Genomic DNA, 113107 nt, shown 5'->3' on the forward strand with positions numbered 1-113107 from the left:
GACGCTCACGCCTCCAGCACGCGCTGGGCGGCGGCACGGGAGCGGCGGCCGGTGCGCAGGTACTCGTCGAGGAACTCCCCCGGGTCGTCCCTGCCGAGCAGCTCCACCACCCCGGCCAGCTCGACCCCGTGCCGGGGCAGTTGGTCGCCGGCACGGCCACGGACCAGCATCAACGCGTTACGGACCTGCGCCGCCAGCGACCAGCCGGCGGCCATCTCCGCGGCGTCCGCCGGGTCGATCAGGCCGGCCTTCTCGGCGGCCGCGAGCGCGTCGAGGGTACGCGTGCCGCGCAGCGCCGGGACCCTGCCGGCGTGCCGGAGCTGGACGAGCTGCACCGCCCACTCGACGTCGGCCAGCCCGCCACGGCCCAGCTTGGTGTGGGTGGCCGGGTCGGCGCCGCGGGGCAGCCGCTCGGTCTCCACCCGGGCCTTGATCCGGCGGATCTCGACGATCTGCTCGCGGGTGAGCCCCTCGGCCGGGTAGCGCACCGGGTCGATCATCGCCTCGAACTCGGCGCCCAGGTCGGCGTCGCCGCAGACGAACCGGGCGCGCAGCAGCGCCTGCGCCTCCCACACCCGCGACCAGCGGGCGTAGTACTGGGCGTACGCGGCGAGGCTGCGCACCAACGGGCCTTGCCGGCCCTCGGGGCGCAGGTCGGCGTCGACGCCGAGCGGCGGGTCGGGAGCGGGCATGCCGAGCAGCCGGCGCAGCTCCTCGGCGATCGCGTGGGCGGCGGCGCTGGCCGCGCTGTCGGCGCTCCCATCGGGCGGGTCGTAGACGAAGAGCACGTCGGCGTCGGAGAGGTAGTTCGACTCGTACCCGCCGAGCCGGCCCATACCGATCACCGCGAACCGCAGTCCGGGTGGCGCCGGCTGGCTGGCCTCGGCGGCCCGCAGCGCCGCGGCCAGGGTGGCGTCGGTGACGTCGGCGAGCGCCGTGCCGACCGCGGTGATGTCGGCCAGCCCGAGGGCCTGCCGGTTCCCGCCGTCCGTGCGGGTGGGGGTGGGCGCGAGCGAACCGGCCCGGCAGAGCACGTCGGCGCAGGCCACCCGGACCAGCTCCCGGCGGCGCAGGGCGCGCACCGCCCGGGTGGCCTCGACCGGGTCGGTGTGCCGGGCCGCCGCCGCGAGGAACCCGTCCCGGAGCACCTCGCGCGGGCGGGGCACCAGCTCGTTCTCCTCGGCCAGCAGCCGCAGCGCCTCCGGGTCCCGGGCGAGCAGGTCCGCGACGTACCGGGAGAGGGCGAGGACGCGGGCCAGCCGCCGGGCGACCGGGCCACCGTCGCGCAGCAGCCGCAGGTACCAGGGGGTGCTGCCGAGCTTGTCGGAGAGCGTGCGGTAGTTGAGCAGCCCCCGGTCCGGCTCGGGCGCGTCGGCGAACTCGCTGAGCAGCACCGGCAGCAGGGTCCGCTGGATGGCGGCGGTGCGGCTCACCCCGCCGGTGAGGGCCTGGAGGTGACGCAGCGCCCCGGCGGGGTCGGCGAAGCCGAGGATCTCCAGCCGGCGCCGGGCCGCCTCCGGGGTGAGCCGCAGCCCGTCGGCCGGCACCCGGGCGACCGACTCCAGCAGCGGCCGGTACAGCAGCTTGGCGTGCAGCCGGCGTACCTCGGCGGCGTGGGTCACCCACTCGGCCCGGAAGGCCTCGACGGCGCTGCGCCCCGGCGTGGCCGTGTAGTCCAGCGCGGCGGCGAGCCAGCGCAGCGCGGCCGGCTCGGTGGGCACGGTGTGGGTGCGGCGCAGGCCCTGCAACTGGAGCCGGTGCTCGACGGTGCGCAGGAAGCGGTAGCCACGCAGCAGCGCCTCGCCGTCGGCACGGCCGACGTAGCCGCCGGCGACGAGCGCCCGCAACGCCGGGATGGTGCCGGGTACGCGCAGCGTCTCGTCGACGCGACCGTGCACGAGCTGCAACAGCTGCACGGCGAACTCGATGTCGCGCAGCCCGCCGGGACCGCGCTTGATCTCGCGCTCCAGCTCCTTCGGCGGGATGTTGTCGATGATCCGGCGCCGCATCGCGCGGACGTCCTCGACCGCCTCCGGCCGTTCCGCCGCCCGCCACACCAGCGGCGCGAGCTGGTCGATCCACTCCTGGGCCAGCGGCAGGTCACCGGCGGCCGGACGGGCCTTGAGCAGCGCCTGGAACTCCCAGGTGCGCGCCCACCGGCGGTAGTAGGCCAGGTGGCTGGCGAGGGTCCGCACCAGCGGCCCCCGGTTGCCCTCCGGACGCAGCGCCGCATCCACCGGCCAGGCGACCAGCCCGCAGATGTGGATCAGCCGGGTCGCCACCATGGTGGCGGCGGAGAGGTCGACGTCCTCGGCCGCCACGAAGATCACGTCCACGTCGGAGACGTAGTTCAGCTCGCCGCCGCCGCACTTGCCCATCGCCACCACGGCCAGCCGGGGCCGCGCGGTGCCCTCCGGCAGCTCCGCGACCGCGATCTCGTACGCCGCGGCCAGCGTCGCGTCCGCCAGCGCGGAGAGCGCCGCCATGGTCTGCTCCAGGCCGCGTCCGCCGGTCAGGTCGGCCGCCGCGATCCGCAACAGGGCCAGGCGGTACGCGGACCGCAGCACCGCCACCGGGTTGCCGTCGCCGATCAGCTCCAGCCGGCCCTCGGCGGTGGGCGCGAGCCCGTCCGGGGCGGTGCGCAGCGCCGCGTGGTGCTCGGGGTGGGCGACCAGGTGGTCGCCGAGCGCCGCGGAGGCGCCGAGCACCGCGATCAGCCGCCGCCGCAACCCCGGATCGGCGTGCAGCTCCGCGAGCAGCGGCGACCCGGCGAGATCGCCGTCGCCGACGGTCGTCGCGCTGGATGCGGTGCCGCCGCTGGTACGGCGTTCCGCCTCGACGATGCGGTGCAGCTGACGCAGCGCCAGGTCCGGGTCTGCGGCCCGGGACAGCGCGGCGAGCAGCTCCGCGGCCTGCTCGTCGACCGGCTCCTGATCGGCCGGCCGCCACAGCCGCAGCCCGTCCGGGCCGAGCAGGTCGGCGGCGCGCGCCCCGCCGTCGCCCTCAGCGGTGCCGAAGCCGTACCGGGCGAGCCGGCCCGGTGCCCTGGTCGGCCGGCTCATCCGTGCCCGAGCAGCGGCAGGCCACGCCGCGTGGTGCTGTCGTCCAGCTCGCCGAGGGCCAGCGCGGCGAACCGGGCGGCGAACGGCTGCCAGACCTCCTCGATGTCGACCATGACCGAGGCGCAGGCCGCTATCACCAGCTCCGGGTCGTAGCCCAGCTCGGCGAGGGCGGCCGAGTCGGCTGCCCAGTCGGCGATCATCGCGGTGTCGCACTCGATGTGGAACTGCAGCCCCCACGCCCGGTCGCCGAGCCGGAACGCCTGGTTCGGGTAGCGGGTGGAGGCGGCCAGCAGGGTCGCGCCCCGGGGCAGCTCGGTGATCTCGTCGTAGTGCCACTGGAGCACGTCCGGGATCAGCGGCACGTACCGGAACAGCGGGTCGTTCTCGGCGGCGTCCCGCCGGCCGACCACGCCGGGGCCGATCTCCGGCCCGGACGGGCTCCGCTCGACCAGCCCGGCGTGGGCGGTGGCGAGCAACTGCGCGCCCAGGCAGACGGCCAGGGTCGGCACCCGGTGCCGGACCGCCTTGCGCAGCAGACCTTCCACCGCCGGGAACCAGGGTGCGCCGGGCGAGCCGTCCGGCAGCGGGTACGCCTGCTGCTCGCCGCCGAGCACCACGAGCGCCGCGTACCCCTCGAGGTCGGCGGGGAGCTCGTCGCCGGCGTGCGGGCGGACCACCCACAGCTCCAGCCCGGCCTCGGTCAGCCACTCGCCCAGTCGGCGCAGGTCGTCCGACGGGTCGTTCTCGATCACCAGCGCGGTTGCCACCCGTCGAGGCTAGCCGGTGCGCCGTCGGGCGCCACGCCCCGCCACGGCCCCTTGCCCTCCCCGCCGCCACCGTGCCCCCGGCCGCCCGGACAGCGGACCGTGTCCCCGGCCGCCGGGACAGCGGGTCGATAGGCTCTGCGGTTGTGATCAGCGAGGACCTGACCGTCGTCCGCCCGCCCGCGCTGCGCCCGGGTGACACGGTGCTGCTGGTGTCGCCGTCCGGGCCGACGTCGCCGGAGCGGGTTGCCCGCGGGATGGAGCTGCTCACCGGCTGGGGCCTGCGACCGGTGCCGGCGCCGAACGCGTACGCCCGGCAGGGCTACCTGGCCGGTGCGGACGAGCTGCGCGCCGCCGACCTGAACGCGGCGTTCGCCGACCCGCAGGTGCGCGGGGTGATCTGCACCCGCGGTGGGTACGGCGCCCAGCGGGTGGTGGACGCCATCGACATGGCCGCGGTCCGCCGCGACCCGAAGGTGGTGGCCGGGTTCTCGGACATCACCGCGCTGCAGTTCGCGCTGTGGCGGGGCGCCCGGCTCGCCGGGGTGCACGGCCCGGGGGCGGCCTGGCGGGATGAACGCACCCCGCTGCGCTCGGCCGAGTCGCTGCACGCCGCGCTGATGACGACCGAGCCGGTGACGGTCACCGCCGTGGCCGGCGAGGAGACCTGTCCGGTACGCGTTCCGGGTCGGGCCACCGGCACCCTGCTCGGCGGCAACCTGTGCATGATCGCCGCGTCGATCGGCACACCGGACCTGCCCGACCTGACCGGGGCGGTGCTGTTGATCGAGGACGTGCAGGAACCCCCGTACAAGGTCGACCGGATGCTCACCCACCTGCGCCGGGCCGGCGCGCTGGACGGGTTGGCCGGGGTGGCGGTCGGGCAGTTCACCGACTGCGCCGACGCCTGGGAGACCACGATCGTCGACGTGCTCGGCGAACGCCTCGGTGACCTCGGCGTCCCGGTGCTCGGTGGGCTGCCGATCGGCCACGGCCCCGGTCAGCTCACCGTCCCGGTCGGCACGCCGGCCACCCTCGACACCGAAACAGCCACCCTGACCGTCCAACCCGCCGTCACCTAACCCCCACCCCCACCCCCCACCCCCCCCGCCCCCCGCTACCAGGCGGTGATCATGAGGTTGGCGGGACGGCTGCCTGCCGTTCGGCCCGCCAACCTCATGATCACCGGACCGTTGGCGGCCCGGGTCAGGGCGTCAGTTGGGCCAGGTGGCCGGTTTCCAGGGCGGCGTGGACGGTGCCGTCGAGGGTGACAGTGAGGCCGTGCGGCTCGGAGTTCGGGGTGGGCAGCTCGTAGGTGTCGACGCGGCCGGTCGGGTCGACGTGGCCGATCCGGTTGCCGGCCCACTCGGTGAACCAGACGCCGCCGGCCGGGTCGGCGACGATGGCGTGCGGCCGGGCCGACCGGTCCGGCAGCGGGTACTCCTCGATCCGGCCGTCCGGGGTGATCCGGCCGACCTGACCGGCCGCGATCTCCACGAACCAGAGCGCCCCGTCCACGCCCGCGGTGATGCCGACCGGCGCGGCGCCCCCGGTGGGCAACGGGTGCACCCGGACGCCGCCATCCATGCCCACCCGGGCGATCGCGTTCCCCTGGTTGAGGGTGCACCAGACGGCGCCGTCCGGCCCGGCCGCCACCATCGAGGCGTACGCCCCGGAGACCGGCAACGGCACCTCGGTGACCACGCCGTCGGTACTCACCCGTCCGACGGTGTCTGAGCTCATCCCGGCGTACCAGAGGGCGCCGTCCGGGCCCGCCGCGATGCCGCACGGGCCGGTGCCGGCCGGCAGCGCGACCTCGCTCTGCTCCCCGTCGGTGGTGATCCGGCCGACCCGGTCGTCCCCGGAGCGGGTGAACCAGAGCGCGCCGTCCGGACCGGGAGTGACGATCAGTGGCCGGCTGCCCGGCCCGCCGGCCGGCCAGCGTCGGACCGAACCGTCCACGTCCACCCGGGCGATCGCGCCGGCGTGGACCAGGGTCAGCCAGAGCGCGCCGTCGGGGCCGGTGGTGATGCCGTACGGCCCGGCCTGCGGGTCGGTGATCCGGAGTTCCCGGACCGGGGTGGACGTCACGAGGGGTGCCTTTCCGTCGATGGGATCGCGGTCGACGGGCCCGCACGGCTCGGGCCAGCGGGGCACGACGAGGACCCACCCTCACCCACCGGGCGTGCCGAGGCAACCGGTTTGTCCGACTCCGCGGCCCGGATTGCCAGCTGGGGGACAGCTTCGGCACGGGTTCCACCCAGCCGGACTGGTCACTGTCGGTGACGACATCGCAGCACCACCGAGCATCTGGAGGAGAGCATGTCCCGCACCATCCGCAAGAAGCACCTGCTGGCCGGCCTGGCCACCGCCGGCGTCCTCGGCGTGGGGATCGCTGCCCCGACGATCGCGTTCGCCGCGGACGCCACGCCGACGCCGAGCGCCAGCAGCACCACCGACGGTCCGGGCGCGTTGAAGGCCGACCGGCAGGGCGAGTTCGCCGAGGCGCTCGCCAAGGAGCTGGGCGTCCCCACCGACAAGGTGACCGCCGCGCTGGAGAAGGTCCGCGAGCAGCAGCGTGCCGACCGGCCGGAGCGCCCCTCCACCGAGGACCGGCAGGCCGCGCTCAAGGAGCGACTGGACCAGGCGGTCAAGGACGGCAAGCTCACCCAGGAGCAGGCCGACGCGATCACCAAGGCCGTCGAGGCCGGTGTCTTCCCCGGCCCGGGCGGCCACCGCGGGCCGGGTGGTCACGGCGGTCACGGCGGCCCCGGCGGTACGGCCGGCAAGTGACCGTCGGCGGCCCCGCCCTCTGAGGGCGGGGCCGCCGGGGCGTCGTCAACGCGCACGGCCGCGCGCCGCCACCGGCCGGCCCGTCAGGCGGTCGCGGCCGGCGGGGGTGTGAACACGCCGACGCGGTTGCCCGCCGGGTCGAGCAGGTGGGCCAGGGTGAGCCCGCTCGGCGCCGTCCGCGGCGGCACCAGCACCTTGCCGCCGGCCGCCTCGGCCCGCCGGCAGGTCTCGTCCACGTCGGCGACCTCGGCGTAGAACACCGCGTAGTTCGGCGCCGTCCCGCCGGTCGCCCGGATCGCCCCACCGATCCCGGAGTCGCCACCGGCCCCGGTCACGCGGTAGGACCCTCCGTCGGCACTGCCCTGCTCCTCGAACGTCCAACCGAACAGCTCGCCGTAGAAGCTCTCCGCCTCCTCCGGCCGGTCCGTGCCGATCTCGAACCAGGTGATGGGCGTCGTGGACATGTGCTGCCTCCAGTTTTCCGTGCCGGCCGTTGCGCCGTCGTCTGGAGCAGTCTCGGGGCCGTCCGCGACACCGTCCTGTCGGTGTTTCCGCGTCACCCCGACGGGGTCCGTACCGGGCTGGGCGGTGCCCATACGGCCCGCACCGTCGGGCTCAGACCAGGCTGAGTCGTCGGACGCGCTCGTGCGGGATGTCGAGATCCGTCAGGCGTAGCTCCCGGGCCACCACCTCGGGCAGTGCCCGCACGCCGCGGATCCGGTCGGTGCGGAAGCAGCGCAGCTCGTCGCGCAACCGGCACCAGGCGAGCAGGTACCAGTGTCGAGCGTTGCCGAGATAGCCGAGCGGCTCGACGTCGCGTACCGAATCGGCGCCGGCGCGGTCGGCGTACCGGATGCGCAGCACCCGCCGCGCGGCGACCGCGTCGGCGACGATGGCCGGGACGGGCGTGGCCGGCCCGTCGCCGATCAGGTGCACCCGGCCGGCGAGCCGGTGCGCCTCGGCCGCGTCGGCGGCCGGCAGGACCGCCACCAGCTTGCGCAGCGCGGTGGCGCCCGGCCCGGCGAACGGCGTGCCGGCGAGCCGGTGCAGCGCGACGGCCATCGCCACCGCCTCGGCGGCGGTGAGGTTGACCGGGGGCAGGGTGCGGGCGCGGTCCAGCACGTAGCCGCCGGTGCGCCCCGGCTCCGCCCAGATCGGCACGCCGGCCTCCTGCAACGCGCCGAGGTCACGCTCGATCGTGCGGCTGCTGACCTCGAAGCGCGCGGCCAGCCAGCGGGCGCTGCGCGGCCGCGGCGACACGGCCCGCAGCTCCTCGACCAGGGCGTAGAGCCGGTCCGTGCGGTTCATGCCCGGCACGCTACGGCCGGGGTACGACGACCGGCCGCAGGCGGAGCTGGCTCAGCCGGCGCGGGCTCAGCCGGCGCGGGCTCAGCCGGCGCGGGCTCAGGCGATGCAGGCGCAGACGATCAGGGCCGCGCCGAAGTGGGTGGCCGCGCTGACCCGGGCCGCCGGGTGCGGCTCCGGCGAGCAGATGACCTCACCGAGCTTGCCGGGGGTGAGCAGATCGAGCACCACGAAGGCCAGCGCCATGATGGCCAGCCCGACCAGCCCGAACACCACCGTGGAGGCGAGCCCCTTGCCGAAGTCGCTGTAGCTGGTCAGGATCGCGGTGAAGACGATGCCGGCGATGCCGAGCTGGTTGGCGGCGAGCAGCAGCCCCGCGTTGGCGTTGCGCTCCACCCAGATCAGCTCCCGCAACCGGCCGGGAGTGAGCAGGTCGACCAGCCCGAACCCGGCCGCCATCAGCCCCACGCCGACAATCCCGAACACGACGCTCTGCCAGGCACCGCTGAGCAGATCCTCCAGCACCGACTGCCTCCCGACTCTCCGCCCGGAGGGGTACCGGCGCGGTGATCGAGACGATAGCGGCAGGGCGCAACCGCGTCAGCCCCGTGACTACAGCGCCAGGTAGCGCTGCCGCTCGTACGGGGTGACCTCGCGGCGGTACTGCTCCCACTCGGCCCGCTTGTTGCGCAGGAAGAAGTCGAAGACGTGCTCGCCGAGCACCTCGGCGACCAGCTCGGACCCGGCCATCACGTCGATCGCCTCGGCGAGGTTCTCCGGCAGCGCCTCGTACCCCATCGCGCGCCGCTCGGCGCTGGTCAGCGACCAGACGTCGTCCTCGGCGCCCGGCGGCAGCTCGTAGCCCTCCTCGATGCCCTTCATGCCGGCGCCGAGCAGCACCGCGAAGGCGAGGTACGGGTTGGCCGCCGAGTCCAGCGAGCGGACCTCGACCCGGGCCGAGTTGGGCTTGCCGTACGCGGGCACCCGGACCAGCGCGGACCGGTTCAGGTGACCCCAGCAGACGTACGCCGGGCTCTCGGTGATGCGGTCCGGCAGGTGCTGCGGGAAGAGCCGCTTGTACGAGTTGACCCACTGGTTGGTGACCGCCGTGTACTCGCGGGCGTGCACCAGCAGGCCGGCGATGAAGGACTTCGCCACCTTGGAGAGCTTCATCGGGTCACCGGCGTCGTGGAAGGCGTTGCGCTCCCCCTCGAACAGCGACAGGTGGGTGTGCATGCCGCTGCCCGGCTGGTCGGTGAACGGCTTGGGCATGAAGCTGGCCTGCACGCCGGTGGAGAGCGCCACCTCCTTGACCACGTGCCGGAAGGTCATGATGTTGTCGGCGGTGGTGAGCGCGTCGGCGTAGCGCAGGTCGATCTCCTGCTGGCCGGGGGCGACCTCGTGGTGGCTGAACTCCACCGAGATGCCGATCCGCTCCAGCGCCAGCACGCCCTGCCGCCGGAAGTCCCGGGCGACGGCGTGGGTGGTGTGCTCGAAGTAGCCGCCGGTGTCCACCGGGGTGGGCACCGAGCCGTCCTGCGGGCCGTTCTCCAGCAGGAAGAACTCGATCTCCGGGTGGGTGTAGAAGGTGAAGCCCTTCTCGGCGGCCTTGGACAGCGCGCGGCGCAGCACGTGCCGGGGATCGGCCCACGAGGGCCCACCGTCGGGCAGCAGGATGTCGCAGAACATCCGGGCGCTCTCGCCGCTGACCCCGCCCTCGAAGGGGAAGACCTGGAAGGTGGTCGGGTCGGGCATGGCCACCATGTCCGATTCGAAGACCCGGGCGAAGCCCTCGATGGCCGAGCCGTCGAAGCCGATGCCCTCCTCGAAGGCCGCCTCCAGCTCGGCGGGCGCCACCGACACGCTCTTGAGCGTGCCCAGCACGTCCGTGAACCACAGCCGGACGAACCGGATGTCCCGCTCTTCCAGCGTACGGAGGACGAACTCCTGCTGACGGTCCACTTCCACCCCTCGCAACACCTGTGTGCCATCGCCGGCCGGGCCTGACCGACCAGTCTCCATGGGCCTGGTTACGCCGACGTTACGCCAACGCCCGTCCGCCGTCCCCCGGTGCCCGTCGAGGCGCCCGCGGCCGGGCGGCGACCCGCTGTGAGCGCGGCCGGCGGTGGATGGCTGAGCCCGCCCGGGCGTGGCGCGCCGAGGCGTGGCCGAGCCCGCCCGGCGTGGGCCGCATCTCGCGCCGGGCGTCGTGTCGGCCCGGACCGGCTGGGGCAAGATGAGGGCATGCCCACCCTGCGTCTCGCCCTGTCCCAGGTCAACCCGAGCGTCGGCGACCTCGCCGGCAACGCCGACCTGGTCCGCAGCTGGACACGCCAGGCCGCCGACGCCGGCGCCCAGCTGGTGCTCTTCCCGGAGATGATGCTGACCGGCTACCCGGTCGAGGACCTGGTCTTCCGGCGCTCCTTCGTCGCCGCGTCCCGCGCCGCCCTGGAGCGACTCGCCGCCGACCTCGCCGCGGACGGCCTCGGTGAGCTGCCGGTGGTGGTCGGCTATCTGGACGCCGACGGGCCGCCGCAGGTCAGCGGCGACGCCGAGCCGGGCCAGGGCGCCCGCAACGCCGCCGCGCTGCTGCACCGGGGCACCGTCGCCGCCCGCTACTTCAAGCACCACCTGCCCAACTACGGGGTCTTCGACGAGGACCGCTACTTCGTCCCGGGCGACATGCTGACCGTGGTGCGGGTCGGCGGGGTGGACGTCGCGCTGACCATCTGCGAGGACCTGTGGCAGCAGGGCGGCCCGTTCGCCGCCGCCCGGCAGGCCGGGGTCGGCCTGGTGGTCAACATCAACGGCTCGCCGTACGAGCTGAACAAGGACGACATCCGGCTGCCGCTGGTCCGCCGCCGGGCCGCCGAGGCCGGCGCCGCCATCGCGTACGTCAACATGATCGGCGGGCAGGACGAGCTGGTCTTCGAGGGCGACTCGATGATCGTGGCCGCCGACGGCGAGCTGCTCACCCGGGCGCCGCAGTTCGTCGAGCACCTGCTGGTGCACGACGTGGAGCTGCCGGCCGCCGCCACGCCGCCGGCCCCCGAGGCCGTGGCGGACGGCATGCGGGTGGTGCACAGCACGCTGGACGGCATTCCTCCCCTGCCGTCCGGCCCGGCCGCGACCGGTGGGCTGATCGAGCCAGTGGCCGACGAGGCCGAGGTGTGGCAGGCGCTGGTGCTCGGCCTGCGCGACTACGTCAACAAGAACCGGTTCCCGTCGGTGGTGCTCGGCCTCTCCGGTGGCATCGACTCCGCGGTGGTGGCCGCGCTCGCCGTCGACGCCCTCGGCCCGGACCGGGTGGTCGCGGTGTCGCTGCCCAGCCAGCACTCCTCCGAGCACTCCCGGGAGGACGCCGCCGACCTGGCCAAGCGCACCGGCCTGGACTACCGCGTCGAGCCGATCCAGCCGATGGTGGACGGCTTCCTGGCCAACCTGTCGCTGTCCGGGGTGGCGGTGGAGAACCTCCAGGCCCGGGTACGCGGCGTGATCCTGATGGCCCTGTCGAACCAGGAGGGCCACCTGGTGCTGACCACCGGCAACAAGAGCGAGCTGGCCGTCGGCTACTCCACCCTGTACGGCGACTCGGTGGGCGGCTTCAACCCCATCAAGGACGTCTGGAAGACGCTGGTCTGGCGGCTGGCGAAGTGGCGCAACGCGGACGCGGCGCGGCGCGGCGACACCGCCCCGATTCCGGAGAACTCGATCGGCAAGCCGCCCAGCGCCGAGCTGAGCCCCGGCCAGTTGGACAGCGACAGCCTGCCCGACTACGACGTGCTGGACCCGATCCTGATCGGCTACGTCGACGGCGACCTCGGCCGGGACGGGCTGGTCGAGTCCGGCCACGACCCGGCGGTGGTGGACAAGGTGCTGCGGCTGGTGGATACCGCCGAGTACAAGCGACGGCAGTCCGCCCCGGGCACGAAGATCTCGATGAAGGCGTTCGGGCGGGACCGCCGGCTGCCGATCACCAACCGATGGCGCGAGCGCGGCTGAGCCGACGGGTGTGCGCGCCGGGCCGGCGGCCCGGGCCGGCGCGCCGCCGCGACGGAGTGACATCTCGCACTGCGCCCTGCCGTCACCCCGTCCCCCGGTGCGACGATCGCTGCAGAGCCCGGGGACCGCGCAGGCGGCCTCGAGGAAGGAGACAGTGATGGTGGAGTCCACTCCGAACGAGGTGACCGCCCTGTACGGCGGGCCGGCCACACGACGGGTCCGCACCCGCGACCTGATCGCCGCCAAGGAACGCGGCGAACGGTGGCCCATGCTCACCTCGTACGACCAGTACACGGCGGCCATCTTCGACCAGGCCGGAGTCCCGGTGCTGCTGGTCGGCGACTCGGCCGCCAACAACGTGTTCGGCTACGAGACCACCCTGCCGGTCACCGCCGACGAACTGCTCCCGCTGGTGCGGGCCGTGGTACGGGCGACCCGACAGGCACTCATCGTCGGTGACCTGCCGTTCGGCTCGTACGAGGAGGGCCCGACCCAGGCGCTGCGCACCGCCGTGCGGTTCATGAAGGAGGGTGGCTGCCACGCCGTGAAGTTGGAGGGTGGCCGCCGCTGCGCCGCGCAGATCGCCGCGATCGTCGGGGCGGGTATCCCGGTGATGGCGCACATCGGGTTCACCCCGCAGAGCGAGCACACCCTGGGCGGCTACCGGGTGCAGGGCCGGGGCGACGCCGCCGACGAGGTGCTGGCCGACGCACGGGCGGTGGCCGAGGCGGGCGCGTTCGCGGTGGTGCTGGAGATGGTGCCGGGTGAGGTGGCCAAGCAGGTCACCCACGAGCTGTCGATCCCCACCGTGGGCATCGGGGCGGGCCCGGCCACCGACGCGCAGGTGCTGGTCTGGCAGGACATGGCCGGCCTTCGTACCGGCAAGGCGCCACGCTTCGTCAAGCGGTACGCGGACCTGGCCGGCGCCCTCACCGCCGCCACCCGCGAGTTCGCCGACGAGGTCCGCAGCGGCGAGTTCCCGGCCGCCGAGCACACGTTCTAGGACGGCCAGGAGCTTCACGGCCTGGGCATCCACGGCCAGGACGAGTCACGGCCACAACGGTCCGACGGCCAGGACCATCCACGGTGCGGGGCCGGCCGGCAGGTTTTCGCTCGCCGGCCGGCCCCGCCACCGCATCGCCACCTGGCACCCGATGCAGCGGCAGCGGCAGCGGCAGCGGCAGCGGCAGCGGCAGCGGCAGCGGCAATCGATCATGGTGACTGAAAGTTGTCGTACATCTGTTCTAGTCTCCGATCGTGGTCGAGGAGTTGGCGCAGGCGGAGGCGGCGGTGGCGGCGTGCCTCGACGTGGCCACCTGGGCCGTCGCGGAGCACGAGCTGGTCGCGGCACTCGACGCCGCGCACCGGCTCGAGCAGCGGCTGGCGGCGGTGCAACTGGCCCTTGTTCGCGAGTTGGACGGCCGGGGCACGGCCGCCGCGCAGGGCGCGTCCTCGACGGCGGTCTGGCTGCGAGATCGGCTGCGACTCACCGTCCCCGCCGCCCGGCGGCTGGTCGACCTGGCCGGCACGCTCGACGCCGGCCCCTCAGGGGTGCGCGGCGCGCTGGCCGACGGGGCCATCAGCCTGGAGCAGGCGCGGGTCATCAGCGACACGGTCAGCACCGTGCACGCCACCGCCGGTGCCGAGGCCGCCGACAAGGCGGTCGGCGTGCTGGTCGAGTGGGCGGGGCAGTTCGATCCCGCCCTGCTCCGCAGGCTGAGCGCACGCATCCTCGACCACGTCGCCCCGGAGGTCGCCGACGCCGCCACCCGTGCCGCGTTGGAGGCCGAGGCCCACCGGTCGGCCCGAGACCGTCATGTCACGCTGTCCGAGCTGACCGATGGCCGCCTCCGGCTGACCGGCAGCCTGGACGCCGAGGCGGCCGGCCTGCTGCGCGCCGCGATCGACCCGTTGACCGCACCGTCGGGTCCGGACGATTCGCGTACCCCCGGGCAACGCCGGCACGACGCGCTCGCCGACCTCTGCCGGCTCGCCCTGCGCACCGGTGACCTACCCGAGCACGGCGGCGAGCCCGCCCAGATCGTCGTCACCACCCGCTTCGACGGCCTGGCCCGGCAGCTCGACGTCGGCACCCTGGACACCGGCTTCCAGCTCACCCCGGAAACGGTCCGCCGGCTCGCCTGCGACGCGGGCGTCCTGCCCGCCGTCCTCGGCGGCGCCGGTCAACTGCTCGACGTGGGCCGGCAACGCCGGCTCGTCACCGGGCCTCTGCGGCGCGCCCTGGTCCTGCGGGACCGCGGCTGCGCCTTCCCGGGCTGCGACCGTCCGCCCCGCTGGTGCGACGCCCACCACATCCGACACTGGGCGGACGGCGGCGCCACGAGCCTGGCGAACGCGGTGCTGCTGTGCGCACACCACCACCGGCACATCCATCACGGCGGCTGGGCCGTCCGGCTGGGCGGCGACGGTCACCCGGAGTTCGTCCCGCCGGCCTGGCTCGATCCCGACCAGCTTCCCCGCCGCAACCAGTACCACCGGCAGACGTGACGACGGCTTGCACAACGCAACGCTGCCCTGCCCGCCGACGAACAGCGCCGGACCGCCGAGCGCGAACACTGAGCCGGCAGACCGTAGCGGCGGAGAAGACCGGCAGCAGGTTCACCGGCAACGCGGCCACGGCGAACGGGCTCGTCGGTGGGCGCGCTCAGAGGTCGGTGACGCGGATGCCGGCGTGTGCCTTGTAACGCTTGTTGATGGCGATCAGGTTGGCGGTGAACGCCTCGATCTGGTGGGCGTTGCGCAGCCGGCCGGCGTAGATGCCGCGCATCCCGGGGATCCGGGCAGCGAGCGCGCCGACCACGTCGACCAACTCGCGGTCCTCGGTGCAGATCAGCACGTCCAGGTCGATCCGGTCGACTTCGGGGTCGGCCAGCAGCGGGGCGCTGACGTGGTTGAACGCCGCGCAGACGCGGGAGTCGGGCAGCAACGCGGCGGCCTGCTGCACGGCGCTGCCCTCGGGGACGGTCAGCGCGTACGGGCCCTGCTTGTCGAAGCCGAGCGGGTTGACGCAGTCGACGACGATCGTCCCGGCGAGGGGCTCGGCGAGGGCGGCGACGGTCGCGGCGTGCCCGTCCCACGGCACCGCGATGATGACCACGTCGCTGCGCCGGGCCACCTCGTCGTTGGCGGCACCGGTGATGCTGGCGTCGGCCGGCATCCGGGGCAGTGCGGCGATCTCGGCGGCCGATTCGGCGGCGCGTTCGGCGGATCGGGAGCCGATCAGCACCGTCTGCCCGGCCCGGGCGAACCGGTAGGCGAGGCCCCGCCCCTGGTCACCGGTGCCACCGATGATGCCGACCGTCAGCCCGGACACGTCGGGCAGCGTGCTCGCGTCGTATGCCATGGCCTCATCCTCGCAAACCGCCCGGTCCGGCAGCAGCGCGAGGCGCTGTGACAATCCCCGCTGCCGCCCGGGCCAGGCCAGCTCGAACAAAGCTACCGGGCCAGGCCAGCCCGAACAGGAACGTGCGGGCCACCGGGCCAGGCCAGCTCGAAACAAGAACCCTGCGGGCCGCCGGGTCAGGCCAGCTCGAACAGGACCGTGCGGGCGGCCGGGTCGGCCGTGACGAGCCGGACCCGGACCCGTTCGCCGAGCGGAAGTTGGCCGAGGCAGCGGGCGCGTACCGCCGGGGCGTCGAGGGCCACCGTTCCGCCGGGTGGGCGGGGCCGGGAGCGGCCGTTCGGTGGGGCGTCCACGTCCAGCACCGCCGCGTCGAAGGTCTCCCCCACCCGGTGCGCCAGCAGCACCGCCTCGGCCAGCTCGACGGCACCGCGGCTGGCCGCCGAGGCGGTCCGGTCGGTCGTGGCCATCACCTCGGGAAGCCGGGGCAGCGCGGCGCGCGCCCAGTCGGGCACCGGCCGGCCCGCGTGCAGGGCCAGGCAGACCTCGGTGGCGTACCGGTCGGCCAGGCGCCGCAGCGGCGCCGTGACGTGGGCGTACGCGGCGGCCACCCCGCCGTGCTCCGGCTGCTCGGGCAGCGTCCCGTCGAACGCGGTGTACGCCGCGCCGCGCATCAGCTCGGCCGCCTGGTCGATGAAGGCCGCGGCCCGCGGCTGGGCGGCGTCCAGCCCGGCTATCACCTCGCCCGGGCCCATGTTGTCCGGCCAGTGCACGCCCAGCGGCGCGGCGGCCGCCCGCAGCCGCTGCACCGCCTCCGGCTTCGGCGCGGGCATGGTGCGCAGCAGGCCGATCCGGCCGGCCAGCATGATGTCGGCGGCGGCCATCCCGGTCAGCAGCGAGATCTGCGCGTTGTGCTCCTCCATGGGCACCGGGCCGCGCAGCACCAGCCGCCAACCGTCGCCGTCGGGCTCCACGTCCTGCTCGGGAAGCGGCAGGTTGATGGCGCCACGGCGCAGTCCCCGGGCGGTGAGCAGGTCACCGATCTCGGGCAGCAGCGCGATCGGCTCGGGCAGTCGCCCGGCGTCGGCCGCCGCCTGCACCCCCGCGTAGTCGAGTTTGGCCCGGCTGCGGACCAGGGCGCGTTCCAGCTCGACGGCCACCGTGGCGCCGTCGGCGTCCAGGTCGATGGTCCAGACCACGGCGGCCCGGTCGTCGTCGGGCAGCAGGCTCGCCGCGCCCTCACTGAGCGTCAGCGGGTGCAGCGGCACGTGCCCGTCGGGCAGGTACACGGTCTGCCCCCGCCGCCAGGTCTCCGCCTCCAGCGCGCCGCCGGGGTCGACGTGTGCGGCGACGTCCGCGATGGCGTACCGCACCCGGTAGCCGCCACCCGGACGGCGGGCGAGGTGCATCGCCTGGTCCAGGTCCCGCGAGGTGGCCGGGTCGACCGTCACGAACGGCACGTCGGTGCGGTCGACGGGCGGCCGCGGCGGTGCGGCGGCCGCCTCGTCGGCCTCCTTCTGGGCGGCGGCCGGAAACCCCTCGGGCAGACCGAGTTCGCGGCGCAGCGCACCGAAGTCGATGCGGGGCGCGAGTACGCGTCGGATGACCACGCGTCAATCCTGACAGCGCCGTCGGTGATCCGCTTCCGGTGACCGGGCGAGATTCCCGACCGGCGCGCCGGAGAGCGCCGAGCCGGGGCGGCGGCCCCCGGTCAGCCGGTCGCCTTCCGGGCGGTGGTCCGGGTGCCGCGAGGGGCGGTGGCCCGGGCGGCGGCCGGACGTGCCGGTGCCTTGCGGGCCGTCACCTTGCGGGCCGTCACCTTGCGGGCCGGAGCCTTGGCCGCGACGGTCTTCTTCGCCGGGGCCTTCTTCGCCGCCGCCTTGCGGGTGGCGGTCGACGAGGTGCCGGTCGACTTCGCCGCCGGCGCCTTCTTCGCCGGGGCCTTCTTCGCCGGGGCCTTGCGGGCGCCGCCGATCGGGCGGGTGGGCGCGGTCTTCTTCGCCGCCGTCTTCTTCGCCGGCGCCTTCTTCGCCGGCGCCTTCTTGACGGCCGTCTTCTTGGCGGCCGTCTTCTTGGCGGTGGACGCCTTGGTGGCGGCCTTGCGCGCCGGCGCCTTCGCCGCGGCGGTGGTCTTCTTCGCCGCCGACGTGGTGGTCCTCTTCGCCGCGGTGGTCGTCTTCTTCGCTGCGCTCGTGGTCTTCTTCGCCGTACCCGCGGTCTTCCTCGCCGTGCCGGCCGTCGTCTTCTTCGCGGCGCCGGTCGTCTTCGCGGCGCCGGTCGTCTTCTTCGCCGCCGACGTCGGGGTCCGCTTCGCGGCCGTGGTCGTCGTGCGGCCGGCGGCCGAGGTCTTCGCCGGCGCCTTCTTGGCCGCGGCGGAGGTCTTGGTGGCGGCCTTCCTCGCCGGGGCCTTAGCCGCCGTGGTGGTCTTCTTGGCCGGGGCACGCCCCGCCCCGCCGGCCGCCTTCCGGGCCGGCGCCTTCGCCGCACCCGTGGTGGACTTGCGCACGGGGGTGGTCCGGCTCGCTGCCGTGTTCCGCTCCGCCGCGGCGGTCTTCTTCGCGGTGGTACGCCGGGCGGCTGGGCGGGTGGTGGCCTGCTGTGCTTCGGCCATCGTGGTTCCCTCCTTGGGGACGTGCTCTCGCGTGCGTCCTCGCGGAGCACGAAATACCTCGGCGCGGGCCGTCCCGCGCCGTCTACCTGTCCTCCCCGGCCCAACGGGCGTCCTCGGCGTCCCACGCCTCGTTCCGCTCCTGCACCCGTTGCAGGGCGTTCTCCGCGTCGGCCGCCGAGTCGTACGGGCCGAGGACATGCTTCGCCGGGCACACGTCGGCGTCCGTCTCGACCCGATGGTGTCGGGTGCACCAGTAGAACTGCCCACCACGTCCGCTGTCGCTCATGGGAATCACTGTGCACCGCGATCCCCCCGGCCGCCACCGGATCACGCAAGTCGCCGGCCTTCTCCACAGTAGAGCCGCTTTTCCCGCCTCGGGCCGGAACGCCGAAAGAAGTCGCAGGTGGGGGGTAGTGCGAGGCTTCCGTCGTACCGCCGGATGGTGTGGCTGACGCCGGACGCGGCGGCGCGGGACGGCGGTGGCCGTGGGGTCGCGGCCTATGATCGCGCGATGGCGGTACCGGACTACATCCTGCGGATGCGCAAGCACGTCGGTCACGGGCTGCTGTGGTTGCCCAGCGTCAGCGCGGTGGTCCGCAACGATGCCGGTGAGCTGCTGCTGGGCCAGCGCGCCGACGACGGGCGCTGGTCGGTGATCAGCGGATTCGTCGAGCCGGGCGAGCAGCCGGCGACCGCCCTGGTCCGCGAGGTGCAGGAGGAGACGGGCCTGGACGTGGCGCCCGTCTGGCTGTCCAGCGCCGTGTCGCACCCGCACATCTACCCCAACGGTGACCGCTGCGAATACCTGAACCTGGGCTTCCTGTGCCGGTTGGTGGCCGGCACCGCCCGGGTCAACGACGACGAGTCGCTGGCCGTGCGGTGGTTCCCGTTGGATCGCCTGCCCGAGTTGGACAAGCACGCCCTGCTGGTGATCGCCTACGCGCTGCGCGAGAACCAGTCGGCCGGGTACCTGCCGCCGGGCACGACGTGGGACGACGTACCCGAGTGAACCGCGCGGATCAGACCGACGGGGTCGGCGTGAGGGCGACCGACGCGGCGGGCGCCGACCGCGCCGCCCGGATGGTGTACGCGAGCGCGTACGGCATGCACGCCAGGTAGAGCATGGGCTGAGATCCGGTCGACGTTGTCCGGTGGCATCGCACCGACAACCGGGCCGGCGCCGGGGCCGCCCGGGTAGGCGTCGACAACCGCTCGCGGCGAGCACGTGCAACTCGGCGGTCCACTCGCGGCGCAGGTCGTCGCGGATGTCGGCCGGCCAGCGACGTGCGGCCATCTCCAGCAGCAGCGCGGCGGCGCGGCGGCGCAGCAGCGCGGCGGCGCGGCGGGTCACCATGCTGGCGCACCGGTGGGCCCGGTGCCGCCCCAGGACGGACGACCGTCGGGGATCGCGGCGCGCAGGTCGGCGAGCGCCCGGCGGGCCTCCGCCACCCCTTCGGCGGTGAGCCGGTAGTAGCGGCGGGCCGGCCGGCCGGCCGCGACGGGATCGATCTCCTCCCAGTCGGCGGCCAGCCAGCCCGCCTCCCTGAGCCGGTGCAGCACCGGATAGAGGGTGCCGCTGGCCAGGCCGGTCATCCGCATCAGGTCCAGCCCGTACCGCTGCGCGCCGGGCTCGGCGAGCAGCGCCGCCAGCACCTTCGCGACCGGAATCGTGATCCGCACCCGGCCACTGTATCGGATCTCTACATAGGGGTGGGGATCCGTTCGACCGGGATCCACAGTTCCGCGTCCGCCTGGCCGCCGTCCGCGGACACCCGCACCCGGGAGATCTCCGGGCCCGGCCGGCTGCGGTACGGGTTGGACGGGAACCACTGGGTGAAGACGTCCCGCCACAGGTACTGCACCGCCTGCGGGAACGCACCGGACGTGGTGAAGACCGCCCAGGCTCCGGCGGGCACCGGCAGCGTGTCCAGATCGTCCGGCGGAGCGGCACCGGTGACCACCCCGTGCCAGTAGTCCAGCTCGGTGCCCTCCGCCCGGCTGCCGGCCAGGTTGTCGCTGACGTTGACGATCCCGGCCGGCTCCTGGTCGGAGAGCGCCTCGATCCGCCCGACCGTCTCCCGGTCGATGCTCCGGATGAACGCGACGATCGCCGGGTTCATCCCCTCATGCACCAGCGGCACCCGGGCCTTGCGCCCCACCAGGGTGAACGCCTCCTTGCCGACGATTCGGTACTCCATGCTGCCGCTCCCTTCGACGGTGAGACGGAAGGACATCCGGGGCTGGGCGCGCAGCGCCGCCCCCGTACGCCGGGCCTCGCCGGGCGTCACGCCGTGTACGGCGTGGAACGCGCGGGCGAACGCCTCGGCCGAGCCGTAGCCGTAGTGCACCGCGATGTCGAGCAACGTCCGCTCCCCCGCCAACACGTCCGCGCCGGCGACGGTGAGCCGACGCCGCCGGATGTACTCCGACAACGGGATGCCGGCCAGCGCGGAGAACAGCCGCCGGAAGTGGTACTCCGACGTCACCGCGATCCGCGCCAGCTCGGCCACCTCGATCCGCTGGTCGAGGTGCCGCTCGATGTGCGCCATGGCCTCGTTGAGCCGCTCCAGCACCCGGGCCTCCTTCCCTTTCGAGCAGTCACGCTAGGCGGCGGGGCAGGTGCCGCACCCGACATCCGGTGCCCGCGATGGTCGGGTGAGGTCCGGGGAGCGGTGCCCGCCGGTACGGCCCTACACGGACCGGCTGATCGACCGGTATGAGCGTCCGGCCCGGGGCGGCAGACTCGCACGGGTGACGTACCCCCCACCGCAGGATCCGTGGCAGCAGGCCCGGCAGCCGCCCTCGGACCCACCGACCCAACAGCTTCCGGTGCTGCCACCGTACGGCGAGCCGGCGTCCGCGGTACCTGTGCTCGGGGCGGACGGCGCACCGACGCATGGCCGTCAGGGCGTCAGCCGGGGCCGGAAGCTCCTCATCGGATTTCTCGGCCTGGCCGTCCTCTGCTGCTGCGGAAGTGGTGTCGTCGCCGCCCTGACCGACTCCGGCGATGATCGACCCGCCGCGACGGCCACCACCGCGCCTGGGCAGGCGGTCCAGGAGTCGCCGTCGGCCACCGAGCCGGACCTCACGTCGCCGAGCCCTGTCGAGCCGACCCGCACAGCGAGCCCGACCCGGCAGCCGAGCCCCAGCCGGACCGGCCCGAGGCCGTCCCCGACCCGGAGCAGCCCCAAGCCGACGCCGACACGCACCACCAGCGCACCGCGGACCACCAAGCCCCCGGAGCCGATCGTCCGCACCGGGGTACGCCCGGGGGCGTTCTGCAAACCAGCTGGCGCGCTCGGTCGCACCAGCTCCGGCAAGCTGATGGTGTGCCGGACGTCGCCCAGCGACAGCCGACTCCGCTGGCGCGCCCCGCTCTAGCGTCCCGCCCGATCGTCGGTGTCGTACTCTGGCGGACTTTGATTCGTGGGAGGTTACGTGGCCGAGTATCCGCAGGACGTCGTGCAGCGCTTCCACGGCACGCCCGAGCAGGTGGGCGCCGGCCTGGTCGGGGAGCCACCACGGACGTGGCAGTCGGTCGTCATCGAGGACTACGACCCGGCCTGGGTGGACCGGTTCGTTGCCGCCCGCTCGTTGCTGACCGAGGCGCTGGGTGGCCTGATCATCGGTGTGGAACACGTCGGGTCCACGTCGGTGCCCGGTCTGGCGGCCAAGCCCGTCATCGACATCGACCTCCTCATCGAGGACACGGCGGACGAGTCCCGCTATCTCCCCGCCCTGGAACGGATCGGGTACCGCCTCGTCCTTCGCGAGCCGTGGTGGCACGGACACCGGATGCTCGTGAGCCCGGCCGAGGACGTCAACCTGCACGTCTGGCCGCAGGGTGCGCCCGAACCTGTCCGGCACCGGCTCTTCCGCGACTGGCTGCGTTCGCATCCGGACGACCGGGAGTTGTACGCCACGACCAAGCGACGTCTCGCGCGGGACACGGCGCACCAGCCCGCCGACTACAGCCTGGCGAAAAACTCTGTCATCGACGACATCTACGGGCGCATCTTTGCCGCGTCAGGAGATGTCGAAGCGGTAGTCGAACCGCCGGACGGAGCGGTCCGTGGCGACGATTAGTGCCGGTCCCGTCGACCATCGGGCAACCGCGGAGCCGCCCGAGTCAGCGGGTCGACTGTTGCATGATCCAGGTGGGCAGGGGCTCCGAGAAGGAGTCCGTCACTTCCCAGCCGGCGCGGCGGTACAGCTCGACGTTGCCGGGGTTACTGGTTTCCAGGACCGCCGGCAGGCCGTCCACGGCGGCGCGGCGCAGTCCCGCCCCCATCACCACGCGTCCCCAGCGACGGCCGGCGCTGTCCGGGTGGGTGCCCAGGACGCCGAGGTACCAGAACGGATCAGCCGGCAGTGCGGCGTGGACGGCCTCGTCGTAGGCCTGGACGCGGGCCCACACGTCGGTTGGGAGATCGTCGGAGAGACTGCTCTGGGGGGATCCGTGGCCGGCGGCAGGGGGTTCCCAGATGGCGACCGAGGCACCGCGCCCGACCGTCCAGATCGTTTCCCGGTGTACCCGCTTGTCGAAGAGGTGCCCGAAGAAGGCGGCGGCGTACCGGGGATAGGTTTCCTCGTCGGGGAACAGGTACCGCAGGACGGGATCCTTGCCGAACGCGGCGACCAACGAGCCGACCACCGCGTCACGGTCCGCCGGGGTCGCGACCGTGATCTCAGGTGCTGTCACAACAAGCGATGCTATCCAGGCCGCGCGGCGCGCGGACGGCCCCGCTACCCGAACGTGAAGGCGTACGCCTCGGCGCCGGGCTCGCCGAACGTGATCTGCAGGGTCCGTTCGCGGACCGCGTCGTGCTGGCGTACGAGTTGGTAGAGGCGGCCGTCCTGGAGCAGGCCGTTGCCGTCCTCGTCGACGTCGACGCCGTGTGACCGGCCGGGAGGTTCGCCGTCGAGGAGTACAAGGAACGGGATCGGCTCGCGCGCTCCGGGCGACAGCACGAGATGCGCGTCGCGGGCGTGGAACCGGACGACGATGCTCCCACCGGCCCGGCCGAGCACGGTCTTCTCGGCGTCGATCGTCCACTCCCCCGCGAGGGCCCACTGGTTGAGGCGCAGGGTCTCGGGGGGTTCGTAGGCGCGGCGTTCGTCGAGCACGGCGGCATTCGGCGACGCGAAGTGTTCGCCGCGCTCGAAGCCGAGGTACGTCTCGGGCGTACGCAGGTGGTCCCAGTCGGCCTCCGCCTCCACGCCGCGCCCTTCTACGGGGACGAGGTCGCGCTCGATGCCGAGCAACTGCTGGATGACCCGTTCGGATTTCTCGTAGCGACCCTCGCCGAAGTACTGGTCCCTGATGACACCGTCCGCGTCGACGAAGTAGAGGGCCGGCCAGTAGTGGTTGTCGAAGGCGCGCCAGACCCCGTAGTCGTTGTCGATCGCGACGGGGTAGTCGATTCCACGCGCCGTGAGCGCCTGCCGCACCTGGTCGGTCTCGTGCTCGAACGTGAACTCCGGCGTGTGGACTCCGATGACGACCAGCCCGTCGTCGCGGTAGCCCTGCGACCACGCGCGGACGTACGGCTCCTGGCGCAGCCAGTTGATGCAGGTCAGCGTCCAGAAGTTCACGAGGACGACGCGACCGTCCAGCTCGGCGGGGCCGAGTGGCTCGGAGTTGAGCCACTCGGTCGCCCCGCCGAACGAGGGCAGGTGCGGACGGCCGAGCACGCTCATCTAGCGAAGCGACCGGAAGGCGGTCCGGAGCTCTTCGGTGAAGATCTTCGGCTGTTCCCAGGCCGCGAAGTGCCCACCCTTGTCGAGCTTGTTGTAGTGGATGAGGTTGGGATACGCCTGCTCGGCCCAACTCCGCGGGGCCTCGTAGAGCTCGTCGGGAAAGACGCTCACGGCGACCGGAATGGAGACGCCCTTGGCGGCGAAGAAGGACAGCTTGTTCTCCGCGTAGAGACGGGACGCGGAGATCGCCGTGTTCGTCAACCAGTAGAGCGAGATGTTGTCCAGAACGTCGTCGCGGGTGAGGCCCTCGGTGCCCCCGGCGAAGACACGTGAGATCAGCGCCAGACTGGCCGCGTCATGGTCGAGCAGGAAGGCCGCCAGGCCGACGGGAGAATCCGCCAACCCGGTCAGCGTCTGCGGGCGCGTCGCCATCATGAGGGCGTAGGCGACGTGCTTCCAGACGTAGTCCAGCTCCTTGGCCGCACGCATTTCGTCGTCGGACAGATTGGATGGCAGCGAACCCATCGCGTTGTTCGCGCCGGTGGTGTCGCCCTGGAACAGGTTGTCGATCTCGGGCGGGACCGCGCCAGCCATGTTCGTGTGGATGCCGATCAGTTCCGGCGGCGCCTGCACCCCCATCTGGTCCACGACGACCGCACCCCAGTCGCCACCCTGCGCGACGAACCGCGAGTAGCCGAGACGCTTCATCAGCTCGATCCAGGAAGCCGCGATCTTTTCCGGACTCCAGCCCGGCGACGTCGGCTTGCCCGAGAAGCCATGTCCGGGCAGCGACGGGATCACCAGGTGAAAGGCGTCCGACGCGCTCGCACCGTGCGCCGTGGGATCGGTGAGCGGCTCGATGATCTTCAACTGCTCGATCACCGATCCGGGCCACCCGTGCGTGACGATGAGCGGCAACGCGTCCTCGTGCTTCGAACGAACGTGGATGAAGTGGATGTCCACCCCGTCGATGGTGGTCATGAACTGCGGCAGGGCGTTCAACCGCGCCTCGATCTTGCGCCAGTCGTACTCCTTCTCCCAATAGCGCGCGACCGCCTGAATCGTCGCCAGTGGCACGCCCTGCGACTGGTCGTCGACGGTTTCCTTGTCCGGCCAGCGGGTGGCCGCGATGCGCCTCCGGAGGTCATCGAGGTCCGCATCGGGAATGTCCACCGAGAACGGCCGGATCTCCGTGGTGCCTGGACGCGTCTTGGCCTTGACAGCCATGCGTGCTTCCTCTCTGTCTGAGTTCGCGCCTCACGAGGGGAATCATGGGGTTCAGGCACTGCCCGGACTGATGTGCCAGCTCACGATGGGCACGCCGCCGCCATATCTCGGAGCCTAGAACCCCGCACCCCGCGCTCGTGGCCATACGAGCAGTCCCCCGGATTCCAGCCCACCCACCTCAGTAATCACCAGCGCTGCCGCATGGCAGGAATGTCTCAAGCATGGGTAAAGCCGGCAGAACGGGCGAGATGATGACGACGACGGGCGTGTTCATCCTCGCCGGCGAACCGGCCACCGCATCAGGAGGGCAGTGGCCAGCCGGGCGTGGCCAGTAGGGCGCCGTCGTCGCTGACGAGCAGGGCCTCGTACCCGGGTTGCGCGGCGAGCCATGTCACCGCCTGAGGTCCCTGCGCAGCCGCCGCGGTTGCGTACACGTCCGCCCAGGTCAGGGACGGGCCGGTGACGGTGACCGAGCGCAGGCCCCGGGCGGGGGCACCGGTGTGCGGATCGACGATGTGCGCTCCGCGGTGTGCACTGCCCGAGGTCGCGACGGCCTCGTCGACGACCTCGATGGTGGTGAGGAGCTGATCGGGCCGTGCCGGATCCTCCACGCCCACGCGCCAGGATCCGCGTACCGTCATGTCGCCACCGGCATTCAGGTAGAACTCGTACCCCTCCAGGTGCTCCGCGGCGCGCTCGACGGCCCAGCCCTTGACCAGGCCGGACGGGTCGAAGCGAGTGCCACCTCCGGGTTCGGGAAGGTACGCGTTGAAGTAGCCGCCGGTACGCTGCCGAGCCTGCTCGCACAGGTCGAGTACGGCATCGACCAACGGATCGGGTACCGGCTCTCCCCGGTTCAGCGCGCTCAGCCGGCTGTCCGGGCGGTACGGGCTGAAGACGGCGTCCATCGCGCGCAATTCGGCGAACGCCCCGGCGACGGCGTTTGCCGCCGCCGGGGAGTCGGCACCGGGACCGCGCACGTGCACGCTGACGGGCAGACCCATGATCTGCTCGACGAACGCCTGCCTGGTCACGGCTTGGCCTCGAAGTGGGCGCCGTCCAGCGCGGCCTGAAGCGACTTCGTGTAGCCCTCGCTGGTCAGCGTCGCCCCGGACACCGCGTCGACCTGCGCGTTCTGCGCGGCGAGCGCCTCCGCGCGCAACTGCGGCACCGCATGCTTGTTGATGTCGCGAGAGCGGTTGTTCTCGTCCGGCACCGTCACCGGTGTGATGTCGGTGATCCGGCCGCCGCTGAGGTGGGCCTGCACCTGGACGGGCCCCCGCTTCGTCTGCACGACTGGGCCGTCGGCGACGGTGGTGGAACCGGACCGGGTGACGGTGCCCCGTGACGCCTTGGGGTCCGCCGCTGCACCGGTCTCCACGGCCGGCGCGCCTGCGCCGCCAAAGGTCCCGGCCGAAGGCGAGCCACCGAGTCCGGTCGATGTCCGGTAGCTGAAGAGAAGTACCACCAGGGCGATCGTGGCGAGGAACCACATAGTGATCTTGCGCATGTCGTCCTCCTCAGGATTGTGAGTGCCTGTGAGGGTGGGTGGTGGCGTTACCAGGTAAAGCGCTCAAGATGAATGTGCTCCGCCGGCACGCCTGCCTGCCGCGCCGCCCGGACCACCGATTGCATCCACTCATCCGGTCCGCAGACGAACACGTCGTGCTGCTCGATGTCCGGGACAAGCTCACGCAAGGCTTTCGCGTCGTCGGCGAACCCGGCCGGCAACCACGAGCCCGCCCGGCCGCGCGGCCCCAACAGGTACTCCACGCGCAGGCCACGGACTGCCGCGAGGCGCTCCAGTTCCTGGCGAAACACCAGGTCTTCTGCCGAGCGCGCCCGGTACAGCAGCGTGGCTTCGCCCGGCGCGTACGGTAACTCTTCCAACAACGTCCGCAGCGGGGTAATTCCGATCCCGGACGCGATCATGGTGACCCGCGGTGCCGTGCGCCGGGCGGCGGTCAGCCGGCCGTACGGCCCCTCAATCAGCACACGAGTGCCCGGGCGTAACTCTGACACCTTCTCGCTGCCCTCGCCGCGGGATCGCACCGTGATCCGCAGCGTGTCCTCACGCGGCACCGCGGACATTGAGTACGGATGGCCGCGACTCCAACCCGGGCCGCTGAGAAAACGCCACTGGAAGAACTGCCCGGCGCGTGCCGGCAATCGGTCCAAATGGCGTCCGCGCATGTATATGGAGTAAACGTCGGGAGCCTCCCGGACGACTGCGGAGACCGTGAGTCGGTGCCGCAGCGTCCGCCAGGCCGGCAGCCCGAGCCGGAAGGCGACCACCGCGCCGGCGCACGCGGCGTACACGGTCCACCAGTACAGCGTCGCGGCCCGGGAGCTGGTGAAGTCGGCCCCGGTCCAGAGTTGATGCGGCAGCGCCAAACCGACGCCGAGGTAGGCGTACAGGTGCAGCAGGTGCCACGACTCGTAGCGCAGCCGCCGCCGCGCGGCCCGCAGGGAAGTGAGCACGACCATCGTCAGGGCGGCTGCCCCGCCGACCGCCAGCAGCACCCCCGGGAACGTGGTGACGAGGCTCCACGCCTCGCCTGTCACGGAGACCCCGTCCGTCGCGGCGTATCCGACCGTGATCAGCACGATGTGCACGAGCAGCAGATTGAAGGACACGAACCCGACGACGCGGTGCCAACGGGCCAGCCTGTCCTGTCCGTAGGTGCGCTCGATCCACGGCACGCGCGCCATCAACAGCACCTGGATGAGCAGCAGGTCGGCCGCGACAAGCCCGGTCAACCGGCCCAGCGACGTCAGGCCCGCCGCCCAGCCACGAAGATCCTGCACACCGCCGCCCCGCACCCACAGCGCGACGACGATCAGCACGCTGACCGCACCGGCCGAGGCGATCAGATCGGCCCACCACGACCACGCGGCGGTTCGTACGGGCCTGGCCGCCGCGCCGGCCGCCTGCGCCTTGCCGGTCACAAGACCCCCGTCCCGCACCACCCTGTTCGCCCATTAACCGTCGGAGTTCCCCATTGCTATTCCGGAATCCGTCGGCGAGCGTGTGGTGTCATCGGAGAATCGGCCAGAAGATCTCACACCGGACGAAGATGATTGAGCGTGATCGCGTCAATTTACCGCCCAGTTCGGGAAGCCGCACAACTGCTGCGTCTCGATAATGCCAGTTCTACGCGAGCCGCGTCCGCCCTTTTCATGGCAGCCAATTCTCAGCGCTTTCCATGGGCGGCTGCGCTCCCAAGATCAGGGCGTCTCCAGGGCGTCAGGGCGTCTTTGACCGCAGCTGCGACCTAATGGGCGACGGACGAGTCGACCTGTACGCCGGATTCTGTGCGCGGCGCGTACCCCGAAGGGTTGCGCCGGCGGCGGCCATCCATCTCGGCCTGCCGTTGCCGGCAGGCTCCAGCGGCCTACCCGCAGACATCGGGCGGGCAGCCCTCAAGCGTCTGCGCCGGGTCGTCATCTTGCGGTGACGGCCCTTGCTTGGCCTTGCTCCGGGTGGGGTTTACCAAGCCACCCCGGTCACCCGGGGTGCTGGTGGGCTCTTACCCCACCGTTTCACCCTTACCGTCCCCGATGGGGTCGGCGGTCTGTTTTCTGTGGCACTGTCCCGCGGGTCACCCCGGGTTGCCGTTAACAACCACCCTGCCCTGTGGAGTCCGGACGTTCCTCGGCGGTGGGCCGGAACCCACCGACGCGACCGCCCGGTCGACTCGTCCGTCGCGCTCTCATCCTAACGACGGGCGGCCCGCCACTATTGCCGCCCCGCCTGGCCAAGATCGCGCAGGTCAGGGCCAACCAGGGGGCATCCGGGTGAGGACTCCGGCGTACCCGCCCGGGCGGGCGGCGACTAGCCTCGGGGGGCTATGGATCTCTCCCACGCCGCGCTGCTGCTCGCCGCCGGTCTCGCCGCTGGCACGGTCAACGCGGTGGCCGGTGGTGGATCCTTGATCACCTTTCCGGCGATGATCGCGGTCGGGCTGCCCCCGGTGCCGGCGAACGTCAGCAACTCCGTCGCGGTGTTCCCCGGGTACCTGGCCAGCGTGGCGGGCAGCCGGGCGGACCTCCCGCGCGGTCGCGCGCTGGCCACGCTGGTGCCCACCACGATCGTCGGCACCATCCTCGGGGCGCTGCTGCTGCTGGCCACCCCGGCCCGCGCGTTCGAGCTGGTCGTACCGTTCCTGGTCCTCGGCGCGACCGCGGTGCTCGCCCTCCAGGACCCGCTGCGCCGGCTGGTCGGTCACCCCCGGGACCTGTCGCCGCGCCAGCGGACGGTCGCGGTGCAGACGATGGTCGCGCTCGGCGCGGTGTACGGCGGGTATTTCGGCGCGGCGCTCGGCGTGATGCTCGTCGCCGGGCTGGCGCTGGTGCTGGACGCGACGCTGGCCCGGGTGAGCGCGATCAAGAACCTGCTCTCGGCGGTGGTGGGCTTCACCACGCTGGTGGTGTTCGCCCTGTTCGGGCCGGTGAACTGGGCGGCCGTCGCGGTGGTCGCCCCGGCCACGCTGATCGGCGGGTACGCCGGCGCCCGACTGGTCCGCCGGCTGCCGCCGGTGCTGCTCAAGACGATCATCGTGGTGTTCGGCACGACGATCGGCCTCTACCTGCTCTCGCGCGCCCTGACCTGACGCCCAAGATCCGCGCAACTTCCGGGAAAGTGCTGCCTCAACGAGCGTCGAGGCAGCACTTTCCCTGAAAGTGCGCGGATCTTGGGCGTCGGGCGGGGCAGGGGCGGGCGGGGCAGGGGCGGGCGGGGCAGGGGCAGGGGCAGGGCGGGCGGGACAGCGGGGGTCAGTACGCCTCGCCGACCGGCTCCTCGGGGGCGTGTTCGGTGTTGGCGGCGGCGCGGTTCCAGCGGGACCAGAGCACCCGCTCGCCGTAGCCGGCGGCCATCACGTGCGCGAAGGCCAGGTAGACGAGCACCCCGACGGCGAGCACCCCGAAGCCGACCCAGAACGGCAGCGACAGCGAGTGCTCGGCGAGCTTGCCGGAGATGATCGGCGCGGGCGCGGCGGCGCCCCAGCGGACCAGGTTGAACGCGCCGGTGGCCACCCGGCGGTCGCTGGAGCCGAGGCCGAGCGCCAGGTCGGTGAGGTTGGCGTTGGCCAGACCCATGCAGAGCCCGGCGAGCACCAGCACCACGAGCGCCTCGGTGGTGCTGGTCGAGGTGGCGAAGAGGACCATGCAGACCAGCAGCCCGGCGATGGCCACGCCGACGGTCTGCACCGCGCCGATCCGGTGGGCGAGCCGGTGGCCGATCACCATGATGCCGGCGGCCAGGCCGAGTCCCCAGCCGGTGAACGCGAGCCCCAGCGGGATGACGTCCAGGCCGAGGAAGAGCGGCGTGTAGCCGAGCACCACGAAGAAGACGAAGTTGTACGCGGCGGTCACCACGCAGAGCGCGATGAACGCGGGACGGCGGTAGGTGGCGAAGATCTGGCCGACGCGTACCGGGGCCTGCCGGTTGGTGGGTTCGCGGAGTTTACGGGAGGCCACGCCGAGGGCGAGGACCATGAAGACGCCGCAGACGAAGAACGGCAGCCGCCAGCTGACCTCGCCGAGCAGGCCACCGATCAGCGGGCCGACGGCGAAGCCGAGACCGAGGGCCGTCTCGAAGAGGCCGACCACCCATTCCCGGTCGACGGCCAGGTTGACCAGCACCACCATGGCGGTGGCGAAGAACATCGCGTTGCCAAGGCCCCAGACTCCGCGCAGCACGGACAGCTGCACGATGTTGTCGCTGAACGAGGCGAGGATCGCGGCCAGGCCGACCACGGAGACGCCGGTGATGAGCACCGGCTTGAAGCCGAACCGGCCGCTGGCCAGCGTCGCCGGGATCATGCCGACGGCCATCACCGCGATGTACGCGGTGAACAGCAGCTCGACCTGCCAGGCGGTGACGCCGATCGCCTCGCCGATGGCCGGCAGGATCGGGTCGACGACGGCGATGCCGGCGATCGCGAGGAAGGCCACCAGTGTGGTGGCGTAGATGGCACTGCGGTTCGGTTCGGAACGCCGATTCACTCCGACTCCCCAATTAGCTGTATGGTACAGGTAGTTATCTTGTATCATACAGCTATGAGCGAGCACCCCCACCGGGACACCGATCGCGACACCGACGCCGACGAGGCCGCCCTCGGCCAGATCGAGACCGAGGTGGCCCTGCTGATGCGCTTCGGCGAGGCGACCCGGCGGGCCACCGGCACGGCCGAGCACCGGGTGCTCGACCGGGCGGCGTACGTGATCCTGCGCCACCTGGACACCGTCGGCCCGCAGAACGTCTCCGCCCTCGCCGCGCGGCTCAACCTGGACGGCTCGACCGTGACCCGCCAGGTGTCCGCGCTCCAGCGGGACGGCCTGATCACCCGTACCCCGGACCCGTCCGACGGCCGGGGCACCGTCATCTCCCCCACCGCCACCGGCCTGCAACGGATGGCCGCGGTGCGGGCCGCGCGGACCCGGCTCTACGGCGACATGCTCGGCGACTGGCCCGCCGAGGACCGGGAGACCCTCGCGGTGATGCTGCGCCGCCTCAACGAGGCCCTGGTGTCCCGCAACCGCACCCGCTGAACCGCCCCCGCACATCGTGGCGAAAAAGGAAGGGGCCCCCTGGCGTCACCAGGGGACCCTTTCCTCGCGAGAACGGACGTCAGGCGACCGGTTCCCGGGCGGAGTCCGCGTCGCGCTCGGCTCCGGGGGTGACCCGGGGGTCACCCTCGTCGGCGAAGTAGTCGTCCGGGGTGGTGCCGTCGACGCCCTCGGCCACCTTGCCGGCCCGCAGGGCCAGCGTCACCAGCGCCGCGACCGCGAGGTTGACCAGCACCGCCACGATGCCGACGTAGATCGTCTTGGTGGTGTCGAAGCCGAACTCCGACAGCGGGAACGCCGACCCACCGAAGTGCTTCCGGGTGGGGCTGGCCACCTGGTAGAGCATCCACATGCCCAGGCCCATGCCGACCGCCCAGCCGACGATCAGCCCGGCGCGGTGGAACCAACGGGTGTAGAGACCCAGCGCCACCGCCGGCAGCGTCTGGAGGATGATCACGCCGCCGATCAACTGGAGGTCGATGGAGAACTGCGGGTCGAGGAAGACGATGCAGGCCACCGCGCCGACCTTCACCACCAGCGAAGTGATCTTCGAGACGTTCGCCTCCTGCGCCGGGCTGGCGTCCCGCTTCAGGTACTCCTTGTAGATGTTGCGGGTGAACAGGTTCGCCGCCGCGATCGACATGATCGCGGCCGGCACCAGCGCGCCGATGCCGATGGCCGCGTACGCCACGCCCGCGAACCAGTCCGGGAACTGCTGGTCGAAGAGCAGTGGCACGATCGTGTTGCTGTCGACGCTGCCCTCCGTCGCCCCCGGCAGCGGCTTCACGCCGGCCGCGATGGCCATGTAGCCGAGCAGCGCGATCAGACCGAGCAGCAGGCTGTACGCCGGCAGCGCCGACATGTTCCGCTTGATCACGTCGCGGTTCCTGCTGGCCAGCACGCCGGTGATGCTGTGCGGGTAGAGGAAGAGCGCCAGCGCCGAGCCGAACGCCAGCGTGACGTACTGGAGCTGGTTGTTGCCGTTGAGCAGGATTCCGTCGTTCGGGTTGGGTGAGGCGTCGAACTTCGCGTCCGCGGCGGCGAAGATGTCCCCCCAGCCGCCCAGCTTGTACGGCAGGTAGATGATCGCCACCAGGATCACGATGTAGATCAGCGTGTCCTTGACGAACGCGATCAGCGCCGGCGCGCGCAGCCCCGACTGGTAGGTGTAGGCCGCCAGGATGGCGAACGCGATGATGATCGGCAGGTGCCGGGCCAGCGCGTTGTCGCCGGTCACCCCCATCGTCTTGAGCACCGCCTCGATGCCGACCAGCTGCAACGCGATGTACGGCATGGTGGCCACGATGCCGGTGATCGCGATCAGCAGCGCCAGCACCGGCGAGTCGAACCGGTTGCGGACGAAGTCGGCCGGCGTGACGAACCCGTGCCGGTGCGACACCGACCAGAGCCGGACCAGCACGAGGAAGACCAGCGGGTAGATCACGATGGTGTACGGCACGGCGAAGAACCCGGCCGCGCCCGCGCCGAACATCAGCGCCGGCACCGCCACGAAGGTGTACGCGGTGTAGAGGTCACCGCCGACCAGGAACCAGGTGATCCAGCCGCCGAAGCTGCGCCCGCCCAGCCCCCACTCGTCCAGGTGGGCCATGTCCTTCGGGGCGCGCCAGCGGGCGGCCACGAAGCCCATCGCGCTGACCAGCAGAAACAGCAGGGAGAAGACGATGATCTCGGTGAGATGGTCACGCCACATCAGCGCTCACCCCGCTTCTTCGTCATCTGGTAGACCAGCGTCGTGGTGGCCACGCCGAGCAGGATCCAGGCCAGTTGCAGCCAGTAGTAACGCGGGAACCCGAAGATCCGGGGCGAGTCGCCGTTGAAGAAGGCCGGGATCAGCGGCACCACGATGGGAATGAAGAGCAACCAGTTCCAGGGACTGTGGTCCTTCGCCCTGGACGGCGCCGTGGTGGGCGCCTCCGGTTCCGGTGCAGCCATCTGACACACCTCCGGGAAGTATGGCTCGCGATGTAACGGCCGGAGGCTACGACTCTGTGACCGCCGTCACGCGCGCTGCGTCGAGGGCGCTGCGCCGAACGGCGTCCGTAATGCGCCGAGCGGCATTGACCGGCGTACCCGGAGACGGACCGGCCCCCGGGGGCCCGGAGACGGCGTGGGGCCCGGGTGCGGTCGGCACCCGGGCCCCACATCGGCCGGTCGTCGGCTCATCCGGTTGGGGTCACCGCCGGGCCGCCCAGAGCACGGCTCGGCCGAGCTGCGACTGGAGGCCCTTGGGGTGCAGGCGGAACGTCGGGTCGGTGCCGAACAGCACCACGCCGTTTCCGGCGGCGGAGACGCCCCGCACGATGCTGGCCTGGTTGGCCGCCGCGGCCTGCCCGTTGGCGCCGTCGGTGACCCACCAGCCGGACAGCAACGGGTCAGCGGCGTACGACTGCTCGACCTCGACGTTGGCGCCCAGGTTGGTGAACCAGACGGGCTGGCTGATGAACGCGTGCGGGATGGCCGACGTGGTAACCGGTCCCCCGTTGTTCACGATGTTGGCCACCCCACTGGCCAGGCTCGGCGCCGCGGTCGCGGTCACGGTCAGCAGCGCGGCGGCGTTACCGAACGACGCTCCGGCCGTGCCCAGGCCGACCACTCCGCCACCCCGGGCGAGGAAGCCGTCCAGGGCCGCCCGGTTCTCGGCGGTCAGGTTCGCGAGGTTGAGGTTGTCGGCGACCAGCAGCACGTCGACGTCCCCGGTCAGCGTGCCAGCCAGCGTCGCGGCGGTCACCGCACGCGCCTCGAATCCCAGGTCGGCGAGGGTGTCCCGCTCCTCGACCGTGCCGAGGTAGCCGACCACGACCCGGTCCAGCGGGGTGCCCCGCCAACCCCTGGGCGCCGCTTCGAAGCTGACGGCGTGGGCCTGCACCTCGGCGCGGGCCAGCTTACGGTTGGCCGGTGTGCCGGGGACGACCACCGACCCGTCCGCGAGCCGGTGGACCGCGACGCCCTTGGCGAGCAGCGAGTTCACCGCGAGCAGATCGGCGGCGTCCCGTAGATCAAGGCGCAGGTCGGAGCGGCCGGCGGGAACGGTGCCCTCGGCCCGCCCGTCGTAGGTCTGCTCCAGGCGTACCCCGGGCAGGGTGTCCCACAGGACGTCGACGGTGGCGCCCCAGGTCAGGCCCTGGCTCCAGGCAGCCGGGCCGGCGTAGAGATCCCCCACCCGGTCGGTGATGTCCGCGCCCGGCTCGAGCAGCGAGTTGACCAGGCCGCGCTTGGGCTGGTGCATGTCGACGACGTACGAGCCGGCCTGGTAGGTCCTGCCGCCGGCGGTGAACGCCCTCTTCGCCCGCCACACCCGGCCACCGCTGCCGATCAGCAGGTCGACCAGACGGGCGGCGGCGGGCTCGGAGCGCTGCCCGGTGCCGGTCGGGATGACGTACGACCGGGGGAAGGTGGTGTTGTAGTTGTCCTCCGGCCCCCAGCCCGGCACGTAACCGTCGGGGATGTCGCGCAACGGCTCACCGGCCAGGCCACGGCGGTAGACCTCGGCCTGGTCGTGCAGCACCTCGGCCCGGTGGTCCTGGATGTAGCGCAGCGAGGTGCGGATCGCCACCTCGTGCACGTCGGTGTTGATGCCGGAGCGACGGACCCGCTCGGCGGGGGTGAGCGTGCTGCCGCGCGGATTCAGTGGCGCCTCGATGGTGTACGGGATGCTGCTCTGGAGCATCGCGAACGACGGCACGTAGATCGGCGGGAAGTCGTCCCACACGCCCGGCTCGTCGTCGCGGAACGGGATCCGGGCCCGCTGGGTCTCGGCGTACCCCAGACCGCGCAGGCCCTCCTCGATCGCCAGGGCGTTCGGCAGGCCGTGCTTGATGTACAGGTCGTACTCGTTGTTGACGTTGTGCGGCGGGGTGCTGGGGTGCAGCAGGGTCGGGTTGACGTACCCGTGCAGGTCCAGCGTGATGATCGGCTTGGTGTCGACGATCAGGTCACGGATGAGGTTGGTCTCCGGCTGCGCGACGATGGTCAGGTCGCGGTTGAGGTCGTAGCCCGCCGAGTTGGCCCGGGTGCCGGCCACCCGGCCGTCCGGGTTGGAGGTGATGTTGAAGACCAGCCGGTTGCGTCTCAGCAGCGCGGCCACCTCGGGGCTGCGGTCGGTGGCGAGGTCCTCGATGACCCGCAGCGCGGCGTCGGTGCCCTCCCACTCGTTGCCGTGGATGTTGGCGTTGACGAAGAGTGGGGTCTTGTAGCCGGCGAGCAGCTTCCGGTCCCGCTGCGCCCGGGCCGGCTCGTCCTCGATGAGCCGCTTCCAGGTCTCCTGCTGCCGGGCCTCGGTGCGGCTCTCCGGCGCGGTCACGGTGACCGCGTACAGGTCGTAGCCGCCGGCGGACTTCCCGGCGACCCGGGCGGAAACCCGGTCGCTGGTCCGCTGGAGGGCGTTCAGTTTCGGCGCGATCTCGTCGTACGGGAGGACACCGATCGGGATGGACGCGTCGGCCGGGTTGTCCGGCCAGAGCGGGAGGGTGCTCTGCCGGGGGTAGCCCCGGACGTCGGAGAGGTCGACGGCGCGCGGCGGAACGGTGGGCAGCGCGGTGGCGGACGCCGGCCCGGTCATGGCCACGGTGGCGAGCAGCGCGGAGCTCACCACGGTCGCGGTGAGCCGGGTTAAACGTCTCGTGGACAACATGGACAGATCTCCTGTCGGGAGGTACGCGCAGGCGGACGCGCCGCGGGGCCGGAGACCAGCGGTGATGGGAAACGCCTACAGCGTGCGAGGAAGGGGAGGAACCCGGCGTCAGATGGAGCGTCGACAGGCGGCGCTGGCGACGCGCAGGAGGTCGATGTGACCCCGCTTCGTCAGATGAACGCTTCGCACGAAACCGATCTTCAATCGGGCGCCATCCACTGTCAACGGTTTCCACACAGGTAGGAGCCGCCGAGTGGGAACCCTCCCGAGAGGTGGGAATTACTCGATCGTGGCGAGGTGTGCGGTGTCGTTGACCGTGCGCACCGCGACGCCGCCGTCGGGCCACATGTCGAGCACCGAGATACCGGCCGCGTCCAGGAAGAGCCGGTGCAGGAAGCCGTCACCGGCCGCGAGCGCGTCCCGCAGCACCAGCTTGATCGGCGACACGTGCGAGACCGCCACCACCGTCTCCCCGGGGTACGCCGTGAGCAGCCCGGCGACAACCCGGTGGCAGCGCTCGGCCACGTGGGTGAACGACTCACCGCCCGGCGGGGCGATCCGGGGTGAGGCGAGCCAGGCGTCCATCTCGCCCGGCCACTGGGCGCGTACCTCGGCGAAGGTGCGCCCCTCCCAGTCCCCGAAGTCGCACTCGATCAGGTCGTCCTCGGTGCGTACCGGCACGTCACCGAGCGCCCCGGCGATCGCCGCCGCGGTCTGCGTACACCGGGACAGCGGTGAGCTGAGCACGGCCGCGACGGACGGAGCCAGCGCGGCCACCCGGGCGGCGGTTGCCCGGGCCTGGGCCCGGCCGCGCTCGGAGAGCGGCACGTCGCCCCGCCCGGAGTAGCGCCGCTGCTCGGTGTACGCGGTCTCGCCGTGCCGGACGAGGATCAGCCGGGTGGCGGTGAAGCTGGGTCGCGGCTCCCACGAGGCCGGTGCGGTCGCCGGGTCGCTGCCGGTGGCGGCGGGCGCGGCGGCACCGGTGGCCGGCGTCACGGCGGGCCGGCCGGCGGCGGCGTCCATCGCGGCGTTGGCCAGCGCGTCGGCGTGCCGGTTCTGCTCGCGGGGGATCCAGGCGAACCGGACCGCCGCGAACCGGCCCACCAGCCCGGCCGCCTGGGCGGCGAGCGGTCGCAGGCCGGGGTGCTTGATCTGCCACCGGCCGCACATCTGCTCGACCACCAGCTTGGAGTCCATCCGGACGTCCACCTCGGCGGCGCCCAGCTCGGCCGCCGCCGTCAGCCCGGCGATCAACCCCTGGTACTCCGCGACGTTGTTGGTCGCCGTACCGATCGACTCGGAGCGCTCGGCGAGCACCTCGCCGGTCTCCGGATCGCGCACCACCGCGCCGTAGCCGGCCGGGCCCGGGTTGCCCCGGGACCCGCCGTCGGCCTCGACGACGACCACGCGCGGCGCCACGACCTACAGGCCCGACTCGTTGGTGCGGACCATGATCCGCCGGCAGTCCTCGCAGCGGACCACGTCGTCCGGGTCGGCCTTGCGGATCCGGGCCAGGTCGGCGCCGGAGAGCTCCAACCGGCAGCCGCCGCAGCGGCCCGCGGTGAGCAGCGCCGCGCCGAGCCCGGTGTCCTGACGGATCTTGTCGTAGAGAGTGACCAGCTCGCTCGGGAGGTCGGCGGCGAGTGGCTGACGGGCCCCCCGCTTGAACTCCTCGTCCTTGGCGATCTCGGCCAGCGCCTCGTCGCGGCGCTGCTCGGTGGCCGCCCGCTTCTCCCGGGTCTCGGCCAGCCGCTGCTCCACGCCGTCCAGCACGCTCTGCGCGGTCTCCCGCTGCTCCATCAGCTCCAGCTCGGCGTCCTCCAGGTCGCTCTGGCGCCGGTTCAGCGAGACCAGCTCGTGCTGGAGCGCCTCCAGCTCCCGGGCTGGCCCGGTGCCGGCGGCCAACCGGTTCTGGTCCTTCTCCTTGCGGGCCCGGACCTGCTCGACGTCCTTCTCCAGCCGGCTGATGTCGCGGTCCAGGTCGTCGACCGCCACCTGGGCGCGGACCCGCTCGTCCTCCAGTGACGACAGCTCCCGGGCCAGCGCCTCCAACTCGGCCCGCTCGGGCAGCGAGCGCCGGCGGTGGGCGAGCTGAGCGAGGTTGGTGTCGATCGCCTGGAGGTCGAGCAGGCGGCGCTGCACCTGGGGGTCAGCCTTCACGGTCGGGCTCCTTGTCGTCCACAACGGGTGCGGCGGCGTGCACGGTCCACGGGTCGGTGTCCAGGTCGGACACCAGCGTCTCGACGCCCGGCGCCTCCCGCAGGAGGGCGGCCAGGTCGTCCAGCCACGGTCGTTCGGTCGCCCAGTGGGCGGCGTCGATCAGGGCGGGACCATCGGCGGCGAGGTGCTCGCCGGCCGGGTGGTGCCGCAGGTCGGCGGTGAGAAACGCGTCCACCCCGGCGGCGGTCGCGGCACCGAGGAAACTGTCTCCCGACCCGCCGCTGACGGCGAGGGTACGAACCATACGCCCGGGATCCCCCGCGGCGCGAACTCCCCACGACGTGACGGGAAGCACCGCGGCGGCGTGCCGGGTCAGCTCGGCGAGGGTCATCGGGCGGGGCAGCTCGCCGATCCGGCCGATACCCCGGTCGTCGCCGTGGGCGGGCGAGGAGGGTGCCGGCCGGTGCAGCGGGCGCAGCCCGGTCAACCCGAACCGGGCGGCGAGGGCGTCGGAGACGCCCGGGGAGGCCACGTCGGCGTTGGTGTGCGCCACGTAGAGCGCCACGCCGGCCCGGATCAGCTGATGGACGATCCGCCCCTTGAACGTCGTCGGGGCGACCGAGGAGACCCCGCGCAGCAGCAGCGGATGGTGCGCGACGATCATGTCCACGCCGGCGGCCAGCGCCTCAGCGACCGTCTCGGGCACCACGTCGACGACGCAGAGCACCCGGCGGACCGGGGCCGCCGGCTCGCCGAGCACCAGACCCACCCGGTCCCACTCCTCCGCCCAGACCGGCGGGTAGCGCCGTTCCAGCTCGGCGACCACGTCGGTCACCGTGGGGGTGGATCCGCATACGCTCACGGCGGGCCAGCTTACCGTCGCGCGGGCCTCCGGGCGGCGATGCCCGGCCCGGCCGCGCCGGTCGGGCCGGCGAACCGGACGCCCGCCCGGCGGTCGGACGACGAGCCGGACGGCCCCTTCGGCGGTCAGGCGGCGCGGCGGGAGCCGGCGAGCAGCGCGTCCAGCGGCATCTGCCAGGGGAACGCATGCAGGTGCTGCTCGCCCGTCCCCGGCGGGTGCAGGGCGACCACGTGATCACCGAAGAGCACCGTGACCCCCCAGTCGGACAGCCGCGCCACGCCGGCCCGGAACGCCGGGTGGGCGGCCATCGCGGCGTTGGTGTACGGCACCGCCACGATGGGGACGCCCTTGCCCTGCGCCTCGACCAGCAGGCCGAGCGCGAGGGTGTCGGCGATCCCGGCCGCCCACTTGTTCACCGTGTTCACGGTGGCCGGGCAGACGATCATGGCGTCGGCCGGCGGCAGCACGTCCGGGTCACCGGGGTTCTTGTAGTGCGTCCGAACCGGGTGCCCGGTCTGCCGGATCAGGGCGGACCTGTCGACGAACTTGGCGCCGTCCGGGGTGGTGACCACGCAGACGTCCCAGCCGTCCTGCTGGGCCAGGTCGACCAGGCGACCGACGTTCCGGGCCAGCGGCGAACCGCAGACGATGACGTAGAGCACCTCGCGGTGCCCGCTGGTGTGCGGTGAACCGGCCATCAAACCGGCTCCGCGCTCATACCCCTACTCCCATGTGCTCAGCCAACTCCGCTACCGGAGAAGGCGGCGCACCACGTGTGCGACGCAGGATGTCCGACATCACCTCGTGCGCGATCGGCCGGCAGCGGATCTCCGACGGCGCGAGCCGGTCGCCGCGCAGCAGCATCTCGCCGGCGTTCGCCACGTCGCCGATCTGGGCGAAACCACGGGCGATGTCGAGCAGGTGGTGCGCCCGACGCTCGGGCAGCAACGCGTTGAAGGTGGGCTCCACGATGCGCAGCTGGTGCACCTCCACGGCCCGGCCCCCGTCGCCCAGCTCCACCGCGGCCGCGGCCCGGTGCAGCTCCACGTTCGTGGGGCCGAACGAGGTCCAGTAGTGGTTGTGGTCGCCGCCGAGCAGCCTGGCCGCCTCCTCGGCGCCGTTGATGAGGTCGTCGACGGTCGCCGAGTCACCGATCCGGGAGGCGGCCATCGCGCCCTGGAGCAGCAGCATCCCGTAGACGGAGAGCCGGGCCGGGGTCGCCTCGTTGCCGCCCCCCGGTGCGAGCCGGTTGGCGATGGTGACGTTCAGCTCCAGCGCCGGGCGGGCGCGGCCCATCGCGACCAGCGCGTTGCACACCCGGGTGGTGGCGATGCCCGCCAGCAGCGGGTCGTCGGCCCGCTGTGCCACCGCCATCGAACGGTCCGCGGCCAGCCAGGCCAGCTCGCACTCACCGAGCTTGCGCAGCACCGACGAGGCGATCTGGTAGACCTGCCCGAGCAGGTGCGCCGCCTCCGGGGCCTGCTCGCCGCCGTAGCCGGCGTCGGCCGCCTGGGCGTCGCGCAGCAGCTTGGGCAGCGCCCGGGTGAGCATCCCGTAGCGGCCGTACTGGTAGGTGAGCCAGGCGTGGTTGACGGCCTTGCGCATGTCGTCCAGCGGCGGGGGGTACGGCGCCGCGTCGAAGTAGGCGCTCATCGAGTCGTACCGCTCCAGCGCCGCCCTGATCTCCTGCACCTCGACCTGGTCGATGCAGTTCAGCGCGTCGGTCCGCCGTTCCGGGTCCTTGCCCATCAGCAGCTGCACGTCGACCTGGAGGATGTCGGCGATCTCGTAGAGGACCGAGAACTTGTCCAACCGACGGACGCCGCGTTCGACCTTGTCCACCCAGCTCTTCGACTTGCCCAGCCGGTCCGCGAAGACCTGCTGCGACATCTTGCGTCGCCCCCGCCAGTAGGCCACTCGCCGCCCTATGGGTAGCTCGTCCATCTCCCCATCCCTCCCCCTGCCGCCCCGGCCATCGGGCCAGGACGATGTCCGCGGGTGCGGCGATCCTTGTTCATCTTTAGGTTTTCGCTGGTCGCACAGCCTGTGCGTCAGCCGTACAGCCAGTCCTCGTACTTTTCGTGCAAGTTGCACGAGCCGTTCGTCAACCTCAACGATCGTGGGTTACGGCAGTGACGGTGCTCGACATGCGACCTGGCGTTCGCCGGGCCCGATGAGGGGAGATGGCACACATGTGGGGGAACGTCGGACCGCGCGTCGCCGAACTGTCGCCGTTGGAACGCGTCCGGCTGCGCCGGGTGGCCGTGCGCTACGCCGCGCACGGGTGGGAGGTCACCCCGGGTGCCTGTCTGGCCCGCAGCCGTTTCGTCTGCGGCCGGGCCGGCTGCCCCACCGTGGGCTGCCACCCCGCGCTGGAGGACTGGGAGCTGGCGGCCAGCGCCGACCCGGCCCGGGTGGCCACCTGGTGGCGGAGCCGCCCGCACGGCGTGCTGCTGCCCACCGGTCGCGCCTTCGACGTGCTGGAGGTGCCGGCCCACCTCGGCCGGCACGTGCTCGACGCGGTGCAGATCCACCCGGCCGGCACCGGCGTACGCGGGCCGGTGCTGGTCACCCCCACCGGGCGCTGGATGTTCCTCGTCCGCCCCGGCGATCCGCTCCGGCCGGAGCTGGAGCACTGCTTCCACGTGGTCCGGCACGGGCCGGGCTCGTGGATCCCGGCGCCGCCCACCCGGCTGCCGGAGGGGACGGTCCGCTGGGCGGTCGCCCCGGAGCAGGCCCGCTGGCAGCTGCCGGATTCCTACCTGGTGCAGAACACGTTGATCGAGGCGCTGCGCGCCACCGGGGTGATCCTCAGCCCGGAGCTGCTGCCCGGTCACCTGCCGCTGCCCCGGCGGGGCATGTGAACCGGCCCCGGCGGCCGATTCCATCCGGTCGGCGACAGCGTCGCTCAGGCGCCGGTCCTCGTTGACAGGGGGACGGTGCGACCACGCGCCACGAACGGGGGAATGATGTCCACGGACGACAGAGCGTCTCATCCCGGCGGCACCGAACCGCCCCGTCGCAGCCACCCACGGCACCGCTGGGCCGGCACCCGCCCCACCGGCTCCCGGCCCGGCCGGCCCCGCCCCACGGGCTCCCGCCCCGCCGGCACCCACCGCCCGCTCCGCTAGTCCGTCAGCGGGAGGTCGGCGGAGAGGAACTGGCGGGCGTCGTCGGTGACGACGGCGTGGGTGTGGTCGGCGAGCCGGTCCAGCCAGCCGATCCCCGCGGCCCCCATGGCCAGGGCCGCGGTGGCGTACGCGTCGGCCACCCCCAGGTCGGTGCCGACCACCGTCACGGAGCGCAGCCCACCGGCCGGCGTACCCCGGCGCGGGTCCAGCACATGCCGTCCCCGCTCGTAGACGCCGGAGGTGGCCACGGCCAGGTCGGTCCCGGCGACCACCAGGCAGGTCGCCATCGCGTCCCACGGGTGCCGGATGCCGATCCGCCACGGCTCCCCCGACGGCGAGCGGCCGCGCACCCGCACGTCGCCGCCGGCGTTGACGCAGTGGTTCGCCGCGCCGGCCGCGAGCAGCCGGTCCGAGGCGACCTGCGCCGCCCAGCCCTTGACGAAACCGGACGGGTCGAGCCCGCCCGTGGCGTACGCGTCGAAGAACCCGTCGGTGTCGCCCCACAGGTCGGCGCAGGCGGCCAGCACGAACCGCAGGTCCGCCGACGCCTCGGAGAGCAGCACCTCGCCCCGGTCGAAGCGGCACACCTCGCTGTCCGACCGGTACGTGCTGAACCGGGCGTCCACCTCCCGCATCCAGGCGAAGACCTGGTCGGCCAGTTCGTCCAGGGTCGCCGGCGGCAGGTTGTCGGCGAGGTCCAGGCTGATCACCGTGCCCATCATGTGCTCGACCCGGCACAGCCCCGGTCGGGTCATCGCCGGCACGTCAGAACGCCTGCTCGATCGCGCCCCGCAGCGACTGCTTGTAGGAGTTGCTGGTCTCGGTGGCGCCGGAGACGGTGTTGAGGTTGGCGCTCTGCTTCTGGACCACCTCGCCGCCGGTGCCGTTGTACCTGTCCCGGACGTCGCCGCTGTGGATGTCGGACTCACCCCCACTGGGCAGCGACAGCGAGATGGCCTCGACGATCCGGTTGCCGGAGACGACGATCTGCACCTGCACGTACCCGTACTCGTTGTCCACGCCCGGCCCGGTGACCCGGCGGGTCGTCGGCTGCGGCGCCCGGGTGGTGGTCCGCGGCGCGGTCGGGGCCTTCGCGGTGGTGCGGGTGCCCGACGGTCGGGCGGTGCTGCTCCTGCTCGGCCTGGGCGACGACGGCGCGCCGGCGCTCACCGACGGCTTCGGCGCCGCGCCCGCCGGCTCGCCCGGCGGGGCGGCGCTCGGGTCCGCGCCCTGCGGGGTGGGGTTGACCGGCTGGGCGGCCGGCAGGTCCTGGGCGACCTGGGTGGTGCCCGGCGAGCCCTTGAGCACCACCAGCGCGGTGGTACTGGCGGCCAGGCCGGTGATCGCGAGGAACGCGCGACGCATGGGGATGCCTTCCTACAACTCGAAGGTGGCCAGGTGGATCTGCCGACGGGGCACGCCGGCGCGGCGCAGTGCGCGCATCGACTGCTCGACCAGGCCGGGCGGCCCGCAGAGGTAGACGTCGCGCCGGGCCACGTCGGGCACCAGCTGGCGCAGCCCGTCCGGGCTCATCAGCTGCCGGGGGCCGGGGTCGTCGCGGGAACCGATGACGTACCAGATCGAGGTGTCCCGGGCCTGGGCCAGCCAGTCCAGCTCCCGGCTGAGCAGCACGTCGGCCGGGGTACGGGCCCGGTAGATCAGCGCGGCGCCCGGCGGCAACTCCTCCAGCATGGCCCGGATCGGCGTGATGCCGCTGCCCCCGGCGATCAGCAGCGCGCGGTCCCGGACCCGGTGCGCGGCCGTGAAGGTGCCCGACGGGCCCTCCGCCCAGACCCGGACGCCCGGGTCCAGGTCACGCAGGTCCGCGGTGTGGGCGCCGACCACCTTGACGGTGAGCCGCAGCCAGCGGCCGTTGGCGGCGGCGGAGACCGAGAACGGGTGCGACTGCCACCAGCAGCCCCGGGTGAGGAAACGCCAGCGGAAGTGCTGCCCGCCGAGCATCTCCAGCCGGTCCAGCCGCTCGCCGGTGAGGTAGACGGAGATGGTGTCCGGGCTCTCCGCGACCACGTCGGCGACCCGCAGCCGGTGCCGCAGGTTGAACGCCAGCGGCGCGACGACCCGACCCCACAGCAGGGCGGCGACCACCAGCACGTACAGGGCGATCCAGCCGGTGCGCACCGGACCGGGCTTGTAGAGCTGCGCGCCGTGGGTGAACTGGTGCCCGAAGCCGAGCAGCAGCACCAGGTAGCTCGACAGGTGCAGCAGGTGCCACAGCTCGTAGGGCAGCGCCCGTCGGATCGCCCGCACGCTGCTGAACCCGACGAGCACCATGATGCCGGCGGCGACGAACGCCGAGACCATGTCCTCGTAGTCACCCAGCAGCGTGCCGACCTCGGCGAGGACCGACTGGTTCCGCAGGTCCGCGTAGCCGACCAGGGTCAGCGACACATGCGCCAGCACGGCGACCAGCAGGGTGGCGCCGACGTCGCGGTGCCAGCGGGCCAGGTGCTCGCCGCCGATCCACCGCTCCAGCATTGGCAGCCGGCTCATCATCAGCACCTGCACCAGCAGCAGGTAGCCGGCGACCAGTCCGGTGATCCGGCCGGCGGCGGTCAGGGTGGCCGCCGTGCTCCGCAGCGACCCGGCGGGGGTGCCCAGCCACCACGGCAGCACGCTGGCGAGCAGGCCGACCAGGAGCAGCGCGGCCAGCAACCGCCGGCCGCCGGGTCCGCGCCGGGCCGGGATCTGCGGGGGTACGGGCGCAGCCGACCGGCCGCCGTGCCGGGACGTGGTCCCGGTGCGGCGGCCGGCGGCGTGGGTGTGCGGGTACGTCACGCGTACAGCTTCATCGGGGCGTACTTCTGGCGGGGGAAGACCTTGTCCACCTCGGCGTTGGTGAGCCCGAACCGGCCCTGGGCCACCGCGCCGTACACGTTGAACATGTTGTTGTACTCCGGCACGTCACCGGAATCGAGCTTGTCCAGGCCGTTCCAGGTGCCGAGCAGCGAGCCGGCCAGCTTCCTGCCGGAGAGCAGGGTGACCACCCCGCCGTGCCCGTGGTCGGTGCCGCCACTGTTGGAGCCGACCCGCCGGCCGAACTCGCTGGACACCATGATCGTGACGTCGGCTGCCTGCGGGCCGAGGTCGGTGAAGAACGCGGCCATGGCGCTGGCCAGCTCGTTCAGCCGGCGGTGCAGTTGGCCCCCCTCGCGGGTGCCCTGGTTCTCGTGGGTGTCGTAGCCACCCATCCCGACCGTGGCGACCCGGACGTTCGCGCCGCCCTTGATCAGCTGAGCGAGTTGCTGGAACGCGTTGCCGACGCCCTCGTACTTGACGCCCGCGGCGGGCTGGTACGGCTTGGCGGCGAGCTTCTGCGCGGTGGCCAGCGCGCCCATGCCCTCCTGCACGGCCTCCTCGACCGGGTGGTTGATCCCGGTGAAGAGCCCCTTGATGGCCTTCTCGGTGGCGGCCCGGAACCGGTCGTCACCGTTGAGCCGCAGCGAGCCGACGTTGTTCAGCGAGAGCGCGCCGTTGTTGCCGACCAGCGAGCGCGGCAGGGTGCTGCCGACACCGACGCTGCGGAACGCGGTGCCCTTGCCGAGGTTGTCGACGAGGCCGTCCAGCCAGCCCCGGCCGCCGGTCTCGTTGGGCAGCCCGCCGAGGTTGCAGGCGTCCGCGGCCTGGAAGTGGCTGCGGGAGAGCCGCTCGTCGGAGACCGCCGGGATGAAGCCCAGCTGGCCGGCCTTGAGCCACTGCTCCAGCGGCTTGAACGCGCTGGTCAGCTTGAAGCCGCGGCCCAGGGCCAGCGAGTCGTTGCCGAGCAGCAGGTCGGGGCGGGCCTTGGCGAGCACCGGGTCGTTGTCCGGTGCGACCAGGCTCAGCCCGTCCAGCCCGCCGTAGAGGAAGACGTGGATCAGGGTGCCGGTCTTGGTCGCCGCGAACGACGCCGAGGTGGTGACGAACTGGGCGGTGGCCAGTGCGGTGGCGGTGGCCGCGGCACCGGCGACGAAGGTCCGTCGGGTGACGCCGCGACCGTCCTGCTGGGCCTCCTCCAGGTCCTCCAGGGTGCGGTAGCGGTCGGCCTCGGCGGCGTTCTCGGCGGCAACGAGGTCGGCCTCCGCCCGCAGCAGCGCCTCGGCCGGGTTGTCGGCCAGCCGCCGCAGGTCGGGGCATTCGGGGTGCAGGGGGAAAGAGTTGTACACAGTCTTCTCCATCGGGTGCCTCACCGGAGGTGGTGCTGGGGGGACGCGAGGATCGCCCGCGCGACGGCGGTGATGGCCCCGTTGAACGTGGCATCGACCTTGGCGCTCGCCGGCACGCCGGCCACGCCGAGGATCAGGTTCTTCTCCCGTGCGCTCAGCTTCTGGTTCACCAGCCGCTGGGCGAGCGCGTCCACGTACGCCCCGGCGGTGGCCGGCGGCTTGGCGACGAGCTTCTCCGGCGCCGTGTACGTGAAGGAGGTGCGGTAGCCGGCCACGATCTCACCGGCCTCGTTCCAGCCGTTGACCATGGTGCCGGCCGAGGTCCAGGCGACGTAGACGTCCGGGTAGCCGTCCGGGGTGGGGTGGCCCATCGGGGACTGGCCCAGCTCGCGCAGCTTGTCGTGGATCTGCCGCAGGCCGCGCGCGAACGGGGTGCGCTTGTTGTCGCCGTTGTCGTGCTTGGGCGACGGATCCGGCGAGACGCCCAGGACGCGGTATGTGGAAACCAGGTACTCCATCGGCCGGCGCACCTTCTGGCCGACGGCCGCCCAGAACTCCGAGGAGCTGAACAGGGCCATCAGCACCGGCTTGATGAAGCCGTTGTTGGTGGTGTACGTCTTGGCCAGCCGGTCCACGAGGGACTTCGGCGGGGTGTCCGAGACGAACCGGGTCGCCAGGCTCTGCGCCACATACTTCGCGGTCGACGGGTGCAGCGCGATGTAGGTGATGTATTTGTCGATCGCCGCCTCGGCCTTCTTCGGGTCCGCCGAGTTGTTGGCGTGCGTGAAGCCGAGGATCTTCACCTTGCCGACGTAGTGCTGCTCGGGCTTGAAGACGTACTTGCCGTCCTCGACGCCGCGGCCGGTCTGGAGCATGGCCGCCTGGCGCACGTCCGGCTCCTTGTAGCCGCCGTCCACGCCGACCGAGTACAGCTCCAGGTTCTCCCGGGCGAGGTTCTCGTTGATCGCGTCCTTGCGGGAGTCCTTCTGGTTCAGGTAGATCAGCAGCGCGGGGTGCTTGTTCGCCGCGACCAGCATCTCCGGGTAGCTGCCCAGCGCGTGCGCCCGCACCACGTCCTTGTCGAACGAGTTGCGGTACACCTCGCCGCCGTCGAACTCGGCGGCGACGTGCAGGAAGTCGTTCCAGAAGTCGACCATCACCTCGAACAGCTGGCGCTTCGACCAGATCTGCCGGGCCAGCGTGGCGTCGACCATCTCGCGCTCGGGCTGGGCGCCCTGCTCGTTGAGCTTGTCGCGCTGGTCGCTCAGCTGTTGCACCGACAGTTTCTGGGTGGGCAGCTCGGCGAGCTTCAGCTCGGCCCTGCTCGGCTCGATCTTGTCCGGGTCGAGCTGGGCGCGAATCCAGCCGTCGATGCCCAGCTTCTTGATGTCGGCGACCACCGCGGGCGTCGCCCCGAAGGTGGCCCGCCGGGCCAGGTGCAGGATCGGGTCCTTGGCCAGCACCGTCTTGACGGTCACCTTGGTCTCCGCCGCGGCCGCGGCCGGGCCGGAGAACGTCCGTCCACCGGAGGGCGCGTTCTTCTTCAGCGCCTCACCGGCCCGGGAGCCCATGTAGCTCTCGTTCTGCTCGGTGTAGGTGCGCACCGTGCTGGGCTGCTGGCCGCTGGGCCGGGCGGCGGTGCCGTCGGTGACGGTGCTGCCGGTCGCGTCGCCCGCCAGCGCGTCGTCACCGAAGAGGCTGCGGATCTGCGGGGTCATGGCGAGTGCCGCCCCACCGGCGACGACGGCCGCGGTGCCGCCGAGCGCGACGATGGCCTTACGCCGGCCGACCTTGCGGCTCGGCTCGTCGTCATCGTCCAGGGTGGGCAGTCCCGTGCCGGCCGGACGGGCCAGGCCGGGGGCGCCGAGTCCCTCCGGGCCCACCCACTGCGGCCCGCGCGGGGCGGGGGCGGGCTGCCCGGCGTGGGCGTACCCGTCGGCGTACTGTCCGCGGGCGTCGGCCTGGTAGGAGTGGGGCGAGTCGTACCCGTACGGCGCGGACGCGGTGTGGTCGGCGTACCCGTCCGAGCTGTGCTGCTGGCGTCCGTCCCAGCCGCGGTCGTCCCGCGGTCGACGTGGTGGCACATTCTGGTCGGCCATGTACCAATCCCGATTTCTGAAGAGCGCCGAAAGCTGCGACCGGGCAGGTGCGGCAGGTGCGGCGACTGTTGCCTGAGGGGGTTGCTACGGCAAGGTAACCAAGCCCCCAGGTGCCTTCAAGGCGGGTTGAAGGGCCTCGTGAGGGCACTTAAGACAGCGCTCAGCGCCGCATCGCGGAGGCGGCACCGACCGGGGTCGGGCCCGGACCTTCCCAGCAGGGCCGACGTACGCCAGGCAGGCACGGATCGGGCGGGGCCGTCGTACGCGACAGTTTCCGCGACGTTCACCACCACAGGCAAACTTAAGGCTCGGATAAGCCGGACCTGAGGGGCCCTCGCGTCGAGGAAAGTAGCAGGAAAGGGTGAGCGTGAGCCGCCGCCACAGCGGGTATGCCGCCGAACCGCTGAACGCGTGAGGGGAAGGCAGCGCCATGCTCAGCAAAGAGGATCAGCGCAGGTTCGACCAGATCACCCGTCAGCTCCGGGAGAGTGACCCGGCGTTCTTCAACCGGCTGGATCACCGTGTCCGGGCCCGCCGGGGCCGCTACCTGATGTTGTTGACCATCGTGCTGTGGGCGTCGCTGCCGGCGATGACCGTGTTCGCCGGCCGGCTGGCCGGCGCGATCTGCGCGGTGGTGCTGGTGGCGAACGCAGCGATCATGTGGCGGTTCCGACGCCGCTGGACGTGACCGTTCACCGGTCGGCCGGGCCGAACGCCCGGTACGCCCGGCGCAGCCGTTCGAGCAGTCCCGGCCCGCCGATGGCCGGCGCCGGCGGGCCGAGCTGGCGCAGCAGCAGATCCGGCCCGGTCGCCAACCTGGGCGGCCGGTCGGGCAGCGGCACCGGTGACAGCCAGAACCGGTCCACCGCTTCCGCCAGCGGGGTCGCCGACAGCCCGGCGAGCGCCCGAGCCGCGCCGGCCGGCGCCACCGCGGCGTCCACAAGCGACCCGGGCCCGTCCGGGATGGACTCGCCGTCCGGGTCTTCCGGCGCGGCGGGGACCGGCTCCGGTGGCAGCTCGGCCCCGGTGGCCTCGGCGCGGCGGGCCCGGAGCTGCTCGAGCAGGTCCGCGCGAGCCCGGCCGCGCCAGTGCAGCAGCTCGAACGGGTCCGCGTCGAACGCCTCGGCCAGCAGGTAGAAGGTGGCCGCGAGGTGCTTGCACGGCACCGCGAAGTCGGGGCAGCTGCACCGCTGGGTCAGCTCGTCCACACCGGTCGGGAAGAGCGGTGCGCCGGCGGCGGCGAACAGCTCCTCCAGCTCGTCGGGAAGGTCCCCGGCGAGCAGCCGGGCGCTGAAGAACGCCTGCCCGGCCAGCTCCGCCTCGATCCGGGACCAGAGCGCCGCCGGGAACGGTGCCAGCGCGATGGACACCTCGTACGGCTGCGGCCGGGAGCCCTGCACCACGGCGCTGACCAGCCCGGGGGCGATGTCCAGCCGGAGCACCTGACCCGCCCGCGCGTACGACCGGCCCCGGGTCAGTCGGGTGCCCAGCGCGAACGACTCCAGCACCTCCAGGAAGCGCCGGGACCACCAGGACCGGCCGATCGCGCCCCGGGCGCTGCGTGCCCGCAGGCCGCCGTCGACGCGGCGGGGACGGCCGTAGTCGGCGAACCGGTCGGTACTCACGCCGGCGCTCCGCTGCGGTGCCGGGTGGCTCGCTCGCTCACTCCACCACCGCCCCGGCCTCCAGGGCGAACAGGTCGCGCAGCTGCCCGGTGGAGAGCTCGGTGATCCACTGCTCGCCGGTGCCGACCACCCGCTCGGCGAGGCTGCGCTTGTCCGCGATCAGCGCGGCCACCTTCTCCTCCACCGTGCCGGCGCAGACGAACTTGCGTACCTGCACCCGCCGCCGCTGGCCGATCCGGAACGCCCGGTCGGTGGCCTGGTCCTCCACCGCCGGGTTCCACCACCGGTCCACATGCACCACGTGGTTGGCGGCGGTCAGCGTGAGCCCGGTGCCGCCGGCCTTGAGCGAGAGCACGAACAGCGGCGGCCCGTCCTCGGACTGGAACCGCTGCACCATGGCGTCCCGCTCGGCCTTGCCGAGTCCGCCGTGCAGGAACAGCACCTCCCGGCCGAACCGCGCCGACAGGTGACCGCGCAGCATCCCGCCGAACTCGGCGTACTGGGTGAACAGCAGCGCCCGTTCCCCCGCCGCCAGCACCTCCTCCAGGATCTCGGTCAGCCGGGCCAGCTTGCCGGAGCGGCCCTCCAACGGCGAACCGTCCCGCAGCAGCTGGGCCGGGTGGTTGCAGACCTGCTTGAGGCGGGTCATGGTGGCCAGCACCAGCCCACGCCGTTCGATGCCGTCGCTGGACTCGATCCGGGCGAGCATGTCGTCGACCACGACCCGGTAGAGGGCGGCCTGCTCGGCGGTGAGGTTGCAGAGCACCTCCATCTCCAGCTTCTCCGGCAGGTCGGAGATGATCGACGAGTCGGTCTTGAGCCGGCGCAGCACGAACGGGCCGGTGATCCGACGCAGCCGCTCGGCGGCCTCCGCGTCACCGTGCCGCTCGATCGGCTCCGCGAACCGCTTGCGGAACGTCGCGGCCGGCCCGAGCAGCCCGGGGTTGGCGAACTGCATGATGGACCAGAGGTCGGCGAGCCGGTTCTCGACCGGCGTACCGGTCACCGCCACCCGCTGCCGGGCGGGCAGCGCGCGGACCGCCTCCGCCTGCCGGGTCGAGGCGTTCTTGATCGCCTGCGCCTCGTCCACCACCACCCGGTGCCAGTCGATGCCGGCCAGGTCGACCGCGTCGCGGGCAGCCACCGAGTAGGTGGTCAGGACCAGGTCCGCGCCGTGCGCGGCCGTCGTGAACTCCGCCCCCCGGGCCCGCTCCGCCCCGTGGTGTACGTGGACACGCAGCCCCGGCGTGAACCGCGCGGCCTCCCGCTGCCAGTTGCCGACCAGCGACATCGGACAGACCAGCAGCGTCGGCCCGGCGTCCGGGGGGTCCCCGGCCAGCAGCGCGAGCAACTGCACGGTCTTGCCCAGCCCCATGTCGTCGGCGAGGACGCCGCCCAGGCCCAACGACCGCAGGAACGCCAGCCACGCCAACCCGCGCCGCTGGTACGGCCGCAGCGTGCCCTGGAAGCCTGGCGGCGGGTCCAGCGGGGTGAGCCGTCGCTCGACCGCGCCGGCGAGCAGGTCGCCCAGCGCCCCGTCGGCGGTCACCTCCAGCACCGGCAGCGCCCCGGTGTCTTCGCCGTCGGCCAGGCCGAGGCGGAGCAGGTCGGCGACGGTCAGCTCGCCGGCCGAGCGGAGCAGGCGCAGCCCGGCGGCGAGCCGTCCCGGGTCCAGCTCCACCCACCGGCCGCGCAGCCGCACCAGCGGGGTCTTCACCTCGGCCAGTGCGGCCAGTTCCTCGGCGGACAGCGGCTGGTCGCCGAGCGCCACCTCCCAGCGGTAGTCGACCAGGGCGTCCAGCCCGACTCCGGCGTCGGCGCCGGACACCGTGCCGGGTGCGGTGCGGCTGCGGGCGCGCAGCCGGGCGCCGAGCCGCGCCGACGGCCGCTGCCACCAGGAGGGCAGCAGCACGCCGAAGCCGGCGGCGTGCAGCACCGGCGCCCCCTCGCTGAGGAACCGGTGCGCCCCCTCGACGTCCAACTCCATCGCCTCGGGGGCGGCGGTGCGCAGCGCGGCGTCCAGGTCCGGCCAGAGTCGGCTGGCGCGGCCCAGCTCGGCGAGCAGGGTCTCCTGCGGGCTGGCCGTGCGGCCGGCCACGCCGCCCAGCGTCTGCGGCGCCCGCCAGACCTGTCCGGCGTCGACGTGCAGGCCCGGCTCGTCGGCCGCCTGCAACCCGAACTCCAGCCGCCACCGCCCGGCCCCGGCCGGGTCCACGACGCTCAGCCCGGCCCCGGCCGGGTCCACCACGCTCAGCCCGGTCTCGGCCGGGTCCACCACGCTCAGCCCGGTCTCGGCCGGGTCCACGGCGCTCAGCCCGGTCTCGGCCGGGTCGCGGCGGGTGGCGAGGATCGGCTCGGTGACCTCCTCAGGCGCTGGTTCCACCAGGCGGAAACTGGCCCGGACGGGGCCCCCGGCGGCGTCGCGCTGCCAGGCGTCCAGCTCGGCGCGGAGGGTGGCCAGCACGGCCGCGTCGACGGTGAAGTCGCGGCGGGGGCCGGCGAGCGCCGCCAGCCAGGCCGGCGCCGGGCCTCCCGGCCGCAGTCCCCGGGCCAGCGTGGTGGTCGCCAGGGCGGCCCGGGCGGCCGCGTCGGTCAGCGCGTCGAGCGCGTCCGCGACCAGCGCCACAGCCGTCAGCTCGCCGCCGTCCGGGCCGGTTGCGACGGGTGCCATCGCGTCCGGGGTGGCGGTGGCCGCGGGCGCGGTCGCGGCCACCGCGGCCGCGCGGGCGGCCGGTGGCAGGGCCAGCGTCAGGGACCGCGCCCAGGCCGCGTCGGTGCCGGTCAGCAGCGGCCGCCAGACCGCCCGCGCCGGGACCTGCACGTCGGCGTCCGCCGACGATGCTCCGGCCGGCTGAACCGTTGGCGGCACGCCCGTACCCGCCGTGCTGACGCCGGGGAGGACACGGCCACGGGCCACCAGGTCGGCGGCGAAGTCGGCCAGCTCGGCGAGGTGGCGCAGGGTGGACCCGGGCACCGCCGGAAGCTCGTCCAGGGCGCGCAGCAGCGCGAGCGCGTCGTCCGGGGCGTACACCAGCACGGGGACCCGCCACCCGGCGAGGGTGAGCCGGCCACGGGCCGGGGGTGCGACGTCGGTCCGGATCAGCTCGGGCGAGTCGATCGGCGCGCCCGCCCGGGTGGGCAGGGTGAGCAACGCGGTGTCCGGGCGGGCCGGCTCGGCGGCCTCGGCGAGGGCGCTGGCCAGCGCGGCGTGCCCCGCGGCGAAGGGGTGCGGTCGTTCCCGGGGCACCCGGCCGGGACGACGCGGCACGGCGGCCGGCGCCGCGCTGTCCTCGCCCCAGACCGCGAGGCCGGCGGTCGAGCCGTCGCCGGGCAACCACAGCCCGTGGATGACCAGCACGTACTCCCCCTCGTCGACGCCCGCGCCCAGGATAGGCCCCGGTGGGCTAGCGTCGGCGCCATGGTCGACCTGCTGGTGATCGGCGGGCTCGGAGTGGACGTACGGGTCCGGGTGCCCGTGCTGCCGCTACCGGCCGCCGATTCACACGTCGTTGAGCCGATCGAGCTGCGGATCGGCAACACCGGCGCGGGTGTGGCGCTGGCCGGGCGGGCACTCGGCCTGCGGGTACGGGTGGTGGACACCCTCGGCGCGGACCCGGCCGGCGACCTGGTCCGGGCGGCGCTGACCCGGGCCGGGGTGCCGGCGGTGCTGGCCGAGGATCCCGCCGGGACCCGGCGATCGGTCAACCTGGTGGACCCGGGCGGGCGGCGCATGTCGCTGTACGACCCGCGCGGGTGGCGGGGCGGTCCGCCGTTCCCTCCCACGGAGTTCGCCGAGCTGGTCCGCGACGCCCGGCACGTACACCTCTCGATCATGGACTGGACGGTGCCGCTGCTGCCCGCGGTGCGGGCCGCCCTCCCGGCGGGCGTGGGGCTCTCCACCGACCTGCACGACTGGGACGGCGTGAACCCCTACCACCGGCCGTTCGCCGAGGTCGCCGACCTGATCCTGGTCAGCGGGGTGCGGCTCGCCCACCAGGCCGTGCCGCTCGCCGGCGGGCTGGCACCCCGCACGGTGGTGGTGACCCGGGGCGCGGACGGCGCCGAGCTGTACCCGGGCGACGGTACGGCGGTGCCGGTGCCGCCGGCCACGCCGCCGGGGCCGGTGGTGGACAGCAACGGGGCGGGCGACGCCTTCGCGGCCGGGCTGATCGCCGGTCGCCTGCGCGGCCGGCCGCTGGCGGAGGCGGCCCGGTACGCGGCCCGGGTGGCCGCCGCCGCCTGCACCCACGACGGCATGGAGTACCCGCCGGGCCTGCTGCCCGTCGACTGACGGCCGACCGCGCTGGGGTCACACGGCGCCGGACTCGCCGTCGGTCAGCTCCCGCAGGATGTCGGCGTGACCGGCGTGCCGGGCCGTCTCCTCGATCATGTGCACCAGGATCCAACGCAGCGACACCTCGCCGAGCTGCGGGTGCGGCACCACGTGGTCGAGGTCGAAGCTGGCGGCCACCGCCCGGGACCGGGCGCAGGCCCGCTCGTACGCCTCGGTGAGCGCGGCGACGGTGTCCCGTGCGTCGAGCGTGAAGCTCGCCACCGCGTCCTCCTCCGAGGTCAGGTAGACGTCTCCGGGCTCGGGGGCCAGCAGGATCGGGAACCAGTTCCGCTCGACCATGGTCAGGTGCTTGACCAGCCCGGCGAGCGTGGTCGCCGAGGGCACCAGCCGGCGGCCGGCGTCGGCGTCGGACAGGCCACGCAGCTTGCGCAGCACCACGGCACGGTGGAAATCGAGGAACGAGTCGAGAACGGCGCGCTCATCGCTGGTGCGGGCGAGCACCGGGGCGAGCGTCGGATCGATGGTCTGCTCCGCCATTCGCCGACCCTAGCCACGGGCCGGCCGTCCCGCTGCCCCGCTATCCACTGCGCGGTCCCGGCGCGGCGGGCAGGATGGGCGCATGGCTTCATCCGTGCAGATCCTCCTCGTCGGCGGCACGGCGGACGGGGAGAGCGTCACCGTCGAGCTGGACAGCAACGGCCGTCCGCCACTGACCCACCACCACCTCGGGTCCGGCGGGCTGGCCGGGGCGCAGATCTACGAGTTGGAGTCCGCCGGCGAAGACGCCCGCGATTGGCGCTACCGGTGGACCGGCCCGGCGGTGTGACCGCCGGCTCAGACCCGGGTGAGGGTCTGGCTGCGCAGGCTGTCGAGGACGCCACGGGTGACCTCGGAGGTGCCCCGGGCCTGCTCGCAGACCTCGGCGACCCGCTGTGCGGTGGCCTCGGCGCGCAGCTCCCGCTCGTCCCAGAGCCGGTCGACCTCGGCCAGCAGTGGCCCTTCGACCTCCCGCTCGACGCCCCGCAGCGCCGGCACGCCGAGCCGCTGGGCCAGGTCGAAGACCTTGCCGGCGTACGGCAGCGGCAGGAACGGGGTGCCGACCATCGCCGCGAAGATCAGGAAGTGCAGACGCATGCCCACCGCCAGGTCGAAGTGGCGCATCAGCCCGAGCACCTGCTGCGGTGAGTAGGTGCCGTGCAGGATCCGCCCCCGCTCGGCGGCGATCATGTGGGACAGCACCCCGTGGGCGTGCCGGATGTCGTCGCGTTCCATCGGCACGAACAGCACGTACGCGTCGATCCGGTTGACCAGGAAGTCGCCGATCTGGGCCAGCAGCCGGTGGTAGCCGTCCACGTCGAGCCGTTCGGCGGCCCGGCCCGGCTCCCGCACGCTGATCCCCACCAGACGGTTGCCGGCCGGCACCCCCTCCTCGCGCAGCAGGTGCAGGGGAAACTCCTCCGGCTGCAACAGGAACGCCGGGTCAGCGGTGACCGTGATCGGGTTGAGCAGGCCCGCCTCCTCCAACGCCATCCGGGACTCCTGGTCGCGGACGGTCACCTGGATCGCGCTGGCGAGCGTTTCCCGGACCATCCCGGTGTCCACCGCGTCGCTGAGCGGCCCGACCCCCACCGCGTACGTGATCAGGGGGAGGCCGCGTTCCTGGGCGACCCGGACCACCCGCAGGTAGCGGCGGGCCTCCCGGTCGTAGAGGATCCCACCGCCGCCCAGGATGAGCAGGTCGAGCTGGGCCAGGACCAGGGCGGAGTCGGTGCGGCTGATGCCCTCCCAGGGCACCGCCTCGACGTCGGGGTGGGCGAGACGGGTGTGCTCCGGGTGACGGGAGAAGACGATGATGCGGGCGTTCGGCTCCTGCGTGCGCAGATCGCTGAGCAGGCCGGTGAGGATCGCCTCGTCGCCCAGGTTCCGGCCACCGTACGAGCCGAGCACACCAATGGTCAGTCCGGCATCGTGCGTCATCCGTCGCTCCTCCTCGGTGCGGTCCGCCGGCGCGTTCCCGCTCGGCGGGTGAACAGTCCTGCCCAGGAGACTGTCCTGGCCGGTACGCGACGCCCGCCGCGTCTCAGCCCGCCGGGTCGATGCGCTTGGCCATCTGCTGGGCGGTGACCTCGAAGCCCAGGCTGCGGTAGAGCCCGATCGCCACGGTGTTCGTGCCGAAGACGTTCAACCCCAGCTCGGGTACGCCGAGACGGGCCAGTTCCGCCTCCATCAGCTGGATCATCCGACGCGCGTGCCCACGCCCCCGGTGCGCCGGATGCACCTCGATGTTGTGGATCCAGGCGCGTCGGGAGCCGGCCGCGTCGGTCGCTCCGACCGTTCCGGGCAGGGTGACCCAGATCCAGCCGACCTCGGCGTCGTCGACCCGGGCCACCCGCAGCAGCACCCCCTCGGTGGCCGCGCCCGCCGGCAGCAACTGCCGCAACTGGTTCGCCGACCGCTCCCGGGCCTCCTCCGGGGTCAACCCCCGGTGCGCCGCCAGGTCCTCGGCGTACAACCGCTCCAGCGGCTCCCGCAGCCGACCCAGCTCCTGCTCCGTCATCGGCGTCAGCGTCAACTCCACCGTCTCCCCCTCACGTCGGATCCAGCCAGTAGTGCAGCAGACGCCGACCGGACGTGCCACCGGGATCCTCGCGGGCGAGCGGGGGCGACCCGACGAGCGCGACCCGGCGATGATGGCGGGGTGCGGATCGCCCACGTCAGCGACAGCCACCTCGCCAACCCGGAGGGCGTGGCAGCCTCGGTCGGCACGACCGTGGCGCTGCTGCGCGCCGCAGACCACCGGGTCGTCCTGCACTGCCCGGGCCCGCTCACCCGACGGCGCCGCCGACCGGGTGAGGTGCCGTCGCTGCCGGTGCCGACCCGGCCGTACCGGCTGGCGCCGCCCCGGCCGCCGGACGCACCGGTCGACGTGGTGCACGTGCACACCACCGGCCCGCTCGGCATCGCCGGGCTGCGCTGGGCCGCGGAGCGGGGCGTACCCACCGTGCTCACCTGGCACACCGACCTGGTGGCGTACGCGGCGCACTACCCCGAGGTGCCGATCGGCGCCGCGTACGCCGGCCTGCGGCTGGGTCTGCGCTGGCGGGCCCGGGACCTGTGGGCGCTGGCCCGCCCGGGGCCGGCCCGGCAGGCCCGCCTGGCGGCGCTCGGGCGGTGCCTGCTGGCGCACACCAGCGTGCTGATCGCCCCGTCGGCGAAGACCGCGGCGCTGATGGCCCCGATGGCCGGGCGAACCCCGATCGTGGTGCTGCCGACCCCGGTCACCACGCCGGCCGTCGACGCCGATGACCGGCGACGGCTGCGGGCCCGCCTCGGCATCGCGGCCGACGCGCCGGTGCTGCTCGCGGTCGGTCGCACCACGCCGGAGAAGAACCCGGACCTGCTGCTGGCCGCGTTCGCCCGGGTCCGCCGCGAGCTGCCGGCGGCACGGCTGGTGCTCCTCGGAGCACGGCGACACCGGATCGCGGTCCGCCGGGCGGCCCGGCGGCTCGGCGTGGCTGACGCGCTGCACCTGCTGCGCCCGGTGCCGCACCACCGGGTCGGCGCGCACTACCGGGCGGCGGACGTGCTCGCGTTCGCCTCCACGACCGACACGCAGGGCCTGGCGCTCTCCGAGGCCGAGGCGTACGGACTGCCGGTGGCCATGGTGGACGCCGCGCTGGCCGAGCGGCCCGGCACCGCCACCGCCCGGCCGGCCGCCGAGCCCACCGCGACGGCGTTCGGGGCGTTGCTGACGCGACTGCTGACCGAGCCGGAGCTGCGCGCCGCGGTGGTCCGGGACGGCCGGGCGGCGGTGGACGCCTGGTCCGGGCAGCGTTACCTGGCCGAGCTGACCGCCCTGTACGCGACGCTGCGGCCCGTCAGCGCAACGGACGTGACGACAGCCGACCCACCTGGGCCAGCACCAGCGGGAGCTGCCATCGCCGAGGCGCCGCGAGGTGACGCGGGGACCAGCGGGGCGCGAACTTCTCCTTGAACCGGCGCAGCCCACGGAAGCGGTACCACCGCTCGCCGTGCGCGTACACCGCCCGGCCCAGCCGACACAGCGGGTCCACGCCGGTCAGCCCGGACAGCGGGGCCAGCCCCAGCTCGACGGTGGCCAGGCCCCGATCCCGCGCCTCGTGCAGCACCTCGACGAGGAGATGGTCCATCGCCGTGGGCGGCGCGTCCGGGTGGTACCGCAGCAGGTCCACCCCCCAGCGGTGCGGCGTCGGCAGCAGCGCCGCGAAGGCCACGACCCGGTCCCGCTGCCGCAGCACCGCGATCGGCAACCGGGCCAGGTAGCCGGGAACGAACCCGCCGAGGGAGAACGACATGTCGGGCCGTCCGGCCAGCCAGGCGTCCGAGACCGGCCGCAGCTCGTCGAGCAGGCCGGCGCCGGGCAGCACCGCGAACGACAGGTCGTCGCGGCGGGCCAGCCGCCGCCAGTTGCGACGCAACGCCCCCCGCGCCGGCCCGGTCAGGGCGAAGTCGGCCAGCGGCACGCTCGCCGACTCCCCCACCGGGTGCACGGCGAGACCCAGCCGGCGCAGCTCCGGCAGCAGCGAGTCGCCGACGTGGTACACCGCCGGGCGCCGGCCGGCCCGCCGCGCCGTCGCGCAGAAGTCGGCCAGTAACCCGTACCGCTCGGCGGCCGGCCCCACCGGCGGCCCGAACGCGATCCAGGAGCGGCCGCACACCCCGTACATCAGGAAGCTGGCCGCGGACGGCGAGAAGTGGAACCGCTTGTCGCCGAGGAGCGCGAGCGCGGAGTCCGGCTCCCGGTCGACGTCGGCGGCGAGGATCTCCCGCACCCGGCGCAGCTGCTCGTCATGGCGTCCGTCGATGCGGCGATGGTAGCGTCCGCCGCGTGTCCGGCCGGGTCCTGCGGGTCAGCGCCGGCGCGGTGGTCGCCGTCGGGCTGGCCCTCTCCGTGGTCGCCGCGCGCGACGAGCCCGTCGAGCTGCTCTTCTACTTCACCGTGCAGGTCAACCTGGCCTACCTCGTGGTGCTGCTGACCGGCGGCGACCGGCTGCGCACCGCGCTCACCGTCTACCTGGTCGGCACCGCCGTGGTCTTCGTCCTGGTGCTGGCCAATCCGTGGAGCGGCTACGCGATGGTGGCGACGACCGACGCCCGGGGGCCGGTCTCCGACGCCGGCAACCTGCTGCTGCACGCGGTCGCACCGCCGCTGGCCGCCGCGGAGTGGCTCACCCGCCGTCCCCGAGCGGCGCTGCGCCCGGCGTACGCGGTCAGCCTGCTCGGCTATCCGTTGGTGTGGCTGACCGTGATCCTGGTCCGCGGCGCCTTCGGTCGGAACGAGGACCGCTACCTCTACCCGTTCCTCGACGTACCCCGACTCGGGTACGCCACGGTCGTCCTCAACGCGCTGCTCTTCGCGCTGACCCTGCTCCTGATCGCCCTGACCGCCGTCCGCCTCAGCCGCCCACGTCCCCCGTCCCTGGCCGAGCCCACACCTGGGTGATCATGAGGTTGACGGGCGGTTCGATCTCGACAAGGCACGCCAACCCCATGATCACCGGGGCGGCGGTGGGCGGGTAAATGGCTTGTCCCCTGCGGTGGGCGGGCGGACCGTGGGGGGATGGCGGAGGTGATCACCACGCGGATCGGTTGGCGGGATCTGCCCGGGCGGGTCCGGGCGGCGGTGGAGGACATCATCGGCGATCGGGTGGTCGAGGCGGTGTCGCAGCCGGGCGGGTACTCGCCAGGCACCGCCGACCGCGTCCGCACGGCGACCGGCCGGCGGGCCTTCGTCAAGGCGGTCAGCCCGGCGCAGAACCCGGACAGCCCGGTCCTGCATCGCGCAGAGGCCCGGAACACGGCCGCGCTGCCGCCGTCGGCGCCGACGCCCCGCCTGCTCGGCTGCCATGACGACGGCGAGTGGGTCGCCCTGGTCCTCTCCGACGTCGACGGCCGCCACCCGGTGACCCCGTGGCGGACCGAGGAACTGTCCCGTGTGCTGACGGCCCTGGAGGCGATGGCCGCCGCGCTCACTCCGAGCCCGGCGGCGCACGTGCCGACCGCCGCCGAGCGGTTGGCCAGGGACTTCGCCGGCTGGCACCGGATCGCCGCCGACCCGCCGGAACGGCTGGACCCGTGGATCCGGGCGCACCTGGACGACCTGTGCGCCGCCGCCGACCGGGGCATCGCCGCGCTGACCGGTGACACGCTCTGCCACGTGGACGTACGCGCCGACAACCTGCTGCTCGACGCGGCCGGCACGGTCACCGTGGTGGACTGGCCGTGGGCCTGCCGGGGGCCGGCCTGGCTGGACAGCGCACTGCTGCTGGTCAACGTCCGGTTGTACGGCGGGCACGACACGGAGGCGCTGCTGCGCCGGCTGCCGCTCACCGCCGGTGTCGACCCGGCCGTGCTCACCGGGTTCTACGCCGGGTTGGCCGGCTTCTTCGCCGACGGCGCCCGGCACCCGCCGCCGCCCGGCATCCCCACCGTCCGCGCGTTCCAGCAGGCTCAAGCCGACGCCCTGCTTCCCTGGCTGGTCGACCGCCTCGGCTGACCCGCCGCCGGGCCGCGGGAGACCCGGCGTCGGTGCGCAATGGTCAGGGGGACGCCGGTGCCGCCTCGAGCCGGTCCGCCAGATGCGCCAGGTCGTCGAGGCACAGGTCGCCGTCGAGTCCCTTCAGCGCGGCGGTCATCGCCCCGGCCGCGCGCCCGGCCAGCAGCCCCACCTCGGCGTCCTCGACCACCAGGCACCGCGCCGCGGACACGTCGAGCAGCTCGGCGGCCCGCAGGTAGCCCTGGGGGTCCGGCTTGCCCGCGCTGACGTCCTCCACCGTGACCAGCACGGGCGGATCGATGCCGGCCGCGCGGAGCCGGACCTCGGCCAGGCGGGCGTCGGCGCTGGTCACCACCGCCCAGGGCAACCCCAGCCGGGCCAGCGTCAGCAGCAGGTCGTGGGCGCCCGGGGTGGCCGTGACGTCGGACAGGTCGTCGTACTGCAACGCCAGCTGCCGCGCCGACGCCGCCGCGACGGCCGTGTCGTCGAGCCCGGGCAGGAGCCGGCGGACGGTGCGGTCGGCGGGGCTGCCGTGCGCGATCGCCAGCGCCGCCGCGGGTGCGACGCCGTACTCGACCGCCCAGCTCCGCCAGGCCCGCTCGACGGCGGCGTCGGAGTCCACCAGGGTGCCATCCATGTCGAACAGCACCGCCTCGATGTCTGACAGCTGCACAGCCACGCCTCCTGAACTCGTCTCACGACAATAGTGCCGCTGCCGTCGCCGGCCCCTCTCCGGGCCGGGCGGATGCTGCCCGAGGGCCGAGTGGGCATGGCGGAAAACGGACTTCGGGATGGGAACGAGGCGTCCGATGGCCGCCAGGCGCGGGGCCGGCGCGCCGACATGATCGTCACCCACCAGCAGTCAGGCGGGCGCCCCGACCTGGTGTGTGAGGAAGGGCAGGACCGCCGCCGGCAGGGCCGGCGCGCCGACGATGTCGTAGTGCGTGTGCCCGGGCAGCACTGCCAGCCGGGCGGCGGGTCGGTCGGTGCCGTCCCAGCCGGCGTCGCGGTGCCCGCCGCCGAGCAACCCGTAGAACTCCGCCGCGTGGCTGGTCGGGATCGAGTCGGCGTCGGCGAAGACCAGCAACGTCGGGATGCTCAGCCGGGCCACCTCGGCGGACCAGTCGTAGTCGCGGCGGAGCAGGTCACCGGTCTTGGCCCAGAGCCGCGGCCAGTCCTGCGGGCGCGGGGCCACCCGCTCGTACACCTGGTGCGGCGGCGTGCCGCGCATCTGCTCGCCGACCCGCTCGTCCTGGGCCGCCATGGCCGCCAGCACCTCCGGATACCAGCCAGCCCGCTTGCACGGCGTGGAGACCAACACCAGCCGGCGCACCAGCCCCAGGTGCTGGATGGCGGTGCGCAGCGCGACACCACCGCCCAGCGAGTAGCCCAGCACGTCGGCCGAGGGCACGTCGAGGTGCGCGAGCAGCGCGGCGATGTCGTCGGCCAGCGTCTCGTAGCGCAGCGGGCGGTCTACGTCGGCGGTGCGACCGTGGCCCTGGAGGTCGACCGCGACGACCCGACGCCGCTGGGTCAGCGCCGGCACGATCGGGGCGAACATCTCCACCGACCCGTAGCCACCATGCAGCAGCACCAGCGGCCGGCCGTCGCCGTGCGACTCGTACCAGAGCCGCAGCCCGTTGACCTCCGCGTAGCTCACCCAGCGCCCCCGCTCGTCGGTGTCACCCGTCCCGATCCAACACCGGGCGCACGACATCGACGAACGAAACCCTGCGATTCGTCCGTACCTCGATCGCGGCGAGCCAACGCTCCCGGTGCCGGTCGCGCAGCGGCACCGCCGCCGCGTCCGCCTCGCCACCGAGCCGGCGCTGGTCGGCGTACTCGGTGGTGAGGCTGGCCAGCACCGACCGGGCCGCCGCCTCGACCTCCGCCGGGCCCTCCAGCAACACCAGGTTGTACGCCTCGTCCACGGCGCGCATCGCGGCGTACGTCTCGTCGTAGCCGGGCGTCGGCTCGTCTCCGCCGGCCTCCACCCACCGCCGGTCCAACCGCCGGTACGCCTGGTCACAGGCGCTCAGGAACCCGACGTACGCGTCCCGCCGCAGCTCGTCGCGGCGCGTGGCCCGCCGCTCGGCGTTCTCCTGCCGGGCGACGGTGAGCTGGTGGGCCAGTTGCCGGCGGGTGCTGCGCGCGCCGACCAGCCCGGTCAGGGCGGCGGCGGCCAACGTGGACAGAGCGGTGATCAGCGCGACGGCGACGGTGTCCTGCACGCGCCCATCATGGCGGTGCCCGGAGCGGGAGCCCTCAGCGGGAGTTGCCGTCGGGGCCGAGCTGCCCGGATCGGCTCGGAATCACGGGTCATGGGCGGTACGCGGGCTTGGTACAGTCGCGCTTCCCCTCGATCGAACAGAGGATCAGCATGACCGGCACCGGGCCTGAACCTGGCACAAGCCGTACGCCCGATCCGGTACCCGCTCCGGGAATGGCGCTCACTCCCCCGGACGCGCCGGAACCTGCTCCGACACCCTCGTGGGTTCCCACGCCACCGCCGCCTGCTCAGCCCAATCACGTCGGCATCGTCGTCGGCATCGCCGGGGCCCTCGTCGTACTGCTGCTGGTGGCCTGTGTCGGCGTGGTCGGCGGCCTGTTCCTGCTCCGCAACGGGCAGACCACCGCGTCCGGCCCGGGAGCCGCTGCGCCGCCGCTGCCCTCGACCGGCGGCAGCCCGACGGCCAGCGCCAGGCCCACCCAGCCCGAGGAGCCCGTCGCGCAGGGGCCGCAGGCCAGCGCGTACCCGGCGGAGAAGATCGAGGACTTGAACCGGGTGTGCGACGACGACATCTACTACCCGGAGTTGCCGAAGCGCGCGGGCAAGGCTCCCCACCCGGTCGTGCTGCTTCTCTCGGACACCCCGGGCCTTCGCCACAAGGACGACGGCTACTACTACTCGCTGGGGCTGTCCGACAAGGTCGAGCAGACGTGGGCGGCGGAGGACCCCAGGAAGGTGCAGATGGTCGCCTGCCTCGACCGGGTCAGCACCGGCTCGACGATCCGCAACTGCACGTTCGACGACCCAAAGCCCCAGACCCTGCCGCTGGTGCGGACCAGTTGGCGTCTTCGGGTGTACGAGGCGGCGACCGGTCGCAAGCTGCTCGACAAGACCATGGCCGGTGACGACCAGAAGTGCCCGTACGTCGTGATGGTCGGCGCGGACAAGAAGATCTACGCCGAGGTCAGCGACCGGGCGGCGATCGCGGCACTGCGCAACCTCGTGAACAGGTGACGCGTGGTGGGCGCGGCAGGTCTCGAACCTGCCACGGTCGCTAGCGGCAGCCTTTGCAGGGCGGCGCGGCTTCCCTGGCGCCGGCATACTTCCACTCATGGATCGCGGAACACAGCGGATGACGTCCGGCGCTGCTGTGCTTCTGGTTATGGCGCTGGTGGGCGGCGCCTCGTGGCACTTCCTCGACAATCTGGAGGGCCGCCTCCAGGAGAAGCTCGGCGACCTCGTCGACCTTCGGGAGAGCCCGCTGCACGAGAGCGCAGTGGCCGACGCCGCGGAGAAGGTCGACAGGGTCCTCTTCCGGTTCGAATACGACCACCTCTACCAGGCTGACAAGTACGCACACTCAGCGGGCCAACACCCCGACGTCAAGGTCCTCGCGGTCACCGGCGAGACGCACTGGCAGACCGGCGTGACCCTGGTGCTCCAGGTGACCGGTCATGGCGTGGAGATCGGCGCGGACGGCTCAGTGATCAAGGAACGCGACGAGCACATCTGCTTTCGCCTCCAGCTCGGCCCGGAGAACGACACCCGCGACGACGACATCGCATGCCCGACGGGAGCTCCCGTACCGGTCACCAAGGACCCGTCGCTCGCCGGCGTCGACGACCGCCTGAAGAGCGCCCTGCGGTCCGCCGGCTCGACCGAAGACGCCGTCCGCGCGGCGCTCGTCGGCCTGCAGCTCGACCCGGCGATTCGCCAGGACGTCGGCGCGCGGAACGGCACCGTTGGTATCGGTTTGCGGGCCTCGCAGTACGACTGCATCCTGGCCCGCGTCACCTCAAAGGGAGCGGAGCTTTGGCGGCCCTCGCACACTCAGCTAGCCCCGGGCGAGATGAGCTGCACTGCGGAGACCTCCTTGAGCAGCGCTTTCGGGAAGTACCCCCATTGACACAGAGTCCAGGTCGGTGATCTGGGCTCTGTGCCGTGAGCTTCCGCCGGCCGCCCGCTTGGCTACTGGGACCGACCGAACTCGGCGTAGTGCGGATGGCTCGACCGGCGTTTCGCCTGGTCAGGTGGTGGTGGGCGCGGCAGGTTTCGAACCTGCGACCCCCCGCTTGTAAGGCGCTTCCAGCACGTGCCGTGCCGTTCACCGACGTCTGCCACCCTCTGGCCGGCCCGGCCGTGAGTCCGCGTCTGTCCACCGCCGTCTGCAACAGTTGATGTCAGTCGCAGATGTCAGACTGATGGTCTCTTATCTTCGATGACACCACTGAAGGACGTGGCAGGTGCCAAGCAAGTCTGGCGAGGTTGACGACTTCATGGCGACTCTCGATCATTCGCTGAAGGCCGGTGTCGAGGAGTTGAGATTGGCAATCTTGGCGTCGAACGCTGACATCTCAGAGCATGTGAAATGGAACGCCCCGAGCTTCCGGTACAACGGAGAGGACCGGGTGACCTTCCGGCTTCGACCCGCTGACCGTCTGCAACTCATCTTCCACCGTGGAGCGAAGGTCCGATCGGACCTTGCCGAGTTTACCTTCCAAGATCCCACTGGGCTGATGACATGGCTGGCACCCGACCGGGGCGTCGTGACCTTCCCAGACCTAGAAGCCATCCAGTCCCAGCAGGCAGCTGTGGTGTCCTTGGTAAACCACTGGGTCCGGGCATAGCGCTACCCAACACTGGCGGGTGTCAGGTCACGACCCCCCGCGGGGGGATGCGGTCTCAAGCTGTCGGTTGCTGCCAGCCGGTGGCAGCCGGCGTCGGCGAGCAGATGGCGAGCATCATCGGTCACGGTTAGGGACCAACCCGCCCCGATGCTCGTGCTGCCTTCTTGCTGCCTCGCCGCCGGATGTCTCGCTCTACAAGCTCTGCGCATCGCGCCCGTACGTGTCCGGAGACAGCCCCGACCTGTTCCTGGCAGTCAACTGGCCATTCGGATCGGCGCGGCCACCAGCACGGCGCAGACGATGATGGCCAGCAGGATCCGCAGTTTGCGTAGGCCGCGCCACCACGGCACCAGCCAGAGCAACAGCCACACCGCGGCGGAGATGACCGCATGCTCACCCAACATGCCGAGGGTGACTTCCTCGCAGCGGTTGTCACCGAGGGCCGACTCGCAGAGCGCCGGTGCCCGGTCGAAGGCCCCCCCGACCAGCACGACAATCCCCAAAGCGGCAGCGACCACCGGAGCGACGACGAGCGTGGTCAGCGGCGTCAGCAGCCACCCGGCAAGATCACGCCGCCGATCCAACCGGCCAGCGCGAGCCAACGCGGGTGGACGGGCCTCCGGCATGACGAGCACGCTACCTGACTATGTGTGCCAACGGCGTACCCGTCGGTGCCGCGTAGACTGCGCACCGCCAGAGAGGGCTCCTCGCTGCCTCGCTGCCTGACGCCTCGCTTACAAGCTCTGTGCGGCAGGTCCGTCCATGTTCGGAGCCGGCGGCTAGCTCGGTATACCGTCCGTCTCCGTGTCTGCTGGCCCGCCGCCGTCCGGTGCCGTCGCTGTCAGCGTTGCTGTCGACAGCTCTCCGGGCGGCCTGCTCCCTGGGCCTGCTTGCTCCTGCGATCCGCTGTCGGTCGCTGATGATGCTCTCGCTGCCTCCTCGCTGCTCGGCGTGGCACCAAGCCCCTCCTGCCTCGCACGGACTGCACCCGGCTAGCCACAAGCACGGCTCCGATCGATCCTGACCAGGATCATCGGTCCTTACGGCCTCGGAGAACGCTTGATAGCTTCTCGTCGGTCGACCGCCCTTGCTCCTAGGCGCTGTTGTCTACGGCGGCCATTGCTCTCCCAACGACCACCGTCGTCACCCAGTCAGCCATGAGTGAGACAAGCACCAAGAATGCGCCGAAGACCACGAGCGGTACAGCAAACCCGAGTCGAGGAGCCGAGGCAACGGGCAAGGCCACCGATATTGCAGCGACCACGAGCGCTACCGCTCTTAATGCCCTAGTAAAGCGTCGACGCCTCTTGAGGACTTCCCGGTTGTTTACGACTCGAACGTCGATCAAGGGACTTGAGATCGACACACGAGGCTCGCCGTCGGTCAGCAGAGATAGTACGACTATCTGCCGTGACGCCAAGAGCGAGGGTCCAATGCGAAGCGTGCTGCCGGACACTTCAATTCTTGGCTCTGATGCGCCGACCGACTGAGCGACCTGTGCCATCATCTCGTCGTAGGGTATGCCGTCCGGCTTCGTGGCCCGATGAGAAATCTCGATGATCGGGGCTGCGAAGTCAAATACTATGGGCTCTTGGCGGTCGAAGGCACTGGATGGAACGTCCCTCCTTCCGTCATTGCCTATCGCCAGAGAAACGGCGTGAGGGTTGTTCAATCTTCGACCATTGTGATGAACCGAAACACCGGCGGAGTTCCCCTCGGGGGCAACTAACAGCTCTGTCGCCTCGAATCGGTACACGACACGACGTTTCGGTACAGCCACCCTGAAAGTAACCAACAAAGTGATACAGCCGACGAGTAACGTCGCACCAACTCCTGCCAATGCTGTCCAAAAATTGCCTATCTCGTACCACTCTGCCGCAGCCATTGAACCCTCGGTCTTGGGTCTCGTAGGTTGAAGTGGTAGGAGGCTATCTCTCTCGCGCTCGCAGCGCTGCCCCTGAAGCCGGGAGGCGCGTCCACGTCCACTCTCCAGGTCGCCGCTGCTGTCGGCTCCCTGCCCGCTGAGCGTGAGGTCGCCACCAACGGGCAGATTGCCTCAGCGGGGACAATGGAACCCGACGAGGGAGGTCGGCGATGGTTGAGGATCGAGGGCACACCGAGCGGTTGACGGACGCGGAGTTCGCCCGCCTTCGGCACGTCAGGTTCGGCGAGCTGCCCGCCGGAGTCGCGCCGGCGGAGGACCTGGTCGAGACCGTAGACACAGATCCCCCGCACGAGGAGCCGGAGCAGCCTCCGGTGCGACGGGAGTGGGGGGCGTAGGAGCCGCAGCGAGCACGAATTGCGGAAAGGGACGACCCCCGCCGGGGGATGCGGTCTCAGGCTGTCGCCTGCTGCTGTTTGGTAGTGACCCGCGTCGACGAGCAGGTGCCGGACATCGTCGGTTGATGATCCGGACCGACCCGCCTCAAGGATCGTGCTGCCTCCTTGCTGCCTCGCTGCCTGGGGTGCGGTCGGCAGCCACCATCGTCGCGTCGCTGGACACTGCCTTGTAAAGGCGGCTCCGCGCGGCGGATGCTTGCCGATCAATGTCGACGAGCCGCGTTGGAGTCTCGGACGGTGCGGTCCTGTACCAACGGTTGTCGGTTATTGTCGTGCGTCTTGCTGACTTCTCGCTGACGATGGTCACCGCCGCCGCGCGCCCGTAGCTACCAACCTACGGCTCGGGCTAGTCGAGGCCGACCGGTCGCAAGGTGGTGCGCGTAGCGATGTAGATGAATGGACCGGGCTGCTTCAGTAGGGCCTCAATACGCCGCCACTGGCACATGACGATCTCTAACTGCTCGAACGTGCCGCGGGCATGCTCCGTCGAGAGCGCCACCATCCGCGCGTTGTTGTCGCGCACGGCCGCGAGTTCCCTGCGGTGCGCCTGAATCTGACCGTCCCGGGTGAGGATGAGCCACCCTCGCTGCGACACGATCGGAATCCAGTCGAGGTCCTTAGCCCCCGGGCTGGTGACCGGACAAGCCGGCCGTGCCCGCCGCTTGATGATCGCACCCGGGTCGCCTGGATAAGTTACGTCGGCGCGCAGGTCAGCGAGGACGTGCGCCAACCCCAGCAAGTCGGCATCGACGTAGAAGCGGACGTCGGTCACGCGAGGCGGCCTCACGCGGCACGATTGGACGAGCTGGCGCGCCTACTTTCCTCGTACGCAAGGGCCCACCGGACGTCAGGCACGGTGAGGTGAAACAGCTTAGCCAGGTACTCAACATCCTCGCCGGAGTCTGCCTGTTCCCAGATCGTCGCAGTGCTGATGCCCTTCACTGCGGGTCGACCGAAGCGGGTGTCTGGACGGATCCGAACGGTCGACTTCTCATCCGCAGTGGGTCGCCATCCGGCGGCCAGGTCACCTTCCCAGTCCACCCGGTCGAAGAACTGTTCCGAGGGCCCCGTCAGCAGGAGCTGCCCGCTAACCTCCGCAACCATGTGCCACTCCGGGGCAAGCCCCGCCGAAATCTGAGCCTGGTGTACCAGTTCCTTGTTGACGGCATATGGGCGCCGGTCCGCCAACGGGTATGGGACGCCTAGCTCCGTTCGCAGTTTGTCGATGAAGGCACGCAGTTCCTTCATCGGAACCCTGTCCCTGCGGCGGTACTGACGAAGCAAGCCGGCCTCCACGAACTCCGCCCACGTCACAGCACGTCCACCTTGCGGCTCGCTGCGAAGAATCGGCGCGTATTTCACACCACGACGCGTCCCACCCTCCAGCCAGTAGTGGAGGGTGCTCTGCGGTAGATCGAGCAGCCGGGCAGCCTCAGCCTCGCTGAACATCTCGGCGTGAAGGACGGTGACCACGCTGTCAGTGTTGCATCAACCCCTGCTGGCAGCAGTCCGACAGTCGGTTCATTTCAACAGCCGACGTCGTACCCGGTGCTCTGAGACCCCAGCCGCGCTTGCACTGTCGCGCCCGACGCCACTGATTGTCCTCGTTTCGACCCTTTGCTGTCACCGTTGCTGTCGGCAGGGCGTTGCCTGCCGACGACATTTCGGCTACAGCAGCCTCGCGACACCATCGGCCGCTGCCTCGTGTTGATCGCTGGTGAGGCCGTACAGGGGTTTTCGGTCTGCCGAACCAGCGGGCCAACGGACCCCGGCGGTGGCCAACTGGTCACGGTCGACGACTTCGCCGGCCAGCACTGCCGCGAGGAGTTCGGCCTGGGTGGGTTCCAGTTCAACGAGCCGGGTCAGGACGGTGAGCAGGTCGATGAACTCGCCGGTCCAACTCGGCTCCCAGGCGTCGACGTGCACGTCGTCGAGCGGGGACCCTCGCCGCCCGCCTGGCTCCTTCTTGCGGTAGTTGAACCAGGATTTGATGATGTTCCGGCCACCGACGGCGTAGTCCCACACGTCCAACCCGACTGGCCCGAATTCGCCGTCACCGACGGCGATGACCTGCCGTTGCGGGTCGTAACTGATCCTTTCAGGCACCCGCGTGACCGGGGCCACCGACAGCGGCTGTCGCGCATCGCCGGAGGGGAACCGGATCGAGCCGGCTGGCCGCTCCGGGGCGGTAAACCCTTCGCCGTAGGTGTGCAGCCAGAGGACCTGGCGGCCAACCTCGACTGCGGTGCACCAGAGCGCGGGATCGGTGGTGATGGGTACTCGGACGCCGGGCGTGGTCAGTTCGTCGGCGAAGGTAGCGGTGAAGGCCGGGTGAGCCGTGACCCCGGCGACGTAGGCGAGAACGTCTGCAGCACGGGCCTCTACGCCGATTCGTTCAGTCAGTGCAGACGGGAGCCCTGGGGCGAGATTCGGGGTACCGCCCGGGTGCAGGTGAGGTAGCGTGCGGCCGCCTTCCGATCCCTTGAAGTGATCGAAGTCTGGGATTAGGGAAGTGAAGACGACCGCTGGACCGGACTGAATGGCCTTGCGGTGCTGCTCGATGACGAAGACCTGGCCGGGCATCCGAGCTGACCAGAGCTCTCGCCGGGGCCTGTCCATCAGGCGAGGGTCGGCGAGCACCCATTGCCGGTCGAAGGCTCGGTAGCCAACCCGCACGAAGGCGGCAGTCGGTTCAACCTCGTCAATCACCGGGACCCTCGGGTTCGGGTGCGTATCGTCACCCGGCAGGCGAGGTTTCACCTTCACGAGGTTGGCGTCACTGCCTTCCTTGAACAGTTCGGCCTTCCGCTCACGGTCTGTCTCACCAATGAGCGTCGCCCAACGCCGCCTCAGCACGTCCCGGCTGGGCGCGTAGACCCACGTGCGAGTGGGGAACAGCCCTGGGGAGTACCAAGGCATTAGGTCGTCAAGCGCGGGGTAGGTGTCCCAACTGCTGGCGGCGGCCGGGGTGAGGGAAGATTCCCAGTCGGTCCGGCAATCTCGCCAGCCGTCGTCGTCGAGCTGCACCTCTGCCAACGCGGCGAGCTTGTCCGCTCTGCGGCCGGTCAGGCTCCGGTGATGGATCAGTGCTGGCTTGTCCCGGGTGGCGTCAGCGGTTCGGACGAAGATGCCGATGGCGAGCGGCTGCCGGACGCCGGGAAAGATGCGGGTTGGAATGTCGGGGGTCTGTCCCTCGGGCGTGAGGTCGATGATCCAGCCCTCGGAGGCGTACCGGCGTAGGTACTCGCGCATGCCCGTGAAAGCTGGCCCGGAAAGGTAGCCGGAGGTGGTGACGAAGCAGATCACCCCGGCGTCTCCGTCAACCTGGTCACGCGTCGACTCCCACACCTTCCAGGTGGCCCAGCGCCAGAAGTAGATGTAGAGGTTCTTCAGCTTCGCCTTGAACCGTGCGATACCCGGGTTGTACCAATCCTCTAGGGGAGCTGGAGCGCGTCGCTTGCTGTCGAGGCCGGTCGTGCCGTTCTCGACCCAGCCGCCGTCGCCGTTGGCGAGTTCCGCGTATGGAGGGTTCCCGATAACCACAGTGACGTTGGCGCGGGCTTTGATCTCGTTGGCTTTGCGCCGGGCGCGGGCGATGAGCTGCATTCCCGAGCCGAGCTGGACGTCACTGGCGTGGGGGTCGTCGAGCGTGTTGGTGACAAACAGCTTCATCCCCCCTGGTGGAGGAGACGCCCCGTGCGATGCGAGCAGGTCTGCCGCGCGCAGCTCGGCAACCGCGTAGGGACCCATCTGAAGCTCGAAGCCGATCATCCGCTCGGCGGCCATACTGACCGCTCCGGCTACGGCTCCCGGACCGTCGTGAGCTTCGGCGACCTTGGCGATGCGTTCAAGAACGGTTTGCAGGTATGTGCCGGTGCCCATTGCGGGGTCAACGGTGAGCACGTCCGGGTCGGCGAAGCCTCGCGGCTTGTCCAGCCGGGAGACGAGAACGTTCTCGGTCAGCCGGACCATCTGCTCGACCAGTTCGAGCGGGGTGTAGTACGACCCGGATGCTTTTCGGAGGTCGGCGTCGTACTCGTCGAGGAAGTGCTCGTACAGGTGCAGGTAGGTGTCGCGGCGGCCTCTCCGGACCCTCGTCCAGTCGACGGCGTCGACGACCCGGGCGAGTAGATCGAGGGTGACCTTGAAGGCGGCGACGAGGTCGTCGGTGAGTAGCTGCAACGCCCGGCCCATGAGCGAGTGCTCGGCACGGAGCTGCTCGCCGATGGTGTGCAGTGAGTGACCCGTGACGGTGATCGAGTTGGTGCGGGCCAGCAGCAGCGCGAACGTCACCGTCTGCGCGTATCCGTCGGCGAAGGTGGCGTCGTCAGCCTGCGGGAACAGCATTCGCCGCCAGTCCTGCGCCAGTCCCAGGAAAGGCTGAACCTCCCGCTCGGCCCCTCCCCGGACGGCCTTTCGCTCGGCGGCAAGCTGGTCCAGGACCTCGCCGCGCAGTAGCCGCGTTAGCGGGGCAACCGCGCGTACCAGCGCACCGACGCTGGTAATAGGCGCTGGCCGCCACTTCAGGAATTCGGTGAGCAGCTTCTCGAAAGCCGGCGGGGCGGTGATGCTGCCGCCGTCGAGACTGCCGGTGAACCGTACCGGCGCGTCGACCAACTCCTGGTCGCGGTAGAGCCGCCAATCCGTGCCGTTGGTGTAGAGCAGGTTCGGTAGGTCGCGTTGGCGCTCCCACTGCACCCGGTCATGGCCGCGCAGCCCGCCCGGATCGATGCTCTTGCCGGGTGCCTTGATCTCCACGTATCCGGTGATTGCCCCGCCGACACTGACGCCGTAGTCCGGCCGGACCTGTCGCTCGGTGTCGCGGACCTCATCGTGAAAGACGGCCGTCACGCCCAACTGCTTGCCGGCGGCTCCGAGAAGCATCTCGATCGGGCTGCGAATCGCGGCCTCACGCTCGCCAGGGCCGGCGAGCTTTGATGCGCACGCCGCGCTGAAGTCGCGGACAGCGCTGTCCAACCAACCTGCTGTCCCCGGCACCCTTACCCCCGCTGATGAGACCTGGGCCTGATCTTTCCGCCAAGCTACCGGATGCACACTCGGCCGTCACCGCTCGTGCATCTCCGATGCCGACCTCATGCGCCAGCCGCCCGCTCATCGGGCCACGTCCCGCAGCGCCCACCTGCCATCCCGTCTGCCATCGACCCGCCCACCTAGGGAGCGGGCCACCGCCCGGCCCGCCACGTCAAGCGGACCTTGACGCAGGTTCGGACGCTGGCGGGTCGGGCGGTGGTCTGCTCGGCTTGCCCGGGTCGATGGCAGGCGGGATGGCCTACCGCAACCACCCACGGGCCGTGACCCGCCGGCGCAGCCCCGGCCACCCTGGAGCCGGAGCGCCCCCGCCGGAGGCGCCCTAACCGCAACCCCGCGACCGCCGCCAGCTCGCCGCCGCGGCCGGCGTGCGTTCCCCTAGGCCGCGCGGGTTCGTGACCGCGCGGCCCGGCCGGCTGCCGGCCTATCACCTCACCGGTCAACGTCTGTCCTTTCTGCGGCGGCCCTCCGGGCTTCCAGCTCTCCGCGCCAGCCGCCGGGCATCCGGCGTGACAGCCGCAGAGCGACAGCGGCAGCGGCTGGCACGCGCCCAGGCGGCGGCGCGTGCGGCCCGCTCAGGGCCGCCTTGAAGACGTACAGAAACTTTGAACCGCTCGGCCGCCGGCCGGCTGTCCGGTCTCGGGACCTGCATGACAGATCGGTCTCAGGACCTGCGTGACGCCGCCCGGTTCTCAGGCTGCCATGAGTTCGACGACATCATGCAGTCCGATACGACCAGGGCGTTCGACTGTTGCCCACACGCCGAACGTCAGGTCGTGGTGCTCGGCAACCGTCCTCAAGAGGTGTCCATGCTCCGGGGCGCCCTCCTGTGCGAGGTCGATCATGACGCATCGGGTAAGCCGGCGACGTGGTCGCAACACCACGTCGGAACCGATACGGATGGCTCGCCCGAGCCAGCGATCCTCGGGGAAGTCGCTGCCCGGTACGCCGACGAGCAGATTCGCCCGGAACCGCAATGGGTCGACCGGCTCCCCCAACAGGTCATGCAGTCGCCGTAGCGCGGCTGTGCTGATCAGGCTCACCGGACCCTCGTCATGGTGCATGACCTTTGCTTCGCGCTCGATCGTCACGCGGCGGGCCAGTACCTCGCTCACAGCCTCGTGCCCCGCGGGCTCATCCGCAGGGAAGCGGCGTCCGCCGGGCAGTTCCACGACCGGCACCGGATCACCAGAATGTCCGCGCAGTGTGAACAGGCCAGGCATCCGCCGGAAGCGACGGGTGTTCTTCCCGCTGCCCAACTTCCCGTCTGCGTCACGCACTGCCCACAAGCGGTCACCAACGAGTCCTCGCTGGTCGACCTCGACTGTTGCGAGCTGCTCACCGAGCAGTGACTTGATCGGATACCGGCGGATCTCGGCTAGCTTCATCGAAGTCACTGTAGATCGCCCCGACCGGGCAAGATCGTCTAGCCGGATGTGTCACTCACGTCCTGAGACCGATCTGTCATGCAGGTCCTGAGACCCGACACGGCCGCCGGCCGGCTGTCTGACTCCGGTTGATGGTTGACACTGCGGCCTCTGTTGATGGTTGACATGATCGCTCTGAAGTCACCACGAGTTAGCGACTCGCGGCAGAAAGAGGGCAGGTCGAACGGGTCGCGTCGGCAAATTACGGAGCCGGAGACTCCGACAGTTGGTCGTCGTAGGGATTGTCGGATCGCGCGCTGAACTGCTCGCCACCGTAGATGGAGTCGTAGTGGACCTGGACGAGGAGCCGACGTCGGATCAGGTCCCAGAACCATTCGTCACGGTTTCGATCGTAGTTGTCCAGATGCAGAAGAAGTTCGTCGTAGCCGGTCGGGATCGCCATGCCCAACCTTAATGTGCGAGCACGCGGCCGACCCCGAAGCGAACGACGTAGCTTGTTCACCGTGGGCTCCTCCCATGACCCGAGATCCTCACCGTCCAACGTCAGCGTCGTTCCTGTGACAACGGCAGGACCGAGCCCGACGTTGCGAAGTCGCAAGCCGGTCTCACCGTTGGTTCGGCGCTGGTACTCGAATTGCAGGAACGGCCGTATCGAGCGGCGGTTGTGTTCCTGAACGGCGCGCGTTTGCGATACCGAGACGGCCAGCGAGGCGACAGCGATGCCAGTTGCGCAGATTGCGGTGATCGTGTTGGCGTCCACGTTCCAATTAAGGCAAACCGGTGCAACAGGCGGTCGACGCAGCATCCGCTCATGGCGTGAGCGGGCACGCCACTGGGCGTTATGGCCGTTTGTGCAGACCTTGGGTTAGCCAGCTCATCGTGATCGCGTTAAGCATCAGGTGGGGCCGATGCGTCAACCATCATGCGAGACCAGGCAGCGCCGGCAGCCGGCCGGCCGCTACCCCGCCGCTGCCTGGCTGTGCCGGACCGCCTGGTCGACCAACCCAGCGGCGACATCGGGGGAAGACGTGGACGCGTCGATGGTCAGATCGGCGGTAGGAACCGTCTCTGTCTCGTCCCATACCCTGAGGCGTTCCGCCGAGTCGCCGGTCTGGCGTTCAACGATGCGTCGTTCCGCCACGTCTCGGGGACAGGTAAGAGCAACCACGGTCCACCGAACGTCGGGGAAGGCCAGGCGGACAGCATCGACCGCGTTGACCTGGCCAACGTGCACCACGGGGATTTGCCGGTGGAGCTGCTGACGTAGCCCGGGTGCGTCGATGACGTACACCGAGCCATACCGTCGGTTCTCCCACACCACGCCGCCCGAGGCGCGCAGTGTCGCCAGGTCGGCATCGGTGCTCATTCGGTAGCCCGCGGTACGCCCACGCCCGACTTTCAGGCGCCGGAACTGCTGGTACTGGCTGTGAAGCTGGTGCAGGGCTGCGGTCACCGTGTCCTTGCCAGATGCCGGCGGACCGTAGAGGATCACGCCCCGCATCAGTCGAGTTCCAGCCCCATCAACGACTTCACAAGCGCTTCGGCCTGGTCCTGTAGCGGCCTCGCCGAGGTGCAGTTGTTGATGACGACGTGCTCGACCAGCGGGCGAGAATCAGGGTCGATGCGCCCGAGGTAGCCAGCCCAGTCCGCCAGCTTCGCCGCATCTCGGGCCGCTCCTCGCCTGCGCATGTAGAGGTTCATCGTGTCCGGGTCGCAGTACCGCACATCGCTCAAGCCATCGCGGGTCACTCACATGTCGATGTCACGATGATGATCTACGCGCACAGCGGGCTGACTGAGCAGACAGAGGCGTTGCGGAAGTTGGGCGAAGCGTTCGGCTCGACCGGCTGATGTCAGCAGTGGATGTCAGGCACCCGCCCGACCAGGCAAGGCGCTTGGGCTCGGGCGGGTTTTGCCTGGTCAGGTGGTGGTGGGCGCGGCAGGTTTCGAACCTGCGACCCCCCGCTTGTAAGGCGGGTGCTCTCCCACTGAGCTACGCGCCCGGAACGCCCGTGCGGCGGGCCGGAGGCTGGCAAGCTTACCCTGCTCGCCGCCGGCCCGGCGCACGGCTCACCCCGGTCAGACGGCCGCCTCGGCGATGGCCTTGCGCCAGCCCTGCTGGTCGCGGGCCTCGCCCGGGCTGTTCAGCTCGGCGAAGCGGATCACGCCGGTCTTGTCGATGACGAACGTGCCCCGGTTGGCGAAGCCGGCGGCGTCGTTGAAGACGCCGTACGCCTGGGCGACGGCGCCGTGCGGCCAGAAGTCGGCCAGCATCGGGAACTGGTAGCCCTCCCGGTCGGCCCAGACCTTGTGGCTGTAGACCGAGTCGACGCTGACCGTCAGCACCTGGACGTCGTCGTTGGCGTACTCGTCGAGGTTGTCCCGCACCTCGGACAGCTCGCCCTGGCAGGTGCCGGTGAAGGCGAGCGGGTAGAAGACCAGCAGCACGGTGCGCCTGCCGCGGAAGGCCGAGAGCCGGACCTCCTGGTTGTTCTGGTCCTTCAGCATGAAGTCCGGCGCCTCGGCGCCAACCTCGACGGGCATGCGCACTCCTCGGGTCGAGTCAGGGGATGGCACGAGCCTGCCACACCCGGCGGTGCGGACCGCCGGGCGCACGAGGGGGGGAACGGTCGGGCTACTTCTTGGCCTTGGCCCCTCGGCGCAGCACCAGGCGGGCGCCGCTCCAGTCCCGGCCGGCGTTGATGGTCGAGGTCTGCTGAAGGCCGGCGGTGGGCGCGGACTCCGCGACCTCACTCGGCTCGACGTGCCCGTCACGCCCTGCCTTCGGCGTGAGCAGCCATACGACCCCATTGTCGGCCAGCGGGCCGAGGGCGTCGACGAGCAGCTCGAAGAGGTCTCCGTCGCCGTCCCGGTACCAGACCAGCACCGCGTCGACCACCTCGTCGGTGTCCTCGTCGACCAGCTCTCCACAGCGGTCGGTCAGGGCGTCGCGGAGATCCTGGTCGACGTCGTCGTCGTACCCCATCTCCATGACGACCATCCCCGGTTCGATTCCGAACCGGTCCGCCAGGCTGCGTACCCCGTCGGCGGCCTGACCAGCGGTCGCGCTCACTGTCGCGTGCCTCCTCATCTCGTCCCTGCTCGCGGCGCCGGAACCGACGCCGTCAGGCAAAGTCCACACAGTTGTGCGTCCGCGCGCAAGTGGCGCACCGGGTGGAACGGAATTTACCGTGCCAGCAGCGTACGGGCACCGTCGGTAATGGCTTCCGCGGAGACCAGAACCTGACGCGCTGCCGGACCTAATGGTACAAACGAGTCAACTCCGGCTACTCGGCGCGCCGCACCCACATATCCGGCGTCGACCAGCGCGGCGATCACTCCCTCGCCGACGCCGCCGGAGCGGCGTGTCTCGTCCACCACCAGCACCCGGCCGGTCGCCGAGGCCTCCCGGATGATGTCGGCCACCGGCAGTGGGGCCAGCCAGCGCAGGTCCACCACCCGGGTGCCCACCCCCTCCTCCGCGAGGAGGGCCGCGGCCCGCAACGACATCCGTACCCCGTTACCGAAGGTGATGATCGTGAGATCGTCGGCCGAGCCGACCCGGTAGACGCGGGCCCGGCCGATCGGCACGTGCCCGGCCACCCAGGAGCCCGGCTCCGGATAGCCGGCCAGCCACTCCCCGTCGCCCTCGGCGTACAGGTCACGGGTGTGGTAGAGCGCGATCGGCTCCAGGAACACGCAGACGCTGCCGTCCACCGCCGCGCTGGCCAGACAGGTCCGCAGCATGGGGGCGGCGTCGTCCGGCCGCGCCGGCACCGCGACCACCAGGCCGGGCACGTCCCGGAGTACGGCCACCGAGTTGTCGTTGTGGAAGTGCCCGCCGAACCCCTCCTGGTACGCCAGCCCGGCCACCCGCACCACCATCGGGTTGCGGAACGCGCCCCGCGAGAAGAACTGCATCGTGGCCGCCTCGCCGCGCAACTGGTCCTCGGCGTTGTGCAGGTACGCCAGGTACTGGATCTCCGGCACCGGCAGCAACCCGGCCAGCCCGGCGCCCAGCCCCAACCCGAGCACCGAGGTCTCGTCCAGCAGCGTGTCGAAGACCCGGGCCGCCCCGAACCGGTCGCGCAGCCCCTTCGTCACCCCGTACACGCCGCCCTTGGCGGCCACGTCCTCGCCGAAGACCGCCATCTGCGGATGGTCGAGCAGCCCGTCGGCGAGCGCCGCGTTGATGCTCTGCGCCAGGGTCAGCGGCCCGGCCAGCTCCGGCGGCTTGCCCCCGAACGCCTCCGCCCGGGCGCCCGCGCCCGGCCCGCTGGCCCGGGCCGCCGCGTCGGCCACCGCCCGCGCCACCCGCACCGGGCGGCGGGGCGCCAGCGCGGACACCACGTCGGCCGCGGAGGTCAGCTTCGGCTCGCCCAGCACCTCCTCGGCGATCCGGCGTACCTGCCAGCCGGTCTCGTCGTACCGGGCCAGCAACTCCTCGCCCGTCGCCACGCCGGCGTCGACGAGCAGCCGGGCGGTGGCGGCCAGCGGGTCGCGGTCCAGGTCCGCGGCGAGCTCCGCCGGGGTGCGGTACGCCGACTCGGCGTCGGCCCCGGCGTGCCCCATCAGCCGGACGGTGCGCAGGTGCAGGACGGCCGGTCGCCGGTGCCGGCGTACCCAGGCCGCGGCCTCGGCCGCCACCGAGTACGCCTGCACCGGGTCGGCCCCGTCGGCGGCCAGGTAGCGGATGCCGGGCTTGGCCCGCAGCGTCGCCTCCACCCAGCCCTCCGGGGAGCGGACGCTGATGCCCAGCCCGTTGTCCTCGCAGACGAAGAGCACCGGGATGCGCAGCCCGGCGTGGTCGTACCAGCCGGCGGTGTTGAACGCGGCCGTGGCGCTCGCGTGGTTGACCGAGGCGTCGCCGAACGAGCAGACCACGATGGCGTCCGGCGGCCACGGGGCGTGCGTGGCGCCGGCCCCGCTGCCGACCCGCACCCCGGCGCCGGTGCGCCGTCCGGCGCTGTCGAGGCGGCGCAGCCGCTCCACGGCCAGTCCCATGCCGACCGCCCGCGGCAGGTGCGAGGCGATGGTGGAGGTGGTCGGCACGATGGCCAGGTCGGCCCGGCCGAACACCTTGTGCCGGCCGCCGGCGATCGGCTCCTGGCCGGAGGCGACCATCCCGCGCAGCACGTCCCGGGCCGCGCCCGCGTACGCCGCGAACCCGCCCGTCGGGGGCGCGGACCCGACCGGTTCGGACTCGGCCGAGCCCCCGGGTGGGTCGGTGTCGGTGGGTGGATCGATGTCGGCGGCGGGCGCCGGGTCGGCCGCGGCCTGAGCGGCGCGCGCGCAGTAGAAGGCGCCGGAGCGGTAGTGCAGCAGCGCCGGGTCGGTGGGGCGCAGCGCGGCGGCGACCGCGGCGTTGCCCTCGTGCCCGGCCGAGCCGATGGTGTAGAAGCCCTCCCCGAAACTGCGCAGCCAGCGGCCGGCCAGGTCGAGTTGCCGGCTGGTCACCTGCGCGTCGAACAGCTCCAGCAGTTGCGTGCCGGTCAGTGGGGCGTCGTCGGTGACCGGATCGGCGGGGTCACGCCGTCGCTGCGCGGCGGGCAGCGCCGCCAGCGTCTCCCGGAACCGGTCGTCGAGATCTTGCGGGGTGGTCACGTCGCCCAGCATTACCGACGCGGGCCCTGGTCGCCCAGCGGGACACGGCGGGCGCCCCTCGGCTCATTCCGGCCCGCAGGGCTCCGGCCACCCGCCGTCGGACACCTTCCACACCAGGTCGCGCAGGGTGCCCAGCTCCCGGTCGGTCAGCCCGGCCAGGAGTCGGGAGTCGGACATCACCTCGATCACCCGGTCCCGCACGCCCCGGCCCCTCTCGGTCACCACGAGCGTCTTCTGTCGCCGGTCGGTGGGGTCGGTGCGGCGATCGACCAGGCCGACCTGCTCCAGCTTGTCGACCAGCGCGGTGACGTTCGACCGGTCGCAGCCCAGCCGCTCGGCGAGGTCGCGGGCCGGCAGCGGCCGGTCCGGGTCCAGCTCGTGCAGCGCCCGGGCCGCCGCCGGGGTGAGCCCCAGCTCGGCGAACGCGGTGCCCTGCCGGTGCCGCAGGGCGGCGGTCACGTGCGCCATCCGGCGCATCACGTCGGCGGCCAGGCCGACACGGTCCACCGGCCCGCCGGTTGCGGGAACGACCTCCTGCGCCACGGCCACATCGTACGCAGCGGGCCGGCCGGTCAGCCCAGCGATCGGGACCGGTCACGCCGGGTCGAGCGGACCTCGGCCGGCGCGGCGTGGGCCGACGGCGCGCGGAGTGGACCGGGACATCGACGGTGCTGATCGGTGTTCGACTGCCGGCGACGAGCTGGGGCCCTCGCCGTCACCTGCCGGCCACCGGGGCTCGCGAGGCTGCCGGAGTCACGAGAGATCGGACTCTGGGGAGGATTTCATGTCACTGTCCCGACGTACCATCCTGCTGTCCGGCGCCGCCCTCGGCGCCGCTGGCGCCGTCACCGGGGTGCCGGTGGCGGCCGGCGCCGCGGCGGCCCGCCGCCCGCTGGCCTACCCGTTCACCCTCGGCGTGGCCTCCGGCGACCCCGATCACGACGGGTTCGTGCTGTGGACCCGACTGGCTCCGCAGCCGCTCGCCGAGGACGGCCTCGGCGGCATGCCGGACCGCGACGTCCCGGTGCACTGGGAACTGGCCGCCGACGAGCGGTTCCGGCACGTCGTGCGTCGCGGCGTCGCGGTCGCCCGCACCCGCTCGGCCCACAGCGTGCACGTGGAGCTGGCCGGCCTGCTGCCCGGCCGGGAGTACTTCTACCGGTTCCGCGCCGAGCGGCACCTCTCGGCGGTCGGGCGCACCCGCACCGCCCCGGCGCCGTGGACCATGCCGGCCGCGCTGGCGATGGGCTTCGCCTCCTGCTCCCAGTACGAGCACGGCTACTTCACCGCCTATCGGCGGCTGGCCGAGACCGAACCGGAGCTGATCCTGCACCTGGGCGACTACCAGTACGAGTACGCCCCGGACACGTACACCGTCCCGGGTGGCAACCCGCGCGACCACGAGGGGCCGGAGACCCGGACGCTGGCCAACTACCGGCAGCGGCACGCCCAGTACAAGACCGACGCCGACCTGCAGGCGGCGCACGCGGTGGCGCCCTGGGCGGTGGTCTTCGACGACCACGAGGTGGAGAACAACTGGGCCGACGACGTGCCGGAGGCGCCGGACCCGGAGTTCCCCGCCCGGCGGGCGGCGGCGTTCCAGGCGTACTACGAGAACATGCCGCTGCGACGCACCTCCATCCCGCGCGGCGTCGACATGCAGCTCTACCGGCGGGTGCGCTGGGGCCGGCTGGCCACCTTCCACATGCTCGACACCCGGCAGTACCGCGACGACCAGGCCTGCGGCGACGGGTACGACGCCTGCCCGGCGGCCTCCGACCCGGCCCGGTCGATCACCGGCGCCGAGCAGGAGGCGTGGCTGCTGGACGGCTTCCGCCGCTCGGACGCCCGCTGGGACATCCTCGGTCAGCAGGTGTTCTTCGCCCAGCGGGACAACAACGCCGGCCCGCTCACCGTCACCAGCATGGACGCCTGGGACGGCTACGTCGCCTCGCGGGACCGGATCACCCGGGGCTGGCTGGCCGCCGGGGTGCGCAACCCGGTGGTGCTGACCGGTGACGTGCACGCGCACTGGGCCAGCGACCTGAAGCTGGACTACGCCGACCCGACCTCGCGCACCGTCGGCACCGAGCTGGTCTGCTCCTCGATCACCTCGACCGGCGACGGCGCGGACTCGGCGTCTGGGTCGCACCCGTGGTTCCCGTTCAACCCGCACCTGCGCTTCCAGAACAACCTGCGGGGGTACGTCCGCACCACGATCACCCCGGGGCAGCTCACCGCTGACTTCGACGTGCTGCCGTACGTCAGCCGGCCGGGCGCGCCGGCGTACACCCGGGCCTCGTTCGTGATCGAGGACCGGGTGCCCGGCCTGCACCAGACGGCCGACAACCCGATCCCGTCGGCGGCCCGCACGGCCACCGGCGCGGGTGCGGACGAGGGCCAGCGCACGGTGGACCAGGAAACGCTCCGCCCCTGACTCCACGCCGCGGTCCGCGCGACGTCAGGGAAGGTGTCGCCTCGGCACGTGGGGCGGCGGCGGATTCCCCGACGTTGCGCGGATCCCGGGGGCCTCAGGCCGGGAGGAAGGAGAAGCGGACCTGGCGGACCGGGTTGTCGCCGTTGGTGTCGACCAGGCAGAGCGACTGCCAGGTGCCCAGCGCGAGCCGGCCGCCGAGCACCGGCAGCGTCGCGTACGGCGGGACGAACGCCGGCAGCACGTGGTCGCGACCGTGGCCGGCCGAACCGTGCCGGTGCCGCCAGCGGTCGTCGACGGGGAGCAGGTCGTCCAGCGCGGTGAGCAGGTCGCCGTCGGAGCCGGAGCCGGTCTCGATGATCGCCAGGCCGGCGGTGGCGTGCGGCACGAAGACGTGCAGCAGGCCGTCGCCCTCGCTGGACACGAACCCCTGGGCCTCGGCGGTGATGTCCCGGACGGCCGGCCGGGTCCCGGTCTGGACGGTGATCACGTCACTGCGCATACGTCGCATTCTGCCGCAGTAGCGGCTCAGCAGCCGCTGCCACCGGACGACGCCGAAGGACCGGAGGCGCCCGTAGCGCTAAGTTACCGGCGGGTACCTGTGTTCAGCGTCGCGTCAAGGGGACCTAGACGTGACGACGGGTGCCACCAGGGGGCAGGATGGCGCTAGAGACCTATCCCACACACAACCGAGGGAACGCCTGTGGCTACGGAACGCAAGCGCCCGGTGATCAGCGACGGCCTACCGAGCCAGCTTCCGGACATCGACCCTGACGAAACAAGCGAATGGGTCGAGTCGCTTGACGGTGTCATCGACGAGCGCGGTGCCAAACGTGCCCGCTACGTCATGCTGCGCCTGCTGGAGCGGGCCCGTGAGCGCCAGGTCGGGGTACCGCCCCTGACCACCACCGACTACATCAACACCATCCCGTCGGAGCGCGAACCGTGGTTCCCGGGCGACGAGCACGTCGAGCGGCGCATCCGGGCCTACGTCCGGTGGAACGCGGCGATGCTGGTGCACCGGGCGCAGCGCCCGGAGATCGGCGTCGGCGGGCACATCTCCACCTTCGCCAGCTCGGCGTCGCTCTACGAGGTGGGCTTCAACCACTTCTTCCGGGGCAAGAACCACCCGGGTGGCGGCGACCACATCTTCTACCAGGGCCACGCCTCCCCGGGCATGTACGCGCGGGCATTCCTGGAGGGGCGGCTCAGCGAGCACCAGCTCGACGGGTTCCGCCAGGAGCTGTCACACCCGGGCGGCGGGCTGCCGTCGTACCCGCACCCGCGGCTGATGCCGGACTTCTGGGAGTTCCCCACCGTCTCGATGGGCCTCGGCGGTCTGAACGCGATCTACCAGGCCCGGTTCAACCGGTACCTGCAGCACCGCGGCATCAAGGACACGTCGCAGCAGCACGTCTGGGCGTTCCTGGGCGACGGTGAGATGGACGAGCCGGAGACGCTGGGCGCCATCGGCGTGGCCGCCCGCGAGGAGCTGGACAACCTCACCTTCGTGATCAACTGCAACCTCCAGCGGCTGGACGGCCCCGTCCGCGGCAACGGCAAGGTCATGCAGGAGCTGGAGGCGTTCTTCCGGGGCGCCGGCTGGAACGTGATCAAGGTGGTCTGGGGCCGCGAGTGGGACCCGCTGCTCGCCGCGGACACCGACGGCGCGCTGGTCAACCTCATGAACACCACGACCGACGGTGACTACCAGACCTACAAGGCGGAGTCCGGGGCGTACGTGCGGGAGCACTTCTTCGGCCGCGACCCGCGCACCCGCAAGATGGTCGAGCCGCTGAGCGACGACGAGATCTGGAACCTCAAGCGGGGTGGACACGACTACCGCAAGCTCTACGCGGCCTACAAGGCGGCCACCGAGCACACCGGGCAGCCGACCGTCATCCTGGCGAAGACGATCAAGGGCTGGACGCTCGGCTCGCACTTCGAGGGCCGCAACGCGACCCACCAGATGAAGAAGCTGACGCTGGAGGACTTGAAGACCTTCCGCGACCGCCTCTACCTGGACATCCCGGACTCGGCGCTGGAGGAGAACCCCTACCTGCCGCCGTACTACCAGCCGGGTGAGAAGTCCGAGGAGCTGGCGTACCTGAAGGAGCGGCGCCAGCAGCTCGGCGGCTACCTGCCGTCCCGGCGGACCAGCACCAAGCGGCTGGCGATCCCCGGCCCGGAGCGGTTCGCCGACGTCAAGCGCGGCTCGGGCAAGCAGAAGGTGGCCACCACGATGGCCTTCGTCCGCCTGCTCAAGGACATCATGAAGGACAGGGAGTTCGGCAAGCGCTGGGTGCCGATCATCCCCGACGAGGCGCGCACCTTCGGCCTGGACTCGATCTTCCCGACCGCGAAGATCTACTCGCCGCACGGCCAGCGCTACACCTCGGTCGACCGGGAGCTGTTCCTGTCGTACAAGGAGTCGACCACCGGTCAGATCCTGCACGAGGGGATCAACGAGGCCGGCTCGGTCGCCTCGTTCACCGCCGCGGGCTCGGCGTACGCCACCCACGACGAGCCGATGATTCCGATGTACATCTTCTACTCGATGTTCGGGTTCCAGCGGACCGCCGACGGGCTGTGGGCGGCGGCGGACCAGATGGCGCGGGGCTTCCTGCTGGGCGCGACCGCGGGGCGGACCACGCTCAACGGTGAGGGCCTCCAGCACGAGGACGGCCACTCGCTGCTGATCGCCGCCACCAACCCGGCGGTGGTCGCGTACGACCCGGCGTTCTCCTTCGAGATCGCGCACATCATGGAGAACGGCCTGCACCGGATGTACGGGGACGCGCAGGAGAACGTCTTCTACTACCTGACGGTCTACAACGAGCCGATCCTCCAGCCGGCCGAGCCGGCCGGGGTGGACGTGGAGGGCCTGCTCAAGGGCATCTACCGCTACTCGCCGGCACCGCAGGTCGACGGCCCGAAGGCCAACGTGCTCGCCTCCGGCACCGGCATGCAGTGGGCGCTCAAGGCCCAGCAGCTGCTCGCCCAGGACTGGGGGGTGGCCGCCGACGTCTGGTCGGTGACCTCCTGGACGGAGCTGCGCCGCGACGCGGTGCAGTGCGAGGAGTACAACCTCCTCAACCCGGGCGCCGAGGCGAAGGTGCCGTACGTCCAGCAGAAGCTGGCCGACGCGGACGGGCCGAAGGTCGCGGTCAGCGACTGGATGCGTGCGGTTCCGGACCTGATCGCCCGCTGGGTGCCCGGCGACTACACGTCGCTCGGCACCGACGGCTTCGGCATGTCGGACACCCGGCACGCGCTGCGCCGGCACTTCCACGTCGACGCCGAGTCGATCGTGGTCGCCACGCTGCGGCAACTCGCCCGCAGCGGCGCGGTCGCGGCGACCGTGCCGGCCGAGGCCGCCAAGAAGTACGCGATCGACGACGTGAACGCCGCCCCGGTCGGCGAGACCGGCGGCGACAGCTGATCCAGCACGACCAAGGAAGGGCCCGGCGCACCCGCGCCGGGCCCTTTTTGGTGCACCCGCGTCCTCGCCCCGCACTCCCGACCGACCGGGCGGACGGAGGGTGAGATGGGGGCGGCGGCGGTCCGGGTCCCTGGCGGGGACCCGGGGCCACCGCCGGGGCGGGTGACGCCGGGGACTCGGCGGATCAGCCGACGGCGGCCAGGTCGGTCAGCCGGGCCAGCGAGTCCTCCAGGTCCGCGCCGACCCGGCGCAGCCCCAGGCGCAGCAGGGCCGCCTTGACCGGGCCGGCCGGCCAGCGGACCACGATGAGCCGCACGATGGTCCCGCCCTCCTCCTCCTCGTCCGGAGTGAGCTGGACGTAGATCTCGGTGCGCGCCTCCGCGCGGGCACCCGCGCCCTTGGCACGTTCCCGCCAACCGATCAGGGTCGGCTCCTGGTAGGCGATCACCTCGGCCTCGTGCGCCGAGCCGCGCCCCGCCTGGACCAACTGCCGCCGCCCGAAGCCCTCTCCGGAGAGCACTTCGGCCGCGCGGACCCCCGCCAGCCAGGCCGGCAACTGCTCGGCCCGCTGTACGACGTCCCAGACCACTTCCACCGGCGCCGCCACGTGCGCACTGCGTTCCACGAGGATCATTTCCGTCTTTCCTCCAGTGAGGACATCCCACGATATCGGCACTCTATGCGCAAAATCGGACGTACCTGGACGGGTTCGGAAAAAGACACGCCGATCAACCATTGCGTAAGTCGTCATCCCGGCCTATGGCGCATTCATCCGGAGCGTCCTAGAGTCCCGAACACGTTTCACGTTGACCGGGAGGGCGCATGCCGACCGCACCGATGCCCGAGTTCCCCGCCGCCTTCCGCTGGGGCGTTTCCACCTCGGCCCACCAGATCGAGGGCGCCACCACGGCCGACGGGCGAGGACCGTCCATCTGGGACACCTTCGCGCACTCCCCCGGGCGGATCAGCGACGGCAGCAGCGGTGAGGTGGCCTGCGACCACTACCACCGGCACACCGAGGACGTCGCGCTGCTGGCCGGGCTGGGCGTGTCGGCGTACCGGTTCTCCATCGCCTGGCCGCGGGTCCAGCCCGCCGGCGCCGGCCCGGCCAACGCCGCCGGCCTGGACTTCTACGACCGGCTCGTGGACGAGCTGCTGGCCGCCGGCATCGACCCGGTGGCCACCCTCTACCACTGGGACCTGCCCCAACCACTGGAGGACGCCGGCGGCTGGTTGCACCGCGACACCGCCGCCCGGTTCGCCGAGTACGCCGACCTGACCGCCGCCCGCCTCGGCGACCGGGTCCGGCTCTGGATCACGCTGAACGAGCCGTTCATCCACATGAGCCTCGGCTACGGCATGGGCGTGCACGCCCCCGGCCGGATGCTGCTCTTCGACGCCTTTCCGGTCGCCCACCACCAACTGCTCGGGCACGGGCTCGCGGTCGCCGCGCTGCGGGCCCGCACCGCCAGCCCGGTGGCGATCGCCAACAACTACTCGCCGGTGCGGGTGCTCGGCGACAGCGACGCCGACCGGGCCGCCGGCGCCGCGTACGAGGCGCTGCACAACCGCCTCTTCACCGACCCGCTGCTCGGCCGGGGCTACCCGGAGCTGCCCGGCTTCGACGCCCGCGTCATCCACGACGGCGACCTGGACACCATCGCCGCGCCGATCGACGTGCTCGGGGTCAACTACTACAACCCGACCGGCGTACGGGCCGCGGAGGAGGGCTCACCGCTGCCGTTCGAACTGGTGCCGCTGGAGGGTTACCCGCGCACCGCCTTCGACTGGCCGGTGGCCCCCGACGGGCTGCACGACCTGCTCCGCTGGCTGCGCGACACGTACGGCGAGGCACTGCCCCCGATCGAGATCACCGAGAGCGGCTGCGCGTACGACGACGCGCCGGACGCGGACGGGCGGGTGGCGGACCCGGACCGGATCGCGTACCTCGACGGGCACCTGCGGGCGGTGCGGGCCGCCATCGACGACGGGGTGGACGTGCGCGGGTACTTCGTCTGGTCGCTGCTGGACAACTGGGAGTGGGCCGAGGGGTTCACCAAACGCTTCGGCCTGGTGCACGTCGACTACGCCACCCAGACCCGTACGCCGAAGTCCTCGTACACCTGGCTGCGGGACCTGATCGCGGCCAGCCGGCCGGGGTCGGCGCGGTGACCACCCTCGACCCGACCCCGGCGTCGCTGCCGGCCGCGCTCGCCGAACCGACCGTGCCGGTACGGCGCGGCTGGATCGGGTTGATCTTCGCGGCCAACCTCGGGGTCTGGATGGCGTTCTTCACGCCGATCCAGGTGCTGCTGCCGCAGCAGATCGAGCGGATCGCGCCGGGCGACAAGGAGACCATGCTGGCCGTGGTCACCGGCCTGGGAGCGCTGGCCGCCGTGCTGGCCAACCCGCTCGCCGGCGCGCTGTCCGACCGGACCTGCCTGCGGGTGGCCGGTCGGGAGTTCGGCCGCCGGCACGTCTGGACCGCGGGCGGGGCGGTGCTCGGCGCGGCGGCGCTGGTGCTGCTGGCCCAGCAGCGCACCATCCTCGGGGTCGCCCTCGGGTGGGTCGCCGCACAGGTCTGCTTCAACGCGATGCTGGCCAGCCTCACCGCCGCCGTCCCGGACCGGGTGCCGGTCGTGCAGCGCGGCGGCGTCTCCGGCTGGGTGGGCATCCCGCAGGCGCTCGGGCTGGTGCTCGGCGCGGTGCTGGTCACCGCCCTGGTCACCGGCAACGCCGCCGGCTACGTCGCCATCGCGGTGGCCATCCTGCTGCTGTCGCTGCCGTTCGCGCTGTTCACCCCGGACGACCCGCTGCCCCGCGCGCACCGGCCGGCGCTGCGGACGCGGACGCTGCTGGCCTCGATGTGGATCAGCCCCCGTCGGCACCCGGACTTCGCCTGGGCCTGGATCACCCGGTTCCTGGTCCAGCTCGGCAACGCGCTGGGCACCCTCTACCTGCTGTACTTCCTCACCGACGGGGTGCGCCACCCCGACCCGGAGGGCGGTCTGCTCGTCCTGATCCTGCTCTACACGCTCGGCATGATGCTGACGGCGGTGGTCGCCGGCCGGCTGTCGGACCGCTCCGGGCGGCGCAAGATCTACGTGATCACCTCGGGGCTGATCATGGCGGTGGCGGCGCTGCTGCTCGCGGTCGCGCCGGTCTGGCCGATGGCGATCGTCGCGGCGCTGCTGCTCGGCGCCGGGTACGGCGTCTACCTCTCGGTGGACGCCGCGCTGATCACCCAGGTGCTGCCCAGGGCCACCGACCGGGCCAAGGACCTCGGCGTGATCAACATTGCCAACTCGGCGCCGCAGGTGCTCGGGCCGGCGCTCTCCGCCCCGCTCGTGGTGCACCTGGGCGGCTACCCGACGCTGTACGCGGTCACCGCCGCGGTCACCCTCGTCGGCAGCGCCCTGGTCGTCAAGATCCGCTCGGTCCCCTGAGTCGGGGGGCCGTGGCCAAAAGCGGTCGCCAGCCGCCGTAGGCTGGGGGACGTGACGGTACGTGTGCGCTTCGCCCCTTCCCCGACCGGTATGTTCCACGTCGGCGGCGCCCGCTCGGCGCTGCAGAACTGGATCTACGCCAAGCAGCATGGCGGGGTGTTCGTGCTGCGCATCGAGGACACCGACGCCGCACGTAACAAGCCCGAATGGACCGAGGGCATCCTCTCCGCGCTGGACTGGATCGGCATCGAACGCACCAGCTACGAGGGCCCGCACTTCCAGTCGGAGAACGCCCACGAGCACCGGGCCGCCGCGCAGCGGCTCTACGAGTCGGGGCGCGCGTACTACTGCGACTGCACCCGCGAGGACGTGCAGGCCCGCACCGGCTCGCAGCACCAGGGCTACGACGGCTACCACCGCGACCTGGGCCTCGGCCCGGGTGCGGGCCGCGCGCTGCGCTTCCGCACGCCCGACGAGGGCGCGACCGTGGTGGTCGACCTGATCCGGGGTGAGCCCACCTTCGAGAACCGGCTGATCGAGGACTTCGTCATCGCGCGGGGCGACGGCTCGCCCGTCTTCCTGCTGGCCAACGTCGTCGACGACATGACCATGGGGATCACCCACGTGATCCGGGCCGAGGAGCACCTCCCCAACACCCCCAAGCAGCAGCTGCTCTGGGACGCCCTCGGGGTCAAGCCGCCGATCTGGGCGCACGTGCCGGTGGTGGTCAACGAGAAGCGGCAGAAGCTCTCCAAGCGGCGGGACAAGGTCGCCCTGGAGGCGTACCGCGACGAGGGCTACCTCGCCGGCGCGATGCGCAACTACCTGATGCTGCTCGGCTGGGCGCCCTCCGGGGACCGGGAGATCGTCCCCTGGTCGGTGATCGAGGACGAGTTCCGGCTGGAGGAGGTCAACCCCTCCCCCGCGTTCTTCGACGAGAAGAAGCTGCGCGCGTTCAACGGCGAGTACATCCGGGCGCTGCCGGTGCCCGAGTTCATCGACGCCTGCCAGCCGTGGCTCACCGGCACCGGCACCATCGCGCCGCCGCCGTGGCAGCCCGAGGAGTTCGACGCCGACGCGTTCGCCGCCGTGGCGCCGCTGGCCCAGACCCGGATCGCGGTGCTCAGTGAGATCGTGCCGAACGTCGACTTCCTCTTCCTCGCCTCGCCGCTGATCGACGAGGCGGCCTGGGCCAAGACGATGAAGGACGGCTCCGCCGAGCTGCTGGACGCCGCCATCGCCGCGTTCGAGGCGCTGGAGTCGTGGGACGCCGAGTCGTTGAAGTCGACGCTGGAGGCGGTCGGCGCCGAGCGGGGCCTCAAGCTCGGCAAGACGCAGGCCCCGGTCCGCGTCGCGGTGACCGGTCGCACCGTCGGCCTGCCGCTGTTCGAGTCGCTGGAGGTGCTCGGCCGCGAGCGCACCCTGACCCGGATGCGCGCCGCCCGGGTCCGCCTGGTCTGACCGCCTCCGCCGCGCCAAGCCGCCCCGCTCGACGACCGCGGGGCGGCTTGCGTCGGCGTCGCCATCCGCACCGAACTGGCGGCCTCACCTTGAAGGAGCCGGGCTAACCATCCTCGCCCCCTTTGCTCTGCTTACAAATGCGCAACAGAAACATGCGCTGAATGTTGCGTGCGGGTAAGCAGAGCAAAGGGGACAACGGGGCTGCCCTGGGGTCGGCCAGGCGTTTGATCCGGGCTCAGCCGCGGGTGGCCCGGCGGCGGAGCAGGAACCCGCCCACCAGGGCAGCGAGCAGCACCAGCGCGCCGAGTGCCCAGAGCCACCAGCGGGGACCGGAGTCGGCGCGTTCCTGCGCCAGCGGCTCGGCCGCCGTCGGGCTACCGCCCTCCGCAGCGGGTGACGCCGAGGCCGGCCCGGCCGACGGCGAGCCGCCCGCAGCACCCGGCGTCGCGACAGTGCCACCGCTGACCGATGGCAGGGCGGACGGGCTCGCGGACGGGTCGGCGGCCGTGCCGGTGGTGAGGGTGAACCGCACCTCCCCCTTCACCGGGTGCCCGTCGCCGGAGGCGACCTGGTAACCGACGATGTAGAGCCCCGCGGCGGCCGGCTTGAACGGCACGCGCACCCGGCTGCCGGCGAAGGTCGGCGGCCCGCCAGCGACCACATTGTCCGGTCCGGTTACTGTGATCTTCGTCGTAGCCGGGTCAGGCTTGGCCAGGAACCGGAGCTCGATCCGGGTGGGCGCGGTGGCCACCCGGGCGCCGTCGCGCGGATCGCTGCCGGTCAGCGAATTGTGCGCGGCGGCCGGCGTCGCCGGAACCAGCAACGACACACCGCACGCCACGCCGAGCACCACTGGCACGATCCGCGCCACACGTGTAACCCTGCCCCCCATGAACCCCTCCGTAAGGGTACGATCCGCCCGCTGATCAAACGACTCCTCATTAGTCGAGCAGAGATCGCAGATAGTTCCAAATACTGCTCCACAAGCTGCAAATCATCGACGTTCTGCGACTCTGTGAGGAGTGGCCCCGACCGCCCGGTCGGTCCCGCCACCGACCAATCGATCCGGACGTCACGGCGAAGCCATCCATCGAACGGGGCGAGGAGGCGGGATGGTCCGACAGATGAGGCGGTGGGTCGGCGTGCTGGCCGGCACACTGGCGGCGGCGCTGCTGTCGCTCGGCACCGCCGGTCCGGCCAGGGCCGCACCGAAGCCCGCACCCGCCGCGGTGGACATCACCGGCCCGGGGCTGTCCCAGCCGCTGCGGTTGCGCATGGACACCCAGCCCGCGCACGTGGTCGCGGTCATCGACCAGGTCAACTTCCTCGGCCGCACCGGCCTGCCCAACGGGCCGAAGGCGGCCAACCTCGGTCCGAAGTACACGGTGGTGGTGCTCGCCGGGGAGACGCCGAAGCAGACGTACGACCTCTACCCCAAGGCGGTCGGCGGCCCACGGATCTACCGACCGGCGAAGCAGCCGGACGCCCGCAAGACCAGCGCGGGTTGGTTCCTCGGCCGGCTCAGCATGTCCGAGACGCTGCGCACCGCGGGGGTGCCGCTGGAGCGGCAGTTCGACACGGTCAGCGGCGGCGTGGGCGGCGGCGAGCGGGTGCTCCCGGAGGACACTCTCGACCCGGCCAAGGACATCGACGAGGCGCTGGGCGAGTTGCAGCGACTGCTGGTGCTCAACGTCGCGGTGATGCTGACCATCACGGTCGGCCTCGCCGGGATCGCGCTGCTGATCCGCCGCCGCACCCGCTGACCCGCCACCCCGACTCACCTGCCCGGCCGCGCACCGACCGTCGCGGGCGGTCGGGCGGTCAACACCAGCGGCGGGGCGGGCGCTCCCGCCGGGTGGCCCGCTGACGCGGCCGGACCGGGCCGTGCCGGTGGGCGCCCGCCCACCCGGGCATCTCGCTGCGACAGCCGGCGGCCGGGTCGGGCTCGGGCTCCCCGGGCACCGCCGGCTCGGCGGTCCGCTGGCGGGGCACGACGGCGTCGTCGTCGGCCCGGTCGGCGGGCCGGCCGTTGGTCGGCTCCGCCGGGTGCGACGGCACGCCGCCGACCGTCCGGCGGTGCTTGGCAGCGGCCTGCGGGTCGTGGTGCCCCGGCCGGCAGGGCTCCCCCTGGGCGCAGCCGTGCTCGGCCTCCCCGTGCGCCATCCCGGTCTCCTCCCGCTCGCACTCACCCGCGGGTGCTCCCCCCGACGTGCCCTGTCACCGTACTGGCCGGGACCGACGGGTCGTGCACGGCGTACCCCGGGGTCAGCGCTTCGGGCGGCGCGGAAAGAGGGTCTCCCGGACCGGAAAGGCGAGCAGCCAGATCACGATGGCCCGGCTGTGGCGCTGGCTGCTGCGGGCGACCCGCGCCCGCCCCGCCACCGTGATCGCGGGCCCGGCCGGCCCGGCATGAAGATCCAGGTCAGCGCATGTCAGGCTAGGGCGGTGAGTACGCCGGGCGGTGGGGAGCTGACGGCCACGCTGCGTCAGATCGAACGCGCGGCGGGGGCGCTGGCCACCGCCAGCGTGGCCCGGATGGATGAGACGCTGCCCTGGTTCCGCGCACTGCCGGCCGACCAGCGCTCCTGGGTGATGCTGGTCGCCCAGGCCGGCGCCCGCTCGCTGGTGCAGTGGCTGCGCGACGGCGGCGGCACGGCGGACAGCACCCAGGAGGTCTCCGACGAGGTCTTCGCCGCCGCTCCCGAGGCGCTGGCCCGGTCGATCACCCTCCAGCAGACCGTGGCGCTGATCAAGGTGACCATCGACGTGGTCGAGGAGCAGGTGTCGCACCTGGCCGCCGAGGGCGAGGAGCAGCAGCTGCGCGAGGCGGTGCTGCGCTTCTCCCGCGAGATCGCGTTCTCCGCCGCCCGGGTGTACGCGCGGGCCGCCGAGTCCCGCGGCGCGTGGGACGCCCGGTTGCAGGCCCTGCTGGTCGACGCGCTGCTGCGGGGTGACTCGCCGGACGTGCTGGCCAGCCGGGCGGCGGCGCTCGGCTGGACGGACGCGCCCCCGGTCGCGGTGGCGGTCGGCCGCTCCCCCGGCGGGGAGGTCTCCGCGGTGCTGCACGTGGTCTACCGGCAGGCCCGGCGGATCGGGGTGGAGGTGATCGGCGGGGTGCACGGCGACCGGCTGGTGATCGTGCTGGGCGGCGCGCCGGACCCGCTGGGGGCCACCGGCAAGCTGCTGACCGCGTTCGGGGACGGGCCGGTGGTGGTGGGTCCGGCCGTACCCAGCCTGGACGAGGCGACGGAGTCGGCGCGGGCCGCGCTGGCCGGCTTCCGGGCGGCGCCGGCCTGGCCGACGGCGCCCCGGCCGGTGCCGGCCGCCGACCTGCTGCCGGAGCGGGCCCTCGCCGGCGACGCCGAGGCCCGCCGTCGCCTGCGGCATGACGTGTACGCGACGCTGGTGCGCGCCGGTGGCGAGCTGCTGGAGACGCTGGACGCCTTCCTGGCGGCCGGCGGCACACTGGAGAGCGCCGCTCGGGCGCTGTTCGTGCACCCGAACACGGTGCGCTACCGGTTGCGCCGGATCGCCGAGGTGACCGGCTTCTCGCCGCTGTCTCCTCGGGACGCGTTCGCCCTCCAGGTGGCGCTGACCGTCGGCCGGCTGGATCCCGTGGTCCCGGTTACCCCGCCCGTCGCGAGCCAGACAATGGCCCCGGCCGTCCGGAAACCTGCCCAAAGCGGTGACGATCACCGCCGATCTTTGTAGGAACCCTCCAAAGGTTCTAGTGTGGTTTGGTCGAGGCCGGCACAGCGTTACCCACGCTTATCCGGGAGAGTCATAGTCGTGCTCGCCGTACTTAGTCCCGGCCAGGGTTCCCAGAAACCCGGCTTCCTGACCCCCTGGCTCGACCTGACCGGCACCGAGGCGCGACTGCGCTCGTGGTCGGCTCTGGCCGGGGTCGACCTGCTGCACCTGGGCACCGCCGCCGACGCGGACGAGATCAAGGACACCGCCCGCACCCAGCCACTGCTGGTCGCCGCAGCGCTGCTCGCCGGCGAGCACCTGCCGCTGCACGACGTGACGCTCACCGCCGGGCACAGCGTCGGCGAGCTCGGCGCCGCGGCTCTGGCCGGGGTGCTGTCGGCCGAGGCCGCCATCACCCTCGCCGGCGTCCGGGGCCGGGAAATGGCCGCCGCGTGCGCCCTGGAGCCGACCGGGATGGCCGCCGTGCTCGGTGGCGACCCGGACGAGGTGCTCGCCGCGATCGCCAGGCACGGGCTGCACCCGGCCAACCGCAACGGCGCCGGGCAGATCGTCGCGGCGGGCGCGCTGGACGGGCTGGACAAGCTCGCCGCCGAGCCGCCGGCGAAGACCCGGATCATCCGGCTCCAGGTGGCCGGCGCGTTCCACACCCCGTACATGGCACCGGCCGAGACCGCGCTGGCCGCGGTGGCCGCCGGGATCACCCCGACCGACCCGGCCCGGATCCTGCTGTCGAACCTCGACGGCGCCGCCGTCAACCACGGCCGCGACATGGTGCAGCGCCTGGTCCGCCAGGTCACCGCGCCGGTCCGCTGGGACCTGTGCATGCGCACGCTGGCCGACCTCGGGGTGACCGGCGTGATCGAGCTGCCGCCGGCGGGCACACTCGCCGGGCTGGTCAAGCGCGAGCTCAAGGGCGACGGCGCCCCGGAGATCGTCACCCTGAACACCCCGGACGACCTGCCCGCCGCGCGGGACCTCATCGCCCGGCACGGCACGACGCCGGGCCACCGGCCCACCATCATCGGAGGACTTTCATGACTGGCAGTCGCATCGTCTCGATGGGGCACTACCAGCCCTCCCGGGTGGTGACCAACGACGACATCGCCCAGCTCGTGGACACCAACGACGAGTGGATCCGGGACCGGGTCGGCATCGTCACCCGGCGGATCGCCGACGGTGAGACGGTCGCCGACATGGCCGCCGCCGCCGCCGGCAAGGCGCTGGCCAACTCCGGCCTGACCGCCGCCGACATCGACCTGGTCGTGGTCGCCACCTGCACCTCGGTCGACCGCAGCCCCAACGTGGCCTGCCGGGTCGCCGCCAAGCTGGGCATCGCCGCGCCGGGCGCGTACGACGTCAACACCGCCTGCTCGGGCTTCGCCTACGCGCTGAGCACCGTCGACCACGCCATCCGGGCCGGGGCGTCGCGCAACGCGATCGTCATCGGCGCGGAGAAGCTCTCCGACTTCACCGACTGGACCGACCGCTCCACCTGCATCATCTTCGGCGACGGCGCCGGCGCCGCGGTGGTCACCGCGACCGCCGACGACGAGCCGGCCGGCATCGGTCCGGTGGTCTGGGGTTCGGCGCCGGAGAAGAGCGACGCCGTCCGCATCGAGGGCTGGCGCCCGTACATCCAGCAGGAGGGGCAGGCGGTCTTCCGCTGGGCCACCACCGCGCTGGCGCCGCTGGCCCTGCAGGCCTGCGAGCGCGCCGGGGTCGACCCGTCGGAACTGGCCGCGTTCGTGCCGCACCAGGCGAACGCCCGGATCATCGACGGCATCGCCAAGCGGCTCAACATCCCCAACGCGATCATCGCGAAGGACATCGTCGAGTCCGGCAACACCTCGGCGGCGAGCGTGCCGCTGGCCCTGTCCAAGCTGGTGGAGCGGCGGGAGGTGCCCTCGGGCGCCCCGGTGCTGCTCTTCGGCTTCGGCGGTGGCCTGACCTACGCCGGTCAGGTCGTCCGCTGCCCCTGATGACCCCCTCGGGCGCGCACGCGCCCAGGTGTGGCGGCTGGCGACGCCGGCCGCCGGAAACCCCCGATGAAAGGAACCAACCGCAATGACCCGTGACGAGATCACCACCGGCCTCGCCGAGATCCTCGAAGAGGTTGCCGGGGTGAACCCGGACGACGTGGCCGAGGGGAAGTCCTTCACCGACGACCTCGATGTCGACTCGCTCTCCATGGTGGAGGTCGTGGTGGCGGCCGAGGAGAAGTTCGGCGTCAAGATCCCGGACAACGAGGTGCAGAACCTCAAGACCGTCGGCGACGCCGTCACCTACATCGAGGCGCAGTCCTGATCATGAGTCGTCCTGACGTCGTCGTCACCGGGCTCGGCGCGACGACCCCGCTTGGCGGGGACGTCGCGTCGACCTGGGACGCCATGCTCGCCGGCCGCTCCGGGGTGAGCGCCCTCACCCAGGAGTGGGCCGCGCAACTGCCGGTCCGGATCGCCGCCCAACTGGCCGTGGAACCGTCCGAGGTGCTGGACCGGGTCCGCCTGCGCCGGCTGGACCGCTCCGAGGCGATCGCGATCATCGCGGCGCAGCAGGCCTGGGCGGACGCCGGCCTGGCCGACTCCGGCCTCGACCCGGAACGGCTGGCGGTCAGCGTCGGCTCCGGCATCGGCGGTGCCACCACCCTGCTCGCCCAGGACGACATCCTGGAGGCGTCCGGGCCGCGGCGGGTCTCCCCGCACACCATCCCCATGCTGATGCCGAACGGTCCGGCCGCCTGGGTCGGGCTGGAGCTGGGCGCCAAGGCCGGCGTGCACACGGTGGCCAGCGCCTGCGCCACCGGCGCCGAGGCGATCGCGCTCGGCCTGGACATCATCCGCGCCGGCCGGGCCGACGTGGTGGTGGCCGGCGGCACCGAGGCGGTCATCCACCCGCTGCCGATCGCCGGGTTCAGCTCCATGCGGGCCATGTCGACCCGCAACGACGAGCCGGAGCGGGCCTCCCGCCCGTGGGACCGGGGCCGTGACGGCTTCGTCCTCGGCGAGGGCGCCGGCATCGTGGTCCTGGAGCGCGCCGAGCACGCCGCCGCCCGGGGCGCCCGGGTGTACGCGCGCCTCGCCGGCGCCGGGATCACCTCCGACGCGTACGACATCGTGCAGCCGCACGCCGAGGGTGAGGGCGCCATCCGGGCCATCGCCAAGGCGATCGCGGACGCCGATGTGGCCAAGCGGGACATCGTGCACGTCAACGCGCACGCCACGTCGACCCCGGTCGGCGACATGCTGGAGATCGGCGCGCTGCACAAGGCACTCGGCGACCACCCGGTGCTGGCGGCGACCAAGTCGATGACCGGTCACCTGCTCGGTGCGGCCGGCGCGCTGGAGTCGATCGCCACCATCCTGGCCATCCGCGACGGTGTCGTACCTCCGACGATCAACCTCGACGACCCGGACGAGGCCCTCACCCTGGAGGTGGCCACCCACAAGGCTCGCCACATGGAGATCCCCGCCGCGCTGAACAACGCGTTCGGCTTCGGGGGCCACAACGTGGCTCTCGTCTTCACGCGGGCCTGAGACCAGAGGCTTTTGAGGCGGACTCCCGCCTCAGCGGTGTACGGAAGGGCCCCTGCTCGTCGCGAGGCGAGAGCAGGGGCCCTTCCTTCGTTCAGGCTCGGTTGCGGGGGTGCTGCTTCGCGGTGCGCTCGTTGCCCCGGCGGTAGTTGCCCGTCCAGCGGGCCATCACCAGCTGCGGGTCGGCGTCCACCTCGGCGAGGAACTCCGCCGCCCGGCCGCCGCGCAACGTCGTGGCCACCCGCCCGTGATGTGTGATCACCACGGTGCCGTCGGCCCGTTCCGCCCAGTCGAAGTCCCGCGCCTGCCCCATGGCGACACGGTGCCAGGCCCGGGGCAGCCGACGCGACCGGTTTCCCGGCGCCCACCCGTCGTCGGGACCCTGCGGACTGGTTGCCGACGGATACCATGCGGGCGTGCCCGACGAGAGCGCGGACGGCGTCGATCTGGATTCCGGTCGGCGGTTCGTGGTCTGCGGGGACAACGCGCTCGCCCGCCGGCTGGTCACCGAACTGGTCGACCGGTACGCCGTGGCCGTGACCGTGGTGCTGCCGTCGCTGACCGACAACCACGCCCCGGACATCGCCGAGTTCGCCGCCGAGGCCGTCGCGGCGGGTCCGCGCCCCGAGGTGGTGGTGGCCCGCCGGCTGACCAGCGAGGTGCTGCACCGGGTGGGCGTACGCGGAGCGGCGGCGGTAGCGCTGGTGAGCGCGGACGACGTGGCCAACGTGGACGCCGCGTTGATCGTCCGGGAGTTCGATCCCGACGTGCGGGTCGTGGTCCGGCTGTTCAACCCGGTGCTCGGCGAGGGTGTGGCCACCATGCTCGGCGACTGCGCGGTGCTGTCCGGGTCGGAGATCGCCGCGCCGGCGTTCGTGGCCGCGACGCTCGGCGACGACACACCGACCTACCTGCGGTTGCCCGACGACGAGCTGTTGCGGACCGCCAGTCGCGCCACGCTCGATCCGGCCACCGCGGACGTGGTCTGCGCGCTGGCCGACACCAGCGGACCCGAGCCGGTCACCCTCCCGCCCCACGAGGACGCCGCAGACCTGGTGCTGGTGCGGGCGTACGGCCGCCGCCGGTCGGCGCCGTCCCGACCGCGCCGCCGGCTGCTGCGGACCGCCCGGTTGGTGCTCGGCCGGCGCCTACGCTGGGCGCTGGGTGCGATGGCCGGGCTGCTCGCCGTTGGCAGTGTGCTGCTCGGCCAGGCCCGGGACCTGGATCCGGTGCAGGCCGGCTACCTGACCGTGCTCACCGCCCTGGGCGGCGCGGACGCGGACCCGACCGGCTCACCGGTGGAGAAGGTCACCGCCCTGCTGCTGGTGGTCACCGGCGTGGCGCTGGTCCCCACGGTGACCGCACTGGTGGTCGACTCGGTGGTGCGGGCTCGGCTGGCCGTCGCGGCCGGCCGGCTCACCGACCCGCTCAACGACCATGTGATCGTGGTCGGGCTGGGCAACGTGGGCACCCGGGTGGTGCAGGAGTTGCACTCGTTCGGCCTGACCGTGGTGGCGGTGGACCGGGCGGCGACGGCCCGTGGCGTTGCGGTGGCCCGGGAACTGGGCCTGCCGGTCCTGATCGGCGACGCGTCCAGCCCGGAGACGTTGCGGGCGGCATCCGTGTCGACCTGCCGGGCGCTGGTCGTGCTCTGCGCCGACGACGTGACCAACCTGGAGACCGCGCTGCTCGGGCGCTCGCTGTACCGGGCGGCGTCGGGGGGCACCGCGCCGCCGCTCCGGGTGGTGCTGCGGCTCTTCGACGAGGGGTTCGCGCAGCGGGTGCAGTGGGCCTTCGGGATCAACCACTCCCGCAGCGTCTCCTACCTGGCGGCGCCGGCGTTCGCGGCGGCCATGATGGGCCGTGAGGTGATCGACACGATCTCGGTGGGACGGCGGGTCCTGCTGCTCGCGGAACTACCGGTCGGCGCGGGCTCGGAGGTGGAGGGCAGCACCTGTCCGCAGATCAGCCGGCCGCGCGAGGCCCGGCTGATCGCGATGCGGACCGGCCGGGTGGGGCAGACCATCTGGTCGCTGCCGCAGCGGCGGCCGTTGGTGCGCACCGACCGGCTGCTGGTCGTCGCCACCCGGGCCGGTCTGGCGGCGCTGCTGGCCCGGACGGCGCCGAGCGACGACCCTCCACCGATGTCGCCGAGCACGGTCGGCGGGACGCCGCTGCGGCTGCTCACCCCACCGCCGGCGCGCCGGCCGAGCCCGGACACCGGGCGGTCACACCCGTCCGTGAACGGCGATGCCACCGACCGGCCGGAGGCCGGGGCCGACCGCTGACCCGGGCGACGGTCAGGTGGCGCAGGTGGTGGCGGGCAAACCGGGCACGGCCACCGGGGACCGGCCGCCCGGGCGGGCCTTGCCGGCCAGCACGGCGGCCAGCGCGGTCATCGACGCCCGGCTGGAGGAGTACGTGGCCAGCAGCGTCGGCGACGCCGCCTTGGCCAGCACGTACGGGGTGTCCATGGCGACCGTGACCGCCGCGTCGGCGCGCAGGTCACCGGCGCCGTCGCCGTAGCCGACCAGGTGCACCACCGTGCCGCCGCTGGGTTTGACGGCCACGCCGGCCGCGGTCAGCGCGGCGGTGAGGGCCGCCCGGGTGCCGTCCCGGCCATCGGAGGAGGTGACGGTGACCGGCCCGCGCACCGGGCCACCGCAGGCGCCGCGCAGCACGGTGACCGCACCGGCGGCCAGCGCGTCCGCAGCCGCGCGGTGCGCCGGGGTGTTGAGCGTGGACATCTGCGCGGGCGGGAGCGCCGCCAGCCGGAACTTCATGGTCAGCACCCGGGTGACCGCCTCGACCAGTCGGGCCCGGGTCAGCGACCCACCGCGCAGCGCGGCGAGCAGCCCGTCGTACGCCTGGCCGACGTTCGGGGTCATGAGGATCAGGTCGTTGCCGGCGTTCAGCGCCCGGACCGCGGCCTCGCCGGGAGCCCAGCGCTTCGCCGGCGGCATGTTCATGCCGTCGGTGATCACCACGCCGGTGAAGCCGAGCTGGCCGCGCAGCACGTCGGTGAGCAGCTTGCGCGAGAAGGTGGCCGGGGTGCCGGGGTCGATGGCCCGCGCGTCGAGGTGACCGGACATCACCGCCATCGCGCCGGCGCCCATCCCGGCGGTGAACGGTGGCCAGGCGCCGCTCTTCAGCGCCGCCGCGGACTGGGTGAGCACCGGCAGGTCCTGGTGCGAGTCGTCGGCGCTGTGGCCGTGACCCGGGAAGTGCTTGAGGGTGGCGGCCACGCCGACCGCCTGGAGGCCGCGGACCGCGCCGCCGACCTGAGCCGCGGCCTGCTTGGGGTCCGCGCCGTAGGACCGGGAGCCGATCACCGCGCTGCGGGTGGCGAGCACGTCGGCCACCGGCGCGAAGTCGATGTTGATCCCCATCGCCGCCAGCTCGGTGCCGGCGGCCCGCCAGGCGGCCTCGGTCAGTGCGGGGTCGCCGGCCGCACCGGCCGCGAGGGCGCTGGGCAGCACGGTGACGCCATCGGTGATCCGGGTGACCACGCCGTACTCCTGGTCGGTGCCGACCAGGAAGGGCGCCGGGCCGGCGGCGAGCCGACCGGCGGCGGTACGCAGCCCGCTGGTCAGCTCGTGCACCTGCTTCGGGTTGTCGACGTTGGTGGTCTCCTGGTTGCCCTTGGTCGGGTCGTCGGCGCTGAACCCGACCAGGATCAGCCCGCCCAGCCGGTACTTGGCGATCATCTCGGCCGGGGTGTCGACCCCGGCCAGCGCCTGGTTGCCGGCGGCCGAGCCGGGTGAGACCTTCGTGGCCGAGTCGCCGTACGCGTACGGCATCAGCACCTGGCCGACCAGGTCCTCGTCGGAGAGCGTGGCGACCAGCGCGGCGGCCTGGGCGGCGGGATCGCCGGGCGGCGTGGTCGCGGGTGTGCTCGGCCCGGCGGAGGTGCCGGCCGGGGCGGGCGACGGCGCGGGGCGTTCCGCGGTGCCCGAGCAACCGGAGACGAGCAGGGCGGTCAGGGCGGCGACGGCGACGCTTGCGCGACGCGGGCGAATCGGCACGCCGCCCATCCCATCAGTTCCCCCTTATCGGGGCAACTTGACCTTACCGGCCAACACGGCGGGCCGCCGCCGCGCCGAGCGTGCGGGCAGGTGGCCGGGTGGCCGGGTCAGCCGACCCGGGTGAGCAATGTCACCGGCGCACCGTCACCGGCGTACCGGTAGGGCTCCAGATCATCGTCCCACGCGGTGCCGAGCGCCTTGTCCAGCGCGTGCGCCAGCGCCTCCGGGGCCCGGGCGGCAACCATGAGCGCCCGCAGCCGGTCCTCGCCGAGCTGGATGTCGCCGGCCGCGCCGACGGTGGCCCGGAACAGGCCGCGCGCCGGCACGTACATGAAGCGCTCGCCGTCGGCGCCGGGACTCGGTTCCTCGGTCACCTCGAAACGGATCATGGGCCACTGCCGGAGGGCAGCAGCCAGCTCGGCGCCCGTCCCCGGACGACCGGTCCACCCGCACTCGGCCCGGCGTGCGCCGGGATCGACGGGCTGAGCCGTCCACTGCAGGTTGACCGGCGCGGCTAGGACGCGCGCGATCGCCCACTCGACGTGCGAGCACACGGCGAGCGGGGTCGAGTGGACGTATACGACGCCACGCGTTGGCACGGTGACCTCCCGGAGAGCGAGGTGCGTCTTCCCCTACGACCTCGTCCACCCGAGTGGCTGATGCAACACATGATTACTCCTGGGACGGATGGTTCGCCAGGGAATCGGAAAAAACGCCGGCTGGAATAGCCGGACGGGTGGTCTCCGTTGCCTCTCAGGACACCGCGACGACCAGCCTGATGTCGTGGTCCTGTACAGTTCCATCGGCGGCTTGTGCCGCGCACAACTTCGTGGGCCGACCCCGGTGGTCGCCCGCACACAGCCCCCGGACGTCCAGTCCTCCCGTACGTCTTGCAAGGAGTACCTCCGTGGCGAGCAACACCTCTAAGACCGCGCGCGCGTCCGTCCGGGCCGGCCAGGCTGGCCAGGGTGGCGCCCTCAGCGTGCTGGGCGAGTTCAAGTACCTCATCCCGCTCAACGGCGGCAAGCACGCCTACGTGCGCAACCTGACCAACGGCAAGACCGCGCACCTGCGCACCGACTCCGAGGCCTTCGTCGAGGAGATCCGGGTGCTGGCCGCGGCCGGCCACGCCGCCAAGATCCGGGCGGAGATCAACACCCTGGCCGCTACCCACCCGGGTGACGGCTGGGAGGCCACCGAGAAGCGCCTGGTCGCGGCCGGCGTCTTCGAGGGCTGAGCCCTCCCCCACCGCATCACCTGAAAACGCCCGCCGGGAGTTCCCGGCGGGCGTTTTCGCGTCCGTACCCTCGGCCGGGGTGCCCCGCGGGCTCAGGCCGGGTCCAGCAGGGCGACCTCACCGGTGGCCAGGTCGTAGAGGCCGCCCACCACGGCCACCCGGCCGGCGGCGACCGGCCCGGCCAGCAGGTCGTCGTGGCGCAGGGTGTGGACCGTGCGCCGGACGTGCCGACGGATCGCCAGCGGGTGCACCGCCGGGTCGTCCAGCCCCACCTCGATCACGGCTGGGGCGATCTCGTCCACCAGGTGGGCCAGCGAGCCGCCGGGACGCTCCCCGGCGCGCAGCGCGTCGACCGCGGCGCCCACCGCGCCGCACCGCTCGTGGCCGAGCACCATCACCAGCGGTACGCCGAGCTGGCCGACCACGTACTCGATCGAGCCGCACACCGCGCGGTCGAGCACGTGCCCACCGGTGCGGATCACGCAGATCGCGCCGAACGTCTGGTCGAAGATGGCCTCCAGTGGCACCCGCGAGTCGATGCATCCCAGCACCACCGCGTACGGCTGCTGGTCACCGGAGGCGGCCGCGGCGGCCGTCACGTCGTGACCGTGCACCGGCTGGCCGCTGACGAACCGCCGGTTGCCGGCGAGCAGGTCGGCCAGCGCGGCGCGGGGCGTGCCACCGGCCTGTCGCCCCGGCGCCGAAGGCCCGCCCGCCGGCGCTCCGGGCGTTTCCCCCGACGACCCCATGACCTTCAGCTTGGCCCGCGGACGGCGGCCACGGGCGGGGTCGGGAATGTTCGCTGCCGCGCGATTGGCGTGGTGTCATGGCGGGTAGCCGGTGTTACCGCCGGGTATCCCGGTGCCGATGGTGCCCGGCGGCCCTGGGGAGGTGGCGATGCAGGAGCGGTTCGAGGTCGGTCTGCCCGACGGCGTACGGCTGCACGTCGAGGCGACGGGGCCGGCGGACGCCCCGGTGACCGCCATCCTGCTGCACGGCTGGACGCTGGACGGGCGCAGCTGGCACCGGCAGGTCGACGCCCTTACCGGGGCGTCCGGCGAAGCGGTGCGGGTGGTCACCTACGACGCGCGTGGGCACGGCCGCTCGAGCTGCATGTCGCTGCCCACGGCCACCCTGGCGCAGCTCGGCGACGACCTGGCCGCGGTGCTCGACGCGGTGGCGCCGTCCGGCCGCGTGGTGCTGGTCGGGCACTCGATGGGCGGAATGACGATCATGGAGTACGCGCACCGCCACCCCGCGCACTTCGCCGCCCGCACGGCCGGCCTGGTCTTCGTCTCGACCACCGCCGAGGGGCACACGCACACCGTCTACGGCCTCTCCCCCCGGATCGCCCGGCTGATCCGGCTGGCCGAGACGACCGGCGCCGGGGTCCTGGCCCGGTGCGGTTCGTGGCGGGCACCCCGGGCGCTGCTGCGCGCGCTGCAACCGAGCATCCGGTGGATTCTCTTCGGCGACCGCTGCGAGCCGGCCGACATCCGCCTGGTGACCTCGGCGGTGGCCCGCGCCTCGCTGCGCTCGATCGGCGGGTTCCGCGCCTCGATCGGCGCCCAGCACCGGCTGGACACCCTCGCCGCGCTGGCCCACCTGCCGGCGGCCGCCCTGGTCGGCGACCGGGACCGGCTGACCCCGCCGCCGTGCGCCGAGTCGATCGCCGCGGTCCTGCCCGCCACCGAGCTGATCGTCTGCCCGGGCGCCGGGCACATGCTGATGATGGAACGCCCGGACGAGGTGAACGCCGCGCTCACCGGAGTCCTGCGCCGGGTGCTCGACGAGCCGGCGCCCCTCACGGGCGACGCGACCGCCGCCGGAACGGGTCGCTGACCACGTTCCCGCACCTCGGGCGCGGGAGGCCGGGTCGGGGGCCGTACCCTTCTGCGGTTGGCCCGCGCGGTTCGCGCCGCTTGCCGGCGACGAGGAGGAGCGTGCGTTGACCGACCAGACCGCCCTGGAGCAGGAGATCGCCGTCGAGCAACGGCACCTCGACCGGGTGTACGCCCGACTCGCCGAGCTGCGGCGCTCCGCGGTCCGCGCCGAGCGGGACGGCTACCGGATGGCCCGGGTGGGCACGTTCGGCGCGCTGGTCGAGCGCGACGCGATGGTCTTCCACGCCGCCCAGCGGCGGCACACCCTCGACGCCGAGCACGAGGGGCTGGTCTTCGGCCGGCTGGACCTGCGGGACCGGCAGGTCCTGCACGTCGGGCGGCTCGGCATCCGCGACGAGGACGCGACGACGCTGGTTGTCGACTGGCGGGCGCCGGCCGCCGCCGCCTTCTACCAGGCCACTCCCGCCCAGCCGTTGGACGTCGTGCGCCGGCGCACCATCCAGTCGCGCAGCGAACGGGTCACCCGCATCGAGGACGACCTGCTGGACCCGACCGCCGCCCCCGAGGGGATGACGGTGGTCGGCGACGGGGCGCTGCTGGCCACCCTGTCCCGGGCCACCGGCCGGGGCATGCGCGACATCGTGGCGACGATCCAGCGGGAGCAGGACGAGGCCATCCGTTCGCCCGGCTCCGGGGTGACGATCGTCGCCGGCGGCCCGGGCACCGGCAAGACCGCGGTGGCCCTGCACCGGGCCGCCTACCTGCTCTACTCCGACCGCAGCCGGTACGCCGGCGGCGGCATCCTGGTGGTCGGCCCGTCCACGGTCTTCGTCGAGTACATCGCGTCGGTGCTGCCCTCGCTCGGCGAGGACACCGCGACCCTGCACTCGCTGGGCACCCTCTTCCCGGGGATGACCGCCACCCGCACCGACCCGCCCGAGGTGGCGGCGGTGAAGGGCTCGTTGCGGATGCGCCGGGTGCTGGAGCGCGCGGTGCGCGACGCCGTGCCCGGCGGCCCGGGCGAGCTGCGGCTGCTCTACCGGGGCACGCTGCTGCGGCTGGACCGGGCGGAGCTGGACGGCATCCGGGACCGGGCGCTGCACCGGGGCGCCCGACGCAACGAGGTGCGCCGGGCCGGATTCGACGGTGTCTTCGCCGCGCTCTGGGCGCAGGCCCGCCGGTTGGGCATCGGGCGGCTGCCGGAGCAGCGCGCCTTCGAGGACGAGATCGCCGAACGGCCGGAGTTCCGGGAGTTTCTCAAGGCCTGGTGGCCCCGGCTGCACCCCCGGCACGTGCTCGGCTGGCTGGCCCGGCCGGACCGCCTGCGCCGGTACGCCGGCGGCATCCTCTCCACCGCCGAGATCCGGCTGCTCAGCGCGGCGTACCGGAACCTGGACACGGCCGGGCTGACCATCGCCGACGTGGCGCTGCTGGACGAGCTGGACGCGCTGCTGGGCAAGCCGGTGCAGCCGGCCCGGGCCAAGCGTGACCCTTTCCAGCTCGCCGGCGGGGTCCGTGAGCTGAGCACCTTCGGGGAGCGGCAGCGCGCCGCGCGGGCGGCGGCCCGGGATCGGCCGGCGGACTACCGCGAGTACGCGCACGTGGTGGTGGACGAGGCGCAGGACGTCTCGCCGATGCAGTGGCGCATGGTCGGCCGGCGCGGCCGGCTGGCCTCCTGGACGGTGGTGGGCGATCCGGCGCAGACCGCGTGGACCGGTGACCCGGAGGAGCTGGACCGCGCCCGGGACCAGGCGCTGGGCCGGCGCAAGCGGCACGACTTCACGCTGACCACCAACTACCGCAACTCGGCGGAGATCTTCGCGGTGGCGGCGGCGGAGATCCGCCGGCTCTACCCCGACCTGCCGCTGCCGACCGCCGTCCGCTCCACCGGCGTCGACCCGGTCGAGCTGGTGGTGCCGCCGACGGAGCTGGAGACCGCCACCGTGGAGGCGGCCACCGGCCTGCTGGCCGAGGTGGAGGGCACGGTCGGGGTGATCGCGCCGGTCCCCCGCCGCGACGAGGTCGCCGGTTGGCTCGGCGCCCTGGGCGCGCCGCGCCTGCAGGTGGTGACCAGCCTGGAGGCCAAGGGCATGGAGTACGACGGGGTGGTGCTGGTGGCTCCCAGCGAGATCCGGGCGGATCCGGGCGCCGGGGTGCGCACGCTCTACGTCGCGCTCTCGCGGGCCACCCAGCGCCTCACCACGATCGACCCGACCGGCTGACCTGCGGCGCTGGGCCCTCCCGCCCGGTGACCTGACGTACACTTGCATACATAGCGATGTGCGCATACATTTGACCGGGTCCGGACCGACGGCGGAGGGTGGTTTCGTGGGCGCAGGTCATGACCACCACCACGGGGCGGTGGCCAACGCCGCGCACCAGCACCGGGGGCGGCTCTGGACGGCGTTCGGCCTGCTCGCCAGCCTGATGGTGGTCGAGGCGGTGGCCGCCTTCCGCACCGGCTCGCTGGCCCTGCTCTCCGACGCCGGCCACATGTTCACCGACGTGCTCGGCATCGGGATGGCGCTGGCCGCGATCACCGCCACGCGGCGGGCCACGGGCGACCCGCAACGCACGTTCGGGCTCTACCGACTCGAGGTGCTCGCCGCGCTGGCCAACGCCGTCCTGCTCTCCGGCGTCGCGGTCTACGTGGTGATCGAGGCGATCGGCCGGTTCGGCGACCCGCACGAGGTGCTGGCCGGCCCGATGCTCGCCGTGGCCGTGCTCGGCCTGCTCGCGAACCTGGGCGCCTTCGCCCTGCTCCGCGCGGGAGCCCGGGAGAGCATCAACCTCCAGGGCGCCTACCTGGAGGTGCTCGGCGACCTGCTCGGCTCGCTCGGCGTGATCGGCGCGGCGCTGCTCATCCAGGTCACCGACTGGTGGTGGGCCGACCCACTGGTCGCGGTCGCCATCGGCGTGTTCATCCTGCCGCGCACCTGGCGGTTGGGACGGGCCGCGGTCCGCATCCTGGTGCAGGCCGCCCCGGAGCACCTCCAGGTGACCGCCGTGCACGACCGACTGGCCGCGGTGCCCGGCGTGGTCGAGGTGCACGACCTGCACGTCTGGACGCTCACCTCGGGCATGGAGGTGGCCTCCGCGCACCTGACCATGGCGCCCGGCGCGGACGTCGGCATGGTGCTCACCGCGGCGCGGACCGCCCTGCACGAGGACTTCCGGATCGAGCACGCGACGTTGCAGATCGAACCAGGCGCAGCCCCCGGGGCCTGCGGTTCGGTGGAATGGTAACGGCGTTTCAAGAGCTTTACTCGTCTTCGCCCCAATTTTCCGTGACGACGCACGCACCGTCCGTCACATCGGCTGCACTGGTCCCATCCGCACCGGTAGGCTCGGTCCCGGCCACCACCCGGCGGCGCCCTCCCGGCGCCGGTGGCGGCCGCCGCCTAATCGCCCGAGCGGGCGAACCGGGGAACCATGTTCCTGGGGTGCATCCGCGTCAGCGGTAGGGATCTTCCGTCCCGAACCCGTCAGCTAACCCGGTCGGCGGCTGACGGAAGGACATGCGTAGTGGTACCAGCACGACCACCCGCCGCCCGACTGGCGGCCCTGATCGTCGCGATGCTCGCCCTCGGCGTCGCGATCCCCGCCGGCACCGCCTCGGCCGCTCCCCCGACCGGCCTGCGGGCCGCCGCGGCCCCCAATGGCGACGAAGAGGGCGGCACCCCGGCGCTGCGGGCCCAACTGGAGGCCGCCAGCAAGGGATACCTGGACGCGAAGCGCGCACTGGACATCTCGGTACGACGGCAGCAGCAGCTCGCCACCCAACTCAAGACCACCGAGACCGAGTTGGCGGCGCGCAGCGGCAAGGTCGACGAGATCGCCGGACTGGCCTACCGCACCGGCCGGCTCGGCACGGTGTCGGCGCTGCTCAGCAGCAGCACGCCCGAGGGCTTCATGGACCGGGCCGTCACGCTGGACGCGGTCGCCGCCAACGAGGACCGGGCCCTGCGTGACCTCATCGCCACCAGGGACGAGGTCACGCGTACCCGCGTCGCCCTGGACGGCGAGATCCGTGAGCAGCGCAAGCAGGTCACGGTGATGGCCAAGCGCAAGGAGCAGGCCGAACGGGCGCTGACCGTGGCCACCACACCGAGGCCGACCGCCGCCGGCTCCAACCGGGGCACGTCCACCGCCAACGCGACGGCCGCGCCGCGCAACTCCGACGGCTCGTGGCCGTCCGAGTCGTGCAGCGTCAACGACCCCACTCCGGCCACCGGGTGCATCACGCCGCGCACCCTGCACGCGCTCAACCAGGCCAAGGCCGCGGGCTTCACCCGGTACGTCTCCTGCCACCGCTCGGGCGGCTCCGGCGAACACCCGAAGGGCCGGGCCTGCGACTTCGCCGCGCAGAAGAACGGCTTCGGCGGGGACGCCACCGGCGGTGACAAGACGTACGGCAACAACCTGGCCGCGTACTTCATCCGCAACGCCGACCGGCTCGCCGTGCTCTACGTGATCTGGTACAGGCAGATCTGGCTGCCCAGCAGCGGGTGGAAGTCGTACAGCGGGGCGGGCGGCGACCCGTCCAGCGACCACACCAACCACGTGCACCTGTCGGTGTACTGACCCGACCCGGCCGGTGCCCCCTGACGTGGGGGCACCGGCCGGCGTACGTCGGTGGGCGTACCCGGGATGTCGCCGACGGTCGGACGTTTCGGGCGGCCACGGCGGGCAGCATCCTGGTATGCGTCGGATCCCGCCCACCGCCCGCAAGGCGCTGCTCACCCTGCACCTGGTCACCTCGCTCGGCTGGCTCGGCGCCGACCTGACGCTGCTCACGCTCGGCGTCGCGGCGCAGCGCGGCGCCGACCCGGCCGTCGTCTACCCGGTCGCCGCGCTGGTCGGCACCACGCTGTTCGCGCCGCTGAGCGTGCTGGTCTGGCTGGTCGGCGTGGCCAGCGCGCTGCTCACCCCGTGGGGCCTGCTGCGCTACCGCTGGGTGCTGGTCAAGCTGGTGATCACCACGGTGATGGTCGGGCTCGTGCTGTTCCTGCTCACCCCGAACCTGCGGCACGCCGGCGCGCTCGGCGCGGCACTGCCCGCCCGGGACCGCGCCGACCTGGTGATCGCGCCCGCGGTCTCGACCAGCCTGATGATCATCGCGACGGTGCTGTCCACCTACAAGCCGTGGGGGCGACGGCCGGCCGCCCGGGCCGTGACGATGGCGGCCCGGACCGGCCATGATCGCGCTGCAACCAGGATGTAGTGGTCTCCCGGCGCGCCGACACCACGACATCCAGGATCGAGCACGATCTTGGCGTGGGGCGTGGGGCGTGGGGCGTGGGCGTCAGGTGGCGGGTGGGGCCTCGTTGGGGCGGTCCAGGGCCGCGCCCAGCCGGGTGGCCAGGGCCAGGTGGGCCGCCCGGGCCTGGCGGAACGCGTACCGGAACAGCGGGGCCGGCGCGGTCAGGGTGATCTCGACGTCGATCCGGACCAGGCCTTCCGGCTCACCGCGCAGCCGGGTGTGGTTGCGTACCGTGGTGGCCGGCCACTGCCGGGCCACCATGACGATCTCGTCTTCCTCGCTGATCAGCACGTCCGCCTGGTAGCTGGTCCGGAAGCGCAGCGGGCCGGCGGCCAGCCGATCGCTGATCGTGTAGCTGGCCTGGGCACCCGGCCGCGGTGGCAGCCGGCGGACGCTGACGATCAGCGGGTGCAGCTCTCCCTGCCGGGTCAGGTCGCTCAGCAGGGCCGCCGCCTCGCCGGCCGAGCAGCGAGCCTGGACGGTGTAGCTGAAGGTTTCGCTCCTGAGCACACCGTCTCCCGCCCTCGCTGGTCGCACGATCGTCCCGTACCCCGGGCGGGCTGGCAACGCCCGGACGGACACCGCCTGTTGTCCCGGCATTGGCAGAGCGTTCGCACTACCGTCGGCTGATGGGGCATCACCGGTTGTGACGGAGGGTGGATTCATGAACGGCTACGACCGGTGAGCGGGCACGTGATGGTCTTCGCGCCCACTCCACAGCTGACCGTCACGGTGGACCAGCCGAACGACCAACCCGAGCTGCACCTGCACCCGGGTGGGCAGGGCGTGTGGCAGGCCCGCATGGTGATGTCGCTCGGGGTCGACGTGGTGCTCTGCACCGCGCTGGGCGGCGAGATCGGCCAGGTGCTGGAGCCGCTGCTCGTCAGCGAGGGGTTGGACCTCAAGGTGGTGGTCCGGGACTCCGGCAGCGGCGGCTACGTGCACGACCGCCGGGACGGGTCCCGGCAGGAGATCGCTGACGTGCCCGGGCAGCCACTGAGCCGGCACGAGCTCGACGAGTTGTACAACCTGGCCCTCGGCGAGGGGCTGCGTGCCTCGGTGAGCGTGCTCAGTGGACCCAACGAACCGTGGCTCGTCCCGGCCGACCTGTACCGGCGCTTCGCCGCCGATCTCGGCGCCAACGGCGGCCGGGTGGTGGTCGACCTCTCCGGCGATCATCTCGGCGCGGTGCTGGACAGTGGGGTGTTCTTCCTGAAGGTGAGCCATGAGGAACTGGTCCGCGACGGCCGTGCCCGCAACGAGGAGACCGCGGAGCTGACCCGGGTGATGTACGAGCTGCACGCCGCCGGGGCCGAGACGGTGGTGGTGAGCCGGGCCGAGGACCCGGCGCTCGCGCTCATCGACGGAGAGTTGTTCGAGGTGGAGATGCCCCGGTTGGAGGCGGCCGACCCGCGCGGTGCGGGCGACTCGATGACCGCCGGGGTGGCCGCCGTGGTGGCCGGTGGCGGGGACATCCGGACCGCCATCCGGACCGGCGCCGCCGCCGGGGCGCTGAACGTCACCCGGCACGGCCTCGGCACCGGGCGGCTGGACTCGATCACCGGTCTGGTGGAGCGGGTCCGGCTGGTCCCGGCGGACAGCCGGCCGCAGGAGCGGACCACCCCCGACGAGCTGGCCGAACGGGCGGTCGAGCGATGACCCTGCGCGTGCTGGTCACCAACGACGACGGGATCGCCGCGCCGGGCATTCAGTCGTTGGCCTGGGCGGCCGCCCAGCGGGGCCTGGACGTGGTGATCGCCGCGCCGCTGGAGGAGGCGAGCGGCACCAGCGCGGCGATGAGCGCGAGGGAGCAGGACGGGCGGGTGGTGGTGCACGACCACCCGCTGCCCGACCTGGCGGGCGTGCCCGCGTACGGGGTCGGTGGCTCTCCCGGCTTCATCACGCTGATCGCGTTGCACGGCGCGTTCGGTCCGCCGCCGTCGGTGGTGCTCTCCGGCATCAACCGGGGTGCCAACGCCGGCCGCGCCGTGCTGCACTCCGGCACGGTGGGCGCCGCGTTCACCGCGGCCACGAACGGCTGCCGCGCGATGGCGGTCTCGCTGGACGTGCTGTCGGTGGGCGAGGCGACGGCCGCCAGCGGCGGCGCGGCGGTGAACGCCGCCGCCCGGGTACGTGACGCCGAGCGCAACTGGAGCACCGCCGCGCGGGTCGCGCTGGACCTGCTCCCCCGGCTGACCTCCGCGCCGATCGAGAGCGTGCTCAACGTCAACGCCCCGGACCTGCCGCACGGTCAACTGCGCGGGGTGCGCCGAGGCACGCTGGCGAGCTTCGGTCAGGTGCAGATGACGGTGGCCGAATCCGGGCACGGCTTCGTCCGCACCTCGCTGGAGGAGCCGGGGCAGGCCGCGCAGCCCGGCACGGACGTGGCGTTGCTGGCCGCGGGGTACGCGTCCGTGACGGCCATTCGGGCCGTCACGGAGATGACCGATGTCGACCTGACCGGTCTGGACGATCAGCCCTGACCGGCGTCGGCCGAGCGTCTCGGCGCTCAGGCGCCGGGAAGCACCTCGGGGGTGGCGGTGCCGGCGAAGTACGGC

Annotated in this window: 106 protein-coding genes, 1 tRNA gene, 1 other RNA gene, 2 pseudogenes and 1 riboswitch (2 of these 111 cut by a window edge); of the genes and pseudogenes, 42 read left to right on the forward strand and 68 right to left on the reverse strand. The window is 72.5% G+C overall.

What is annotated here, in order from left to right; genetic code table 11:
- A protein-coding gene (locus AB0K07_RS17215; protein WP_363756094.1) for a hypothetical protein crosses the window boundary here: on the forward strand, nt 1-2 show a 2-nt sliver of it. 1624 nt of this gene lie to the left of the window's left edge; just 2 of its 1626 coding nucleotides fall inside the window; its start codon lies beyond the left edge, outside the window; the stop codon is cut by the window's left edge — 2 of its three bases fall inside, at nt 1-2.
- A 3-nt stretch (nt 3-5) separates the two neighbouring features.
- Here the strand turns inward: AB0K07_RS17215 and AB0K07_RS17220 are convergent, their stop codons facing one another.
- Together AB0K07_RS17220 and AB0K07_RS17225 are read right to left on the reverse strand one after the other, a co-directional pair.
- Nucleotides 6-3062 (reverse strand): bifunctional [glutamine synthetase] adenylyltransferase/[glutamine synthetase]-adenylyl-L-tyrosine phosphorylase, encoded by a 3057-nt coding sequence (locus AB0K07_RS17220; RefSeq protein WP_363756096.1) that lies wholly within the window; start codon nt 3060-3062, stop codon nt 6-8.
- Complete coding sequence (locus tag AB0K07_RS17225) at nt 3059-3829, reverse strand: type 1 glutamine amidotransferase (protein ID WP_363756098.1); 771 nt, start codon at nt 3827-3829, stop codon at nt 3059-3061. Before AB0K07_RS17225 ends, AB0K07_RS17220 begins: the two co-directional genes overlap by 4 nt.
- Nucleotides 3830-3972: 143 nt before the next feature.
- On the opposite strand from AB0K07_RS17225, the gene AB0K07_RS17230 reads away from it, so the two are divergent.
- Nucleotides 3973-4908, forward strand: coding sequence for an LD-carboxypeptidase (locus tag AB0K07_RS17230; protein ID WP_363756100.1), 936 nt, complete (start codon nt 3973-3975; stop codon nt 4906-4908).
- A 124-nt stretch (nt 4909-5032) separates the two neighbouring features.
- Here AB0K07_RS17230 and AB0K07_RS17235 read toward each other — a convergent pair whose 3' ends face one another.
- A complete protein-coding gene (locus tag AB0K07_RS17235; protein WP_363756102.1) occupies nt 5033-5917 on the reverse strand; it encodes a virginiamycin B lyase in 885 nt (294 codons plus the stop codon).
- Nucleotides 5918-6148: 231 nt separating this feature from the next.
- Here AB0K07_RS17235 and AB0K07_RS17240 point away from each other — a divergent pair, with 231 nt between their 5' ends.
- Nucleotides 6149-6619, forward strand: a complete 471-nt coding sequence (locus AB0K07_RS17240; RefSeq protein ID WP_363756104.1) for a hypothetical protein — start codon at nt 6149-6151, stop codon at nt 6617-6619.
- Nucleotides 6620-6702: 83 nt separating this feature from the next.
- Here the strand turns inward: AB0K07_RS17240 and AB0K07_RS17245 are convergent, their stop codons facing one another.
- From AB0K07_RS17245 to glnA, 4 genes are all read right to left on the reverse strand, one after another.
- The gene (locus AB0K07_RS17245; RefSeq protein ID WP_363756106.1) at nt 6703-7083 is read right to left on the reverse strand and encodes a VOC family protein; all 381 of its coding nucleotides are present in this window, start codon (nt 7081-7083) and stop codon (nt 6703-6705) included.
- A 151-nt stretch (nt 7084-7234) separates the two neighbouring features.
- Entirely contained in the window at nt 7235-7927 is a 693-nt protein-coding gene (locus AB0K07_RS17250) for a WYL domain-containing protein (protein WP_363756108.1), read from the reverse strand.
- A gap of 96 nt (nt 7928-8023) precedes the next feature.
- Complete coding sequence (locus AB0K07_RS17255) at nt 8024-8449, reverse strand: DUF350 domain-containing protein (RefSeq protein ID WP_363756110.1); 426 nt, start codon at nt 8447-8449, stop codon at nt 8024-8026.
- An 87-nt stretch (nt 8450-8536) separates the two neighbouring features.
- Nucleotides 8537-9886 (reverse strand): type I glutamate--ammonia ligase, encoded by a 1350-nt coding sequence (gene glnA, locus AB0K07_RS17260; protein ID WP_363756112.1) that lies wholly within the window; start codon nt 9884-9886, stop codon nt 8537-8539.
- A gap of 282 nt (nt 9887-10168) precedes the next feature.
- Here glnA and AB0K07_RS17265 point away from each other — a divergent pair, with 282 nt between their 5' ends.
- The 3 genes from AB0K07_RS17265 to AB0K07_RS17275 all read left to right on the forward strand — a co-directional run bounded on the left by AB0K07_RS17265 (nt 10169) and on the right by AB0K07_RS17275 (nt 14434).
- Nucleotides 10169-11926: an NAD+ synthase gene (locus AB0K07_RS17265; protein ID WP_363756114.1), complete on the forward strand. Its 1758-nt coding sequence runs from the start codon at nt 10169-10171 to the stop codon at nt 11924-11926.
- A 157-nt stretch (nt 11927-12083) separates the two neighbouring features.
- Complete coding sequence (gene panB / locus AB0K07_RS17270; RefSeq protein ID WP_363756116.1) at nt 12084-12929, forward strand: 3-methyl-2-oxobutanoate hydroxymethyltransferase; 846 nt, start codon at nt 12084-12086, stop codon at nt 12927-12929.
- A 254-nt stretch (nt 12930-13183) separates the two neighbouring features.
- Entirely contained in the window at nt 13184-14434 is a 1251-nt protein-coding gene (locus AB0K07_RS17275) for a DUF222 domain-containing protein (RefSeq protein WP_363756118.1), read from the forward strand.
- Between the two features lie 157 nt (nt 14435-14591).
- Here the strand turns inward: AB0K07_RS17275 and npdG are convergent, their stop codons facing one another.
- The 4 genes from npdG to AB0K07_RS17295 all read right to left on the reverse strand — a co-directional run bounded on the left by npdG (nt 14592) and on the right by AB0K07_RS17295 (nt 18184).
- Nucleotides 14592-15290 (reverse strand): NADPH-dependent F420 reductase, encoded by a 699-nt coding sequence (gene npdG / locus AB0K07_RS17280; RefSeq protein WP_210915079.1) that lies wholly within the window; start codon nt 15288-15290, stop codon nt 14592-14594.
- A gap of 176 nt (nt 15291-15466) precedes the next feature.
- Entirely contained in the window at nt 15467-16897 is a 1431-nt protein-coding gene (locus AB0K07_RS17285) for an RNB domain-containing ribonuclease (protein WP_363756121.1), read from the reverse strand.
- A 101-nt stretch (nt 16898-16998) separates the two neighbouring features.
- Complete coding sequence (locus AB0K07_RS17290) at nt 16999-17898, reverse strand: histone (protein ID WP_363756123.1); 900 nt, start codon at nt 17896-17898, stop codon at nt 16999-17001.
- 82 nt (nt 17899-17980) lie between these two features.
- On the reverse strand, nt 17981-18184 hold the full coding sequence (locus tag AB0K07_RS17295; protein ID WP_109820768.1) for a hypothetical protein: 204 nt from the start codon (nt 18182-18184) through the stop codon (nt 17981-17983).
- Nucleotides 18185-18409: 225 nt separating this feature from the next.
- On the opposite strand from AB0K07_RS17295, the gene AB0K07_RS17300 reads away from it, so the two are divergent.
- Complete coding sequence (locus tag AB0K07_RS17300; RefSeq protein ID WP_363756125.1) at nt 18410-18907, forward strand: NUDIX domain-containing protein; 498 nt, start codon at nt 18410-18412, stop codon at nt 18905-18907.
- A 338-nt stretch (nt 18908-19245) separates the two neighbouring features.
- Here AB0K07_RS17300 and AB0K07_RS17305 read toward each other — a convergent pair whose 3' ends face one another.
- Both AB0K07_RS17305 and AB0K07_RS17310 read right to left on the reverse strand, forming a co-directional pair.
- Nucleotides 19246-19578, reverse strand: coding sequence for a PadR family transcriptional regulator (locus tag AB0K07_RS17305; protein WP_363756127.1), 333 nt, complete (start codon nt 19576-19578; stop codon nt 19246-19248).
- Nucleotides 19579-19598: 20 nt separating this feature from the next.
- Entirely contained in the window at nt 19599-20471 is an 873-nt protein-coding gene (locus AB0K07_RS17310) for an AraC family transcriptional regulator (protein ID WP_363756129.1), read from the reverse strand.
- Nucleotides 20472-21336: 865 nt separating this feature from the next.
- Here AB0K07_RS17310 and AB0K07_RS17315 point away from each other — a divergent pair.
- Nucleotides 21337-21984, forward strand: a complete 648-nt coding sequence (locus AB0K07_RS17315) for a GrpB family protein (protein ID WP_363756131.1) — start codon at nt 21337-21339, stop codon at nt 21982-21984.
- Nucleotides 21985-22027: 43 nt separating this feature from the next.
- On the opposite strand, the gene AB0K07_RS17320 is transcribed toward AB0K07_RS17315, so the two are convergent.
- The 7 genes from AB0K07_RS17320 to rnpB form a co-directional block, all read right to left on the reverse strand.
- A complete protein-coding gene (locus tag AB0K07_RS17320; protein ID WP_363756133.1) occupies nt 22028-22600 on the reverse strand; it encodes an N-acetyltransferase in 573 nt (190 codons plus the stop codon).
- Nucleotides 22601-22644: 44 nt separating this feature from the next.
- The gene (locus AB0K07_RS17325) at nt 22645-23598 is read right to left on the reverse strand and encodes a redoxin family protein (protein WP_363756135.1); all 954 of its coding nucleotides are present in this window, start codon (nt 23596-23598) and stop codon (nt 22645-22647) included.
- Entirely contained in the window at nt 23599-24825 is a 1227-nt protein-coding gene (locus tag AB0K07_RS17330) for an epoxide hydrolase family protein (protein ID WP_363756137.1), read from the reverse strand.
- A 299-nt stretch (nt 24826-25124) separates the two neighbouring features.
- The gene (locus tag AB0K07_RS17335; protein ID WP_363756139.1) at nt 25125-25859 is read right to left on the reverse strand and encodes an FAD:protein FMN transferase; all 735 of its coding nucleotides are present in this window, start codon (nt 25857-25859) and stop codon (nt 25125-25127) included.
- Nucleotides 25856-26320 carry an FMN-binding protein gene (locus AB0K07_RS17340; RefSeq protein ID WP_363756141.1) on the reverse strand — a complete coding sequence of 155 codons (465 nt, stop codon included), beginning with the start codon at nt 26318-26320 and terminating at the stop codon, nt 25856-25858. The genes AB0K07_RS17335 and AB0K07_RS17340 overlap by 4 nt, the downstream gene beginning before the upstream one ends.
- Nucleotides 26321-26382: 62 nt before the next feature.
- A complete protein-coding gene (locus tag AB0K07_RS17345; RefSeq protein WP_363756143.1) occupies nt 26383-27774 on the reverse strand; it encodes a ferric reductase-like transmembrane domain-containing protein in 1392 nt (463 codons plus the stop codon).
- 337 nt (nt 27775-28111) lie between these two features.
- Nucleotides 28112-28526, reverse strand: an RNA gene (gene rnpB / locus AB0K07_RS17350) — RNase P RNA component class A.
- A gap of 150 nt (nt 28527-28676) precedes the next feature.
- Between rnpB and AB0K07_RS17355 the strand changes: the two genes are divergently transcribed.
- On the forward strand, nt 28677-29438 hold the full coding sequence (locus tag AB0K07_RS17355; RefSeq protein WP_363756145.1) for a sulfite exporter TauE/SafE family protein: 762 nt from the start codon (nt 28677-28679) through the stop codon (nt 29436-29438).
- A gap of 163 nt (nt 29439-29601) precedes the next feature.
- Here AB0K07_RS17355 and AB0K07_RS17360 read toward each other — a convergent pair whose 3' ends face one another.
- Nucleotides 29602-30834, reverse strand: a complete 1233-nt coding sequence (locus AB0K07_RS17360; RefSeq protein WP_363756147.1) for an MFS transporter — start codon at nt 30832-30834, stop codon at nt 29602-29604.
- 54 nt (nt 30835-30888) lie between these two features.
- Between AB0K07_RS17360 and AB0K07_RS17365 the strand changes: the two genes are divergently transcribed.
- Complete coding sequence (locus tag AB0K07_RS17365; RefSeq protein WP_363756149.1) at nt 30889-31380, forward strand: MarR family transcriptional regulator; 492 nt, start codon at nt 30889-30891, stop codon at nt 31378-31380.
- Between the two features lie 79 nt (nt 31381-31459).
- Here the strand turns inward: AB0K07_RS17365 and mctP are convergent, their stop codons facing one another.
- The 9 genes from mctP to AB0K07_RS17410 form a co-directional block, all read right to left on the reverse strand.
- Nucleotides 31460-33109, reverse strand: a complete 1650-nt coding sequence (mctP, locus tag AB0K07_RS17370) for a monocarboxylate uptake permease MctP (RefSeq protein WP_363756151.1) — start codon at nt 33107-33109, stop codon at nt 31460-31462.
- Nucleotides 33109-33351 carry a DUF3311 domain-containing protein gene (locus AB0K07_RS17375; protein WP_074313313.1) on the reverse strand — a complete coding sequence of 81 codons (243 nt, stop codon included), beginning with the start codon at nt 33349-33351 and terminating at the stop codon, nt 33109-33111. Before AB0K07_RS17375 ends, mctP begins: the two co-directional genes overlap by 1 nt.
- A gap of 241 nt (nt 33352-33592) precedes the next feature.
- The gene (locus AB0K07_RS17380; protein WP_363756154.1) at nt 33593-36049 is read right to left on the reverse strand and encodes a M14 family zinc carboxypeptidase; all 2457 of its coding nucleotides are present in this window, start codon (nt 36047-36049) and stop codon (nt 33593-33595) included.
- Nucleotides 36050-36157: 108 nt separating this feature from the next.
- The gene (locus AB0K07_RS17385) at nt 36158-36286 is read right to left on the reverse strand and encodes a putative leader peptide (protein WP_363756156.1); all 129 of its coding nucleotides are present in this window, start codon (nt 36284-36286) and stop codon (nt 36158-36160) included.
- A gap of 42 nt (nt 36287-36328) precedes the next feature.
- The gene (locus AB0K07_RS17390) at nt 36329-37468 is read right to left on the reverse strand and encodes a bifunctional RNase H/acid phosphatase (RefSeq protein ID WP_363756158.1); all 1140 of its coding nucleotides are present in this window, start codon (nt 37466-37468) and stop codon (nt 36329-36331) included.
- Nucleotides 37469-37471: 3 nt separating this feature from the next.
- Entirely contained in the window at nt 37472-38209 is a 738-nt protein-coding gene (locus tag AB0K07_RS17395) for a C4-type zinc ribbon domain-containing protein (RefSeq protein ID WP_363756160.1), read from the reverse strand.
- The gene (locus tag AB0K07_RS17400) at nt 38199-39035 is read right to left on the reverse strand and encodes a Nif3-like dinuclear metal center hexameric protein (protein ID WP_363756636.1); all 837 of its coding nucleotides are present in this window, start codon (nt 39033-39035) and stop codon (nt 38199-38201) included. The genes AB0K07_RS17395 and AB0K07_RS17400 overlap by 11 nt, the downstream gene beginning before the upstream one ends.
- Before the next feature lie 161 nt (nt 39036-39196).
- Nucleotides 39197-39769, reverse strand: coding sequence for a flavoprotein (locus tag AB0K07_RS17405; protein ID WP_363756162.1), 573 nt, complete (start codon nt 39767-39769; stop codon nt 39197-39199).
- 16 nt (nt 39770-39785) lie between these two features.
- The gene (locus tag AB0K07_RS17410; RefSeq protein ID WP_363756164.1) at nt 39786-41015 is read right to left on the reverse strand and encodes a helix-turn-helix domain-containing protein; all 1230 of its coding nucleotides are present in this window, start codon (nt 41013-41015) and stop codon (nt 39786-39788) included.
- A gap of 248 nt (nt 41016-41263) precedes the next feature.
- Between AB0K07_RS17410 and AB0K07_RS17415 the strand changes: the two genes are divergently transcribed.
- Nucleotides 41264-41935, forward strand: coding sequence for a bifunctional DNA primase/polymerase (locus AB0K07_RS17415; protein WP_363756166.1), 672 nt, complete (start codon nt 41264-41266; stop codon nt 41933-41935).
- 263 nt (nt 41936-42198) lie between these two features.
- Here the strand turns inward: AB0K07_RS17415 and AB0K07_RS17420 are convergent, their stop codons facing one another.
- Genes AB0K07_RS17420 through AB0K07_RS17440 form a run of 5 tightly spaced genes read right to left on the reverse strand, consistent with a single transcriptional unit; the run spans nt 42199 to nt 48464 of the window.
- On the reverse strand, nt 42199-42921 hold the full coding sequence (locus AB0K07_RS17420) for an FAD:protein FMN transferase (RefSeq protein ID WP_363756638.1): 723 nt from the start codon (nt 42919-42921) through the stop codon (nt 42199-42201).
- Between the two features lie 46 nt (nt 42922-42967).
- A complete protein-coding gene (locus tag AB0K07_RS17425) occupies nt 42968-43567 on the reverse strand; it encodes an FMN-binding protein (RefSeq protein WP_363756167.1) in 600 nt (199 codons plus the stop codon).
- A 12-nt stretch (nt 43568-43579) separates the two neighbouring features.
- On the reverse strand, nt 43580-44998 hold the full coding sequence (locus tag AB0K07_RS17430) for a ferredoxin reductase family protein (protein WP_363756169.1): 1419 nt from the start codon (nt 44996-44998) through the stop codon (nt 43580-43582).
- On the reverse strand, nt 44995-46377 hold the full coding sequence (locus AB0K07_RS17435; protein WP_363756171.1) for a DUF1501 domain-containing protein: 1383 nt from the start codon (nt 46375-46377) through the stop codon (nt 44995-44997). The genes AB0K07_RS17430 and AB0K07_RS17435 overlap by 4 nt, the downstream gene beginning before the upstream one ends.
- A gap of 8 nt (nt 46378-46385) precedes the next feature.
- Complete coding sequence (locus AB0K07_RS17440) at nt 46386-48464, reverse strand: DUF1800 domain-containing protein (protein ID WP_363756173.1); 2079 nt, start codon at nt 48462-48464, stop codon at nt 46386-46388.
- 430 nt (nt 48465-48894) lie between these two features.
- Here AB0K07_RS17440 and AB0K07_RS17445 point away from each other — a divergent pair, with 430 nt between their 5' ends.
- Entirely contained in the window at nt 48895-49152 is a 258-nt protein-coding gene (locus tag AB0K07_RS17445) for a DUF3040 domain-containing protein (RefSeq protein WP_074313327.1), read from the forward strand.
- A 4-nt stretch (nt 49153-49156) separates the two neighbouring features.
- Here the strand turns inward: AB0K07_RS17445 and AB0K07_RS17450 are convergent, their stop codons facing one another.
- Nucleotides 49157-50089 (reverse strand): SWIM zinc finger family protein, encoded by a 933-nt coding sequence (locus AB0K07_RS17450; RefSeq protein ID WP_363756175.1) that lies wholly within the window; start codon nt 50087-50089, stop codon nt 49157-49159.
- A 37-nt stretch (nt 50090-50126) separates the two neighbouring features.
- Nucleotides 50127-53447, reverse strand: a complete 3321-nt coding sequence (locus AB0K07_RS17455; protein WP_363756177.1) for a DEAD/DEAH box helicase — start codon at nt 53445-53447, stop codon at nt 50127-50129.
- Nucleotides 53448-53507: 60 nt separating this feature from the next.
- On the opposite strand from AB0K07_RS17455, the gene AB0K07_RS17460 reads away from it, so the two are divergent.
- Nucleotides 53508-54380, forward strand: a complete 873-nt coding sequence (locus tag AB0K07_RS17460; RefSeq protein ID WP_363756179.1) for a carbohydrate kinase family protein — start codon at nt 53508-53510, stop codon at nt 54378-54380.
- 18 nt (nt 54381-54398) lie between these two features.
- Here the strand turns inward: AB0K07_RS17460 and AB0K07_RS17465 are convergent, their stop codons facing one another.
- Nucleotides 54399-54920 (reverse strand): DinB family protein, encoded by a 522-nt coding sequence (locus AB0K07_RS17465; protein ID WP_363756181.1) that lies wholly within the window; start codon nt 54918-54920, stop codon nt 54399-54401.
- Nucleotides 54921-55002: 82 nt separating this feature from the next.
- Here AB0K07_RS17465 and AB0K07_RS17470 point away from each other — a divergent pair, with 82 nt between their 5' ends.
- Nucleotides 55003-55209: a hypothetical protein gene (locus AB0K07_RS17470; protein WP_363756183.1), complete on the forward strand. Its 207-nt coding sequence runs from the start codon at nt 55003-55005 to the stop codon at nt 55207-55209.
- An 8-nt stretch (nt 55210-55217) separates the two neighbouring features.
- On the opposite strand, the gene AB0K07_RS17475 is transcribed toward AB0K07_RS17470, so the two are convergent.
- On the reverse strand, nt 55218-56360 hold the full coding sequence (locus AB0K07_RS17475) for a polysaccharide pyruvyl transferase family protein (protein WP_363756185.1): 1143 nt from the start codon (nt 56358-56360) through the stop codon (nt 55218-55220).
- Nucleotides 56361-56463: 103 nt separating this feature from the next.
- Nucleotides 56464-57021, reverse strand: a complete 558-nt coding sequence (locus tag AB0K07_RS17480) for an N-acetyltransferase (RefSeq protein ID WP_363756187.1) — start codon at nt 57019-57021, stop codon at nt 56464-56466.
- Nucleotides 57022-57081: 60 nt separating this feature from the next.
- Here AB0K07_RS17480 and AB0K07_RS17485 point away from each other — a divergent pair, with 60 nt between their 5' ends.
- Complete coding sequence (locus AB0K07_RS17485) at nt 57082-58377, forward strand: glycosyltransferase (RefSeq protein ID WP_363756189.1); 1296 nt, start codon at nt 57082-57084, stop codon at nt 58375-58377.
- On the opposite strand, the gene AB0K07_RS17490 is transcribed toward AB0K07_RS17485, so the two are convergent.
- Entirely contained in the window at nt 58262-59194 is a 933-nt protein-coding gene (locus AB0K07_RS17490) for a GNAT family N-acetyltransferase (RefSeq protein ID WP_363756191.1), read from the reverse strand. The two genes, AB0K07_RS17485 and AB0K07_RS17490, sit on opposite strands and share 116 nt — an antisense overlap.
- Nucleotides 59195-59250: 56 nt before the next feature.
- Here AB0K07_RS17490 and AB0K07_RS17495 point away from each other — a divergent pair, with 56 nt between their 5' ends.
- Together AB0K07_RS17495 and AB0K07_RS17500 are read left to right on the forward strand one after the other, a co-directional pair.
- Entirely contained in the window at nt 59251-59865 is a 615-nt protein-coding gene (locus tag AB0K07_RS17495; protein WP_363756193.1) for a Pr6Pr family membrane protein, read from the forward strand.
- 117 nt (nt 59866-59982) lie between these two features.
- The gene (locus tag AB0K07_RS17500; protein WP_363756195.1) at nt 59983-60918 is read left to right on the forward strand and encodes a phosphotransferase; all 936 of its coding nucleotides are present in this window, start codon (nt 59983-59985) and stop codon (nt 60916-60918) included.
- A 43-nt stretch (nt 60919-60961) separates the two neighbouring features.
- On the opposite strand, the gene AB0K07_RS17505 is transcribed toward AB0K07_RS17500, so the two are convergent.
- From AB0K07_RS17505 to AB0K07_RS17515, 3 genes are all read right to left on the reverse strand, one after another.
- The gene (locus AB0K07_RS17505) at nt 60962-61591 is read right to left on the reverse strand and encodes an HAD-IA family hydrolase (RefSeq protein WP_363756197.1); all 630 of its coding nucleotides are present in this window, start codon (nt 61589-61591) and stop codon (nt 60962-60964) included.
- A gap of 189 nt (nt 61592-61780) precedes the next feature.
- Nucleotides 61781-62578: an alpha/beta fold hydrolase gene (locus AB0K07_RS17510; RefSeq protein ID WP_363756199.1), complete on the reverse strand. Its 798-nt coding sequence runs from the start codon at nt 62576-62578 to the stop codon at nt 61781-61783.
- Nucleotides 62579-62600: 22 nt separating this feature from the next.
- On the reverse strand, nt 62601-63149 hold the full coding sequence (locus AB0K07_RS17515; protein WP_363756201.1) for a hypothetical protein: 549 nt from the start codon (nt 63147-63149) through the stop codon (nt 62601-62603).
- A 212-nt stretch (nt 63150-63361) separates the two neighbouring features.
- On the opposite strand from AB0K07_RS17515, the gene AB0K07_RS17520 reads away from it, so the two are divergent.
- From AB0K07_RS17520 to AB0K07_RS17530, 3 genes are all read left to right on the forward strand, one after another.
- Nucleotides 63362-64162: a hypothetical protein gene (locus AB0K07_RS17520; RefSeq protein WP_363756203.1), complete on the forward strand. Its 801-nt coding sequence runs from the start codon at nt 63362-63364 to the stop codon at nt 64160-64162.
- A gap of 97 nt (nt 64163-64259) precedes the next feature.
- Nucleotides 64260-65054: a hypothetical protein gene (locus AB0K07_RS17525; protein ID WP_363756205.1), complete on the forward strand. Its 795-nt coding sequence runs from the start codon at nt 64260-64262 to the stop codon at nt 65052-65054.
- A gap of 337 nt (nt 65055-65391) precedes the next feature.
- Nucleotides 65392-65775, forward strand: a complete 384-nt coding sequence (locus tag AB0K07_RS17530) for a DUF1801 domain-containing protein (RefSeq protein WP_363756207.1) — start codon at nt 65392-65394, stop codon at nt 65773-65775.
- A gap of 254 nt (nt 65776-66029) precedes the next feature.
- Here AB0K07_RS17530 and AB0K07_RS17535 read toward each other — a convergent pair whose 3' ends face one another.
- Both AB0K07_RS17535 and AB0K07_RS17540 read right to left on the reverse strand, forming a co-directional pair.
- Nucleotides 66030-66401 (reverse strand): hypothetical protein, encoded by a 372-nt coding sequence (locus AB0K07_RS17535; RefSeq protein WP_363756209.1) that lies wholly within the window; start codon nt 66399-66401, stop codon nt 66030-66032.
- A 467-nt stretch (nt 66402-66868) separates the two neighbouring features.
- Entirely contained in the window at nt 66869-67531 is a 663-nt protein-coding gene (locus AB0K07_RS17540; protein WP_363756211.1) for a hypothetical protein, read from the reverse strand.
- Between the two features lie 338 nt (nt 67532-67869).
- On the opposite strand from AB0K07_RS17540, the gene AB0K07_RS17545 reads away from it, so the two are divergent.
- Entirely contained in the window at nt 67870-68055 is a 186-nt protein-coding gene (locus tag AB0K07_RS17545) for a hypothetical protein (RefSeq protein WP_363756213.1), read from the forward strand.
- A 406-nt stretch (nt 68056-68461) separates the two neighbouring features.
- Here the strand turns inward: AB0K07_RS17545 and AB0K07_RS17550 are convergent, their stop codons facing one another.
- The 12 genes from AB0K07_RS17550 to AB0K07_RS17605 form a co-directional block, all read right to left on the reverse strand.
- A complete protein-coding gene (locus AB0K07_RS17550; protein WP_363756215.1) occupies nt 68462-68887 on the reverse strand; it encodes a hypothetical protein in 426 nt (141 codons plus the stop codon).
- Nucleotides 68888-68898: 11 nt separating this feature from the next.
- A complete protein-coding gene (locus AB0K07_RS17555; protein ID WP_363756217.1) occupies nt 68899-69588 on the reverse strand; it encodes a hypothetical protein in 690 nt (229 codons plus the stop codon).
- A gap of 195 nt (nt 69589-69783) precedes the next feature.
- Nucleotides 69784-73092, reverse strand: a complete 3309-nt coding sequence (locus tag AB0K07_RS17560; RefSeq protein ID WP_363756219.1) for a type ISP restriction/modification enzyme — start codon at nt 73090-73092, stop codon at nt 69784-69786.
- A gap of 764 nt (nt 73093-73856) precedes the next feature.
- The gene (locus tag AB0K07_RS17565) at nt 73857-74552 is read right to left on the reverse strand and encodes an MOSC domain-containing protein (protein ID WP_363756221.1); all 696 of its coding nucleotides are present in this window, start codon (nt 74550-74552) and stop codon (nt 73857-73859) included.
- A 241-nt stretch (nt 74553-74793) separates the two neighbouring features.
- Complete coding sequence (locus AB0K07_RS17570; protein ID WP_363756223.1) at nt 74794-75312, reverse strand: hypothetical protein; 519 nt, start codon at nt 75310-75312, stop codon at nt 74794-74796.
- A 198-nt stretch (nt 75313-75510) separates the two neighbouring features.
- Nucleotides 75511-76053 (reverse strand): kinase, encoded by a 543-nt coding sequence (locus AB0K07_RS17575; RefSeq protein ID WP_363756225.1) that lies wholly within the window; start codon nt 76051-76053, stop codon nt 75511-75513.
- On the reverse strand, nt 76053-76301 hold the full coding sequence (locus tag AB0K07_RS17580; protein WP_363756227.1) for a hypothetical protein: 249 nt from the start codon (nt 76299-76301) through the stop codon (nt 76053-76055). Before AB0K07_RS17580 ends, AB0K07_RS17575 begins: the two co-directional genes overlap by 1 nt.
- Nucleotides 76302-76480: 179 nt before the next feature.
- Nucleotides 76481-76555 (reverse strand) — tRNA-Val (locus AB0K07_RS17585).
- 76 nt (nt 76556-76631) lie between these two features.
- On the reverse strand, nt 76632-77096 hold the full coding sequence (locus tag AB0K07_RS17590) for a peroxiredoxin (RefSeq protein ID WP_363756229.1): 465 nt from the start codon (nt 77094-77096) through the stop codon (nt 76632-76634).
- A gap of 91 nt (nt 77097-77187) precedes the next feature.
- Nucleotides 77188-77625, reverse strand: coding sequence for a DUF3052 domain-containing protein (locus AB0K07_RS17595; protein ID WP_363756231.1), 438 nt, complete (start codon nt 77623-77625; stop codon nt 77188-77190).
- Nucleotides 77626-77738: 113 nt separating this feature from the next.
- Nucleotides 77739-80168, reverse strand: coding sequence for a thiamine pyrophosphate-dependent enzyme (locus tag AB0K07_RS17600; RefSeq protein WP_363756233.1), 2430 nt, complete (start codon nt 80166-80168; stop codon nt 77739-77741).
- Between the two features lie 51 nt (nt 80169-80219).
- Nucleotides 80220-80633, reverse strand: a complete 414-nt coding sequence (locus AB0K07_RS17605; RefSeq protein WP_363756640.1) for a MarR family transcriptional regulator — start codon at nt 80631-80633, stop codon at nt 80220-80222.
- Between the two features lie 307 nt (nt 80634-80940).
- Here AB0K07_RS17605 and AB0K07_RS17610 point away from each other — a divergent pair, with 307 nt between their 5' ends.
- Entirely contained in the window at nt 80941-82593 is a 1653-nt protein-coding gene (locus AB0K07_RS17610) for an alkaline phosphatase D family protein (RefSeq protein WP_363756235.1), read from the forward strand.
- Nucleotides 82594-82687: 94 nt separating this feature from the next.
- Here the strand turns inward: AB0K07_RS17610 and AB0K07_RS17615 are convergent, their stop codons facing one another.
- A complete protein-coding gene (locus tag AB0K07_RS17615) occupies nt 82688-83092 on the reverse strand; it encodes a YjbQ family protein (RefSeq protein WP_363756237.1) in 405 nt (134 codons plus the stop codon).
- Between the two features lie 201 nt (nt 83093-83293).
- Here AB0K07_RS17615 and aceE point away from each other — a divergent pair, with 201 nt between their 5' ends.
- Nucleotides 83294-86032 (forward strand): pyruvate dehydrogenase (acetyl-transferring), homodimeric type, encoded by a 2739-nt coding sequence (gene aceE, locus AB0K07_RS17620; protein WP_363756239.1) that lies wholly within the window; start codon nt 83294-83296, stop codon nt 86030-86032.
- 184 nt (nt 86033-86216) lie between these two features.
- Here aceE and AB0K07_RS17625 read toward each other — a convergent pair whose 3' ends face one another.
- A complete protein-coding gene (locus tag AB0K07_RS17625) occupies nt 86217-86666 on the reverse strand; it encodes an SRPBCC domain-containing protein (RefSeq protein WP_074313361.1) in 450 nt (149 codons plus the stop codon).
- 188 nt (nt 86667-86854) lie between these two features.
- Between AB0K07_RS17625 and AB0K07_RS17630 the strand changes: the two genes are divergently transcribed.
- The 3 genes from AB0K07_RS17630 to gltX are packed head-to-tail and all read left to right on the forward strand — an operon-like array spanning nt 86855 to nt 90939.
- On the forward strand, nt 86855-88204 hold the full coding sequence (locus tag AB0K07_RS17630; protein ID WP_363756242.1) for a GH1 family beta-glucosidase: 1350 nt from the start codon (nt 86855-86857) through the stop codon (nt 88202-88204).
- Complete coding sequence (locus AB0K07_RS17635; protein WP_363756244.1) at nt 88201-89478, forward strand: MFS transporter; 1278 nt, start codon at nt 88201-88203, stop codon at nt 89476-89478. The genes AB0K07_RS17630 and AB0K07_RS17635 overlap by 4 nt, the downstream gene beginning before the upstream one ends.
- Before the next feature lie 51 nt (nt 89479-89529).
- Nucleotides 89530-90939, forward strand: coding sequence for a glutamate--tRNA ligase (gene gltX, locus AB0K07_RS17640; RefSeq protein WP_363756246.1), 1410 nt, complete (start codon nt 89530-89532; stop codon nt 90937-90939).
- A 235-nt stretch (nt 90940-91174) separates the two neighbouring features.
- Here gltX and AB0K07_RS17645 read toward each other — a convergent pair whose 3' ends face one another.
- Nucleotides 91175-91810: a copper resistance CopC family protein gene (locus AB0K07_RS17645; protein WP_363756248.1), complete on the reverse strand. Its 636-nt coding sequence runs from the start codon at nt 91808-91810 to the stop codon at nt 91175-91177.
- Nucleotides 91811-92051: 241 nt separating this feature from the next.
- Between AB0K07_RS17645 and AB0K07_RS17650 the strand changes: the two genes are divergently transcribed.
- Entirely contained in the window at nt 92052-92702 is a 651-nt protein-coding gene (locus AB0K07_RS17650; protein ID WP_363756249.1) for a hypothetical protein, read from the forward strand.
- A gap of 58 nt (nt 92703-92760) precedes the next feature.
- Here the strand turns inward: AB0K07_RS17650 and AB0K07_RS17655 are convergent, their stop codons facing one another.
- A complete protein-coding gene (locus tag AB0K07_RS17655) occupies nt 92761-93102 on the reverse strand; it encodes a hypothetical protein (RefSeq protein ID WP_363756251.1) in 342 nt (113 codons plus the stop codon).
- Nucleotides 93103-93184: 82 nt separating this feature from the next.
- Here AB0K07_RS17655 and AB0K07_RS17660 point away from each other — a divergent pair, with 82 nt between their 5' ends.
- The 6 genes and pseudogenes from AB0K07_RS17660 (at nt 93185) to fabF (ending at nt 98183) form a co-directional block, all read left to right on the forward strand.
- The gene (locus tag AB0K07_RS17660; RefSeq protein WP_363756253.1) at nt 93185-93352 is read left to right on the forward strand and encodes a hypothetical protein; all 168 of its coding nucleotides are present in this window, start codon (nt 93185-93187) and stop codon (nt 93350-93352) included.
- A 5-nt stretch (nt 93353-93357) separates the two neighbouring features.
- Nucleotides 93358-94650 (forward strand): annotated as a pseudogene (locus AB0K07_RS17665) (helix-turn-helix domain-containing protein); the annotation flags it as partial.
- 78 nt (nt 94651-94728) lie between these two features.
- Nucleotides 94729-95640: pseudogene (locus tag AB0K07_RS17670) on the forward strand (ACP S-malonyltransferase); the annotation flags it as partial.
- A gap of 44 nt (nt 95641-95684) precedes the next feature.
- On the forward strand, nt 95685-96629 hold the full coding sequence (locus AB0K07_RS17675; RefSeq protein WP_363756255.1) for a beta-ketoacyl-ACP synthase III: 945 nt from the start codon (nt 95685-95687) through the stop codon (nt 96627-96629).
- An 85-nt stretch (nt 96630-96714) separates the two neighbouring features.
- Nucleotides 96715-96954: an acyl carrier protein gene (locus tag AB0K07_RS17680; RefSeq protein WP_088960922.1), complete on the forward strand. Its 240-nt coding sequence runs from the start codon at nt 96715-96717 to the stop codon at nt 96952-96954.
- 2 nt (nt 96955-96956) lie between these two features.
- Complete coding sequence (gene fabF, locus AB0K07_RS17685) at nt 96957-98183, forward strand: beta-ketoacyl-ACP synthase II (protein ID WP_363756257.1); 1227 nt, start codon at nt 96957-96959, stop codon at nt 98181-98183.
- Nucleotides 98184-98274: 91 nt separating this feature from the next.
- On the opposite strand, the gene AB0K07_RS17690 is transcribed toward fabF, so the two are convergent.
- Complete coding sequence (locus AB0K07_RS17690; protein ID WP_363756259.1) at nt 98275-98493, reverse strand: hypothetical protein; 219 nt, start codon at nt 98491-98493, stop codon at nt 98275-98277.
- Between the two features lie 103 nt (nt 98494-98596).
- Here AB0K07_RS17690 and AB0K07_RS17695 point away from each other — a divergent pair, with 103 nt between their 5' ends.
- Nucleotides 98597-100468 carry an NAD-binding protein gene (locus AB0K07_RS17695; protein WP_363756261.1) on the forward strand — a complete coding sequence of 624 codons (1872 nt, stop codon included), beginning with the start codon at nt 98597-98599 and terminating at the stop codon, nt 100466-100468.
- Nucleotides 100469-100480: 12 nt separating this feature from the next.
- On the opposite strand, the gene AB0K07_RS17700 is transcribed toward AB0K07_RS17695, so the two are convergent.
- Nucleotides 100481-102214 carry a glycoside hydrolase family 3 N-terminal domain-containing protein gene (locus AB0K07_RS17700; RefSeq protein ID WP_363756263.1) on the reverse strand — a complete coding sequence of 578 codons (1734 nt, stop codon included), beginning with the start codon at nt 102212-102214 and terminating at the stop codon, nt 100481-100483.
- A 98-nt stretch (nt 102215-102312) separates the two neighbouring features.
- A complete protein-coding gene (locus AB0K07_RS17705) occupies nt 102313-102804 on the reverse strand; it encodes a DUF3145 domain-containing protein (RefSeq protein ID WP_363756265.1) in 492 nt (163 codons plus the stop codon).
- A gap of 308 nt (nt 102805-103112) precedes the next feature.
- Here AB0K07_RS17705 and AB0K07_RS17710 point away from each other — a divergent pair, with 308 nt between their 5' ends.
- Complete coding sequence (locus tag AB0K07_RS17710) at nt 103113-103442, forward strand: hypothetical protein (RefSeq protein ID WP_363756267.1); 330 nt, start codon at nt 103113-103115, stop codon at nt 103440-103442.
- A 92-nt stretch (nt 103443-103534) separates the two neighbouring features.
- On the opposite strand, the gene AB0K07_RS17715 is transcribed toward AB0K07_RS17710, so the two are convergent.
- Complete coding sequence (locus AB0K07_RS17715) at nt 103535-104191, reverse strand: carbonic anhydrase (protein ID WP_363756269.1); 657 nt, start codon at nt 104189-104191, stop codon at nt 103535-103537.
- Between the two features lie 148 nt (nt 104192-104339).
- Here AB0K07_RS17715 and AB0K07_RS17720 point away from each other — a divergent pair, with 148 nt between their 5' ends.
- The 5 genes from AB0K07_RS17720 to AB0K07_RS17740 all read left to right on the forward strand — a co-directional run bounded on the left by AB0K07_RS17720 (nt 104340) and on the right by AB0K07_RS17740 (nt 110510).
- Nucleotides 104340-105284, forward strand: coding sequence for an alpha/beta hydrolase (locus tag AB0K07_RS17720; protein WP_363756271.1), 945 nt, complete (start codon nt 104340-104342; stop codon nt 105282-105284).
- Between the two features lie 106 nt (nt 105285-105390).
- A complete protein-coding gene (locus tag AB0K07_RS17725; RefSeq protein ID WP_363756273.1) occupies nt 105391-107508 on the forward strand; it encodes an AAA family ATPase in 2118 nt (705 codons plus the stop codon).
- A 106-nt stretch (nt 107509-107614) separates the two neighbouring features.
- Nucleotides 107615-108532: a cation diffusion facilitator family transporter gene (locus tag AB0K07_RS17730; protein ID WP_363756275.1), complete on the forward strand. Its 918-nt coding sequence runs from the start codon at nt 107615-107617 to the stop codon at nt 108530-108532.
- A 142-nt stretch (nt 108533-108674) separates the two neighbouring features.
- Nucleotides 108675-108806: riboswitch (cyclic di-AMP (ydaO/yuaA leader) on the forward strand.
- Between the two features lie 56 nt (nt 108807-108862).
- Nucleotides 108863-109870 (forward strand): hypothetical protein, encoded by a 1008-nt coding sequence (locus AB0K07_RS17735; protein ID WP_363756642.1) that lies wholly within the window; start codon nt 108863-108865, stop codon nt 109868-109870.
- Between the two features lie 118 nt (nt 109871-109988).
- Nucleotides 109989-110510 carry a hypothetical protein gene (locus AB0K07_RS17740; protein ID WP_363756277.1) on the forward strand — a complete coding sequence of 174 codons (522 nt, stop codon included), beginning with the start codon at nt 109989-109991 and terminating at the stop codon, nt 110508-110510.
- Between the two features lie 81 nt (nt 110511-110591).
- On the opposite strand, the gene AB0K07_RS17745 is transcribed toward AB0K07_RS17740, so the two are convergent.
- Nucleotides 110592-111059 (reverse strand): SRPBCC family protein, encoded by a 468-nt coding sequence (locus tag AB0K07_RS17745; protein WP_363756279.1) that lies wholly within the window; start codon nt 111057-111059, stop codon nt 110592-110594.
- 171 nt (nt 111060-111230) lie between these two features.
- On the opposite strand from AB0K07_RS17745, the gene AB0K07_RS17750 reads away from it, so the two are divergent.
- Together AB0K07_RS17750 and AB0K07_RS17755 are read left to right on the forward strand one after the other, a co-directional pair.
- The gene (locus tag AB0K07_RS17750) at nt 111231-112208 is read left to right on the forward strand and encodes a PfkB family carbohydrate kinase (RefSeq protein WP_363756281.1); all 978 of its coding nucleotides are present in this window, start codon (nt 111231-111233) and stop codon (nt 112206-112208) included.
- Nucleotides 112205-113032, forward strand: coding sequence for a 5'/3'-nucleotidase SurE (locus AB0K07_RS17755; RefSeq protein WP_363756283.1), 828 nt, complete (start codon nt 112205-112207; stop codon nt 113030-113032). The genes AB0K07_RS17750 and AB0K07_RS17755 overlap by 4 nt, the downstream gene beginning before the upstream one ends.
- Nucleotides 113033-113058: 26 nt before the next feature.
- Here AB0K07_RS17755 and AB0K07_RS17760 read toward each other — a convergent pair whose 3' ends face one another.
- Nucleotides 113059-113107, reverse strand: the end of a protein-coding gene (locus AB0K07_RS17760) for an STAS domain-containing protein (RefSeq protein WP_363756285.1). The gene runs 314 nt beyond the window's last position; the window shows 49 of its 363 coding nt (coding positions 315-363); the start codon falls outside the window, past its right edge; it ends in the stop codon at nt 113059-113061.

It is taken from the genome of Micromonospora sp. NPDC049301 (assembly GCF_040678715.1).
In the GTDB taxonomy this organism is placed as follows: Bacteria; Actinomycetota; Actinomycetes; order Mycobacteriales; family Micromonosporaceae; genus Micromonospora.

What these genes read in the sequence shown, in the direction of transcription:
- AB0K07_RS17220 (WP_363756096.1), bottom strand. Translation starts at nt 3,062, where the DNA reads ATGAGCCGGCCGACCAGGGCACCGGGCCGGCTCGCCCGGTACGGCTTC.
- AB0K07_RS17240 (WP_363756104.1), top strand. Translation starts at nt 6,149, where the DNA reads ATGTCCCGCACCATCCGCAAGAAGCACCTGCTGGCCGGCCTGGCCACC.
- AB0K07_RS17245 (WP_363756106.1), bottom strand. Translation starts at nt 7,083, where the DNA reads ATGTCCACGACGCCCATCACCTGGTTCGAGATCGGCACGGACCGGCCG.
- AB0K07_RS17250 (WP_363756108.1), bottom strand. Translation starts at nt 7,927, where the DNA reads ATGAACCGCACGGACCGGCTCTACGCCCTGGTCGAGGAGCTGCGGGCC.
- AB0K07_RS17265 (WP_363756114.1), top strand. Translation starts at nt 10,169, where the DNA reads ATGCCCACCCTGCGTCTCGCCCTGTCCCAGGTCAACCCGAGCGTCGGC.
- panB (WP_363756116.1), top strand. Translation starts at nt 12,084, where the DNA reads ATGGTGGAGTCCACTCCGAACGAGGTGACCGCCCTGTACGGCGGGCCG.
- npdG (WP_210915079.1), bottom strand. Translation starts at nt 15,290, where the DNA reads ATGGCATACGACGCGAGCACGCTGCCCGACGTGTCCGGGCTGACGGTC.
- AB0K07_RS17290 (WP_363756123.1), bottom strand. Translation starts at nt 17,898, where the DNA reads ATGGCCGAAGCACAGCAGGCCACCACCCGCCCAGCCGCCCGGCGTACC.
- AB0K07_RS17295 (WP_109820768.1), bottom strand. Translation starts at nt 18,184, where the DNA reads ATGAGCGACAGCGGACGTGGTGGGCAGTTCTACTGGTGCACCCGACAC.
- AB0K07_RS17300 (WP_363756125.1), top strand. Translation starts at nt 18,410, where the DNA reads ATGGCGGTACCGGACTACATCCTGCGGATGCGCAAGCACGTCGGTCAC.
- AB0K07_RS17325 (WP_363756135.1), bottom strand. Translation starts at nt 23,598, where the DNA reads ATGAGCGTGCTCGGCCGTCCGCACCTGCCCTCGTTCGGCGGGGCGACC.
- AB0K07_RS17330 (WP_363756137.1), bottom strand. Translation starts at nt 24,825, where the DNA reads ATGGCTGTCAAGGCCAAGACGCGTCCAGGCACCACGGAGATCCGGCCG.
- AB0K07_RS17340 (WP_363756141.1), bottom strand. Translation starts at nt 26,320, where the DNA reads ATGTGGTTCCTCGCCACGATCGCCCTGGTGGTACTTCTCTTCAGCTAC.
- AB0K07_RS17355 (WP_363756145.1), top strand. Translation starts at nt 28,677, where the DNA reads ATGGATCTCTCCCACGCCGCGCTGCTGCTCGCCGCCGGTCTCGCCGCT.
- AB0K07_RS17365 (WP_363756149.1), top strand. Translation starts at nt 30,889, where the DNA reads ATGAGCGAGCACCCCCACCGGGACACCGATCGCGACACCGACGCCGAC.
- mctP (WP_363756151.1), bottom strand. Translation starts at nt 33,109, where the DNA reads ATGTGGCGTGACCATCTCACCGAGATCATCGTCTTCTCCCTGCTGTTT.
- AB0K07_RS17375 (WP_074313313.1), bottom strand. Translation starts at nt 33,351, where the DNA reads ATGGCTGCACCGGAACCGGAGGCGCCCACCACGGCGCCGTCCAGGGCG.
- AB0K07_RS17380 (WP_363756154.1), bottom strand. Translation starts at nt 36,049, where the DNA reads ATGTTGTCCACGAGACGTTTAACCCGGCTCACCGCGACCGTGGTGAGC.
- AB0K07_RS17405 (WP_363756162.1), bottom strand. Translation starts at nt 39,769, where the DNA reads ATGGCCGGTTCACCGCACACCAGCGGGCACCGCGAGGTGCTCTACGTC.
- AB0K07_RS17410 (WP_363756164.1), bottom strand. Translation starts at nt 41,015, where the DNA reads ATGGACGAGCTACCCATAGGGCGGCGAGTGGCCTACTGGCGGGGGCGA.
- AB0K07_RS17415 (WP_363756166.1), top strand. Translation starts at nt 41,264, where the DNA reads ATGTGGGGGAACGTCGGACCGCGCGTCGCCGAACTGTCGCCGTTGGAA.
- AB0K07_RS17420 (WP_363756638.1), bottom strand. Translation starts at nt 42,921, where the DNA reads ATGGGCACGGTGATCAGCCTGGACCTCGCCGACAACCTGCCGCCGGCG.
- AB0K07_RS17425 (WP_363756167.1), bottom strand. Translation starts at nt 43,567, where the DNA reads ATGCGTCGCGCGTTCCTCGCGATCACCGGCCTGGCCGCCAGTACCACC.
- AB0K07_RS17435 (WP_363756171.1), bottom strand. Translation starts at nt 46,377, where the DNA reads ATGGAGAAGACTGTGTACAACTCTTTCCCCCTGCACCCCGAATGCCCC.
- AB0K07_RS17440 (WP_363756173.1), bottom strand. Translation starts at nt 48,464, where the DNA reads ATGGCCGACCAGAATGTGCCACCACGTCGACCGCGGGACGACCGCGGC.
- AB0K07_RS17445 (WP_074313327.1), top strand. Translation starts at nt 48,895, where the DNA reads ATGCTCAGCAAAGAGGATCAGCGCAGGTTCGACCAGATCACCCGTCAG.
- AB0K07_RS17460 (WP_363756179.1), top strand. Translation starts at nt 53,508, where the DNA reads ATGGTCGACCTGCTGGTGATCGGCGGGCTCGGAGTGGACGTACGGGTC.
- AB0K07_RS17465 (WP_363756181.1), bottom strand. Translation starts at nt 54,920, where the DNA reads ATGGCGGAGCAGACCATCGATCCGACGCTCGCCCCGGTGCTCGCCCGC.
- AB0K07_RS17470 (WP_363756183.1), top strand. Translation starts at nt 55,003, where the DNA reads ATGGCTTCATCCGTGCAGATCCTCCTCGTCGGCGGCACGGCGGACGGG.
- AB0K07_RS17475 (WP_363756185.1), bottom strand. Translation starts at nt 56,360, where the DNA reads ATGACGCACGATGCCGGACTGACCATTGGTGTGCTCGGCTCGTACGGT.
- AB0K07_RS17500 (WP_363756195.1), top strand. Translation starts at nt 59,983, where the DNA reads ATGGCGGAGGTGATCACCACGCGGATCGGTTGGCGGGATCTGCCCGGG.
- AB0K07_RS17520 (WP_363756203.1), top strand. Translation starts at nt 63,362, where the DNA reads ATGGCGCTCACTCCCCCGGACGCGCCGGAACCTGCTCCGACACCCTCG.
- AB0K07_RS17525 (WP_363756205.1), top strand. Translation starts at nt 64,260, where the DNA reads ATGGATCGCGGAACACAGCGGATGACGTCCGGCGCTGCTGTGCTTCTG.
- AB0K07_RS17535 (WP_363756209.1), bottom strand. Translation starts at nt 66,401, where the DNA reads ATGCCGGAGGCCCGTCCACCCGCGTTGGCTCGCGCTGGCCGGTTGGAT.
- AB0K07_RS17545 (WP_363756213.1), top strand. Translation starts at nt 67,870, where the DNA reads ATGGTTGAGGATCGAGGGCACACCGAGCGGTTGACGGACGCGGAGTTC.
- AB0K07_RS17565 (WP_363756221.1), bottom strand. Translation starts at nt 74,552, where the DNA reads ATGAAGCTAGCCGAGATCCGCCGGTATCCGATCAAGTCACTGCTCGGT.
- AB0K07_RS17575 (WP_363756225.1), bottom strand. Translation starts at nt 76,053, where the DNA reads ATGCGGGGCGTGATCCTCTACGGTCCGCCGGCATCTGGCAAGGACACG.
- AB0K07_RS17590 (WP_363756229.1), bottom strand. Translation starts at nt 77,096, where the DNA reads ATGCCCGTCGAGGTTGGCGCCGAGGCGCCGGACTTCATGCTGAAGGAC.
- AB0K07_RS17600 (WP_363756233.1), bottom strand. Translation starts at nt 80,168, where the DNA reads ATGCTGGGCGACGTGACCACCCCGCAAGATCTCGACGACCGGTTCCGG.
- AB0K07_RS17605 (WP_363756640.1), bottom strand. Translation starts at nt 80,633, where the DNA reads ATGCGCCGGATGGCGCACGTGACCGCCGCCCTGCGGCACCGGCAGGGC.
- AB0K07_RS17610 (WP_363756235.1), top strand. Translation starts at nt 80,941, where the DNA reads ATGTCACTGTCCCGACGTACCATCCTGCTGTCCGGCGCCGCCCTCGGC.
- AB0K07_RS17615 (WP_363756237.1), bottom strand. Translation starts at nt 83,092, where the DNA reads ATGCGCAGTGACGTGATCACCGTCCAGACCGGGACCCGGCCGGCCGTC.
- AB0K07_RS17625 (WP_074313361.1), bottom strand. Translation starts at nt 86,666, where the DNA reads ATGATCCTCGTGGAACGCAGTGCGCACGTGGCGGCGCCGGTGGAAGTG.
- AB0K07_RS17630 (WP_363756242.1), top strand. Translation starts at nt 86,855, where the DNA reads ATGCCGACCGCACCGATGCCCGAGTTCCCCGCCGCCTTCCGCTGGGGC.
- AB0K07_RS17650 (WP_363756249.1), top strand. Translation starts at nt 92,052, where the DNA reads ATGGTCCGACAGATGAGGCGGTGGGTCGGCGTGCTGGCCGGCACACTG.
- AB0K07_RS17655 (WP_363756251.1), bottom strand. Translation starts at nt 93,102, where the DNA reads ATGGCGCACGGGGAGGCCGAGCACGGCTGCGCCCAGGGGGAGCCCTGC.
- AB0K07_RS17675 (WP_363756255.1), top strand. Translation starts at nt 95,685, where the DNA reads ATGACTGGCAGTCGCATCGTCTCGATGGGGCACTACCAGCCCTCCCGG.
- AB0K07_RS17680 (WP_088960922.1), top strand. Translation starts at nt 96,715, where the DNA reads ATGACCCGTGACGAGATCACCACCGGCCTCGCCGAGATCCTCGAAGAG.
- fabF (WP_363756257.1), top strand. Translation starts at nt 96,957, where the DNA reads ATGAGTCGTCCTGACGTCGTCGTCACCGGGCTCGGCGCGACGACCCCG.
- AB0K07_RS17690 (WP_363756259.1), bottom strand. Translation starts at nt 98,493, where the DNA reads ATGGGGCAGGCGCGGGACTTCGACTGGGCGGAACGGGCCGACGGCACC.
- AB0K07_RS17700 (WP_363756263.1), bottom strand. Translation starts at nt 102,214, where the DNA reads ATGGGCGGCGTGCCGATTCGCCCGCGTCGCGCAAGCGTCGCCGTCGCC.
- AB0K07_RS17715 (WP_363756269.1), bottom strand. Translation starts at nt 104,191, where the DNA reads ATGGGGTCGTCGGGGGAAACGCCCGGAGCGCCGGCGGGCGGGCCTTCG.
- AB0K07_RS17720 (WP_363756271.1), top strand. Translation starts at nt 104,340, where the DNA reads ATGCAGGAGCGGTTCGAGGTCGGTCTGCCCGACGGCGTACGGCTGCAC.
- AB0K07_RS17735 (WP_363756642.1), top strand. Translation starts at nt 108,863, where the DNA reads ATGCTCGCCCTCGGCGTCGCGATCCCCGCCGGCACCGCCTCGGCCGCT.
- AB0K07_RS17740 (WP_363756277.1), top strand. Translation starts at nt 109,989, where the DNA reads ATGCGTCGGATCCCGCCCACCGCCCGCAAGGCGCTGCTCACCCTGCAC.
- AB0K07_RS17755 (WP_363756283.1), top strand. Translation starts at nt 112,205, where the DNA reads ATGACCCTGCGCGTGCTGGTCACCAACGACGACGGGATCGCCGCGCCG.